109 protein-coding genes and 1 pseudogene (2 of these 110 cut by a window edge) are annotated in these 112,653 nt (G+C 62.8%); 59 read left to right on the forward strand and 51 right to left on the reverse strand.

Features of this window, described 5'->3' with window-relative positions; translation table 11 throughout:
* Positions 1-269: the 5' end (the start) of a maleylacetoacetate isomerase gene (gene maiA / locus QMG80_RS09065; protein WP_085772519.1), read on the reverse strand. The gene continues 367 nt to the left of window position 1, outside the view; only the first 269 of its 636 coding nucleotides appear in the window; the start codon lies at positions 267-269; its stop codon lies beyond the left edge, outside the window.
* Positions 270-382: 113 nt separating this feature from the next.
* Here maiA and hppD point away from each other — a divergent pair, with 113 nt between their 5' ends.
* The 3 genes from hppD to QMG80_RS09080 are packed head-to-tail and all read left to right on the forward strand — an operon-like array spanning position 383 to position 3,866.
* Positions 383-1,498, forward strand: a complete 1,116-nt coding sequence (hppD, locus tag QMG80_RS09070; RefSeq protein WP_085772520.1) for a 4-hydroxyphenylpyruvate dioxygenase — start codon at positions 383-385, stop codon at positions 1,496-1,498.
* 5 nt (positions 1,499-1,503) lie between these two features.
* The gene (gene hmgA, locus QMG80_RS09075; protein WP_085772521.1) at positions 1,504-2,817 is read left to right on the forward strand and encodes a homogentisate 1,2-dioxygenase; all 1,314 of its coding nucleotides are present in this window, start codon (positions 1,504-1,506) and stop codon (positions 2,815-2,817) included.
* Positions 2,814-3,866, forward strand: coding sequence for a fumarylacetoacetate hydrolase family protein (locus QMG80_RS09080; RefSeq protein WP_085772522.1), 1,053 nt, complete (start codon positions 2,814-2,816; stop codon positions 3,864-3,866). The genes hmgA and QMG80_RS09080 overlap by 4 nt, the downstream gene beginning before the upstream one ends.
* Here the strand turns inward: QMG80_RS09080 and phhA are convergent.
* Positions 3,808-4,698 (reverse strand): phenylalanine 4-monooxygenase, encoded by an 891-nt coding sequence (gene phhA / locus QMG80_RS09085; protein ID WP_085772523.1) that lies wholly within the window; start codon positions 4,696-4,698, stop codon positions 3,808-3,810. The two genes, QMG80_RS09080 and phhA, sit on opposite strands and share 59 nt — an antisense overlap.
* Positions 4,699-4,867: 169 nt before the next feature.
* Between phhA and QMG80_RS09090 the strand changes: the two genes are divergently transcribed.
* From QMG80_RS09090 to QMG80_RS09190, 21 genes are all read left to right on the forward strand, one after another.
* Positions 4,868-6,823 carry an acetoacetate--CoA ligase gene (locus QMG80_RS09090; RefSeq protein WP_085773781.1) on the forward strand — a complete coding sequence of 652 codons (1,956 nt, stop codon included), beginning with the start codon at positions 4,868-4,870 and terminating at the stop codon, positions 6,821-6,823.
* Between the two features lie 81 nt (positions 6,824-6,904).
* Positions 6,905-8,053, forward strand: a complete 1,149-nt coding sequence (locus QMG80_RS09095) for an isovaleryl-CoA dehydrogenase (RefSeq protein ID WP_483428763.1) — start codon at positions 6,905-6,907, stop codon at positions 8,051-8,053.
* 33 nt (positions 8,054-8,086) lie between these two features.
* A complete protein-coding gene (locus QMG80_RS09100; RefSeq protein WP_085772525.1) occupies positions 8,087-9,694 on the forward strand; it encodes a carboxyl transferase domain-containing protein in 1,608 nt (535 codons plus the stop codon).
* Positions 9,695-9,707: 13 nt separating this feature from the next.
* Positions 9,708-10,529 (forward strand): enoyl-CoA hydratase-related protein, encoded by an 822-nt coding sequence (locus QMG80_RS09105; RefSeq protein ID WP_085773782.1) that lies wholly within the window; start codon positions 9,708-9,710, stop codon positions 10,527-10,529.
* Positions 10,498-12,543 (forward strand): ATP-binding protein, encoded by a 2,046-nt coding sequence (locus QMG80_RS09110; RefSeq protein ID WP_281926340.1) that lies wholly within the window; start codon positions 10,498-10,500, stop codon positions 12,541-12,543. Before QMG80_RS09105 ends, QMG80_RS09110 begins: the two co-directional genes overlap by 32 nt.
* 12 nt (positions 12,544-12,555) lie before the next feature.
* On the forward strand, positions 12,556-13,491 hold the full coding sequence (locus QMG80_RS09115; protein ID WP_085772526.1) for a hydroxymethylglutaryl-CoA lyase: 936 nt from the start codon (positions 12,556-12,558) through the stop codon (positions 13,489-13,491).
* A 57-nt stretch (positions 13,492-13,548) separates the two neighbouring features.
* Entirely contained in the window at positions 13,549-14,736 is a 1,188-nt protein-coding gene (locus QMG80_RS09120) for an acyl-CoA dehydrogenase family protein (RefSeq protein WP_085772527.1), read from the forward strand.
* A complete protein-coding gene (locus QMG80_RS09125; RefSeq protein WP_085772528.1) occupies positions 14,733-15,830 on the forward strand; it encodes an enoyl-CoA hydratase/isomerase family protein in 1,098 nt (365 codons plus the stop codon). The genes QMG80_RS09120 and QMG80_RS09125 overlap by 4 nt, the downstream gene beginning before the upstream one ends.
* A 28-nt stretch (positions 15,831-15,858) precedes the next feature.
* Complete coding sequence (locus QMG80_RS09130) at positions 15,859-17,049, forward strand: acetyl-CoA C-acyltransferase (protein WP_085772529.1); 1,191 nt, start codon at positions 15,859-15,861, stop codon at positions 17,047-17,049.
* Between the two features lie 133 nt (positions 17,050-17,182).
* A complete protein-coding gene (gene pdhA, locus QMG80_RS09135; RefSeq protein WP_085772530.1) occupies positions 17,183-18,265 on the forward strand; it encodes a pyruvate dehydrogenase (acetyl-transferring) E1 component subunit alpha in 1,083 nt (360 codons plus the stop codon).
* A complete protein-coding gene (locus tag QMG80_RS09140; RefSeq protein ID WP_085773784.1) occupies positions 18,258-19,238 on the forward strand; it encodes an alpha-ketoacid dehydrogenase subunit beta in 981 nt (326 codons plus the stop codon). Before pdhA ends, QMG80_RS09140 begins: the two co-directional genes overlap by 8 nt.
* Positions 19,235-20,338 carry a dihydrolipoamide acetyltransferase family protein gene (locus QMG80_RS09145; protein WP_085773785.1) on the forward strand — a complete coding sequence of 368 codons (1,104 nt, stop codon included), beginning with the start codon at positions 19,235-19,237 and terminating at the stop codon, positions 20,336-20,338. The genes QMG80_RS09140 and QMG80_RS09145 overlap by 4 nt, the downstream gene beginning before the upstream one ends.
* Before the next feature lie 161 nt (positions 20,339-20,499).
* Complete coding sequence (locus QMG80_RS09150) at positions 20,500-20,832, forward strand: STAS domain-containing protein (RefSeq protein ID WP_085772531.1); 333 nt, start codon at positions 20,500-20,502, stop codon at positions 20,830-20,832.
* A 13-nt stretch (positions 20,833-20,845) separates the two neighbouring features.
* Positions 20,846-21,280: an ATP-binding protein gene (locus QMG80_RS09155; RefSeq protein ID WP_085772532.1), complete on the forward strand. Its 435-nt coding sequence runs from the start codon at positions 20,846-20,848 to the stop codon at positions 21,278-21,280.
* A 15-nt stretch (positions 21,281-21,295) separates the two neighbouring features.
* Positions 21,296-24,682 carry an NAD-glutamate dehydrogenase domain-containing protein gene (locus QMG80_RS09160; protein ID WP_085772533.1) on the forward strand — a complete coding sequence of 1,129 codons (3,387 nt, stop codon included), beginning with the start codon at positions 21,296-21,298 and terminating at the stop codon, positions 24,680-24,682.
* Positions 24,683-24,796: 114 nt separating this feature from the next.
* Positions 24,797-27,376, forward strand: coding sequence for a PAS domain S-box protein (locus tag QMG80_RS09165; RefSeq protein WP_085772534.1), 2,580 nt, complete (start codon positions 24,797-24,799; stop codon positions 27,374-27,376).
* A 31-nt stretch (positions 27,377-27,407) separates the two neighbouring features.
* Positions 27,408-28,364, forward strand: a complete 957-nt coding sequence (rssA, locus tag QMG80_RS09170; protein ID WP_085772535.1) for a patatin-like phospholipase RssA — start codon at positions 27,408-27,410, stop codon at positions 28,362-28,364.
* A gap of 154 nt (positions 28,365-28,518) precedes the next feature.
* Positions 28,519-28,959: a PRC-barrel domain-containing protein gene (locus tag QMG80_RS09175; protein ID WP_210190831.1), complete on the forward strand. Its 441-nt coding sequence runs from the start codon at positions 28,519-28,521 to the stop codon at positions 28,957-28,959.
* 354 nt (positions 28,960-29,313) lie between these two features.
* Entirely contained in the window at positions 29,314-29,475 is a 162-nt protein-coding gene (locus QMG80_RS09180) for a DUF3309 family protein (RefSeq protein ID WP_085772537.1), read from the forward strand.
* A gap of 60 nt (positions 29,476-29,535) precedes the next feature.
* A complete protein-coding gene (locus QMG80_RS09185) occupies positions 29,536-29,715 on the forward strand; it encodes a DUF1328 domain-containing protein (RefSeq protein ID WP_085772538.1) in 180 nt (59 codons plus the stop codon).
* Positions 29,716-30,376: 661 nt separating this feature from the next.
* Positions 30,377-30,874: a sigma-70 family RNA polymerase sigma factor gene (locus QMG80_RS09190; RefSeq protein WP_085772540.1), complete on the forward strand. Its 498-nt coding sequence runs from the start codon at positions 30,377-30,379 to the stop codon at positions 30,872-30,874.
* A 134-nt stretch (positions 30,875-31,008) separates the two neighbouring features.
* On the opposite strand, the gene QMG80_RS09195 is transcribed toward QMG80_RS09190, so the two are convergent.
* From QMG80_RS09195 to ku, 5 genes are all read right to left on the reverse strand, one after another.
* Positions 31,009-31,512, reverse strand: coding sequence for a hypothetical protein (locus QMG80_RS09195; protein ID WP_085772541.1), 504 nt, complete (start codon positions 31,510-31,512; stop codon positions 31,009-31,011).
* 24 nt (positions 31,513-31,536) lie between these two features.
* Positions 31,537-31,848: a hypothetical protein gene (locus tag QMG80_RS09200; RefSeq protein ID WP_085772542.1), complete on the reverse strand. Its 312-nt coding sequence runs from the start codon at positions 31,846-31,848 to the stop codon at positions 31,537-31,539.
* Positions 31,849-32,147: 299 nt separating this feature from the next.
* Positions 32,148-32,348 (reverse strand): CsbD family protein, encoded by a 201-nt coding sequence (locus QMG80_RS09205; protein WP_085772543.1) that lies wholly within the window; start codon positions 32,346-32,348, stop codon positions 32,148-32,150.
* 209 nt (positions 32,349-32,557) lie between these two features.
* Positions 32,558-35,017: a DNA ligase D gene (ligD, locus tag QMG80_RS09210; protein WP_085772544.1), complete on the reverse strand. Its 2,460-nt coding sequence runs from the start codon at positions 35,015-35,017 to the stop codon at positions 32,558-32,560.
* A gap of 3 nt (positions 35,018-35,020) precedes the next feature.
* Positions 35,021-35,917: a non-homologous end joining protein Ku gene (gene ku / locus QMG80_RS09215; protein WP_085772545.1), complete on the reverse strand. Its 897-nt coding sequence runs from the start codon at positions 35,915-35,917 to the stop codon at positions 35,021-35,023.
* 288 nt (positions 35,918-36,205) lie between these two features.
* On the opposite strand from ku, the gene QMG80_RS09220 reads away from it, so the two are divergent.
* Positions 36,206-36,358: a hypothetical protein gene (locus QMG80_RS09220; RefSeq protein WP_158658821.1), complete on the forward strand. Its 153-nt coding sequence runs from the start codon at positions 36,206-36,208 to the stop codon at positions 36,356-36,358.
* A gap of 25 nt (positions 36,359-36,383) precedes the next feature.
* On the opposite strand, the gene QMG80_RS09225 is transcribed toward QMG80_RS09220, so the two are convergent.
* The 4 genes from QMG80_RS09225 to QMG80_RS09240 all read right to left on the reverse strand — a co-directional run bounded on the left by QMG80_RS09225 (position 36,384) and on the right by QMG80_RS09240 (position 39,539).
* Complete coding sequence (locus QMG80_RS09225; RefSeq protein WP_245300271.1) at positions 36,384-37,262, reverse strand: SDR family oxidoreductase; 879 nt, start codon at positions 37,260-37,262, stop codon at positions 36,384-36,386.
* A 321-nt stretch (positions 37,263-37,583) separates the two neighbouring features.
* On the reverse strand, positions 37,584-37,928 hold the full coding sequence (locus QMG80_RS09230) for a hypothetical protein (protein ID WP_085772547.1): 345 nt from the start codon (positions 37,926-37,928) through the stop codon (positions 37,584-37,586).
* Positions 37,925-39,016 (reverse strand): IS5 family transposase, encoded by a 1,092-nt coding sequence (locus tag QMG80_RS09235; RefSeq protein ID WP_085772548.1) that lies wholly within the window; start codon positions 39,014-39,016, stop codon positions 37,925-37,927. The genes QMG80_RS09230 and QMG80_RS09235 overlap by 4 nt, the downstream gene beginning before the upstream one ends.
* A gap of 34 nt (positions 39,017-39,050) precedes the next feature.
* On the reverse strand, positions 39,051-39,539 hold the full coding sequence (locus QMG80_RS09240) for an MIP/aquaporin family protein (protein ID WP_085772549.1): 489 nt from the start codon (positions 39,537-39,539) through the stop codon (positions 39,051-39,053).
* Positions 39,540-39,999: 460 nt separating this feature from the next.
* On the opposite strand from QMG80_RS09240, the gene QMG80_RS09245 reads away from it, so the two are divergent.
* The 3 genes from QMG80_RS09245 to QMG80_RS09255 all read left to right on the forward strand — a co-directional run bounded on the left by QMG80_RS09245 (position 40,000) and on the right by QMG80_RS09255 (position 41,076).
* Positions 40,000-40,188 carry a DUF3008 family protein gene (locus tag QMG80_RS09245; RefSeq protein ID WP_085773786.1) on the forward strand — a complete coding sequence of 63 codons (189 nt, stop codon included), beginning with the start codon at positions 40,000-40,002 and terminating at the stop codon, positions 40,186-40,188.
* 61 nt (positions 40,189-40,249) lie between these two features.
* Positions 40,250-40,636, forward strand: coding sequence for a four-helix bundle copper-binding protein (locus tag QMG80_RS21795; RefSeq protein ID WP_483428764.1), 387 nt, complete (start codon positions 40,250-40,252; stop codon positions 40,634-40,636).
* 116 nt (positions 40,637-40,752) lie between these two features.
* Positions 40,753-41,076, forward strand: a complete 324-nt coding sequence (locus QMG80_RS09255; protein ID WP_245299956.1) for a hemerythrin domain-containing protein — start codon at positions 40,753-40,755, stop codon at positions 41,074-41,076.
* Positions 41,077-41,236: 160 nt separating this feature from the next.
* Here the strand turns inward: QMG80_RS09255 and QMG80_RS09260 are convergent, their stop codons facing one another.
* The 8 genes from QMG80_RS09260 to QMG80_RS09295 form a co-directional block, all read right to left on the reverse strand.
* Positions 41,237-41,923 (reverse strand): class I SAM-dependent methyltransferase, encoded by a 687-nt coding sequence (locus QMG80_RS09260; protein WP_085772552.1) that lies wholly within the window; start codon positions 41,921-41,923, stop codon positions 41,237-41,239.
* Between the two features lie 458 nt (positions 41,924-42,381).
* On the reverse strand, positions 42,382-42,684 hold the full coding sequence (locus tag QMG80_RS09265) for a TonB-dependent receptor plug domain-containing protein (protein ID WP_085773787.1): 303 nt from the start codon (positions 42,682-42,684) through the stop codon (positions 42,382-42,384).
* Positions 42,685-42,782: 98 nt separating this feature from the next.
* On the reverse strand, positions 42,783-44,966 hold the full coding sequence (locus QMG80_RS09270) for a CDC48 family AAA ATPase (RefSeq protein WP_085772553.1): 2,184 nt from the start codon (positions 44,964-44,966) through the stop codon (positions 42,783-42,785).
* Complete coding sequence (locus QMG80_RS09275; RefSeq protein WP_085772554.1) at positions 44,963-45,562, reverse strand: hypothetical protein; 600 nt, start codon at positions 45,560-45,562, stop codon at positions 44,963-44,965. Before QMG80_RS09275 ends, QMG80_RS09270 begins: the two co-directional genes overlap by 4 nt.
* 260 nt (positions 45,563-45,822) lie before the next feature.
* The gene (locus tag QMG80_RS09280; protein WP_085772555.1) at positions 45,823-46,350 is read right to left on the reverse strand and encodes an Hsp20/alpha crystallin family protein; all 528 of its coding nucleotides are present in this window, start codon (positions 46,348-46,350) and stop codon (positions 45,823-45,825) included.
* Positions 46,343-46,690 (reverse strand): gas vesicle protein, encoded by a 348-nt coding sequence (locus tag QMG80_RS09285; protein ID WP_085772556.1) that lies wholly within the window; start codon positions 46,688-46,690, stop codon positions 46,343-46,345. The genes QMG80_RS09280 and QMG80_RS09285 overlap by 8 nt, the downstream gene beginning before the upstream one ends.
* A 13-nt stretch (positions 46,691-46,703) precedes the next feature.
* Positions 46,704-47,333 carry a gas vesicle protein GvpJ gene (gene gvpJ / locus QMG80_RS09290; RefSeq protein ID WP_085772557.1) on the reverse strand — a complete coding sequence of 210 codons (630 nt, stop codon included), beginning with the start codon at positions 47,331-47,333 and terminating at the stop codon, positions 46,704-46,706.
* Positions 47,320-47,562 carry a gas vesicle protein GvpG gene (locus tag QMG80_RS09295; protein WP_085772558.1) on the reverse strand — a complete coding sequence of 81 codons (243 nt, stop codon included), beginning with the start codon at positions 47,560-47,562 and terminating at the stop codon, positions 47,320-47,322. Before QMG80_RS09295 ends, gvpJ begins: the two co-directional genes overlap by 14 nt.
* Here QMG80_RS09295 and QMG80_RS09300 point away from each other — a divergent pair.
* On the forward strand, positions 47,552-47,719 hold the full coding sequence (locus tag QMG80_RS09300; RefSeq protein WP_158658823.1) for a hypothetical protein: 168 nt from the start codon (positions 47,552-47,554) through the stop codon (positions 47,717-47,719). The two genes, QMG80_RS09295 and QMG80_RS09300, sit on opposite strands and share 11 nt — an antisense overlap.
* Positions 47,720-47,735: 16 nt before the next feature.
* On the opposite strand, the gene QMG80_RS09305 is transcribed toward QMG80_RS09300, so the two are convergent.
* The 11 genes from QMG80_RS09305 to QMG80_RS09360 all read right to left on the reverse strand — a co-directional run bounded on the left by QMG80_RS09305 (position 47,736) and on the right by QMG80_RS09360 (position 57,390).
* Positions 47,736-48,479, reverse strand: coding sequence for a GvpL/GvpF family gas vesicle protein (locus QMG80_RS09305; protein ID WP_085772559.1), 744 nt, complete (start codon positions 48,477-48,479; stop codon positions 47,736-47,738).
* Between the two features lie 49 nt (positions 48,480-48,528).
* A complete protein-coding gene (locus tag QMG80_RS09310; RefSeq protein ID WP_085772560.1) occupies positions 48,529-48,894 on the reverse strand; it encodes a hypothetical protein in 366 nt (121 codons plus the stop codon).
* A 150-nt stretch (positions 48,895-49,044) separates the two neighbouring features.
* Positions 49,045-49,368: a hypothetical protein gene (locus QMG80_RS09315; protein ID WP_085772561.1), complete on the reverse strand. Its 324-nt coding sequence runs from the start codon at positions 49,366-49,368 to the stop codon at positions 49,045-49,047.
* Positions 49,365-50,405, reverse strand: a complete 1,041-nt coding sequence (gvpN, locus tag QMG80_RS09320) for a gas vesicle protein GvpN (protein ID WP_085772562.1) — start codon at positions 50,403-50,405, stop codon at positions 49,365-49,367. Before gvpN ends, QMG80_RS09315 begins: the two co-directional genes overlap by 4 nt.
* Positions 50,406-51,177: 772 nt before the next feature.
* Positions 51,178-51,396 carry a gas vesicle structural protein GvpA gene (gene gvpA / locus QMG80_RS09325; RefSeq protein WP_085772564.1) on the reverse strand — a complete coding sequence of 73 codons (219 nt, stop codon included), beginning with the start codon at positions 51,394-51,396 and terminating at the stop codon, positions 51,178-51,180.
* 232 nt (positions 51,397-51,628) lie between these two features.
* Positions 51,629-52,012: a response regulator gene (locus tag QMG80_RS09330; RefSeq protein ID WP_085772565.1), complete on the reverse strand. Its 384-nt coding sequence runs from the start codon at positions 52,010-52,012 to the stop codon at positions 51,629-51,631.
* 313 nt (positions 52,013-52,325) lie between these two features.
* A complete protein-coding gene (locus QMG80_RS09335; protein ID WP_085772566.1) occupies positions 52,326-53,783 on the reverse strand; it encodes a PAS domain S-box protein in 1,458 nt (485 codons plus the stop codon).
* Between the two features lie 20 nt (positions 53,784-53,803).
* Positions 53,804-54,652, reverse strand: coding sequence for a GvpL/GvpF family gas vesicle protein (locus QMG80_RS09340; RefSeq protein ID WP_085772567.1), 849 nt, complete (start codon positions 54,650-54,652; stop codon positions 53,804-53,806).
* Positions 54,649-56,043, reverse strand: a complete 1,395-nt coding sequence (locus QMG80_RS09345; RefSeq protein WP_085772568.1) for a sigma-54-dependent transcriptional regulator — start codon at positions 56,041-56,043, stop codon at positions 54,649-54,651. Before QMG80_RS09345 ends, QMG80_RS09340 begins: the two co-directional genes overlap by 4 nt.
* 439 nt (positions 56,044-56,482) lie before the next feature.
* Positions 56,483-56,686 (reverse strand): hypothetical protein, encoded by a 204-nt coding sequence (locus QMG80_RS09355; RefSeq protein WP_158658824.1) that lies wholly within the window; start codon positions 56,684-56,686, stop codon positions 56,483-56,485.
* Positions 56,687-56,835: 149 nt separating this feature from the next.
* A complete protein-coding gene (locus tag QMG80_RS09360; protein WP_085772570.1) occupies positions 56,836-57,390 on the reverse strand; it encodes a hypothetical protein in 555 nt (184 codons plus the stop codon).
* Positions 57,391-57,798: 408 nt separating this feature from the next.
* Between QMG80_RS09360 and QMG80_RS09365 the strand changes: the two genes are divergently transcribed.
* On the forward strand, positions 57,799-58,008 hold the full coding sequence (locus QMG80_RS09365; RefSeq protein ID WP_085772571.1) for a hypothetical protein: 210 nt from the start codon (positions 57,799-57,801) through the stop codon (positions 58,006-58,008).
* Positions 58,009-58,451: 443 nt separating this feature from the next.
* Here the strand turns inward: QMG80_RS09365 and QMG80_RS09370 are convergent, their stop codons facing one another.
* From QMG80_RS09370 to QMG80_RS09395, 6 genes are all read right to left on the reverse strand, one after another.
* Complete coding sequence (locus QMG80_RS09370; RefSeq protein WP_085772572.1) at positions 58,452-59,291, reverse strand: ABC transporter ATP-binding protein; 840 nt, start codon at positions 59,289-59,291, stop codon at positions 58,452-58,454.
* On the reverse strand, positions 59,288-60,286 hold the full coding sequence (locus tag QMG80_RS09375; RefSeq protein ID WP_085772573.1) for a FecCD family ABC transporter permease: 999 nt from the start codon (positions 60,284-60,286) through the stop codon (positions 59,288-59,290). Before QMG80_RS09375 ends, QMG80_RS09370 begins: the two co-directional genes overlap by 4 nt.
* Positions 60,287-60,295: 9 nt before the next feature.
* Positions 60,296-61,324 (reverse strand): ABC transporter substrate-binding protein, encoded by a 1,029-nt coding sequence (locus tag QMG80_RS09380; protein ID WP_245299957.1) that lies wholly within the window; start codon positions 61,322-61,324, stop codon positions 60,296-60,298.
* Positions 61,321-62,340: an LLM class flavin-dependent oxidoreductase gene (locus QMG80_RS09385; RefSeq protein WP_085772574.1), complete on the reverse strand. Its 1,020-nt coding sequence runs from the start codon at positions 62,338-62,340 to the stop codon at positions 61,321-61,323. The genes QMG80_RS09380 and QMG80_RS09385 overlap by 4 nt, the downstream gene beginning before the upstream one ends.
* 500 nt (positions 62,341-62,840) lie before the next feature.
* The gene (locus QMG80_RS09390; protein ID WP_085772575.1) at positions 62,841-64,229 is read right to left on the reverse strand and encodes a sensor histidine kinase; all 1,389 of its coding nucleotides are present in this window, start codon (positions 64,227-64,229) and stop codon (positions 62,841-62,843) included.
* A complete protein-coding gene (locus tag QMG80_RS09395) occupies positions 64,220-64,894 on the reverse strand; it encodes a response regulator transcription factor (RefSeq protein ID WP_085772576.1) in 675 nt (224 codons plus the stop codon). Before QMG80_RS09395 ends, QMG80_RS09390 begins: the two co-directional genes overlap by 10 nt.
* Positions 64,895-65,218: 324 nt before the next feature.
* Between QMG80_RS09395 and QMG80_RS09400 the strand changes: the two genes are divergently transcribed.
* The 9 genes from QMG80_RS09400 to QMG80_RS09440 all read left to right on the forward strand — a co-directional run bounded on the left by QMG80_RS09400 (position 65,219) and on the right by QMG80_RS09440 (position 79,620).
* The gene (locus tag QMG80_RS09400; protein ID WP_158658825.1) at positions 65,219-70,774 is read left to right on the forward strand and encodes a TonB-dependent siderophore receptor; all 5,556 of its coding nucleotides are present in this window, start codon (positions 65,219-65,221) and stop codon (positions 70,772-70,774) included.
* Positions 70,775-70,879: 105 nt separating this feature from the next.
* The gene (locus QMG80_RS09405; RefSeq protein ID WP_085772578.1) at positions 70,880-72,184 is read left to right on the forward strand and encodes a PepSY-associated TM helix domain-containing protein; all 1,305 of its coding nucleotides are present in this window, start codon (positions 70,880-70,882) and stop codon (positions 72,182-72,184) included.
* 695 nt (positions 72,185-72,879) lie between these two features.
* The gene (locus tag QMG80_RS09410) at positions 72,880-73,671 is read left to right on the forward strand and encodes a relaxase/mobilization nuclease domain-containing protein (protein WP_245299958.1); all 792 of its coding nucleotides are present in this window, start codon (positions 72,880-72,882) and stop codon (positions 73,669-73,671) included.
* 12 nt (positions 73,672-73,683) lie between these two features.
* On the forward strand, positions 73,684-74,994 hold the full coding sequence (locus QMG80_RS09415; RefSeq protein WP_245299959.1) for a DUF3363 domain-containing protein: 1,311 nt from the start codon (positions 73,684-73,686) through the stop codon (positions 74,992-74,994).
* 259 nt (positions 74,995-75,253) lie between these two features.
* Complete coding sequence (locus QMG80_RS09420) at positions 75,254-75,544, forward strand: type II toxin-antitoxin system TacA family antitoxin (protein ID WP_085772579.1); 291 nt, start codon at positions 75,254-75,256, stop codon at positions 75,542-75,544.
* Complete coding sequence (locus QMG80_RS09425) at positions 75,541-76,047, forward strand: GNAT family N-acetyltransferase (protein WP_085772580.1); 507 nt, start codon at positions 75,541-75,543, stop codon at positions 76,045-76,047. The genes QMG80_RS09420 and QMG80_RS09425 overlap by 4 nt, the downstream gene beginning before the upstream one ends.
* A gap of 132 nt (positions 76,048-76,179) precedes the next feature.
* Positions 76,180-76,404 (forward strand): hypothetical protein, encoded by a 225-nt coding sequence (locus QMG80_RS09430; protein ID WP_085772581.1) that lies wholly within the window; start codon positions 76,180-76,182, stop codon positions 76,402-76,404.
* A gap of 21 nt (positions 76,405-76,425) precedes the next feature.
* Positions 76,426-78,069 carry a recombinase family protein gene (locus tag QMG80_RS09435; RefSeq protein ID WP_085772582.1) on the forward strand — a complete coding sequence of 548 codons (1,644 nt, stop codon included), beginning with the start codon at positions 76,426-76,428 and terminating at the stop codon, positions 78,067-78,069.
* Between the two features lie 195 nt (positions 78,070-78,264).
* Complete coding sequence (locus QMG80_RS09440) at positions 78,265-79,620, forward strand: tyrosine-type recombinase/integrase (protein ID WP_085772583.1); 1,356 nt, start codon at positions 78,265-78,267, stop codon at positions 79,618-79,620.
* Positions 79,621-80,019: 399 nt separating this feature from the next.
* Here the strand turns inward: QMG80_RS09440 and QMG80_RS09445 are convergent, their stop codons facing one another.
* The 4 genes from QMG80_RS09445 to QMG80_RS09460 are packed head-to-tail and all read right to left on the reverse strand — an operon-like array spanning position 80,020 to position 82,852.
* On the reverse strand, positions 80,020-81,405 hold the full coding sequence (locus QMG80_RS09445) for a hypothetical protein (protein WP_158658826.1): 1,386 nt from the start codon (positions 81,403-81,405) through the stop codon (positions 80,020-80,022).
* Positions 81,399-81,920 carry a hypothetical protein gene (locus QMG80_RS09450; protein ID WP_158658827.1) on the reverse strand — a complete coding sequence of 174 codons (522 nt, stop codon included), beginning with the start codon at positions 81,918-81,920 and terminating at the stop codon, positions 81,399-81,401. Before QMG80_RS09450 ends, QMG80_RS09445 begins: the two co-directional genes overlap by 7 nt.
* Positions 81,868-82,371 (reverse strand): DUF7665 family protein, encoded by a 504-nt coding sequence (locus tag QMG80_RS09455; protein ID WP_085772586.1) that lies wholly within the window; start codon positions 82,369-82,371, stop codon positions 81,868-81,870. Before QMG80_RS09455 ends, QMG80_RS09450 begins: the two co-directional genes overlap by 53 nt.
* A complete protein-coding gene (locus tag QMG80_RS09460) occupies positions 82,364-82,852 on the reverse strand; it encodes a hypothetical protein (RefSeq protein WP_085772587.1) in 489 nt (162 codons plus the stop codon). Before QMG80_RS09460 ends, QMG80_RS09455 begins: the two co-directional genes overlap by 8 nt.
* A 152-nt stretch (positions 82,853-83,004) precedes the next feature.
* On the opposite strand from QMG80_RS09460, the gene QMG80_RS09465 reads away from it, so the two are divergent.
* The 4 genes from QMG80_RS09465 to QMG80_RS09480 are packed head-to-tail and all read left to right on the forward strand — an operon-like array spanning position 83,005 to position 85,807.
* The gene (locus QMG80_RS09465; protein ID WP_158658828.1) at positions 83,005-83,340 is read left to right on the forward strand and encodes a helix-turn-helix domain-containing protein; all 336 of its coding nucleotides are present in this window, start codon (positions 83,005-83,007) and stop codon (positions 83,338-83,340) included.
* Positions 83,341-83,352: 12 nt separating this feature from the next.
* On the forward strand, positions 83,353-83,877 hold the full coding sequence (locus tag QMG80_RS09470) for an ImmA/IrrE family metallo-endopeptidase (protein WP_245299960.1): 525 nt from the start codon (positions 83,353-83,355) through the stop codon (positions 83,875-83,877).
* 20 nt (positions 83,878-83,897) lie between these two features.
* Positions 83,898-85,322: an exonuclease domain-containing protein gene (locus tag QMG80_RS09475; RefSeq protein ID WP_085772589.1), complete on the forward strand. Its 1,425-nt coding sequence runs from the start codon at positions 83,898-83,900 to the stop codon at positions 85,320-85,322.
* Positions 85,319-85,807: a protein-tyrosine phosphatase family protein gene (locus tag QMG80_RS09480; protein WP_085772590.1), complete on the forward strand. Its 489-nt coding sequence runs from the start codon at positions 85,319-85,321 to the stop codon at positions 85,805-85,807. Before QMG80_RS09475 ends, QMG80_RS09480 begins: the two co-directional genes overlap by 4 nt.
* Before the next feature lie 96 nt (positions 85,808-85,903).
* On the opposite strand, the pseudogene QMG80_RS09485 reads toward QMG80_RS09480, so the two are convergent.
* From QMG80_RS09485 to QMG80_RS09515, 7 genes and pseudogenes are all read right to left on the reverse strand, one after another.
* A pseudogene (locus QMG80_RS09485) lies at positions 85,904-86,693 on the reverse strand (nucleotidyl transferase AbiEii/AbiGii toxin family protein); the annotation flags it as partial.
* 465 nt (positions 86,694-87,158) lie between these two features.
* Positions 87,159-87,431, reverse strand: a complete 273-nt coding sequence (locus QMG80_RS09490; protein ID WP_085772591.1) for a PIN domain-containing protein — start codon at positions 87,429-87,431, stop codon at positions 87,159-87,161.
* Between the two features lie 7 nt (positions 87,432-87,438).
* Positions 87,439-87,861, reverse strand: coding sequence for a very short patch repair endonuclease (locus QMG80_RS09495; RefSeq protein WP_085772592.1), 423 nt, complete (start codon positions 87,859-87,861; stop codon positions 87,439-87,441).
* A 9-nt stretch (positions 87,862-87,870) separates the two neighbouring features.
* A complete protein-coding gene (locus tag QMG80_RS09500; protein WP_085772593.1) occupies positions 87,871-89,142 on the reverse strand; it encodes a hypothetical protein in 1,272 nt (423 codons plus the stop codon).
* Complete coding sequence (locus tag QMG80_RS09505; RefSeq protein WP_085772594.1) at positions 89,139-90,881, reverse strand: AAA family ATPase; 1,743 nt, start codon at positions 90,879-90,881, stop codon at positions 89,139-89,141. Before QMG80_RS09505 ends, QMG80_RS09500 begins: the two co-directional genes overlap by 4 nt.
* A gap of 8 nt (positions 90,882-90,889) precedes the next feature.
* Positions 90,890-92,254, reverse strand: coding sequence for a DNA cytosine methyltransferase (locus QMG80_RS09510; RefSeq protein ID WP_085772595.1), 1,365 nt, complete (start codon positions 92,252-92,254; stop codon positions 90,890-90,892).
* 547 nt (positions 92,255-92,801) lie between these two features.
* Positions 92,802-93,404: a DUF433 domain-containing protein gene (locus tag QMG80_RS09515; protein WP_085772597.1), complete on the reverse strand. Its 603-nt coding sequence runs from the start codon at positions 93,402-93,404 to the stop codon at positions 92,802-92,804.
* 348 nt (positions 93,405-93,752) lie between these two features.
* On the opposite strand from QMG80_RS09515, the gene QMG80_RS09520 reads away from it, so the two are divergent.
* From QMG80_RS09520 to QMG80_RS09540, 5 genes are all read left to right on the forward strand, one after another.
* Positions 93,753-94,700 (forward strand): ArdC family protein, encoded by a 948-nt coding sequence (locus QMG80_RS09520; protein WP_085772598.1) that lies wholly within the window; start codon positions 93,753-93,755, stop codon positions 94,698-94,700.
* Positions 94,700-95,647, forward strand: a complete 948-nt coding sequence (locus QMG80_RS09525; RefSeq protein ID WP_085772599.1) for a hypothetical protein — start codon at positions 94,700-94,702, stop codon at positions 95,645-95,647. Before QMG80_RS09520 ends, QMG80_RS09525 begins: the two co-directional genes overlap by 1 nt.
* A 168-nt stretch (positions 95,648-95,815) precedes the next feature.
* Positions 95,816-97,948: a ParB/RepB/Spo0J family partition protein gene (locus QMG80_RS09530; protein WP_085772600.1), complete on the forward strand. Its 2,133-nt coding sequence runs from the start codon at positions 95,816-95,818 to the stop codon at positions 97,946-97,948.
* A gap of 102 nt (positions 97,949-98,050) precedes the next feature.
* Positions 98,051-98,467: a hypothetical protein gene (locus tag QMG80_RS09535; RefSeq protein ID WP_085772601.1), complete on the forward strand. Its 417-nt coding sequence runs from the start codon at positions 98,051-98,053 to the stop codon at positions 98,465-98,467.
* Entirely contained in the window at positions 98,464-98,802 is a 339-nt protein-coding gene (locus QMG80_RS09540; RefSeq protein ID WP_245299961.1) for a hypothetical protein, read from the forward strand. The genes QMG80_RS09535 and QMG80_RS09540 overlap by 4 nt, the downstream gene beginning before the upstream one ends.
* A gap of 41 nt (positions 98,803-98,843) precedes the next feature.
* Here QMG80_RS09540 and QMG80_RS09545 read toward each other — a convergent pair whose 3' ends face one another.
* Positions 98,844-99,740 (reverse strand): hypothetical protein, encoded by an 897-nt coding sequence (locus tag QMG80_RS09545; protein WP_281926360.1) that lies wholly within the window; start codon positions 99,738-99,740, stop codon positions 98,844-98,846.
* A gap of 176 nt (positions 99,741-99,916) precedes the next feature.
* Here QMG80_RS09545 and QMG80_RS09550 point away from each other — a divergent pair, with 176 nt between their 5' ends.
* From QMG80_RS09550 to QMG80_RS09560, 3 genes are all read left to right on the forward strand, one after another.
* Positions 99,917-104,251: a strawberry notch-like NTP hydrolase domain-containing protein gene (locus tag QMG80_RS09550; RefSeq protein WP_085772603.1), complete on the forward strand. Its 4,335-nt coding sequence runs from the start codon at positions 99,917-99,919 to the stop codon at positions 104,249-104,251.
* A complete protein-coding gene (locus QMG80_RS09555; protein ID WP_085772604.1) occupies positions 104,251-105,306 on the forward strand; it encodes a DUF7146 domain-containing protein in 1,056 nt (351 codons plus the stop codon). The genes QMG80_RS09550 and QMG80_RS09555 overlap by 1 nt, the downstream gene beginning before the upstream one ends.
* Before the next feature lie 324 nt (positions 105,307-105,630).
* A complete protein-coding gene (locus tag QMG80_RS09560) occupies positions 105,631-106,560 on the forward strand; it encodes a DUF2493 domain-containing protein (protein ID WP_085773790.1) in 930 nt (309 codons plus the stop codon).
* Between the two features lie 65 nt (positions 106,561-106,625).
* On the opposite strand, the gene QMG80_RS09565 is transcribed toward QMG80_RS09560, so the two are convergent.
* Positions 106,626-106,835: a hypothetical protein gene (locus QMG80_RS09565; protein ID WP_085772605.1), complete on the reverse strand. Its 210-nt coding sequence runs from the start codon at positions 106,833-106,835 to the stop codon at positions 106,626-106,628.
* A gap of 320 nt (positions 106,836-107,155) precedes the next feature.
* Here QMG80_RS09565 and QMG80_RS09570 point away from each other — a divergent pair, with 320 nt between their 5' ends.
* The 3 genes from QMG80_RS09570 to QMG80_RS09580 all read left to right on the forward strand — a co-directional run bounded on the left by QMG80_RS09570 (position 107,156) and on the right by QMG80_RS09580 (position 108,903).
* Positions 107,156-107,323, forward strand: coding sequence for a hypothetical protein (locus tag QMG80_RS09570; RefSeq protein WP_199768984.1), 168 nt, complete (start codon positions 107,156-107,158; stop codon positions 107,321-107,323).
* 143 nt (positions 107,324-107,466) lie between these two features.
* Positions 107,467-107,907, forward strand: coding sequence for a hypothetical protein (locus tag QMG80_RS09575; protein WP_085772606.1), 441 nt, complete (start codon positions 107,467-107,469; stop codon positions 107,905-107,907).
* A 672-nt stretch (positions 107,908-108,579) separates the two neighbouring features.
* The gene (locus QMG80_RS09580; RefSeq protein ID WP_085772607.1) at positions 108,580-108,903 is read left to right on the forward strand and encodes a DUF736 domain-containing protein; all 324 of its coding nucleotides are present in this window, start codon (positions 108,580-108,582) and stop codon (positions 108,901-108,903) included.
* A 54-nt stretch (positions 108,904-108,957) separates the two neighbouring features.
* Here QMG80_RS09580 and QMG80_RS09585 read toward each other — a convergent pair whose 3' ends face one another.
* Positions 108,958-109,725, reverse strand: coding sequence for an alpha/beta hydrolase (locus QMG80_RS09585; RefSeq protein WP_085772608.1), 768 nt, complete (start codon positions 109,723-109,725; stop codon positions 108,958-108,960).
* 120 nt (positions 109,726-109,845) lie between these two features.
* On the reverse strand, positions 109,846-110,091 hold the full coding sequence (locus QMG80_RS09590) for a helix-turn-helix domain-containing protein (protein ID WP_085772609.1): 246 nt from the start codon (positions 110,089-110,091) through the stop codon (positions 109,846-109,848).
* A gap of 228 nt (positions 110,092-110,319) precedes the next feature.
* Between QMG80_RS09590 and QMG80_RS09595 the strand changes: the two genes are divergently transcribed.
* From QMG80_RS09595 to QMG80_RS09615, 5 genes are all read left to right on the forward strand, one after another.
* The gene (locus QMG80_RS09595; protein ID WP_085772610.1) at positions 110,320-110,583 is read left to right on the forward strand and encodes a DNA -binding domain-containing protein; all 264 of its coding nucleotides are present in this window, start codon (positions 110,320-110,322) and stop codon (positions 110,581-110,583) included.
* A 121-nt stretch (positions 110,584-110,704) separates the two neighbouring features.
* Positions 110,705-110,914 carry a transcriptional regulator domain-containing protein gene (locus QMG80_RS09600; protein ID WP_085772611.1) on the forward strand — a complete coding sequence of 70 codons (210 nt, stop codon included), beginning with the start codon at positions 110,705-110,707 and terminating at the stop codon, positions 110,912-110,914.
* Between the two features lie 31 nt (positions 110,915-110,945).
* A complete protein-coding gene (locus QMG80_RS09605; RefSeq protein WP_245299962.1) occupies positions 110,946-111,491 on the forward strand; it encodes a DUF2285 domain-containing protein in 546 nt (181 codons plus the stop codon).
* Between the two features lie 212 nt (positions 111,492-111,703).
* Positions 111,704-111,955: a helix-turn-helix transcriptional regulator gene (locus tag QMG80_RS09610; protein ID WP_085772613.1), complete on the forward strand. Its 252-nt coding sequence runs from the start codon at positions 111,704-111,706 to the stop codon at positions 111,953-111,955.
* 14 nt (positions 111,956-111,969) lie between these two features.
* A protein-coding gene (locus QMG80_RS09615) for a replication initiator protein A (protein ID WP_085772614.1) crosses the window boundary here: on the forward strand, positions 111,970-112,653 show its 5' portion. The gene runs 432 nt beyond the window's last position; the window shows 684 of its 1,116 coding nt (coding positions 1-684); the start codon lies at positions 111,970-111,972; its stop codon lies off the right edge, out of view.

Raw genomic sequence — 112,653 nt, forward strand, 5'->3', positions numbered from 1 at the left:
TCCGGATCTTGCGGGATCAACCGCGGCGTCGGGCGAAGGCTTTCCAAATATTCGATGATGGCGAGCGATTGGGTCAGCACGATCCCGTCGTCGAGCTCCAGCGCAGGCACGAGCGCTTGCGGATTCTTGGCCAGATAGTCAGGCTCGAGCTGTTCGCCGCCGGCGCGAAGAAGATGCACGGGCCGATGCTCGACTTCGAGTCCCTTGAGCTCGAGCGCGATCCGCACGCGATAGGCTGCCGAAGAGCGAAAATAATCGTAGAGGATCATGGCTCCTTCCGCGTTGCGATCCCGGCGGCCTTCGCGCCTGTCGGACTCGAATCTTTCTCGGTCTGCTCTAGTTGCTTGTCATGACCTTCTGAGAATTAGAGGAGGCTCAAGCTATGGGAAGCGTCGGACCGGCGCCCCACATTGAAGCCATCGGCGGGGACAATCCGCTGGAAACCGACGGCTTCGAATTCGTCGAATTCGCGCATCCGGAACCCGAGAAGCTCGGCGCGCTTCTGAGCCTGATGGGCTTCGCTCCTGTCTGCGTCCACCGCTCGAAGAATGTCACGCTCTACCGGCAAGGCGACATCAACTTCGTGCTCAACGCCGAGCCGGATAGTTTTGCCGCTCAGTTCGCCGAGGCTCATGGCCCTTCCGTCTGCGCCGTGGGCTTCCGCGTGCGGGACGCGGCGGCGGCCTATCGGTCTGCCCTGAAGCGAGGAGCGAAGGCCGGCGTCACGCAGGTCGGCCCCATGGAGCTTGAAATCCCCGCGATTGCGGGCGTTGGCGGGGCGCTGATCTATCTCGTCGATCGCTACGGCGACAAGGGCTCGATATGGGAGATAGATTTCCGCTGGAGTGGGGAACGCGATCCGCATCCGCCCGGCGTCGGCCTCACGGCGATCGATCACCTCACCAACAATGTGCATCGAGGTCATTTGGACAGCGTCGCGAGCTGGTACGAGAGGATCTTCAATTTCCATCAGATCCGGTATTTCGACATCACGGGCAAATTCACCGGACTGCACTCGCGCGCCATGACAAGTCCCTGCGGCAAGATACGCATTCCCGTCAATGAGAGCGCTGACGAGAGCAGCCAGATCGAAGAGTTCTTGCGCGACTACCGTGGCGAAGGCGTGCAGCACGTCGCCTGCTCCTGCCACGATATTTTTGAAACCGTCGCCGGGCTTCGCGCGGCGGGCCTCAAATTCATTCCCGAGCCGCCTCAATCCTATTATGACAGCCTCGAGCGCCGGCTTCCAGGGCACGGCCAATCCGTGAAGCGTTTAAGAGAACTTGGGATCCTGATAGACGGAGAAGGCGCACACGCCGGCCAGCCGCCGCGCCTGCTGCTGCAGATTTTCACGCAGGCGTTGCTTGGGCCTATTTTCTTCGAGTTCATCGAGCGTAAGGGCGACGATGGATTCGGCGAGGGGAATTTCCGCGCGTTGTTCGAGGCGATGGAAGAGGATCAGCTGCGTCGCGGAGTTCTGCAACAAGCGTCGGAATGAAGCCTATGTCGGAAGCGCTGGCCTATATGGCGGGTTTCGGCAATGAATTCGAAACTGAAGCTTTGGCCGGCGCTTTGCCCAAAGGCCAGAACGCGCCGCAACGTTGCCCCTATGGTCTCTTCGCCGAGCAGATTTCCGGGACGGCCTTCACCGCGCCGCATGGACTCAATCGTCGATCCTGGCTTTACCGTTTGCGGCCTTCCGTGCTGCACGCGCGTCGCTTCGCCAAACGGGATCAACCCTTGTGGAAGACCGCGCCTGCCTCCTCCCCGGCGCAGAGCGTCGGCGCGTTCCGCTGGTCGCCGTCCCCCATGCCTACCGAAGAGCTGAGCTTCATCGCGGGCGTTCGCACGATCACGACGGCGGGCAGCGCCGATCTGCGGATCGGCATGGCGGCGCATCTCTACTTCGTGACGCAGTCCATGCACGACACCTACTTTTGTAACGCCGATGGGGAATTGCTGATCGCGCCGCAGCAGGGAGAGCTCGACCTCTTCACCGAGTTCGGGCGGCTTCACGCGGCGCCGGGCGAGATTTGCGTCATCCCGCGCGGCGTGAAGTTCAAGGTCACGGTCGCGGGTCCGGCTCGCGGTTATCTCTGCGAGAACTACGGCGCGCCCTTCGCGCTGCCGAATCGCGGCGCGATCGGCGCCAATGGCCTCGCCAACGCGCGTGATTTCCACGCCCCCGTCGCCGCCTTCGAGGACCGGGAAGAGCCTGGCGTGCTGACATTCAAATGGGGAGGCGACTTCTTCGACTGCGCGCTCGGCTATTCGCCCCTAGACGTCGTCGCTTGGCACGGAAGCTACGCGCCTTACAAATATGATCTGCGTTTGTTTTGTCCGATGGGCGCGCTGCTCTTCGACCATCCGGACCCCTCGATCAACACGGTGCTCAGCTCGGCCTCGGCTGAAACAGGCGTAGCCAATGTCGATTTCGTGATCTTTCCAGATCGCTGGCAGGTCGCGGAGCACAGCTTTCGGCCGCCCTGGCACCATGTGAACGTCATGAGCGAATTCATGGGGCTGATCTTCGGCCGCTACGACGCCAAGCCCGAGGGATTCGAGCCCGGCGGCGTGTCTCTGCACAATGCTTTGTGCCCGCACGGACCGGATGCGACGGCCTATGAGCTCGCCCGTGCGAGCGAGCTAAAACCGGAGCGGATGAGCGGCGCGCTGGCTTTCATGTTCGAGACGCGATTTCCCCAACATTTGACCGATTATGCTGCGACCCTGCCGACGCTGCAAAAAGACTATGCCGACTGCTGGTCGGGCTTGCGGAAACGCTTCGACGGATCCTTCGAAGGAGGTTCGCCGTGAAGCTTGCATCGTTGAAGGCGGGACGCGACGGCCGGTTGATTGTGGTCTCGCGTGATCTCGAGCGCGCCGCCGACGCCTCAGGCGTCGCTAGGACACTGCAAGCCGCGCTCGACGACTGGACACACGCCGAGCCGAAGCTCGAGGCCCTCGCCACGGCGCTGGAGAACGGCCTCACGCCGAGCTTTCCTTTTTATCCACAGGCTTGCGCCGCGCCACTGCCGCGCGCCTATCAATGGGCCGATGGCTCGAGCTATGTGAATCACGTCGAGCTCGTGCGCAAGGCGCGCGGTGCGCAAATGCCAGCCTCCTTCTGGACAGATCCGCTGCTCTATCAGGGCGGCTCGGACGAATTTCTCGGTCCGCGCGACCCGATTCCGTTGCGGGACGAGACCCAGGGGCTCGACCTCGAGGCGGAGGTCGCCATCGTGACGGACGACGTTCCCATGGGCGTCGACGCCTTGAGCGCCCGCGAGCACATCAAGCTTCTCATGCTCGTGAACGACGTGAGCCTGCGGGAGCTAATCCCGGCTGAAGTCTCGAAGGGCTTCGGCTTTTTTCAATCGAAGCCCGCCTCAGCCTTTTCGCCGGTGGCGGTCACGCCCAACGAGCTCGGCGACGCCTGGCGAGAGGCCAAGCTTTGCTTGCCGCTCCTCTCCTATGTCAATGGCGCGCCGCTCGGCTGTCCCGATGCGGGGCGCGACATGGTCTTCGATTTCGGTCAGCTGGTCGCGCATGCGGCGTTTACCCGCGCGCTTGGCGCGGGCACGATCATCGGCTCGGGAACGGTCTCGAATCGGGGTCCGGACGGAGGCCCTGGACGGCCAATTCGGCAAGGCGGCGTCGGCTATTCCTGTCTGGCGGAACAGCGCGTGGTCGAGACGCTGCTCGAAGGCGCGCCGCGCACGCGATTTCTCGCGGCGGGCGACATCGTGCGCATCGAGATGCTGGATGCAGGCGGGCGCTCGATATTCGGCGCCATCGAGCAGCGCGTCACGCCGCGCGCGGCGGTGAGCCCTTTGCGCGGAAATAAGCAAAGTCTCCCTGCGTGATGACGCCGTCCTGCGGCTTCAGTTCATGCGCCTCGATGTCGGGCGTGGCGCGCAGGCGCTGATAAAGCGGCCCGAAGTCCTGATCGCAGTCGCGCAGCAGCCGCTCAAAGCTGTCAATCACGAAATAGGTCTGCTGAAAGTCGCTGATGATGTATTTCGTGCGCATGACGCGCTCGAGGTCGAACGCCACTCGATTAGGTGACGAATCTTCCAGACAGAACAGCGTTTCAGCCGGCGAGGACAGAATCCCGGCGCCGAATATCCGCAACCCAGCGGGCGTTCGCAAAAGCCCGAACTCCACCGTGTACCAGTAGAGCCGCGCGAGATTGTGCAATTGTCCGAGTCCGAGCGCGCGGCGTCCGCCTTCGCCATAGGCTTGCAGGAAGCGCGCGTAGACCGGGTCGGCGAGCAGCGGGACATGACCGAAGACGTCGTGAAAGACGTCGGGCTCCTGGAGATAATCGAAGTCGGTCTCGGGACGGATGAAGGCGCCGGCGGGAAAGCGCCGGTTGGCGAGATGCTCGAAGAATGCGTCGTCGGGAATGAGCCCTGCGACGGCGACGACGCTCCAGCCGGTCAAGGCCGACAGGCGTCGGCTCAGATCCGCGAAATCAGGGACGCCGCCTCGCGACAGCTCCAGCTTGGCCTGCGCTTCGAGGAAGGCTTCGCAGGCGCGGCCGGGCAGCAATTTCGCCTGCCGGGCGAACAGGCGGTCCCATCGGTCGTGCTCCTCAGCCGAATAGCTGGTCCAGTCCTGATCGATGGTCCAATCCGCGTTGCGGCGGGCCGTGGCGTAACGATTCCTGATCGGAGCGGACGAGAGCTTCCCCATGCGCCCCTCCTCGGGGCGTTGAACCATCTTGGTAATTCATATGGAGCGCCGCCGCTCGCTTTTCAGCTGGCCGAGCTTCGCTTTTCGTCGTGTTTCGCCGCGAGCCCTTGTCGCTGTGCGCGCTCGCCCCAGCTTCAGTAGCCAGGGGGCGGTCGGAGCGGACGCATCGATGAGCATAGTCTGGAGTCCGGATCCCGCGCAGCGAGCGTCGGCGCGGCTTACCGCTTTCGCCCGCAGCGACCGCAGAACTGAGGAATACGCGGAGACGTTCGACTACGCCGGCCTCCACGTCTGGAGCCTTGGCCATAGCGACGCCTTCTGGTCGAGGCTGTGGGACTTCTTCGAGATCATCGGCGAGAAGGGCGGCACAGTTCTGGCGGACGGCGACAAGATGCCGGGCGCGCGCTGGTTTCCTCAAGCTCGGCTCAACTTCGCTCAAAATCTGCTGCGTCAGCGCGCCGCCTCCGAGATCGCCATCGTGTTCCAAGGCGAGAAGCGGGAGCGCCGCACGCTCACATTCGGCGAGCTGAAGCGGCAAGTCGGGGCGATCGCGGCCTATTTGCGGTCCGCGGGCGTTGGTCCGGGGGATCGCGTGGCGGGCTATCTCCACAATGGCCCGGAGGCCGTCGTCGGCATGCTGGCGGCGGCGAGCCTGGGAGCCGTGTGGGCGTCGTGCTCTCCCGATTTTGGCGTTGCTGGCGTTCTCGATCGCTTCGGCCAAATCGGACCCAAGGCCCTCATCGCCTGCGACGGCTATTTCTACAAGGGACAAGCTTGCGATCGGCTGGAGCAGGCGCGCGAGATCGCCGCCGGATTGTCAGCTTTGCGGGCGGTGCTCGTGGCGCCTTACATTCACGACGCGCCGTCGCTCAAGGGCTTCGCCATGGCAGAGCTTTGGCCCGACGTCCTCGCCAAGCATGATGGCGCTCCGCTTGACTTCGCGCTACTGCCCTTCGACCATCCCCTTTACGTCGTGTTCTCTTCCGGCACGACGGGCTCGCCCAAATGCATCGTTCATGGCGCGGGCGGATGCCTCCTGCAACACATGAAGGAGCATCAACTTCATTGCGACGTGCGCCCCGGCGATCGCGTGTTCTTCGCGACGACGACCGGGTGGATGATGTGGAACTGGCTCGTCTCGGCGCTCGCCAGTCGCGCGACAATCTTGCTTTACGACGGCTTTCCCATGGATCGTAACGGCGCGGCGCTCTTCGATCTTGCGGAACGGGAACATGCGACGCTTTTTGGTGTCTCGGCCGGCTTCTTGCGTGCGGCGCAGAAGCTTGGGGTCGCGCCCGCAAGAACGCATGACCTTGCCTCGATGCGCCTCCTTGCCTCGACGGGCTCGCCGCTCTCGCCGGAAGGTTTCGACTACGTCTACCGGGACGTGGCGCCGAACGCGCAGCTTGCGTCGATGAGCGGCGGAACCGACATCCTCTCCTGCTTCGTCCTTGGCAATTCCTGGCGTCCCGTCATCCGAGGCGAGATACAGGGCGCAGGTCTGGGCATGGCCGTTGAAGTTTGGAACGACGATGGCGCCCGAATCGTCGGCGCCGAAGGCGAGCTCGTCTGCACGCAGCCCTTCCCTTCGATGCCGATCGAGTTCTGGAACGATCCCGGAGGAGAAAAGTACAAAAGCGCCTACTTCTCCGACTTCGCGAATATTTGGCGCCATGGCGACTTTGCGACCGAGACCCCGTCGGGCGGCTTCATCATTCACGGGCGCTCCGACGCCACGCTCAATCCGCAAGGCGTGCGCATCGGCACTGCGGAAATCTACCGCATCGTCGAGGCCTTTATGCAGGTGGAGGAGTGTCTGGCTGTGTGCCAGGACGCCAGCGACGGCCAACGCATTCTGCTCTTCGTCAAGCTTCGCGCCGGCGAGCGGATGAGCTCCGAATTGAGCGCCGGAATCAAGCACAGGCTTAGGGAAGAAGCGTCGCCCCGGCATGTGCCCGCGGCGATTATCGAGGCTCCCGAGCTTCCTCATACGCGCTCGGGCAAGCTTGTCGAGCTCGCGGTGCGCGATGTCGTGCATGGACGTCCCGTCAAGAATCGCGAGGCGCTCGCCAATCCGGAGTCGCTGGACTTCTTTGCGCAGACGCCTCGGTTGGCGCCTCCTTGAAACGCTTACGGCTGGGCGAAATATACCGGCCAGGTCACGCGAGCCGCACAGGGTGCGTTGATGCGTCAGTTGCTTCCGGAGATGGACTTCGGACTGGGCGACGAGGGAGAGACGCTTCGTCGCAGCGTCGCCGAATTTGCGTCGCGCGAGATCGCGCCGCGCGCCGCGCGCATCGACGCGGACAACTCATTCCCCTCGGATCTTTGGCGCAAGATGGGGAGTATGGGTCTTCTCGGCGTCTCGGTCCCGGAGGAATATGGCGGCGTCGCGCTGGGATATCTCGCCCATGTGGTGGCGATGGAGGAGGTCAGCCGCGCCTCTGCCTCCGTCGGTCTCTCCTATGGCGCGCATTCCAATCTCTGCGTCAATCAAATTCAACGCAATGGCGGGCGGGCGCAAAAGCTGCGCTATTTGCCGAAGCTGATTTCGGGAGAGCATGTCGGCGCGCTGGCCATGTCGGAGCCCGCGGCTGGCTCGGATGTCGTGAACATGCGGATGCGCGCGGAGCGGCGCGGCGATCGCTATGTGCTCAATGGCGATAAAATGTGGGTGACTAACGGTCCCGACGCCGACATCGTGATCGTTTACGCTAAGACTTCCCCCAACGCCGGCGCGCATGGGATCACGGCCTTTATCGTCGAGGGCGGCTTCAAGGGGCTGCGGCGCATGCCGAAGCTGGACAAGCTCGGCATGCGCGGCTCCAACACTTGCCAGCTATTCTTCGAGGACTGCGAGGTCCCCGTCGATAACATCCTGGGCGAGCCGGATTGCGGGATCAACGTGCTGATGAGCGGGCTCGATTACGAGCGCGTCATTCTGGCCGGCGGCCCGATCGGCATCATGCGCGCCTGTCTGGACGTCGTCCTACCCTATATGCACGATCGCAAGCAATTCGGTCGCTCCATTGGCGAATTCGAAATCATGCAGGGCAAGCTTGCCGACATGTACACCGCTTTGAGCGCAACTCGCGCTTACGTCTATGCGGTGGCGAGGGCCTGCGATGCCGGTTGCGTCTCGCGAAAGGACGCCGCCGGCGCCATTCTCTTCGCCGCCGAACGCGCGACGCAAATGGCGCTGCAGGCGATCCAATGTCTGGGCGGCAATGGCTATATGAACGATTATCCGACGGGACGTCTGCTGCGCGACGCCAAGCTCTATGAAATCGGCGCGGGCACCAGCGAGATTCGTCGCATGCTGATCGGACGCGAGCTCTTCGAGGAAAGCGCCTGACCCCTCGCTGTCGCGGATTGCGAAAGAGACAAAATGCGCGCGCTCTCATCCTCCGTCGATGTCGCATCTCCAGATTACGAGCGGAATCTCGGCGCGATGAGCCTGCGCCTCGCCGAGCTCCGCCAAGCCTTCGAACGCATTCAGCTCGGCGGAGGAGAGGGCGCGCGATCGCGCCATGTCGCCCGTGGCAAAATGCTGGCGCGCGATCGGATCGAGGCGTTGATCGATCCGCTCTCGCCGTTTCTCGAAGTCGGGCGCTTCGCGGCGCAAGGACTTTACGACGACGCGGTCGCCTGTGGCGGCGTCGTCGCTGGCGTCGGTCGAGTCTGCGGTCGGCTCTGCATTATCGTCGCGAACGACGCAACGGTGAAAGGCGGGGTCTATTTTCCGATCACGGTGAAAAAGCATCTGCGCGCGCAGGAGATCGCCAGTGAGAACCGCTTGCCTTGCATTTATCTCGTCGATTCCGGCGGCGCCAATCTGCCGAGCCAGGACGAGGTCTTTCCCGATCGCGATCACTTCGGCCGCATCTTCTATAATCAAGCGCAGATGTCGGCCGAAGGGATTGCGCAAGTCGCCGTCGTGATGGGTCTGTGCACGGCCGGCGGCGCCTATGTTCCGGCCATGTGCGACGAGGCGATCATCGTGCGCGGGGAGGGCGCGATCTTTCTCGCGGGCCCGCCGCTCGTGGCCGCTGCGACGGGCGAGGTCGTGAGCGCCGAAGACCTCGGCGGCGCCGACGTGCATTGTCGTCGCTCCGGCGTCGTCGACCACTATGCCGAGGACGACCGGCACGCGCTGGAGCTAGCGCGCCGGGCCATCGCTAATCTGGGCGAAGCCGAAATCCACATGCGCGTCGCGCAGCCGCCTCTGCCGCCGCGCTACCTCGCGGAGGAGCTGCGCGGATTGGCGCCGGTCGACGCGCGCCAGGCCTATGACGCCCGCGCGGTGATTGCGCGCATCGTCGACGACAGCGCCTTCGACGAATTCAAGCCGCTTTACGGGACGACGCTCGTCACGGGGTTTGCTCATATCTGCGGCTATCGCGTCGCCATCCTCGCCAATGACGGGATCCTCTTCTCCGAGAGCGCCCTGAAGGGCGCGCATTTCATCGAGCTCGCCGCGAAGCGCCGGACGCCCCTGATCTTTCTCCAAAACACGACCGGCTTCATGGTCGGAGCGAAATACGAGGCTGGCGGGATCGCCAAGGACGGCGCTAAGCTCGTGACGGCCGTCGCGACCGCCGCCGTGCCGAAATTCACGGTCATTGTCGGCGGCAGCTTCGGCGCCGGCAATTACGCCATGTGCGGACGCGCCTATTCCCCGCGCTTCTTGTGGATGTGGCCCAATGCGCGAATCAGCGTGATGGGCGGCGAGCAGGCCGCTCGGGTTCTCTCGCGTGTCCGACGCGACGCGCTGGAAGCCCGCGGCGGACGCTTGAGCGACGAGGAAGAGGTCGCGCTCCAAGCGCCGATACGCGAGCAATATGAGCGGCAGGGCCAGCCTCTCTATTCGAGCGCCAGGCTTTGGGACGATGGCGTCATAGATCCCGCCGATACGCGGCGTGTGCTCGGGCTTTGCCTTAGCGTGAGCGCGCGCGCTCCGATCGAGGAGACGCGCTTCGGCTTGTTTCGTATGTGAGTGTGAGAGCGCAATGTCTGACTTGCTTCTTTCCTCTGATCTGCGCGGCGTCGCGACGCTGACGCTCGACCGTCCGGAGCGCCACAACGCCTTCGATGACGCCCTTGTGGCGTCTCTGACCGCAGCGCTTCGGCAATTGGCGGAGAACGAGGGTGTGCGTCTCCTGGTGGTGCGGGGCGCCGGGCGAAGCTTCTCGGCGGGAGGCGACATCGAGTGGCTACGCCGCATGGGCGGCGCCTCCTTCGAGGAGAATGTCGGCGACGCCCAAGCCTTGGGGAGAATGATGCGCCTGCTCGACAGCTTCCCGAAGCCGACGATCGCCTTCGTTCATGGCGCGGCCTATGGCGGCGGCGTCGGTCTCGTGGCCTGCTGCGACATCGCCATCGCGACGGAGCGCGCCAGCTTTTGCCTGAGCGAGGCGAGATTGGGCATCATCCCGGCGGCGGTTGGACCCTTCGTCATTCGCGCGATCGGCGCGCGCCAAGCGCGGCGCCTGATGATGACCGCGGAGGTGTTTTCAGCGGCGGCGGCCCGCGAGATCGGGCTCGTGCATGAGGCGCCGCCCGAGCACGCGGCGGAGGAAGCGCTGTCGCGGATCGTCGAAGCTCTACTGCGCTGCGCCCCTGGCGCGCAGAAGCACGCCAAGGCATTTATTTCGCATTGCGCCAGCCGAGCCATAGACGACGAGCTGATGCAGGAAGCGGCTCGGATTCTGGCGACGCTGCGCTGTTCCGCCGAGGGGCGAGAAGGATTGAGCGCTTTCCTCGAGAAGCGCGCCCCGAGATGGATTGGCGGCGGGAGCGATGCCGATGTTTCGCAAGCTGCTGATCGCTAATCGCGGCGAGATCGCCTGCCGGATCATGCGCACCGCGCGCCGGCTCGGAATAGATACGGTCGCGGTCTATTCAGAAGCCGACGCCACATCGATGCACGTGGAGCAGGCCGATGAAGCCTGGTCGATCGGCGCGGCGCCCGCACGCGAGAGCTATCTATCCATCGACAAGATCATCGACGTGGCGAGGAGGACCGGCGCGGAGGCTATTCACCCGGGCTATGGCTTTCTCTCCGAGAACCCAGCCTTTGCCGAGGCCTGTGCGGCGGCGGGCGTTGTCTTCGTCGGGCCGTCGGCGTCGGCCATGCGATTGATGGGGTCGAAGGCGAGCGCGAAATCTCTGATGGAGCGCGCCGGCGTCTCCATTATTCCCGGCTATCACGGGGATGCGACAGACCTCGCGAGCTTGGAAAGAGAAGCGCGACGATTGGGATTTCCGCTACTCGTGAAAGCCTCGAGCGGCGGCGGCGGTCGCGGCATGCGTCTCATCGAAAGCTTGGATCAGCTGCGGGACGCCGTCGCAGCCGCGTCGCGCGAGGCGCTGTCGGCTTTTGGCGAAGGACGGGTGTTGCTCGAACGTCGCCTCCTACGCGCGCGTCACGTGGAGGTGCAGATTTTTGCCGACGCCGAGGGCGGCTGTCTGGCCTTTCAGGAGCGAGACTGCTCCTTGCAGCGACGCCGCCAGAAGATTTTGGAGGAGACGCCGGCGCCCGGCCTGGCGCGAGAACTGCGCGAGGCCATGCAGCAGGCGGCGGTCACCGCGGCGAGGAGCGTCGGCTATGTCGGCGCCGGCACTGTCGAGTTTCTGTTGGAGGATGGTCGCTTCTATTTTCTGGAAATGAACACGCGTCTGCAGGTCGAGCACCCGATCACCGAGATGGTCGCGGGCCAGGATCTGGTCGAGTGGCAGTTGCGTGTGGCCGCGGGCGAGAGGCTGCCGATCGGGCAGGAGGCCCTTCATCTGAGAGGCTGCGCGATCGAGGCGCGAATCTGCGCGGAGGATCCCCAGCAGGACTTCTTGCCTTCCACGGGCTTGATCGAGCGATTGCGGCTGCCCGACCTCGGGGAGCATATCCGCGTGGACGCCGGCGTGCGCGGCGGCGACCGCATCACGCCCTATTACGACCCGCTGCTCGCCAAGCTGATCGTGTGGGGCGAGCATCGGGCCGCCGCATTGCAAAGACTGCAACGCGCGCTCGACCAATTCGAGATTGTCGGACCTGCGACCAACCTCGATTTTCTGCGCGCGCTCAGCCGTGAGACTTGGTTGGAGAGCGGCGCCTATGACACGACCTCGGTCGAAGCGAATGCGGCGGAGCTGCGGCGAACGACGCCGCTTGCGCCGGAAGACGAAAGAGTCATTCTCGCCGCGGGCGCGGCGGTCTGGCTCTCGGACCTTTGCCTAGAAGCGCGCGCAACTGCGGCAGGGCGCGACGGAGCCTGCGCGCCTTGGGACGCGACGGACGGCTGGAGATTGGATGGTCGACAGGGCGCCGATGTCGAATTTCTGATGAACGACCAGAGGATCAAGCTTCGGCTGCACCCAGAAGGCGAGGGCGCCTTTCGACTCGAGTCGAATGGTCACGCAGCTCGGGTCGAGTTCGCCCCGTCCGGTGCAGAACTTCGACTCTGCGTGGATGGGGTCTGGCGGGAGGTCGGCGTCGTGCGTCGTGCGGCCGCGCTGGTGATCGTCCTTCGCGGACGCAATCACGTGCTGGCGCCGCACGATCCTCTTCGATCCGCCTCTCGCCCGGGCGACAGCGATCGACGCTTGATTGCGCCCTTGCCCGCCCGAGTGACGCGCGTCCACGCCACCAATGGTCAGGTCGTGAAAGCAGGAGCCAGCATTGTGACGCTGGAGGTGATGAAGACGGAGTTCGTGCTGCGGGCGCCGCGCGACGGGGCGATCGCCGGCCTTGCCTGCAAGGAGGGGGAATGGGTCCCCGAGGGCGCGACGCTCGCCTACATCTCTGACGACGCGGCGCCAGTTGTAGCCGCAACGAACGGCGAGGGCTGAGGAAGGCGCGCGATGAGCATTCCCAGGCGCGTTGAAATCGTCGAGGTCGGGCCGCGCGACGGCCTTCAGAACGAGGCCGGCATCTTGTCGGTCGACGTCAAGGCGGAGTTCATCGAGGTGCTGGCGCACTCGGGACTTACCCGCATCGAAGCGGGAAGCTTCGTATCCCCCGCGGCTGCGCCGCAGATGGCCACGACGCGAGAGCTGTTGCAACGGCTGGGACCGCGATCCGGACTGCGATTATCGGTCCTCGTTCCCAATCTACGCGGCCTTTCCGACGCGCTTGCAGCCGGCGCGACCGAAATCGCCGTCTTCGCGGCGTCCACCGAGAGCTTTTCCAAACATAACATCAACTGTTCCATCGCGGAGAGCCTGGAGCGCTTCTCTCAGGTTATCGCCGAGGCAAAGCGCCACGGCATAAGGGCGCGCGGCTATGTCTCCTGCGTGCTCGGCTGCCCCTATGAGGGACGCGTCGAGCCGCGCCAAGCGGCGGCGGTCGCGCGCGCGCTTCACGATATGGGCTGCGGCGAGATTTCTCTCGGCGATACGATCGGCGTCGGAACGCCTCTCGCCGCGCGCGCGCTGATCGAAACTGTCGCTGGGGACATCGGCCTGCAAAATCTCGCAGTCCACTTCCATGACACCTACGGCCAGGCGCTCGCCAACATCTTCGCTTGCCTCGAAGCGGGCGTCAGCGTGATCGACTCTTCCGTGGGCGGGCTCGGCGGATGCCCTTACGCGCCCGGAGCATCGGGGAACGTCGCGACGGAGAACGTCATCTATATGCTGAACGGGATGGGCGTGGAGACTGGCGTCGATCTCGGCTTGCTGCTCGAGGCCGGAGACTTGGTAGCGCGCCGGCTCGGCCGCGCGCCCAGCAGCGCCGTGGCGCGCGCCTTCGCGTCGAGCGAGGCTAACTGGCGGACGGCGTCCAAAACGCAGGCGTAGCTTCCCGCACTTGTCCAGCACTCGTTGCGCGATACATGCGTTTCGAGAAGGTGAGTGATGTCGTCGCTTTTCGGATTGTCCGCCGATCAAATGGCGATGCGGGAGAGCGCGATGGGCTTCGCTCGCGGAAAGCTTGCCCCGAACGCGCTGCGCTGGGACAAGGAGAAGCACTTCCCGCTTGACGTGCTGCGCGAGGCCGCCGCGCTCGGCTTCGCTGCGATCACCGCTTCCGAGGAGCACGGCGGCGTGGGGCTCGGCCGCCTCGACTCCGTGGTGATTTTCGAAGCTTTGGCGATGGGCTGCCCGACGATCGCGGCCTATCTCTCCGTGCACAATATGTGCGTTTGGATGGTCGATCGCTTCGGCTCGGAAGCGCAGCGCCGCGAGTGGACGCCGCGCTTGGCCACCATGCAGGTTTTGTCGAGCTATTGCCTCACCGAGCCGGGCTCGGGATCTGACGCCGCCGCGCTTCGGACGCGCGCTGAGCGCCGCGGCGGCGATTATATTTTACAGGGCGAGAAGCAGTTTATCTCCGGCGCCGGCGCCGGCGGGCGCGATCACCTTTACATTGTCATGGCGCGCACGGGCGGAGAGGGGCCGCGCGGCGTCTCGGCCTTTTTGGTCGAGGGCGAGAGCCCCGGCCTCACACTCGGCGTAGCCGAGCGCAAGATGGGCTGGAACGCCCAGCCGACGCACGCCTTGAGTTTCTCGGCTTGTCGCGTGCCAGCCGCAAATCTCCTTGGACACGAGGGAGAAGGGTTCAAGATCGCCATGGCCGGCCTGGATGGCGGGCGATTGAACATTGGCGCCTGCTCGCTTGGCGGCGGGCAAGCGGCTCTCGAGAAGGCCCTCGCCTACATGGCGGAAAGGATGGCCTTCGGCCGCCGTCTTGACCAATTCCAGGCCTTGCAATTCCGCCTCGCCGATATGGCGACCAAGTTGGAGGCGTCGCGCGCGCTCCTCTGGCGCGCCGCGGCGGCGCTCGACGCGTCAGCGAGCGAAGCTACGACGCTTTGCGCAATGGCGAAGCGCGTCGCCACCGACGCCGGTTTCGAGGTCGCCAATGACGCGCTCCAGCTTCACGGCGGTTACGGCTATCTGTGCGACTACGGAGTCGAGAAGATCGTGCGCGACTTGCGGGTCCACCAAATTCTCGAAGGCGCAAATGAGATCATGCGAATGATCATCGCGCGCTCACTCCTGGACGGCCAAGCGGCTCGTCCTCGCAACGGAGAGAGCCCATGAGCGAAAGCGATGTGCTGGTCTCGCGCATCGGTCGATTGGGCCACATCCGCTTGAACCGACCGAAAGCGCTAAACAGTCTGACGCTGGACATGGTGCGACGCTTCACGCTGGCGCTCAACGACTTTGGCGAGGATGAAGGAACGATCGCCGTTCTGGTGACGGGCGCCGGCGAGCGAGGCTTATGCGCGGGCGGCGACGTCCGAGGGCTTTACGAGTGGCGCAGCGCCGGAGAGAATCCTTACAAGCCGTTCTGGCGCGAGGAATATCAGCTTAACGCGCGGATCGCCTCCTTCCCCAAACCTTATGTCGCGGTGATGGACGGGATCGTCATGGGTGGCGGCGTGGGCGTTTCCGCGCATGGAAATCGTCGGTTGGTGACGGAGCGCACAAAGCTGGCCATGCCCGAGACGGGCATCGGCTTTATTCCGGACGTCGGCGGAACATGGCTGCTCACGCGCGACGAGGGAGCGGGCGTTTACATGGCCCTTACCGGCGCGACGGTCGGAGCCGCCGATGCGATCCAGCTCGGTCTCGCCGACTTGTGCGTCGACTCGCGCGACATTCCCCGATTGATCTCGACTCTCGAGCAGTGCGAGCGTGTGCAGGAATTGGATGCGGCGCTGCTCAACGCGGCCTGCGCGCCGGGGGAGAGCGTGCTTGCCCGGCGCCGGGCGCTTCTCGATGACGCCATGGCGGGAGATCGCGTCGAAGACATTATCGCCGCGCTCGTTTTCGAGGGATCGCCCTTTGCCCGGGAGACTGCCCAGGAAATCGGACGGAAGTCGCCGACGAGCCTGAGACTCACGCTCGCGCTCCTAAAACGCGCCAAGCGCTCGGACAGGCTCGAGACCTGCCTCCTGCAAGAGTTCCGCACCGCCTGCGCCTTGCTCGACACGCCCGATCTCCGTGAAGGCGTGCGCGCAGCCCTCATCGACAAGGACAGAAGCCCGCTTTGGTCCCCAGCGACGCTCGCCGAGGTCGACGATGCGACGATCGCGGCGCTTTTGGCCGGGACGCAAGAGGCGCCGCCGAATTTCGAACCCTGGGCGCGATCGGCTGACGGCGGCGCGCAAATGGAAGCCCGTATCGCATGATGTCTTCGTAGCGAGGAGGAATTCGGAGATGAGCTCGTCCGGATCCGTGGTCATCGTCGGCGCGGCGCGTACGCCCATCGGCGCCTTTCTGGGCGAGTTGAAGGAGGCGACGGCGCCGGAGCTCGGCGCATGCGCAATCGCGGGAGCCTTGATCCGCTCCAAAATTCCCGCCGAACGCATCGACGAGGTCTGCATGGGCTGCGTGCTCACCGCTGGCCTCGGCCAAGCTCCGGCTCGGCAAGCAGCGCTCGAGGCGGGCCTCCCGGACTCGACGGGATGCGTCACCGTCAACAAAATGTGCGGATCGGGCATGAAGGCCATCATGCTGGCGCACGACGCGCTCAGCGCCGGAAGCGCAGGCGCGATCGTCGCCGGCGGCATGGAGAGCATGAGCAACGCGCCCTATCTCCTTGCGCGCGCCCGGGCGGGTTATCGAATGGGGCACGGCAAGATCCTCGATCACATGTTTCTCGACGGGCTCGAGGACGCTTATGAGAAAGGGCGTCTGATGGGCTCCTTCGCCGAGGACTGCGCCAGGGCCTACCAGTTCACGCGCCGGGAGCAGGACGAATATGCGATCGCTTCCCTCATGCGCGCGCAACAGGCGGCGACGGAGGGAGCTTTCGACTCCCAAATCGTCCCGATGCGGATCGCGGGTCGGAAGGAAACGCGGACGATCGACGTCGACGAAACGCCGCGAAAGGCGAACCTGGAAGAAATACCTAGATTGAAACCGGCCTTTGCCCCCGACGGGTCGATCACCGCGGCGAATGCGAGCTCAATTTCGGACGGGGCGGCCGCCCTCGTCCTCACGACCGAGGCGGCTGCGCGATCCGGCGGTCTCATCCCTCTCGCCACCGTCGTCGGCCACGCCACGCACGCCGCGGCGCCACGCGATTTTCCGACGGCGCCGATCGGCGCGATCGAGAAGCTGCTTTCGCGCATCGGCTGGACGCGCGACGAGGTGGATCTCTTCGAGATCAACGAGGCGTTCGCCGTCGTCGTCATGGCCGCCATGCACGATCTCGGACTTTCGCACGCCAAGGTCAATGTGCATGGCGGCGCCTGCGCGCTTGGCCATCCCATCGGCGCTTCCGGCGCGCGCATCGTCGTCACGCTGCTTTATGCGTTGGAAAGATACGGCTTGCGCCGCGGCGTCGCCGCTCTTTGCATCGGCGGCGGAGAGGCCACCGCGTTGGCGATCGAGCGCGTGAGTTGAAAGTCGCGACGCATGGGCCGGAACTGCCCGTGCTGCGGCGCCGCGACGAAAATCTTTCGGGGCGGCTGACTTGAATTCCTGCTGCGCTAATTCAGCTTGTGGAAACGACCGGGTCGCGAGGCGGGATTACGCCATGGGTTTTGATTTTCACATCGATTACCTCCAACTGCTCTCGCCAGCGGGCGTGCTGAGCGATGGGGAGGAGCCGATCGCACAGGACTCGGAGCGGCTTGTCGGCTTTCACCGCGCAATGACGCGCGCGCGCTCCTTCGACACCAAGGCCATCGCGCTACAGCGTACGGGCCAGCTTGGGACATTCGCCTCCGCTCTCGGGCAGGAAGCGATCGGAGTCGGCGTCGCCGCCGCCATGCGCCGCGACGACTTGCTCGTGCCTTCCTACCGGGATCACGCCGCTCAATTCATGCGCGGCGTCAGCATGAAGGAAATCCTGCTCTATTGGGGAGGCGACGAACGCGGGAGCGACTTCGCGAACGCCAGAACCGATTTCCCGATTTGCGTGCCGGTCGGCACGCAGGTGGCGCACGCCGTCGGCGGTGCTTATGCGTTCAAGCTGCGCAAGGAAGAGCGTGTGGCCGTCTGCTTCATCGGCGACGGCGGCACGGGAAACGGCGGTTTCTACGAGCCGCTCAACATGGCCGGCGTGTGGCGCGCGCCCCTCGTCGTGATCATCAACAACAACGGATGGGCGATTTCGACTCCGCGCGCGCTCGGAAGCGCCGCCGAGACGCTGGCGCAGAAGGCCGTCGCCGCTGGGGTCACGGGACGCCAGGTCGACGGCAATGACGTGCTCGCCGTTCATCAAGCGGCGCGCGAGGCCATCGAAAAGGCGCGAGGCGGCGATGGCCCGACCGTCATTGAGGCGCTGAGCTATCGTCTTGGAGACCACACGACCGCCGACGACGCCACGCGCTATCGCGATCCGGAGACCGTGCGCGCAGCATGGGCGCGTGAGCCCATCGGCCGGTTGCGCACTTTGCTCATGGCGCGCGGGCTCTGGTCGCCGGAGCAGGAGTCGGCGCTTTTGAAGGCGTGCGGCGAGGAGGTCGAAAGAGAGGTGGCGAGCTATCTCGCGACCCCAGCTCTGAGCAGCGACTCGATGTTCGATAATCTCTTCGCGACGCTGCCGTCTTCCATGCGCCGTCAGCGCGACGAAGCCCGCCGTCATGCGCCGGCGCCAGGAGGCCGGCATGGCTGAAATCACGCTCGTCGAAGCCATCGACCTTGCGCTGGGCTTCGAGATGGCGCGCGATCCGTCGGTCGTTCTGCTCGGCGAGGACATTGGCGCCAATGGCGGCGTGTTTCGCGCCACAAATGGACTGCAGGCGCGCTTCGGCCGCGAGCGGGTTATCGATACGCCGCTTGCGGAAGCGGGCATCGCTGGCGTGGCCATCGGCATGGCGGCGATGGGCCTGAAGCCGGTCGCAGAAATCCAGTTTTCGGGGTTCATCTATCCGACCATCGACCAGATGATCAATCACGCGTCGCGGCTCCGCCACCGCACGCGCGGCCGCTTGACTTGTCCCATGGTGCTGCGCTCGCCTTGCGGGGCCGGCATCCACGCGCCGGAGCACCATTCCGAAAGCCCCGAGGCGATGTTCGCGCATATCCCGGGGCTTCGTGTGGTGGCGCCGTCGACGCCCGCGCGCGCATACGGGCTCTTGCTCGCGGCGATCCGCGATCCGGATCCAGTCGTTTTCCTCGAGCCCACTCGCCTTTACCGGCTGTTCCGCGAAGAGGTCGTCGACGACGGAGAGGCTCTGCCGCTCGACGCCTGTTTTGTTTCTCGCGAGGGTCGCGACGCCACCGTGGTCACCTGGGGCGCCTCTCACGCCGAGGTCATGAACGCGGCCGAGGCGCTGGCTCAGCGGGGCGTCGAAATCGAGGTCATCGATCTCGCGACGCTCAAGCCCTATGATTCGGAGACTATTCTGAAATCCGTCGAAAAAACCGGGCGCTGCTTGATCGTTCACGAAGCGCCGCGCACCGCGGGCTTCGGAGCCGAAATCGCCGCGGAGGTCGCCGAACGCGCGCTCTATTCCCTTCTGGCCCCTGTGACGCGCGTCACCGGCTACGACGTCGTGGTGCCGCTCTCGAGGCTGGAGCAGCAATACATGCCGAGTGTCGAACGTATCGTAGACGCCGTGCAAAAATGCATGGAGGGCGCGTGAAAATCTTCAAATTGCCTGATCTTGGCGAAGGCTTGCAGGAGGCCGAGCTCGTCGAATGGCGCGTCCGCCCGGGAGACGAGGTGACGGTCGACGCTCCTCTCCTCGCGGTCGAGACCGCGAAAGCGGCCGTGGAGATCCCGTCCCCTTACGCAGGACGCGTCGCGCGTTTATTTGCCGAGATTGGCGACATCGTTCACATCGGCGCGCCTCTCGTCGGCTTCGAAGGCGAAGGCGAGGAAAGCGGGGACGCCGGGACAGTCGTTGGCGCGGTCAAATCCGGATCCCACGTGCTCGCCGAGACGATACAAACCGTCGGTCATGGAGGCGGGGGCGTTCGCGCCACGCCGGCCGTGCGCGCGCTCGCGCATAAGCTCGGCGTCGAGCTCGCCATGGTTACGCCTTCGGGCGCCGACGGCGTGATCATGGCGAGCGACGTGCAGCGTGTCGCGCGAATATTGAGCGAAGCCGAACCGGCCGAGCCTTTGCGCGGCTTTCGCCGCTCCATGGCGCAGAACATGGCGCTCGCTCAAGCAGAAGTCGCACCGGCGACAATCATGGACGACGTCGACATAGAGTCCTGGTCGGCGGGAGAGGACGTCACCGCGAGGCTCATCCGCGCGCTGGTCGCAGGCTGCAGGGCGGAACCTGCGCTGAACGCCTGGTTCGAAAGCGGTGCTCTTTCTCGTCGCGTGCTGCGCAAGATCGACCTCGGCGTCGCCGTGGATATGCCAGAGGGGCTTTTCGTTCCGGTGCTCAGAAATGTGGGGGAGCGTGATCCGGCCGACCTGCGCGCCGGCATCAATCGAATGCGCGCGGATTTGGCGGCGCGCCGGGTTCCGCCGGAGGAGATGCGCGGAGCCACGATCACGCTCTCCAACTTTGGCGTCATAGCCGGCCGTTACGCCGCTCCTGTCGTGGTGCCTCCCACTGTGGCCATTCTCGGGGCAGGGCGCATTCGCCGGGAGCCCGTCGTGCATGATGGGGCCATCGTCGCCCGCCGCATCATGCCGCTGAGCCTAACCTTCGACCACCGGGCGGTTTCCGGCGGCGAGGCGGGACGGTTCCTCGCTGCGGTCATGCTTGATCTTTCCGCGCCCTGAAGCCGGGCGTTGCAAGTCAGGTCTTTGACCGAACGCGATGGGGAAGCCGGAGAAATTGGGCCGCGGCCACTTAGGGAAAAGCCGACCCGTTTTCAAGATGACGCCGAGCACTATGTGTTTACTCGTAATCACGTGTTGGGGCGGCAACTGAGGCTTGGCCGATGAAGGTCTTAACCGAAGAGCGTGGCGGCAAGATGATCCTCACGCTGAAAGAAGAGCGCCTTGACGCGCATAATTCCGGCGAGTTGAAGGATCGAATCCTCAAGCTGTTTGAAGACGGCTGCCGTGACGTGGTCGTGGATTTGCGCAATGTGCAGTTCATCGACAGTTCCGGCCTGGGCGCTCTCCTCTCTGGACACAAGAATGCGATCCAGCGGTCGGCCGGCTTTGCGCTCGCGGGCCTCCAGCCTCGAGTCCGCTCCATGTTCGAGCTGACGCGACTGCAACGCGTTTTCGAAATCTATTCGGGCCTTCAAGAAGCCTTCAGCGAATGAGGCGGAGGTTGGCATGTGCGACGCGGCGGAGACGATCCTCAATCTGGATATCCAGATTCCCAACCAAACGCGATATCTCGGCCTGATAGGCAACATAGCCGAGCTTATCGCCAAGGAGGTCGACGCCAGCAGCGCGGATCGCGACACGCTTGCCTATCATCTCAATCTCGTCGTCACCGAGGCGGTGACAAACGCGATCCAATATGGCTTCCAGAGCGAGGAGCATGACCGCGTGAGAGTCTTGCTCTCTTATGAGAACAGCGATCTTTGCGTGCGCGTGTACGATCATGGCCAGGGCTTCGATCTCCCAGTCCCAAACACGGCTGAGCTTGACGAGTTGCGCGAGCGCGGCCGCGGGCTCTTTTTCATCCGCACATTGATGGACACCGTCGAGTATCGCAGGACGGAGTCCGGTAACGTGCTCGAGATGAAGAAGAGACTCCTCTAGACGACTATTGTTGCGATGACGGCAAGCGCGGTCGACGACGTCAACCGCGACACGATGCGGGCGAAGATGGATTGGGAGTTGCAGTTCCGTAAAGTTCTCGATCGCTTCATGAAGCGGCGCCGCCTTGAATTGCAGGCTTTGCCGGAAGAGATCGATTTTCCGGAGAGCTATCGCCTCTCTACCGCGCCGCGCGAAGCGGTGCGAGACGCGCTCGATCTCGCTTGGGTCGCGGCCAACGAGCGCGACTCCCTGCGTCTCAGCCTTGCGGCGCGGGGCGCGACACGCGGCCCGTGGCGCTTGGCCCTTTTTTGCCGTCAGTCCCGCAATTTGGACGAGCTCTTGCCATTGCTGAGCAACATCGGACTGCGCGTTATCGACCAAACAAATTTCACGGTCGTCTTGAAGGGACAAACGCTCTTCATCCGCGATTTTCGCGTCACGTCGCGATTCGCGGATTCCGAGTGGTCATTCGTGATCGAATCCTCCTTGGCGGCCGCAATGGACGCCCTTCTGCGCGGAGAGGTGGAAGACGACATCCTCAACGGACTGGTTCTCAGGACGTCGCTCGAGTGGCGCCAGGTTGATCTGCTTCGCGCCTATTGCAATTATTACTTGCAATTAAACGACCGTTTCGATCAGCGGCGCATTCATGGCGCCCTCTTGACGAACTTTCGGTCCGCGGAGCTGCTGTACCGCTATTTCGAAGCGCGTTTCAAGCCGGACGCGCAGCTCGGCACCCCGTCCGAACGAGAGACCGGCAGCTTCCCGGCAATCCGCCAGGAGCTGATCGACGCGTTGGACGAGGTCGAGGAGCTTGCCGAAGACCGCATCCTGCGCGACGTCTTCAATCTCATCGACTCGACTTGGCGCAGCAATTTCTTCTTGCCGCAAAGAGGCGCGACGCGCAGCATCTCCCTGAAAATCGGCAGCCTGGGCGTGATCAACATGCCCAACCCGAGGCCTTTCGCCGAAATATATGTTCACGCTCGATCCATGGAGGGCGTGCATTTGCGTGGGGCGAGAGTGGCCCGCGGCGGCGTGCGCTGGTCGGAACGCCGAGACGATTTCAGAACGGAGATATTGGAATTGATGAGCACCCAGATGGTGAAGAACGCCGTCATTGTTCCCCAGGGGGCGAAAGGCGGCTTCGTGCTCAAGGCTCCGGTTGTGGGCGTCCGCGGCTCCTCCGACGCGGGACGTGAAGCCTATGGAATCTTCATTCGCGGGCTCTTGGATCTGACCGACAATCCCAAGGGAGCCGTGCCGGAGCGGCCTGCCGAGCTCCTCTGCTACGATGATCCCGATCCCTATCTCGTCGTCGCGGCCGACAAGGGGACCGCAAACTTCTCGGACGACGCCAACGAAATCGCGGCTGATTACGGATTCTGGCTTGGAGACGCCTTCGCGACGGGCGGATCGAACGGCTTCCATCACAAGAAGCTCGGCATTACCGCACGCGGGGCCTGGGTTTGCGTGCAGCGGCATTTTCGTGAAAGCGGACACGACATTGATGAGCATAGCCTGTCGGTGATCGGAGTGGGCGGCATGGAGGGCGATGTTTTCGGCAATGGCATGCTGCTGTCGAATAACATACGACTTCTCGGAGCGTTCAACGCCGATTACATTTTCATCGACCCAAATCCCGACAGACAGATTTCCTTCATGGAGCGCCGCCGGCTTTTCGAAACAGTCGGCTCGAGCTGGAGAGATTACAACCCCGCTCTTCTCTCGCCGGGCGGCGCGGTTTATCGGCGCGGCGCCAAGGATATTTTCTTGAGTCCCGAGGCGCGAAAATGGCTGGGCGGGCGCAGCGGCGGCTTCGACGGCGAGGCCGTTATTCGTCTCATGCTCGCGGCTCCCGTGGATCTCTTGTGGATGGGCGGGATCGGCACCTATGTGAAGGCCAGCGCCGAAACCAACGACGCAGTCGCGGATCATCTCAATGACGCCGCTCGCGTGAATGGAGCCGAAATCCGGGCGAAAGTTGTTGGCGAGGGCGCGAATCTCGGATTCACGCAAAGGGCGAGAATTGAATATGCGTTGAAGGGCGGCCGTATCAACACCGACGCCATCGACAACTCCGCTGGCGTGGATCTTTCGGATCACGAGGTCAATCTCAAGATTCTGATGTCGTCTCAGTCTGAGGGCGGCGACGTTCGATCGCGGCGCGACGAGCGAAATCTTTTGCTGCGGGAGGCTGCGGACGAAGTGTGCGCGCAGGTCCTCGACAACAATTATCGTCAGAGTCTTTGCCTTTCTCTAGAGCGCGAGCGCTGCCGTTTTGATCTCACGCCCTTTTTGGAGGCCGCGGATCAACTTGAGAACGCGGGATTGCTTGATCGCGTCGGCGAAGCCTTCCCCTCACGAAGAGAGATGCTCACGCGCGGAGAGCAGGGGCTGACGAGGCCTGAGCTCGCGATTCTGATCGCCAAGGGTAAGATCGTGCTGAAGCGCGCTCTGCTCGAGGCGCCAGGCGTTCTTGACGAAGAATGGGCGCAAGCGATCGGTGAAAGCTATTTCCCCGCGCGCGTCCGCTCACGCTACGGCGCGGGGGTGAGGGGACATTTACTGGGAAGAGAAATTGCCGGCGCCGTAATTTGCAATAAGATCGTAGACCAAGCCGGTATGAGCTTCCTCGCCGCGATGGAGAGCCTTGACCCGGCCCGGGTCAGCGAGGCTGTAGGGCTCTATCTCGCCTTTGATCAAATTCTGCAGGGAGACCGTTGGCGCGACGCGGTCCGCGCGCTCGACGGAAAAATGACGACCGAGCGGCAATATGAGCTTCTCTTGCAATTGGAGGAGGCGCTCGCATTCTTGTGCCGCTGGGCTTGGGAGCACGGGCGGCAGTTGCGGCCGGATCCACGTTCGATGGAACGATGGCGGGAGGATTTGAAACGGTACCAGACCCATCTCGGCGCCAGCCCTGAGTTTACTCTCTTGACTTCTGCGGCCCCTGAGGCCGCGCGATTGCTCTTTCTGAATCGCTTGCGCGACTTTCCCGCGCTCGTGGACTTGTCGAGGAGCGCTCAGCAGGATCTTGGGCAGGTCGCCGAGGCTTATGAAGATTTTCTACGCGCTCTAGGGTTGCGGCAACTGGCCTCGCTATTGTCAGAATTCAAGCCGCGCGACGTCTGGGAGCGTCGCTTGCAAAGCTCGCTCGAGGATGAGCTGCGCTCTGCAGCGGCCCGCTTCGTTCGCGTCGAGCTGAACTCGAAATATCGAGATCTCTCCGCCTTCATTCAAGGATACGGGCTCGATACGCGTCTTGCCAAGATCCAAGCGCTTCGTAACGAGCTGATCGAAACCGCTCCCGTGACATTGGTGCCTTTCGCCGCGCTGATCAGCGAAGTCCACTCCTTCGTCGACGCTTGCGCCGCGGCCGGCGGCGCCGCCCCCCGGTAGGAGGAGCTTGGAGAGAGTTCGAGTCTCGCGGGCCGTGCGCCGAGCTCGCGGGTGGTCAAGGCGGAGTTGAGCCCTATGTTTTCGCAGGAGCGGTCGAGTCACAGGGGCTTGGCGATGTTGCTGCAAAGCGGCGATCCGGGGGACGCTTGGCTCTTACGCGCGGCGCTGGACGGTATGGACGAAGCCGTTTGCGTCATCGACGACGCCGGCGCGCTGGTCTTGATGAACGAAGCCGCCGAAACCTTGGCCGGATGGCGCCAAGCCGATCTTCAGGGCTGTCTGCTTCCCCTTGTTCCGCCCATCTCCGCCGGAGCCCCTGCTTCGGGTCCGAGCGAGCAAAGATGCAGCTTGCGCCGCGGCGACGGGAACGAAATTGCAATCGAGATCAAGCTCAGTGACCTAGAGGGCGCAGCCGCAGGCTTTCGGCTGTTGCGCATGCGCAGAGCGTCTTCCTCGCGCGCGCCGTTTTCGGATCCGCTAGAATTGGAGCAAATGCTCCCTCAATTGTTCGACACGATTCCCGATGGCGTCATTCTGATCGACGAAACTGGCGTGATGGAATTTTTCAGCGCCGGCGCCGAGCGGCTCTTCGGATATTCGCGCCAAGAAGCGCTTGGTCAAAATGTTAAAATGCTCATGCCGTCGCCAACGCGAGACCTGCACGATCAGTATCTTTCCGCCTATCTCCATACGGGCCAGAAGAAGATCATCGGCGCAGGCCGAGAGGTGGTGGCGCGGCGCAAGGACGGAGCCTTCTTTCCCATCTACCTTTCGATCGGCGAGCTCTGGCTGTGGGGAGACCGTCGCTTTCTTGGAGTGACGCATGACCTCACGGAGGCAAAACGGTCAGCAGAGAAAGTCCTGACGCTCTCCGCCGCGATGGACCAGAGTCCGAATGCGGTGTTGATTGCAGATAGGGAGGGAGTGATTCAATATGTCAATGAAAGCTTCGTGAAGCTCACGGGCTACTCCGCTCAAGAGCTTGTCAACGCGACGCCGCGCGTGCTGGCTTCGCAGCATACAGAAGCGGAGCAGTATCGGCGGCTGTGGCGAACGATAGGCGAGGGTCGGGAATGGCGCGGAGAATTCGAAAATCGCCGCAAGGACGGGAGTCTCTACTGGGCGTTGGAGACGATTAAGCCGCTTCGCGACGGCAAAGGCGACATCACGCACTACCTCGCAATCCAGGAAGACATCACCGCGCGCAAGCGCGATCGGGAGGCGTTGATCGAGAGCGAAGCGCGCTTCCGTCACGTCGCGGAAATGACTGGCGAATGGCTTTGGGAGCAGGACGCCAGCGGGCGGTACACCTATAGCAGCGCTGGGGTCAAGGTGATCCTGGGGTTTGCGCCGGAGGAGATCATTGGCAAGAACTATCTCGAGTTGCGCGTCGACGGCCAGGATCATGACGCCGCCCTCCTAAAGCCCCGGCCATTCTTCCGTCTCGTCAATCAGTATCGCCACAAAGATGGAACCATCGTGGTCACGGAGTCGAGCGGCGCGCCGATCTTCGACCGGGACGGGCGGCTTGTGCATTGGCGCGGCGTCGACCATGACATCACCGCGCAGAAGGCTTTCGAAGACGCCTTGCGTCTGCGAGATCGCGCCATCGAATCGGTGCATGTTGGAATATCGATCAGCGACGCGAAGGCGCGGGGGATTCCGAACATCTACGTCAATCCAGCGTTCTGCCGGATGACCGGCTACGCCCGCGAAGAGCTCCTCGGTCGGAACCTGCGCATGTTGCGCGGACCCGAGACCGATGAGGCGGCGCTGGAGCGGTTCAATCGCGCTGTGAGCAGGGGCGAGGATTGCCAGGTCACGCTGCGCGTCTACCGCAGAAACGGCACTTCGTTCTGGAATGAACTGCTCGTTTCGCCCGTCGTCGACGAGGCCGGCGAGATCACGAATTTCGTCGGCATCCACACCGACGTCACCGAACGCCGCAGGGAGGCGCAGCGCAACCATGAGTTGGAGATCGCCAGGCATATTCAGCTGTCGCTCCTGCCGAACGCGCCATTGCGGTTGCCCGGTGTGGAAATGGCCGGTTACTGCGCGCCGGCGAGCCAAGTCGGCGGAGACTACTTCGACTATTTCGAGAATGCGGGAACGGTCGACGTCGTTATCGCCGATGTTTCGGGGCACAGCGTCGGCGCGGCTCTGCTGATGACAGAAGTTCGCAGCACGCTCCGGGTGGAGGCGCGCAAGGCGGTTGCGGCGGTCTCGCCTGCGGAGATTCTGTGGGATCTGAACGAACTGCTCTACGACGATCTTACTCGCTCCGAGTCGTTCATCACGATGCTTTACATGAAATACGACCCGGAGGGACGACGACTGACCTACGCCAACGCCGGACATAATCGGGCTATCCTGCTACGGTTTCCGGGTGGACGACCGACGCTGCTCGACGCGGAAGGATTGGTTTTGGGCGCGCTGCGCGGCGTCGATTTCGAGGAAAGAACCGTTGAGCTCACCGCGGGCGATCTGCTCCTGCTTTATACCGATGGCGTCACGGAGGCCCAGAACGCTGCAGGCGATTTCTACGGCGTTGAAAGGCTTATCGAGTCGCTCCGTCAACATAAGGAGCTCGCGTTGGAAGGCATAGTGAACGCTCTTCTCGACGATACGCGCGGGTTCTGCGGAGATCGCCCCCTCGATGATGACATCGCCATCGTCGTCATGAAGGCATGCTGAATTTTGAAACCGCGCGCAATGCGAGGGCGCCATGACCAATAATGTTTCGGCGGGCCATTCGAGACGCCGCAAAGTCGGCCTCGCGCTGAGCAGCGGAGTGGCGCGTGGTTGGGCGCATATTGGGGCCATACGCGCGCTAAACCGGCTCGGCGTTCCCTTCGATATCGTCTCCGGTTGCTCGGCAGGGGCTCTCGTGGGCGGTTGCTATCTCGCACGCCAGTTGGATCAGCTGGAGAAGTGGGCGCTGAGCCTGAGTTCGCGCAGAGTCGTGGGCTATCTCGATCTCAGTTTCGGCCGCGGAGGCATGATCAAGGGAGAAAAGATCAAGAATGAGCTGCGTAAATTTGTGGGTCAGCAACGCATCGAGGATCTACATGCACCGTTCATCGCAGTCGCGACTGATTTAGGCACGGGTCACGAAGTCTGGCTAAGGGAAGGCGATCTCGCTGAAGCGATCCGCGCGTCGATTGCAATGCCAGGGTTGTTGCCGCCGATCGAGTCTCGGGGTCGTTGGTTGGCCGACGGTGCGCTTCTCGATCCCATGCCCGTCGCGGCCGCTCGATCATTGGGGGCGGATCTCGTTATCGCCGTCAATCTGAACACAGACATTCTCGGGAAGATGCGTCAAGGCGCAACGAGTTCTCGGCTCGCTTTGGGTTTCGACCCGGGCGCCCTCTTAGCCGCGCAAGCCGAGCTTGCGGAGCGCGCGCCTCCACAAAGTCTCACTCAGGGAATATTCGGCGGAGGCCGCGAAAACCCGAACATTTTTGGGGTGATGATGACATCGCTCAGCATAATGCAAGACCGTCTGACTCGTTCGCGCTTGGCCGGCGACCCGCCAGACGTTCACATCACGCCGCGCGTCGGACATATCGGATTGCTCGAGTTCGAGCGCGCAGAGGAAGCAATCAGAGAGGGCGAGAACGCCGTCGAGCGCGCTCGTCCGGAGCTGCTGGACGCCTTGGAGGCGATGGGTCTCGCGATCTAATTTCCGTGAGAGAGGCTACGCTCGAGTGAGGCGCACGGGCTGTCCCGGGAGGATTGGAACAAGCATCGACGGCGTCGGTTATCCTGTCAAAGGAACGCTTTTGAACGGCGTCGACGGCGGGCTAGGCCGCCGCGGGAGAACGAGACCGATGTCGATGAAGCCGATCGCTCTTGCGCTTGCTCTTGCGGTTCTATCAGGCGGCGCGCGATCTTCTGGAACGCCCGCAGACCAGTTGATCGACGCGCCTGTAGAGACCGTAGCGCCGATGAGGGGTCTGCCGGATCATCATTCTTTGATCTCAGCCTATTACATGGCGAAAGTCTACGATCAGAGCAACTACAAGATCGGCGAGATCAAAGACATGCTCGTCGACGAGAATGGAAACATCAAGGCTGTTCTGCTCTCGGTCGGGACCTTTCTGAGAGTCGGCGAAAAAATTGTCGCCGTACCCTTCGACTCCATCCAGGCGAGCGAGGATGATGGGCAGTGGCGGCTCTCTGCAAATCTCTCAACACAGTCTCTAAGAGATGCGCCTGCCTATTTCTACAATCATAGGACGGCGCAATGGCAGTCGCGAAGGCTGGCCAGCGATTGAGCCAAGCCTGTTGGAGCGCCGGCCTTTGACGCGGCAAGGGTCGGCGCGGGAGGGCTGCAAATTCACGTGAGATGTATAGCGGCGAGTGCTCGGCGCCCTGAGGTCGCAGAGGCGCAGTTCGAAATTCGAGAAGCATGTTTGCAGCGGAGTCGCTGCGCGACCCGTGGCGAGCGCTTTCTTTGGAGCTGGGATAGCGTGTCGAAATTCTTGTTTTCGGTGGGCTTGTCGACCGAAATGTTCGTTCAAGCCGGAACAAATCCATTTGAACGCGAGTTAAGCCGCACAAAGGGCAATCGCTGGCGCTGGAGCTAAAGGCGCCTGAGCGCTGCGCGCGCAAATCAAAGGAGACGGAAGATGCTCTCGACCATCCTGATCGTCGTTTTACTCTTGGTGCTTGTCGGGGCGCTGCCGACTTGGCCCTACAGTTCGCGCTGGGGCTATGGGCCGGGTGGCGCTGTTAGCGCCGTCCTTCTGATTGTCCTCGTCCTTGCTGTCTTGGGAAGACTGAATTTCTGAACGGGAGCAGCATCTCCGTCTTTCCAGAGAACGTGAAATGTGAGTGAGAAGGAGGAAGCCGTGAGTAATCTTCTCTATTGGGCGCTGCTGTTCCTGGTCGTCGGCGTCGTCGCCGCAGCGCTGGGCTTTGGCGGCGTCGCGGGAACGGCGATCGAGGCCGCGCGGATCGTTTTCTGGGTGGCGATCGTGCTATTCGTTGTCGCCCTCGTTAGCGGACTGATCGGACGCGGGGGCGTATGAAGCGTCGCCGGTGGGGTCAGGCTACGCTTCTCGGCGCCGCTCTGCGGCGCCTTTTTCAATTTGTCAGTCACGCGGTTGGTCGCCCTGCCGGCGTCCGCTCGCCGAGTTATGGATGCGCCTTTCTCCGTCCCGATCATAGAAGGCTCGCGCGTTTGCACTAATTGAATGTGGCGACTGAAGAGGGACTTCAAATGGAGACATGCGACAAGCCAGTTGCGGAGATGGCGACAGGAGACGCTTTGAAATGCGCCTGGGACAAGGGGGTGGACGCATTGTCGACTGTCGTTCACAGCCCTGGTTCTGCAAGCATCAACGATTGGGCTCTGGCGTTCCTCGCGGCGCTTGTGCTCTTGAATCTGCTCTTGTTGGTCCTTCGTCTGCTTTTGCCTTCGAGACCGCTTTGAAAGAGAGAAACGCAGCGGATCTCGAGCATGAGCCGCACGCAAAGACTTGAGCAGAGCGCGAAGCGGGCTCGAGTTCGTGAAAGCCGCAGCAGAGGAGGGGTTGAGATGCGACTTGGTTCTCCCATCTTCTAACCACATCCGATCCGCAGTTGAAGCTCGGGCGCATCCTGAGCCGATCCGGCCAGAACCTCGTCCATGAGCCGATTCTGGAGGTCTCTCTTTCCTTTTGCGCCACATGGCGGCGCGCGAGAAGATCAATGATCACGGAAGGCTTCGGCGGCCTCGTCGTCAAAGAGATCCCCTATCTTCGCGCTTTCGCCATCGCGATTGCAGGCAATCGCGTCTTGGCTGAGGACCTCGTGCAGGAGACGCTGGTGAAAGCCTGGTCTCATCATTCTTCCTTCGAGGAGGGCACGAATCTTCGCGGCTGGCTGGTCACCATCTTGCGCAACACATACTTCACGGAATATCGCAAGCACCAACGCGAGGTGCAGGATAGCGATGGGGTTTTTGCGAGCCGCATCGGCGTCGACGGCGGACAGCAGATCAAGGTTGAGATGAGCCAGGTGAAAGCGGCGATCGGCAGGCTGCCGGATGATCAGCGAGAAGTTCTGATCATGACGACCGTTCAGGAGCTTTCCTATGAGGAGGCGAGCGCGATCTTAAATTTGCCGATGGGCACGATCAAAAGTCGATTGAACCGCGCCAGGGCGCGGCTGGCCGAGCTGTTGGAGCATACGAGTGGACGGGCATGAATTGCGATCCAGCGGGCGTTTAGCTCCGCCTCGAGCGAAATTCTCCAAAGGCTTATGCGATGAGATTGCGCGCCAACTTCTGATTTGGCGTGAGCTCAAATCGTTCGAATGATTCCCGTCGAACGGGAAACGTTTTAAGCGCCGGGCGTATTTGTCTGATGGCGACGGTTGAGCGCATCGAGGATTCGGGACGCGACATAGATCCCGATTCCGGCTCCGAGCAGCAGATGAAAGTTTTTGCCGGCCTGTCCCGCCACCAGCCTGAGCGCGGGCGCCCCGGTCTTGCCCGCGAGTCCCAGCAGCGCAGTTTCCACGCCGGCCAAGCTCAGAAGATCGCTCGCTTCCCGCAAGGGATGGAGGATCGTCGTCTCAGCGAGTTGCGCTGCGGTGGCTGCGTGGCGCCGTTCCCGCGCGCGCGCGGCTGCGTAGATGACGATCGCGATAACAAGATAGGCAGCGCCGAGAACGAGATAGGCGGCGCGCTCGCCATAAGCATCCCTGAGCCAGGAGTTCGCCGCCGCGGTGCCGAACCCGATCGCGACAACTAGCGGAGCCAGCGCTAGGGCGGCGCCGGACATACGGCTGACTGCCGCTCTAATCTTCGCCTCCGCCATTTTCAAAATCGGCTCGATGAACATGGCGAACTCCTGTTTCAGAAACGGTCAGCGACCGGCTTTCCAGATGGCGCCGAGTAAAAACCCCGCGCCGATCGCCAGCGCGATTGTCGTGAGCGGCTGGCTGCGCGCCGAATCGGTCAAGGCGTCCCGCATGTTGCCGGCGACTTCCTTCGTGCTATCGGCGACCGCTCTTCCTTTTTCCTGCGCCGCCGCGGGAAGTCCGCTAATCCGGTCGGCGACACGATCAGCCGTGGAGGAAACGCGCTGCCCAATCTGATCCGCCATAGTCGACGCGCGATTGGCGACGGCTCCGGTCGCGTCCTGCATCTGCTCACGCGAGGTGTCTAGGGAACCCATGGTTTGCTCCTTGCATCTTGCGTCTTGGCGACGCACGAGGGCTTAACCCGTGAGCGCGTGGGTTGTTCCCGTCTGTGGTGACACGAAGAACAAGGGGTGCTCGAGCGCCGTTAGGCTCGCGTGGCCCAGCGCCTCGCATCTTGTCGGAGGGGCTGATCTAACCGCAGGCGCTGGAGGCGATGACTTTGCACGTCGAATCTTCAAGCGGCCAGCGCGACACGCGCTGCGACGGCGTGCGCGGCGCCAAACAAGCTAAAGGGCGCTCACGCGCCCTTCGCCTTTCACGTGGATGCTAACCTTCAGTGGCGGGTCAAAAACTCGTCCACGTTCTTCTTGGCTTCTTCCTTGCCGTAGCCATAGCGATCCTGAAGCATCCCTTCGAGCTGCTCGCGCTTGCCATTGACCCTGGCGATGTCGTCGTCGGTCAGCTTGCCCCACTGTTCCTTGACCTTGCCCGTGAACTGTTTCCAATTGCCTTCCACGTTGTCCCAGTTGAGCATGGCTTGTCCCTTTCCTTGCGGGAACTCAGCATCGCAATTCCTGCGTAGCACGCAGGACAAGGCTCCGCCGTCTCCGCTTCGAGAAAACGCTGCGTCTCAGAATGCAGCATTCCCTTCAACCATCGGCCTAGAGCAATGTTCCAAAATATTTTGCTTCGGTGACGGCGTCCTAGCAGCGGAGCCATTGCTGAGTCGCTTGAGCTTTTCGACTAAAGCGCTCTCCTTGCGCCGCCCGCTAGCACTCTCGCGATCAGCTCGCGCGACTCGCGAGAAATGCTCTGACGCGCGTTGTCGAACGCGTCCCATTCATTCGGAAGCTGCGGCGCCGAATGAATGTTGAAAGCGGAGCCCGTATCGAGGGAGGCCAGTGTTTTCCATGAGACTGGAGCCGCGACTGGCGCGCCGGAACGCGCGCGGAGCGACCACGGTAGGATCGCTGTCGCCTTCTTCTTGTTGCGCAGCCAGTCAATGAAGATGCGCCCCTTGCGCCTCTCCTTGCTCATGGTGGCCACGAAGCGCTTGCGTTGCTGCTGTGCGACAACGCGCGCGAAGCCTTCCGCGAAAGCTTCCGTTTCGGGCCAGGCTAGGCTGCGATCAAGGGGCGCTGCGAGATGCACGCCTTTGCCTCCAGTGACCATAGGCCAGGTGCGCAGGCCGAGTGCGGCGAGATAATCGCGCAAATCCGCGGCCGCCTGGACGACCAGGATGAAGCTCACGTCGTCACCCGGGTCGAGATCGAAAACCAGCCGGTCCGGATGATCGAGATCGTCGCGCCGCGCCATCCATCCATGAATCTCGATCGCGCCGAACTGCGCGGCTGCATGCAGGCCCGCCTCTCCGTTGAGCGAAATGTATGTTTGGTTGTCGCAGTCAACCTTCAAGACGCTTCCGTTCATGCCCGGCAAGGGATGGCGCTGAAAGAAGAGATTGTCGATTGTGTCGGGCGCGCGCACGAGGCTCACGACGCGTTCGTGGAGGTGCGGCGCGATGCGGCGCCAGATCCTCTCATAATAGGCGGCGATGTCGCCCTTGGTGATTCCGTCAGCGGGATAGACGACGCGGTCGGGATGCGTGACCGGCGTCAACGCCTTACTGTTCCGCGCCGGCTCGGACTTTCGCGGGCGCGCGCGATCCTCTCTCACCCCCAGGAAGCGGGCTTGACGCATAAGGCCTTCTCCCGTCCATCCGCCAAATCGCGCTTCCGCTGAGAAGGGTTTCTCAAGGTAGATCGCGTCCTTCGGCAATTTTGCTGCAGCGCTGACTGCTGGCTTTGTTTTGTTCGCCTCAGCGATGAGCGGCGCGAGCTTCTCGCGCGTGCGCGCGCCATAGCCCGTGCCGATGCTCCCCACATAGCGCAGGCCTTCGGGCGTCTCTCTTGCCGCGAGAAGCGATGCGAAGCTCTCGCCGACCTTCGAGGGCCGATAACCGATGATTTGGACATCCTCGCGCTTATCGCCCTTGATCTTCCGCCAATCCTCGAAGCGGCCCGAGCGGTAGCGCGCGTCTTCTCGCTTGGCGACGATCCCCTCGGCGCCCGCCGTTGTCACCTGCGCGAAAACGGACGCGCCGCCGCCGCGAATCTCTTCCGCGTAGCGAATGGCTCCGCTGTGCCCTTCGAGAAGCTTGCGCAGCTTCTCCTTGCGGCTGCGCAGCGGGAGATCGCGCAAGTCTTGGCCATCCAGGAAGAGGAGATCGAAAGCGCAGTACTCGATGGGAGCTTGATCGCGCGCTTCCAAGGCGGCGACGAGCGCCGTGAAATCGGAGAGCCCGCGCGCGTCGAACACGACCGCCTCGCCGTCGAGGAGCGCGTTCTTACAAGGCAGCTCGAAGGCGGCGCGCGCCAGGGTGGGGAAACGAGTCGTCCAATCGAGCCCCGTGCGCGTATATGCCTTTGCGCCCTCGGCGCCGGTGGCGAGCTCGAGGCGATAGCCGTCGTATTTCATCTCGAATAGCCAATCCTCGCCCTGCGGCGGCTGCTCGGACGTTTCGCAAAGCTGAGGCGGCGTGAAAGCCGGAGTGGGCGCGCGAGCGCCTTGCCGGGTGTCACGCTTCGCGCGCGTTTCTCTTTGCCCAGCCTCCCGCCGGGACGGGGCGCCGCGTTCGATCTCCTCGCGCCTGCGCCCGCTTGCGACGCTGGTGTCGAAGCGTTCGGCGAGACTGTCGTCGGATTCGGCGAACTCGTCACGTTCCTTGATCAGCAGCCAATTTTCAGCCTTGTCGCGCTTCTTCATGGCGATCAAGGCCCAGCGTCCGCGCATGCGCGCGCCCATCGTCAAAAATTCGAGCTTGCCCTTGGCAAGCGCCTGGGCCGGATCTCCGTTTAGCGGTTCATAGGTCGCATCCTCCCAGAGCTCCACGACGCCGGCGCCATATTCGCCTTTGGGGATTGCGCCTTCAAAGCTGCCGTATTCGAGCGGATGATCCTCGGTCCGTACAGCGAGGCGCTTGTCGCTGGGATTAGCGGAAGGCCCGCGCGTCACCGCCCAGCTCTTGAGAACGCCGTCTATCTCTAGCCGCAAATCAAAGTGCTCGCGTCGCGCAAAGTGGCGCTGCACGACGAGGCGCCGTCCGCCCTTGCGCGCCGTCTGTCCTTGCGGCTCGCCGGACTTGGCGAAATCGCGCTTGGCGCGGTAGCGCGCAAGCGGGTCTTGAGTTACGCCGCCCGCCACGGCTCACGCCTGCCGCTTCGTCGCTCGCGCAGGCTTTTTAGCCGCCCTTTTTGCGGGGGCCTTGGCCCGCGGCGGTCGGCGCTGCGGTGACGCATTCTCGGGGCTGGGCGCGACGGCGCCGACGCTGCGCTTCAAGGCCTCCATGAAATCGAGGATCTTCGCGCCACGCTCGACATGTTCCTCGACCGGCACGTGCTCGCCCTTCTGAAGCTTTTCGCCGACGAGCTCACGCAGGGCCGCGGCATAGTGGTTCTTAAACTTTTTGGGGTCGAAGGCCTCGCTGCGCGTACGAATGAGATCCTCCGCCATTTGCACCATGTCGAGGCGTGGCTTGTCCTGGGCAAGCGCCGAAAAAATCTCCCCTGCATCCTTGAGCTCGCCTGCATAGCGCAAGGTTTGCACGATCAAGCCGTGATCCTTGGCGTCGGGAAAGAGCGCCACGAGGTTCTCGCGTCCGCGCAAGGTGAGCTGACCAATGCCGACCTTGCGGCTCTCGTAAAGCGCGTCGCGTAGTACACGATAGCCCTCCTCCGCCATCTCGCCATCCGGAAGCAGATAATAGGGCCGATCGAAATAGAGCGGGTCGATCTCGGCGGCGTCGACGAATTGCGTCAGCTCGATCGCATGGCGAGACGGGAGCTTAAGCGCGTCAAGCTCGTTCTCTTCGATGAAGACGTAATTGCCGGGCTCGAACTCATAGGCCGTGGCGATATCCTCTTTCGCGACTTCTCCGCGGCCAGGTGCGCTCTTGACGTAGCGGATGCGCTGCTTTGAGACCCTGTCGACCTGATGGAACTTGATCTCCGCGCTCGTCCGCTCGGCGGAGACGAGCCGCACCGGTATGGAGATCAGCGCAAGACGCAGATAGCCCTTCCAGAAGCTGCGCGAGGAATCGGGCATGGACACACCCAAGAAGCATCGAGGGCGGCAGGCGCCCGGATTGAAATTAGGTAGGGCGCAAAGGCCTTTGTCACGGCGACGATTTGCGATTCGGTCGAATTTCCACGGGGTGCTGGGTCCAGTTTCCCGTCGCAAGCGCCTTCGTCTTGCGACTCCGTACGCAGTCGTCCGTGATTAAGAACAGCACGATGTGGTCTATCTCGTAGTTGATGCAGGACGCATACGCCAACACAAGCGTCTAACCCACGTCCAGAATTCGAATCGATGGATCCGGAAGGAGACTCGCGCATGATGGCCCCCGACCAGTACTACTTCCTCCTCTCGCTGATCGGATATGAGGCGATGGGATTCGCGCTTATCTTCGCAGTGCGGCTTGGAGAGCTCCTATTCGAATGCATATCCCCGGAGCCGCTGTTCGTGGCTCCCGGGCCCCTCTTATGAATGAGAGCTGCTCCGCCGCCGGCTCTCAGGGCTGTCCGTCGCCTCCTGCGCTGCCATAGACCTGTCCTGTGGCGTAGCTTGCGTCTTCCGCGGCAAGCTGCACATAGATCGACGCGAGCTCTGCCGGTTGACCGGGTCGGCCCATCGGCGTCTGCTCTCCGAAATGCTCGATCTTCTCTTGCGTCGCGCCTCCGGACACCTGGAGCGGCGTCCAGATCGGCCCCGGCGCCACCGCATTGACGCGAATGCCTTTCGGCGCGAGCTGCTTCGCCAGTGACTTCGTGTAGTTCATCGTCGCCGCCTTGGTCTGGGCATAGTCATATAGGTTCGGCGATGGGTCATAGGCCTGCTCGGAGGCGGTGCTGATAATTGCGGAGCCAGGCTTCAAATGCGGCAAGGCCGCCTGGATGATCCAAAATGGCGCGTAGATATTGGTCCTCATCGTCCAGTCGAACTGGTCCGTTGTGATCTCCAATATGGAATCGTGCGTTTGCTGGCGCGCTGCGTTACTGACGAGGATGTCGAGTCCGCCGAGCTTGGCGACGGCGTCCTCCACAAGTCGTTTGCAGAAGCTTTCCGCGCGAATATCCCCGGGCAGCAACACGATCGTGTGTCCCTCGGCTTTAAGCAAATCGGCGACGTCCAGCGCATCCGGCGCCTCGTCGGGGTGATAGTGGATGGCGACGCTTGCGCCCTCGCGGGCGAAGGCGATAGCGGCCGCGCGACCCATGCCGGAGTCGCCTCCCGTGATCAGCGCCTTTCGCCCGCGCAAACGATATGATCCCTTGTAGGATGTTTCGCCGTGGTCGGGCTTGGGATCCATTTCGCGGGCAAGACCTGGCCATGGCTGTGATTGATGCTTGAAAGGAGGCTTGGGGTATTTCTGCGTCGGATCCTGCAACATGGCCGAACCTTTCTCATGCGATGCTCGAGGCGCAGGGGGAGCTGCGATCAGACCTGCGCCGACGCCGATGACGACCGTCCTGCGCGAGAGCCGAGCTGCCTTCCTGGACTGCATGCGCGTTTCCCTTCGAGGGGCTAGCTAACGCAAGGCGCGCCGCATCCAAGCGAGGGCGCAAGGAATGGCGTTTCCGTTCGAGAGGCGAAGGCGCGAGAGCGCGATGCGAAAAAGTGGAAACCGGATTTCGCACAAATCGGGCTCTAAACTTTTAAAGTCGGTCACCTTTTCCGCGTTCAGGCTTTTCTGCTTTGAACGCAGCGTGATCTAGCAGGCTGTTGAAAAACCGTCTCGCGTCGCTTTGAGAACGGCTTCGTCTCCGTTGTCGTATTCGAACTCGATCTCGATCGTACCGTTCTCGAGCAGTTCGGCGCTCCCCTCGCCGGAGACTTCGTCCATTTCGTCGGAGCCGATCCAGGTGAAGGCGATGGAGGTTGGACCGTATTCTATGTCGAGGGTCGCCTGCATCGCGCCGAAGCTGATTTCGCTGCGGCCATCGGCGCTGATGACGATCGTCGCCGGCCCGCAGAGGTCGAGATAGGCTCGATCCCAGATGTCGGCCTCGACGATCCGCCAGCGACCGACGAGCTTGCAGCCCATGGGCGCGCTCATGCGGCTTCCACGAGCAGTTTCGGCAGTCGCACCAGATTGTAGGCGGCGGCTGTGAAGGTGAAGGCCCAGCCGACCCGTTCACGGCCTTTGAACCTCGTCTTCTCTTGTCCGCCGATGGTCTTGGTCCAGCCGAAGCCTTCCTCGATCTTCTTACGGATGCGCGGACTGATGGCGTAGCCCGCGTGCTGCGTCGTGCGACCGTCGATCGCCGAGGCGCGTCCGTTGCTGTTCTGCGCGACGTGCGGAGTGACCTTCATCGATCGCAGCTCATTTATGAAGTCTTCGGCGTCATAGGCCTTGTCCGCCTCCAGCGTGATTGTTCGCGGGCGGTCGGCGCGCGGCTCGATCATGTGCAGCGCCGCGATGCGCTCGGCGTGGCCGTCGGCTTGGGTGAGGCAGGCGCCGACGAAGAGTGCGCTCCGGTTCTCCATTAGCGCATGGCCGATGAAGCAGAGCTTAGCCTCCTTGCCTGAGCCTTTGCGATAGAGCCGCGCCTCTGGATCGGTCGTCGACTCATGCGTCTCGTTCGAACGCTTCTCGCCGTGGAATTCTGCTTCCTTGTTGCGTCCGCCGCCTCCGCTTGGCGGTGGGTCCGCCGCGTCCTTTGGCTTGAAGCTCTTCATCGACGCCCAGGCTTGGATCAGCGTGCCGTCGACCGAAAAGTGATCCGTGCTCGAAAGCCGCTTTACGCGCGGCTGCTCCAGGATCGCATTCAAGAACTTCACGGCGATGTCGCCCGAAAGCAGGCGGTCGCGGTTTTTCGAGAAGGTCGAGTGATCCCAAACGGCATCGTCAACACCAAGACCCACGAACCAGCGAAACAGAAGATCGAACTCCAGCCGCTCCATCAGCTGGCGCTCCGAGCGGATCGAATAAAAGGCCTGCAGGAGCATCGCCCGCAGAAGCTTCTCCGGGGGGATCGACGGCCGGCCAGTTGCGGAATAAAGGGCCGAGATCTCCTTCTCGATCGCCGCCAGAGCTTCGTTCACGAGTTGACGGATCGCCCGCAGGGGATGCCTCTTCCCAACCCGCGCTTCAAGATCGACATAACTGAAAAGCGCCCCGCATCGCGCGTCCCCGCCCCGCATGATTCATTCCTCGCCGCCGCGAGGAGAGACTGAATCACAGCGAGATTCCCAGAGCCAGCGACTTTTTCAACAGCCTGCTAGCGGCTATCATCGACGCGCCCGTGAGGCCAGCCGCACAAAGTCTCGCCGCGACATTGTAGCAACCGATTGCGACGCCGGCGTTCGCACCGATGTTGCGTGCGCCTGAGGCGGTTCCGAGACTCGCGTTGACAAGGCCGACCGTAAGCACGGCCTCCAGGACGAAAGCCTGCCAAAACGTTATGCCGCCGGCCAGCTGAGCCGCAACATAACCTGGCGTTCGACGCCAGGGAAAATGGCGACGCAGCGCGAAGGCGTAAGTGACGGCGGGGTTGAGATGCGCGCCGCTGACGGCTCCGAGGAAATAGATCCCGACCAAAACCATCAGGCCCGACGCGACCGCGGCGGAGAGGCGCGTCGACTCGGCGGGGTTGAGCGCGCTGGCGACATCACCGCAAACCACCGCGAACACGAGTAAGAACGTCCCCCAAAATTCCGCGAAGATGCAGCGTCATTCCTGTACCGCGTCTGACGCATCGGTGAGATCGCGCTTCGACGGCTTCACGTCCTGCTTTAAGTCGTCAGAGCGCTTATTCATGTTTAGCCCTCAAGCAGGGCAATGCCCGCGGCCAGATCGAGTTGATGAATTTGAGCGCCGCGTTGCAAGGCGTTTAGAACAGACAAAGCGTTGTCGGGCCTTTGATGACAGCGCCATCGCATCCGTGATCTGGCTGGCTTGCCGGTCAATTTCGTGAGGAACGCAATTAGCGGCTGCGTTGTCTCGCGCAAGGGCGGCCGCGTGATCTCCGCTTTGCGAGCGTTGGAACCGACGCGATGAAAGCTTCGTCCTGGGACCGTTGCCGAACCAATTCAATAATTCGCGAATTAAGCCGAAGCTGAAGACAACTTTCCTGATCCTTGCGAGTTATGACCCGAATTCTCCTCGTGAACAGGGGATGACGATCATGCCTGCGAAATCCAAGGCCCAGCAGATGGCCGCCGGCGCCGCACTTTCGGCGAAGCGCGGCGAAAAGAAAAAGTCCGAGCTCAAAGGCGCATCGCGATCGATGGTCGACTCGATGAGCGAAGAGGAGCTTCGCCGTCTTGCCGCAACCAAGCGCAAAGGCAAGCCAGAGCACGCGTCGCGATCCTGACGCCTCGGGTCTAGCCGTAGCTGGAACTAATCGAAGGAGTGACCCTGTGCATCTGCAGTCAATGATCGCCGCGCGGCCGAAGCTGCAAGGCGCGGAAAACGAAGCGCTCGCGCGCTGTATCGAAAAGTGCTTCGACTGTGCCGAGACGTGCTTCGCCTGCGCCGGCGCTTGCCTCGACGAAGAGGAGCTCAAAGGATTGCGCGAATGCATCCGGCTTAATCTGGATTGCGCAGACATATGCGACGCGACCGGTGCGATTGGAGCCCGGCGCGGGAACGCGGATACTTCGTCCATGCGCACCATGTTGCGCGCCTGCGCCGAAGCTTGCCGCCTTTGCGCCGTGGAGTGCGAGAGCCACGCGGGCCATCACGAGCATTGCAGAATCTGCGCCGAGGTCTGCCGGGCCTGTGAGGCGGCTTGTAACGAGGCGGCGCCGGGATCGCATTGAAGCCCGTAGACGGGACTCCAATCCGATACGGAGAGATCGCTGATTTCCCTCCATGGAGAATTCAAAAATGAAACAGACAAAGGAGAGCGCCTGCAGACAAGCAGGACGCCATCTCATTGTTGAAGCAGGACCATCGAGAGGTCGAGGCGCTGTTTGAGCGATATGCGACAGCCAAGCGGCGGGCCGATCGCGCGAAGATCGCCAGGCAGGCCTGCAATGCGCTTACGATTCATGCGATTCTCGAGGAGGAGATTTTCTACCCCGCCTGCCGAGAGCTCATCGACGACGACCCGCTCGACGAGGCTCAAGTCGAGCACGACAGCGCGAAGATTCTCATTAACGAGCTCGAAAACGGAACGCCGGAAGACCCCTTCTACGACGCCATCGCCGGAGAGAGATTGTTGGGGCGACTCGTGCAGGAGCCTCCGCTCCGACAATAGGTTTCGCCGCCGATCTCGTGCGGTCGGCGTTGGCGGCGTCTCCGACGCTCCTCGATGAAGCGATCAAGACGCACGCCGATTTGCGCCGGACGCAACCTTTCCCGCAGAGTTGGGGCGCCGCCTACCGGTCAAGCTTAAGGCGTAAAGGCGCGCTCTCTCTTTATCTCCTGATAGCGATCAATGATTTAGGTAAAAAAGCGAAACGCTCGAAACTGACTTCCGCGTCGGGAAACAGCGAGCGAAATTGGGTGGCGTCCAGAATCACCGCAGATTCGACCGCAGCCATTGCGTCATCGAGATTTGGTAGCGCCAATGCCCAACCAACCTTCATCTTCCTTGTAATTTTCAGCCGAAGCGATTCCGGCATCCAGTGGTAAAACGGAACTCGATAAAAATGCGGATCTATCGGAAACCAAAAATAGGGAGTCTGAATGTAGTAGGACGGAGCCAATCGACGCGCCTCCTTCGCGAAAGCGCGCATGTCGGCCCAGCGTCCAACATGTTCGATCACGCTATTCGAGTGAACAAAGTCAAAGGCGTTGTCTTTGTAAGTATCTAAATTGCGTGCATCGGCGACAACGAATTTTATTCTATCAGTCTTGCGCTCTGACTCGTAGAACTCGCTACTAATATGATTCACGCAAGTTACATTTATATTGGCCGATTCAAGAAAATCAAATCCAACGCGATCCCAATATTTATAGGATCCGCCCATGTCGAGTATGTTGAATATTCCGGACGCGCCTGAGCGGCGCTCAATGATCACGTCTCTTAACAAACGGTCTCGATTAGATCGGAAGCTGTTTGATATCGCTTCAAATATGGGGCCGTTGCCTTCAGATGCCATCTCTAATTCCTGACGCTATACCGAGGCTTCGCGGCCAAGCCTGCTTTCGACGAGGCGCTGTCCCCTGATTTTCCGGTGGAGGCGAGACCGTCGACGGCTCGGAAGCCGTCGAAGTTTGCGAGCTTCCCTCTACAAGGATTCGCGGAATCCCATTTGACGCAACTTCCCCCAATCCGCCGCCTTTGACAAGATCGCGCTGTCCCAAGATCGCGGTGGCCGGAGAAGGCATTGTGATCGGAAAACGCACATCCGCCAGTGATTTGGGACGCGCCTGTCACCCCTCGACGAGGATCGGCAGGGGCAGGGCGGCAGGGGCGAGAAAAATTCGATCTGGCTCAACGGCCGCGCCTGAGCCTCGGGGGCGCGAACGACAGGATAGCCGATCTTCTGAAAAAAGAGTCTGGGGTCCGCCCCGGCTCTGACTCGGGACCTTGGCGCGCGCCCAGATCAGCGTTCCTTCACCGACTTCTGACCATGACGCCAGAAACGTTTTTCAAGGCCTCGCCAAGCGTTGTGGCCTGCTGATCGTCGATGACCTGTCGTGTGATGACCGTCGCGCCGCCAGGAATCTCCATGATTGGATATTTCCTGCCGTCGGCGCCGATAATGTAAGGCGCGTAATAGCCATCGTGGCCAGCACCGGCCGGCGGCGACGATACAGGCGCTCTCTTCCCTTTGGCCCCTAGAAGGAGCGGATCGGCCAGCGCGCTCGTCGCAACGATCATAAGCGCAGTGATGGAGGCGATCTTCAAGCGGGGCATTTGGCGTCCTTTCGTCGCGCGCCGTCCCACGGCAAGGCGACGCAGGCCTGATTTGAGAACAGCCTGACATTCCATGCTGGGACTCGCGTGATCTGCCCTCAAAACAGCGCCGCCTGAGCGGCAATCGCGTCTTCCAGCGCCGCTCTTTGCTCGGCCAGAGCCTCGTCAAAATCGCGCTGCTCAAGCCGCAGGGATCCAAGCTCGATGGGGCCGGCGTCCGGTTCTTTGAAGACTCGCCGAATCGCGAGCATGGACGCACGATCGCAAACGAAGCGCACCTCCGCCGCAGAGAGGCCTTCCGTGCGATCGGCGAGCGCCGCCAGCTCGATTTTCTCGTCCACCGGCTTCTGGCGTAGATGCACCGCGAGGATAGCCGCGCGCGCCTTTTGGTCCGGACGCTTGACTTCGAGGTGGAAATCGAGCCGTCCCGGCCGCAAGAGAGCCTCGTCGATCATGTCGAGACGGTTTGTGGCCGCGATGACCCAAACGTCCCTCAACGCCTCGACGCCGTCGAGCTCGGTGAGCAGCTGGCTTACGACGCGATCCGTTACGGGAGACCTGCCGTCAAAGCCGCGTTTCGGCGCCAGAGCGTCGACCTCGTCTAGGAACACGATGCACGGGGCGGCATGACGCGCCCGCGCAAAAAGCTCACGCACGCCTTGCTCGGACTCGCCGATATATTTCGACAGGAGCTCTGGTCCCTTGATCGAGATGAAATTCAGATTGCTTTGAGAGGCTAACGCCTTCGCGATGAGCGTCTTGCCATTGCCCGGCGGGCCATACAGCAGAATGCCTCGGGGCGGCTGCAAGCCGATCTCCTCGAAGATGCGTGGTTGACTCAAAGGCCAAACGATCGCTTCCTTCAGCGCTTCTTTGATGGACTCCAATCCTCCAACCTCTTCCCATCGAACGTTCGGCGTTTCGATCTCGACCTCGCGCAGGCCGGAGGGCGAGACCTCGCTCAGCGCCTCTCTGAAATCCGCCATCTTGACCTCCAGACTCATGAGCGCTTCAGAGGGGATGGGTCCGGACCCCACAGACAGCTGGGGAAGCTGACGGCGCAAAGCCGCCATCGCGGCCTCGCGGCAGAGCGCGGTGAGGTCGGCGCCGGTGAAGCCGTGAGTCGTCGCGGCGAGGTCGGATAGCTCGATGTCGTCCCCGAGCGGCATTCCCCGCGCGTAGATCTCCAAAATTTCTCGGCGCGCGGTTTCATTTGGGATGCCTATGGCAATCTCGCGGTCGAAACGGCCAGGGCGGCGCAAGGCAGGATCGAGGCTGTTCGGACGGTTCGTGGCCGCCATGACGATCACATCGCCGCGGCTCTTCAAACCATCCATGAGAGCAAGAAGTTGAGCGACGACGCGTTTTTCGACTTCGCCTTCCACACGCTCTCGCTTGGGCGCAAGCGAATCGATCTCGTCGAAGAAGATGATGCAGGGCGCGCGGCGCTGTGCGTCCTCGAAGATTTTTCGCAGGCGAGCTTCGCTCTCTCCGTAAAACTTTTGGATGATCTCCGGGCCGCTGACATATATGAAGGCCGCCTCAGACTCATGCGCGACCGCGCGCCCCAGAAGCGTCTTGCCGCAGCCTGGGAGACCATGCAGCAGGACGCCTTTTGGCGGCGTGATGCCCAGCCGCTCGAATATTTCCGGATGACTGAGCGGCAATTCGATCATTTCGCGAACCTTGGCCACTTCGCGTTCCATGCCCCCGAGATCGTCATAGGTGACGAACTCTTCCGTTTCGGCGGAAGCCGTTTGAGTCGACGAGTCGTTACGCGGCCGCTCGAGCGTCAGGAGCGTGTCGGGATGTATGACCACAGGTCCATCGGGCTCGGTGCGTTTGATGTGGAAGTCCCGGTGGTTTCCGCCAAACAAGGCGATTCGGACGCGGTCGCCGGTCCTCACCGCGAGGCCGTCGAGACGGTTCGCCATATACTCGATTTCATCCTGATGCAGCGCCCCCGCGCCCAAGGGCGTAACGGACAAGCGACGCGCGATGGCGTGGGCGACTTTTCTGATCGTCGCCGCTTGCCCGAGTGCGACGCCCGCGTTCTTGCGGCCGACGCCGTCGATTTGGATGACCTGCTGGCCTCTTTGCTCTTTGAACGTGGGCATGGCCTTGGCGACCGTCTTCGTGCGTCCTTCGATCTCCAATATGTCGCCTGGACCGGCGCCGATTTGGCGCAGTGTTTCGGGATCAAGCCGGACGATTCCACGCCCGACGTCATCACGCCGCGCTTCGACCACCGTCAAGCGCAAGGTTCCTTCAGATTCGCTCACTCTTTCACTCCTGATGTCAGTCGTTGTTCTCGCTCGTTGTCGCTTGAGCAGCGGACAGCGAGATATTCGACCTTTATGCGCTCGGGCAGGAATTGCGCGACCTTATGCAGCGCGCCGATAAAGAGAACGCCGATTTCGCCCTCGGCGAGAGTCGCGTCGATCTGCTTAGCGATGAATCGATCGCGCGCCTCGAGAATTGCGGCAGCTTTCGCCTCGTTGCGCCGAGGCGACTGCAAAAGTCTATATTCATCGAGGAGCAGCGTCGGCGATTCGGTTCCAACGACCTTTGCGCCGCCGCGCATCAGGCCTTCGAGCAGCTGGTGGTTTGGGCTTCCCTGAGCCGCTAAGTCTTTGACGAGCTCGCTCTCTTTGCCGCAAACCGGAAGACTGTCCTGGTATAATTTGACATGGGAGAGATCAAGCTTGAGCATTTTGATGGACTCCCCGATCGCGCGCCAGATGGTGTCAAACTTGCCCGTTCGCTCCGCCCATTTTGCCTCGCCGTAACGCGCGACGAACGCCGCTTTATAGGCTGGCGCCGCAGTGCCCATTTCTGCGACGCTGTGCAGGACGGGAACGTAGATCAATCGCGCCATTGCGCACATTTCTCCCACACAGGCGCCGAAGCGCTTTTGGCTCGCCTAAAATCAAGCGAGCGATAGAAAACCGCTCAAATTCGATCCGCTGGAGCAAGCTCTGACTGAAAAAGCGCTTCAACTCTTGCAGAGCGCTCTCGCGCCCTCCTTCAGTTCGCGCTGCGTTTAGCCGGAACCGGCTAAACGCAGAAGGCGCGATCGATGCTACGCTTCGAGCGCGCATTACGCGAAAAACCGTTGCTTCAAATGGCGTTCTTATGTCAGTTCTGCTTGGCGAGCCGCACCTCGAGAACGCCGTTACGCAGATCAAGCTGTGGGGCGCCGGGAACAAACTTTTCCTCGACGAGCACTTCCTTGCGATAATGCCGGTCGCCAGTCTTCGCGTCGAGCAGCAGGATGTCGCCGTCGAGCGTGCAGTGAACATCCTTACGCTCGACGCCGGGTAGCTCGAATAGAAACACCAGAGCGTTGGCTTCGTCGAACATGTCCGTAACCGGCTCGAGGATCTCGGTCGACCGGGCTCTTGCGGTGCGATGACGTGGGGCTTCTCGTTGCGGGGCTTCTTCTTCGGGCGGCTCTTCAGTCTCCCCCGCCGCCTCGCGAAGCGTTCGCGCGCCGAAGGAATATTCCATTACCCTGCCGTCCTTTTCGTGCCGACCCCGGCGCGGCAAGTTGTCGAAATCCGCGAGCACGTTGAAGAGATCGGAGAGGCCGCGGGCGATCTTGTTCAAGCCGGCGACGCCCGTCACATCCTCTTTTTCCCTGTCGCTCCATTCCTTCTTAGGCATTGGTGGCGCTCCCTTCCTTGTGAGGCGCGGCGATCACGGCTCCAAGCGCAGTTTCAAGGCGGTCCAGCCGTTTTTCCATCGCGCCGAGTTTCTTATCGTCCTTGGCCGCCATTGCACCTTCTCGGCGGCCGTTGTGATTCCACCAGTCGAGTCCGAGCTCTCGCGCCTTGTCGACTGAGCAGACAACGAGCCGTAGCTGGATTGTCAGCAGCTCGACATCGACAAGCTTGACGGATATGTCGCCCGCGATCACGACGCCCTTGTCCAAAATGCGTTCGAGCAGATCGGCAAGATTTGTGCTCTCGAGGGAATGCGCGACGGGCTGATGCTGGATGTTCATGGCGACGCCTTTTTCACAGCGCCCCTTCGGGGGCGCCAAGCTCAAGAGTGAGATCCTTGTCGAGGAAGCCGAATTGCCGTTGAAGATTCGCGATTTCCTCCGCTTGTGCGAAGAGCGCCGCCCCCAAATTGTCGAGCTCTGCATCCGTCAAGCGCCCTGCCTCCATCCGTCGGATTGCTTGGCGCTCGAGCACGTCATGAAGTAGCCGGACGAGCGTCAGCACGAGTCGGACGAGCCCTTGCGCTGTCGAGGATCCCGCTTCCTGGCGGCGCGGTTCACGGGTAAATGCAGCCGGGGACTGACGCAGCGGGGGCGCCGCTGGAAGTGAATTTTCCGCCTGCGCCGATGCGGAGGGAACCGTCGAGCGGGCCGCCGGTTCAAACGGCTTTTGCCTGGACGACGAGGGGGAGGGGTCAGGCTCGATGAGCGGGAGCGAAGGCGCTCCGTCCGGCCAGATCGTATCGATCGATCCAAGCAAGAGCCGCAAATCGAGATACAACAAGTCCACTTGGGCGAGACCGATAGTCAAGTTCCCCTCAAGGGCCACGCCGCGATGCAGGATACGGTCGAGCGCGTCTGCAAGCGACAATTGCTCGCGAAACGCCGAAGGCGCGCCCGCCGCGGGGAGTTTAGAGGGCGCCATGGCTGTTTCCCCGCAAGCTGTCGAGCCGATTGAGCAAGGTTTCCTCGCGCGCTTCGAAATCGGCCTCCGTTATGACGCCGCTGTCGAGCGCGCAGTGCAACGCGGAGAGATCTGACAGGATGCCGCGCTCTTCCGCGTCGAGCTCCTGCTCCACGACCTCATGGACCTTTCGGAGAACGAACATCAGGCCCCGTACGGGCCCCGCCAGGAGATCGTCAATGAGAAGCATGGTCGCCGCCTCCTTTCCTAACGCCCTGCGTCGGCCGCTTCCTGAAATGCGCCTTTCGCACCTCGCTCGAGGATGTGACCGTCAATATTTTGCTCAAAATGGATACGACGCCATTCACCGCGATTTTCACAACATCGTCGACGATAAACATCGCTGACTTCTCCGCTATGGATTCAACCCTGACCCTTGCGAGGTTCAAGCTGCACGAAGTTGTGAGGCGGGAAAGGTCCGCCGATATTGAAGGAGACGTCGTCGTCGATCTGCCCGGCGACTTCGTGAACTGCGGCTTCGAAGCCGCCAAGACTGCCTCGCGTAACGAGCGCCGCAATATTTGCGACCTCACGTTCGCCACGAACGGGCATCGAAAGGAGCTCGACGGATGACGGCCCGAGGCCGGACATCACCTCAGCTGCGCGCGATTCGCGGTAGCGGCGGAAAGTTTCGTCAACCATTTGGCCGAGGCGAAGCATGGCTTCGTGAGACGGCGGCCGGCGACCCGCGAAAGTCCGGTCTCGCGCTGCTCGCAGCTCGGGCGTGCGGGAGACCAGATAGGCGATCGGGTCTTCCGTCTGCAGGGTTATTCGCACGCTCATCTCGACAGCCCCGCGCACGCGCTGCAACTGACCAATCAGAACGTCGCGTTGGCGACTCAAGAAGTTTCGAAGGTCGGTCTCGGATTTCGTTATGGCTCCGAAAGCCATCGGCAGGATATCGCGTTCGGCGTTAATCGTCGCCACGACGCGCTGCGCCGCGGCGAGATGTTTGCGCTCAGCGCGAATGGCGCTGAGCGGGCAATCGCTGACGATCGCGCTTACTGGGCCGCTCTCGACCTGAAAGACGGGCCGCTCGAGAATTCCTTGCACTGACAGCGGTCCCTCGTCGAGGGAGTTGGCCACTGCATAAACATAAAGGCCCATGTGCCGCTCTCCTTAGTTCTCCTCTGGCCGCCCACCCCTCTCGCCGCGCCTATTCCTCCTCCTCGTTCGCATTTTGGAATGAGGTCACGATCAAGTCCTCATCGAGCTCGACGGAATAATGTTCGCGCTCGAGCACCTCTTGCGTCAGCGGCAGGCCGAGCTTCTTCACTTCGAGATTCGGGACGAGAATTTCGGCTTCCGCCCTCCATCCGGCGCCGCCAGGACCGATGGGGGCAATCTTCGTTAGGCGAACTTCTCGAGCGTCGAGCTCCGACGCGAGAAATTCATGCACGGCGGCCCGAGCGGCGGATAGCTTGCTTGTCTTGTGCGAGGGCGGAGGGGGCGGCGGCGCTTCGGTTGGCGCCGTCGCACGACGGTGGTGACCATATCCTGCTTGTTGGCTCTTGGTGGACATAAACTAGGCTCCGTAGTTTGGACTATCGCCGGGCCCGCCCCATGTTTTGCGGCGCAGCCAAGGATCTCTGTAAGCAGTCAAGCCGCGATTGCGTCGACGCAGCCGTAGCCTCTTGCGCCAAAAGTTCTCGAGCTGACGCGCATGCGCGCGTCAGTAGGAGATTTGGAAGCTTCGCTTCGTGCGGGTGAAACCCACGGGCGACTTGTGCGGCGCTTCCACGGGGCGCGCTCTTGGAGACGTCCCCCTCATGTTCGACATGATGTCCGCGATCTCGGCGTCGATCTCCCGAAATCTCTCCTGTATGTGAGCTGACCGATCTTCCGCTGCGCGCATCTCCATCCTGCGTCGTGCGCGTTCGAGCTCGAGGAAGCTCGCGCGCAGATAGGCTTTGTGGGCGGGAATGCGGTTGTCGGAGCGTCCCGTCAGCGTTTTGAGATCTGTGAGACCGCGCGAGGGTCGACGATGCGTCGTCATATCACTTGCCCTTCCGCGGATGGCGAGGAAGCCCGATTGTCGAGGTCGGCATTTTGTTGCGACGCCTCCGCGTCGGCGAGATCCCTTGACGAGAATAACCGCAAGAGATTGTCGATGGCCGCGGGGTTGAGCTCCCCTTCCTTCAAGGCGTTGTGTGGCGCGCGGCCGAGGATGTCGCGGCAGGCCCAACGGAACACCGGATTACGCAAGCTCGCGTCGCCGCCCCGCGCCGCGAGAATGCGAGAGAGAGCAATCGACGCGCGCAAGGTCGGATAGTTCGGATCCAGCCCCTTCACGCGGCAGAGCCTGACAAAGTCCACGACTCGCTCAGCGCGTTCTCGCTCGATTCCGGCCTTGCTCGCCGCTATCGCGATTTCCGTCCCGCGATCGTAGTGGCCGAGATAAAGCGTGATCATGCGATCGAGCAGCGCGTCCTGCGTCCGGTAGACTCCCGCATATTCCGCAGGATTCGAGGTGAAGATCGCGCGAAAGCTCGGATGCACCTTGATGTAGCCTTCGCCGCGTCCATGCAGCCTCGGCACATTGAGCACCCCTTCCGACAAGATACCCAGGAAGGGGTTGTTCGCTTCCGGCTTGCTTCGATTGAACTCGTCGTAAATGATCGAATGGCCGAGCCTGCAGGCCGTGGTTATGCGGTTATCCATCCAAAGCGCGCGGCCTTCCTCCTCGAGTTTCACGACGGACGAGATGTAATTGTCCACGACCTTCGATTTGCGGTAGCCACTCTCGCGGCCGATCAAATCGGAGCTGCCGAACTCGTGGTCGCCGTGGATGAGTATGGCTGGACGGCCGAGCTGAGCCGCAACGTGAAAGGCCAGGGTTGTCTTGCCCGTGCCGGCCGGTCCACAGAAGTGGACGGCGTAACCGGCCGCCAGATAGGCCAAGGCTCTTTCAGTAATGCCTTGGACGGCTGGCGAGCTCACGAATGCGTCGCTTGGGCCGAGAGCGATCGTGTCGCTCCCGGCGGATTCGCCCTCAACGGATTTGCCGCGGCTCGCGATTGACAGGACGCTCATTTCATTCCCTTTCCTGACCGGTCGCCGCTCGAGTCGCGCTGGGAGGATGACGTAAGCGGATGACGGCTGGCGCGGCTCGAGGCCTCAGCTGAGTGCGATGAGCCGGCCTCATGTTTTGACTCTGCATGCGGCGCGCTGGCCTCGTGCTTTGGCTCGTGATGTGAGCTGCTGGCTTCATGCTTTGACTCGGCCGTCGAGCCGCCCATCGGGGTCGAATGATGGCTTGCCTGCGCGCCGCCGTGCCGATGGGAGAGATTTCCCTCCCAAACCGCTCTGGCCTCCATTCGGTCCCGACCGTACGAGGCGAACATCTGATGCATCCTTACGCCGCGCTCGCGATCTTCCTTCGAGAACTTCGCGAGCATCCCAGCGACGCCGTTGGTCAAATCCCGCATGAAGGCGGTAGCTTTGTCGTGATATTCGCGGGTTTCCTTCTCTCGCGACTTTCGGAGTCCATTCATCGTGGAACGAACTTCGCTGCGGCGAGCCATCGTCGCTTTCCGCAAATTTGCCGCCATGTCCCGGCCAGATTTCTCGCGAGCGCCCTTGGTCTCCTGGAGAAAAGAACGGATCTCCATACAGCGACTCGCCGTCGCATCCTTGATCCTCCTCGCAAGCTCCGCCCGATTCTGTCGGTCCACCGCTATTCCAGACGCCACGCGCCCGAGACTTTCCACCACAATCGCCATGACCCTTCCTCCCTTGGAAGCCGATCGTGTGCGGGAAGCGAATCTAAAAAATAGATTCGCCCCCCGCGCGACCATTGATAATGTTAGGCGGGCGCCGCCGCAGAGGCCGTCAGACCGACCGCTTCGGCGTATTTCAGATAGGTTTCGACAGAGGCCACCACGACGCGAGCTTCGATGGTGATGAGCTCGATTCCGACGAGCGAAACCTTCACCCAGGCGTCAATCACAATGCCTTTGTCGAGGATGCGGTCGACGACTTCGCCGAGGCTGGACGAGTCAGTGGATTTTTGTACGCGTGCCATGACGCTTCTCCTTGCTAGCGTGTTGAGCTCTTCGCGAACCTGCCGAAGAAGGACGAGCGCCGCTTCGGCGCTAAGAAGGGAGCAACTCGCGGGCCAGGAAGAAGGCGCGCTCTCAGAATGAATGTGGCCCTTGAAATTCAGCGGATTAAGAAGCTGCCGGTGATAGAGGGAGCGCGGCGAGAATTTCGAAAGCGGGCTTCGTCGCCCGGGCTTAGGGTGGCGCTCACCCGTATCACTCCGTCACGGCAGCCAAGATCGAGCCGATTTGAAACGGCTTGGCGAGAAACCCGTTGATCCTTTGCGTGCGCATCGCATCCAAAATGTCTGCGTCATCTGCGAGGAAATAACCTGAAATGATGAAGATGCGCAGTTCTGGCCGCACGCAGCGCAATTCTTCGCTGAGTCGCAGCCCGCCAATGTCCGGCAATCGAGCGTCCACGAACGCCACGGGAAAAGCTTGCCTGTGGATCAGGTCTAGGGCGTCTCGCCCCGTGCTAGCAGTGATGGCGGCGCAGCCGACGCCTTTGAGCGCGGCTTCGAGAACCCAGCACATGTCTTTGTCGTCATCGACAACGAGGGCTGACGTTGCCGCAGTCTTCGTCTCAGCAGAGACCATATCTCCGCGCCTCCCGTCCAAAACATCGGCACGAATTTTAGTTTCTCATAAGATGGCGTGAATTTCAGTTAGCACAAGTACATAAAATCGCGAGCGCGACGATTCGGGTCTTCCGAATCTGCGGTCGTTCCTGTTCTGATAAAGCCGATGCCCTGCCTACTTTAACCCTTTGTACCTAACCGCTTGCGCATGACGCCAAGTGGATGCTCCTTAAAGCCAGGGCGAGTTGACTTCGACCAGGAGAGTAAGCGGGGGCGCTACCACAACCATCGGCCGTTGCTGCGGCTCGCTCCAAAGCGTAGGGCGCCGCGGATTACTCGCGCGCGGCAGGAATGCGGACGAGAAAGGTGGTTCCGACCCCTAGCGCAGTCGAAACGCTCACATTGCCGCCATGTTGGCGCACGATCGAATGTGACACCGAAAGGCCAAGGCCCGATCTTCTGCTGTCGGACCGCGTCGTAAAGAATGGATCGAATATCTTGGGGAGATTGGCGGCTGGAATTCCAGGTCCCGTGTCTCCGATCTCGATGATCACTTCATTGCCCTCGCGTCGCACGCCGATGGTGAGGACGCCGCCGTCCGGCATCGCCTGAAATGCGTTGAGCATGAGATTTATGAAAACAAGCTCCAGCAGGTTCTGAACCCCTTCGGCATGTATCCTGTCATGGGCCGTAGGGAGGTTCCATTTGTAGCTGGTTCCGGCGGCGGCCTCGCCGGACGCGAACATCAGCGCGTTCTTTAGCATATGGACGGCGTTCACCTTGGTCGTTTCGGTGATCGGCTGCGGGCGCGCAAAGCGCAGCAGACTTTCAACGACCAGGGATGCTCGATCGATCCCCCCGATCACTTTGGCGATGCACTCTTCGAGCAGCGCCGGAAATTTTATCCGGTCTCTCATAAGTTGAGCGGCGGCGGAGCTGACGCCCAGAGGGTTGCGGATTTCATGCGCGATGCCGCCGATGACCATCCCTAAGGCCGCAAGCTTTTCGCCCTGACGGATCTGCGCCTCCATGGCGCGTTGCTCGACGAGGTTTCGTCCCACGACCACGACGCCAATGATTTCACCGACGTGACTGGTCATCCGAGACAAGCGCCAGGAAACGGGTATCGTCTCTCCGGTCTTGCATCGCATCGGCCATTCGACCGATCGGCGATCGTCGATCTCGGAAATTCCCTGGATGCAGGCCTCAACCTCCTGTTTCTGCGCGTCTTCAAAGAGATCCGAAAGTCTGGAGCCGATGACCTCGTCATCGGCGTATCCAGTGGATTTTTCGGCGGCCGAGTTCCAGGTCATGATTTTCCCGCGCGGATCGGTCGAGATAATCAAATCACCCGCGCTTTCGACCACACTTGCGAGATGCAGCTGCATTCGCCGCACTTCCTCGCCGAGCTGCAACAGATCGGTCACGTCGTCCATGACGAGGACCGCCCCGCGCGATCCTCGGCGCAATTGGAAAGGGCATACGCTGTAGGAATAGATGCGCAAGGAGACGCCCGGCGCTCGATAGGTCATGCGTCGGCGCCGCAGCGTCACCCATGAACTGATAACCTCGCGGATTTGCTGATCTAAGACAGTGTCCTGAAACGCCGCGGGAAAGATTTCCTGTAGACGCTTGCCCAGCACCGCGCTCAGGCTGATATGGGATTTTTCAAGAAAATTATTGTTCGCCGCCACGACGGAAAGCCGTTCATCTACGATGAGGATCGACGAAGGAATCGTATCCATCAGAGCTTGGAAAAAGCTTTCGTGATCAAGCGCATCGAGCAGCATTGCTACCCCCAAGAAAATGCTCAGGCAAGAAGCGGACGGGACGGCGGTGAATCGAGACAGGGTCGAAAGCTGAAAGGCGGCAAGGGCCCTGACAAGGAAAACACGACAGCATCGCTGTGCAATCCCGCGGCGGCTTGGGTCATACGTTCCCGTAAGACGATGACGCTCGAGCGTGGGACGAGAAGCGCATAACGCGCCGCAAATTCCGAACCCGCTGCAGATCGCTCCTGGATCGACGTCGTCAACGGCTCCAGCTGCGCGACGAGTCGAGAGGCTGCTGCGGCGGCTTCGGCGCTTGCGAAAGCTGCGAGCGCGCTCTTGTTTTGGCAAAGGCGCAGATATCGAGCGCCCTTTGGAAGGCCTTCCCATTCCGGCCAGGCCCTGCAGGCCAGTTGGTCCAAAATGGGGGCGTCGAGACGCGCCGTGGCGCGCAGCTCCCACTCCTCATTGTCGGCGGCGGCGTCGAGGAAGCTCGCGATCGTGGCTTCATGGGCTTGCATGAAGGTCGTGAGACTTTCGAAGCTCGAATAGAGCGTGCCGAAGGGAATTGGAAAGACCGGCGACAGCTCCATCGCCCATTGGATGAGCTCGGCGTGGCGACGGGCGCGCGGCGCGAGCCAAGCGGCGTCGGCGAAGCGACCTTCGCTATCGGCTCCACAATATTCCGCGACGCAAACGAAGCCGATAAGAGCGGCCACAGAGCCGACGCAATGCGCCATGAGCCGCCCTTGGCGCTCCTCCTCTGGCAGGGGATGCCGGCCCATGCTGCGCGGGTCCACGAAGGCGAACAGCTCGATCGCGTCTTCTCCCAGCCGAAACGGGAGATGCGGGCCGCCGTCGAAGGACAGCTGACGAATAAATGCACTCACGGGCCATCACCTTCCGCCGGCCGTTCAAGCAACTTCAACTTAGTGCGATAAGTCTTGTAGTCGATACCAAGCAGTCTGGCCGCTTCCGCCTTATTGCCCTTCGCATGGCTCAGGGCCGCCAAGATCGCGTCGCGTTCGACTGTGCGCACCTGGCAGCGGACTCGATCGCGCAACGAGGGGGAGTCGTTCAAGTCTTCGATTTGCGGCGGCGGAGCTTCGGTCCTGCCGATCAGGCCGGATACGCGTGCAGCGCTCAAGATGTCGGATGAGACGAGCGCAATTCTCCGCATGACGTTGCGGAGCTCTCTTGCATTGCCGGGCCAGGAATAGGCGCAGAGCATATCGAGGGCGTCGGGGCCGATCTCCGCGAGCGGCCGACCTAAGCTCTCGCGCGCATCGGCAAAGAAACGGCGCGCAAGGAAAGGAATGTCCTCGCGGCGCGAGCGTAGCGGAGGAACCGTGATCACATATTCGGTGAGGCGGTAATAGAGATCCTCGCGAAAGACTCCTGCCCTCGCGCGGGCTTTGAGATCTTCGTTGGTGGCGGCGAGCACGCGCAAGTCGAGATTGATGGGTTCTGTGCTGCCGATGCGGCGGATCGTCCGATCCTCGAGAGTGCGCAGAAGCGCCTTCTGTCCGCTCTCGACGAGATTGCCGACCTCGTCGAGAAAGATCGTTCCGCCGTTGGCCGCAGCCTCGAACCAGCCACGATGACGGTCGCCCGCGCCCGTGAATGCGCCTTTCTCATGGCCGAAGAATTCGCTACTGAGAAGGGACTCCGCGACAGCGCCACAATCGACAATGACCAGAGGCCGGGCTGCGCGTCGACTGTATTTGTGCAGGCAGCGCGCCACGATTTCCTTGCCGCTGCCGCTTTCGCCCTGGATAACGACCGAATATTCTGAACAGACGACCGTTTCTATTTCGTCGACGAGCTTCTGAATCGCAGGGCTCTGGCCCATCATCGAGAAGATTGCGGCGCGGACGTTTGAGGCGGGGGCAGCGCACAAAGTCTGCCGGCGAGAAACCGCGCGCTTTACGCTTTGCACAAAAAGTTCATTTCGGAACGGCTTGGTGATATATTCAAAAGCTCCCTCCCTCATGGCGCCAACGGCGCCGGCGATGGAAGCATAGGCCGTGGCGATCACCACTGGCAGATGACGATCGCGGTCCAATAAGCGCCGAAGCACCTCTTCGCCGCCCATGCCGGGCATGCAGATATCCAGCACCACGGCATCCGGTGATTGCTGTCCTGCGAGCTCGAGGCCGGGCTGTCCTCCCTGTGCTTCCTCCACATCGAAGCCGGCCCCGGCCAAGACGTTTCGCATGGCCCAGCGCATGTCTTGGTCGTCGTCGATGAGGAGGACTCGGGCCCGGTTCTGCGCCGCCATCGTTCCGCCGATCCGTCTTATTTTAATAGGGCAATTATAGGATTTTGTTTCAAAAATGTCAATAATTCTTCATTAGTACTCTAACGCCATGGTCTATAGTCTCGCTGAAGCCTTCTTCCTGCTTATGCAGCATTCTGTGGATTCGTATTTATGTCTTATGTAACATCTCAGGTGATTTCGGCGGGGCGTCAGATTAACTGGGACCCCATGGGCTTTCAACGAGCGTTGTGGTCAAAGACTATAGAAAGCGCAAGATCAGAAAGGTTTTTGCTGCCTCTGGATGCGAATCCCGAGCATCCTGAATCGCAAGCGCTGGGCGCCGCGTCTCTGCGGCGCCTCGACAGTCCTGCGTGATATTTGCCCCGACAAAGCGATGCCGGAATGGACGGAGCTGTCGGCTCGGCTTGGATCGCCGGGCTCAGGTCTCGGCGCCCTCCGCCTAGTCCTCATCAGGCTCGCCGCCCTCCTCTTCCTCTTCGACTTCGTCCTCCTCGTCGGACTCGGCCAGCGCCATGGCCTTCCGCGCGGATATGAAGCCGAGACGCTTACCATCTCGCCCGACAACCTCCCAATCACGCTCGTCTTTTGTTGGTCTGATCCTGCCGATTATGTCGGTGTTGATGATCTCGCCGTCGTCGAGCATTATGAAGCGTGTCATGCTTTTGTCCCCTGACCGGAAATTCGCGTCGCACTTTTCCGTGACCTGCTCCAGCGCAGGTCACTGTGGCCAGCTTGATCTGATTCGCTTGTGATTTCACTATTCTAGTTTGCCCTGGTCGCTGGCGCGAGCGCTCAATTGCGTATTGAGGCGACGCGAGCGCGCCACGTCAAAACGCCGTGAGGAGACGGAAAGTTTTTCATCTCGAACGAGAACGCGATCGCGCGGACTTCGTTTGGCGGAACGGTGACCTCAATTGGGCTGGAACCGTGACCAATCGTCTCGCATTCCTCGACGGGAGACGCTGTCGTTGGGCAATCATAAGCCGTAAATTCAATGACGAGCGCGCCCATTCGTTGCGGCGCATTGTTTTTGACGTTTGCCTGAAATGTAAAGCCTTGATCGGTATCGCGATGTCCGGGACCTCTGCTTGCAATGGCCACTTGTCTCAACTCGACCGCATTCGGGCTGATGGAGAGCCAATGTTCCGACTCTCTTTGGCGCTCCGCATTGCGTTCGGCTTCCTCATGCGCGATCCATCCCCCGGATCTTCTCTTGTCTGTTGCAAGGAGCACGGCGACGGCGACGACGACGAGGACAGCGATCGCCACTCCAACCGCCCGGGAGACCGGCGATAAGATGAGCAGCCAGAGAATGAAAACAACCAGCAGAGCTGTGCCGAGGGCCATCGGATACGCCTTTCAAGCTGAATGGATGCGCAAGAGTTCCTGTTTCGCGGTCCCTGGAGCGCCCCCGCGGCCATTCTTCAATCCATCCGGGGAAGATGATCCCAGTCGGCTTCGCGGGGATCAATCTCCCTCTCCGCGGCATCGTAAATCAAGTCGGTCCTCGGAGGCGGCCTTGCCCGCGGCGACGATGAGGGCGTCAACTGTCTCGCAGCGCCATGCGCGAGCGACACCGAGCTCATCGCGGAATACCCCTATCCCATCGAAGAGAAGGATTTCTCAGTGGTGTCCCCGCGTGTGAATTTTCTGCAATCGGCGCTATGCTGTTTTCATCGTCGAGATGACGTTTCCCCTAGGCTTCGACGGCTGAGAGACGGATCGCGCTCCCGCTTACACAGCAAGGAGCGCGTTATGAGCATCCCGACCGTAAATATCGTCACGGCTGAGTCGCCGCGAGAAGTCCCGGGCGTGTGCTTGCGCCTGTCGCAGGAATATTGGCGCGCCACTGAGGCATTGATGCTCGCGACGCATGCAAGCAACAGTGAATTGGCTCGCCGGACTCAGGGAGTCGTAACGGAATCCTACGCTCTGCTGCGCGAGCTTGGTCGGTCTGGCTTTTAGATCACGCAGCATTTGGGCGGAATCGCCCGAACGCTGAAAACGTGATCCATTTTTGAAGCTTAGCGCGCGTTTCCCGCTCGAACGGAATCGTTCGAGCGATAAGGAACCGCGCCAAGTCAAAAAGTTGGCTTCATGGTTCGCGTCCTCACACGGGCGGGCCGGCGCGCATCAGGGTGGGAGCGCAGCGCGCCTTATTTTCGCGATTCGGCGCCTAATGCGCTATAGATATGAAATACATACAGAAGCTGTGCTGTAAGAAACAAGCCCTGTAGCGGGCGATACAGCAAAATTTTCTGAACTGTGCTTTTTATGTTACAGGATTATTCTGGCATGATTTCTGTGCATCTGGATGCTATACATGGGAACATTGCCTGCTTTATATGCGAATGCCTGATGTGGCTCATTTTATAATGCATATGATAGCCGCGGCGCGGCTGAAGACTTCAGCCCCGAGACAAAGGCGAGGAGGGAAGTTGGTCGCTCTCCCGGCGGAGCGCGGCACAGGGAATGAACCGCCGCGCGCCCGAGAGGTCGTCGACCGCAACGACCTCGACCCCATAGAGGCCGCGCAGTGTCTCCGAGGTGACGACTGCGCGCGGCGGCCCGTCGGCGGTGATGCGTCCCTCGCACAGCACGACGACCCGATCGGCGAAACTGAGGGCGTGTTCGGGATTATGTGTGCTCACCAGGATCGCGCGTCCCGTGCGCGCCAGCTCGCGCATATGCAGCAGCACGCGCTGCTCATAGCCGAAATCCAACCCCCTCAACGGCTCGTCCATGATGAGAGTCGGCGCGCCCTGGGCCAGGGCGCGCGCGATCAAAGCCAATTGGCGTTCTCCTCCGGAAACTTCCGTGTAGCGGCGCTCGGCGAGATGGGCGATCTCGAGCTGTGCGAGCGCGCGCTCGACGTTCTCGCGGTCGCTTTGGGAGGGCGCCCGGAAAAGCCCCGAATGCGCCAGCCGGCCCAGCATGACGATGTCGCTCACCCGATAGGGGAAGGGCGCCGAGTGATTCTGGGGCACATAGGCGAGGCTTTGCGCGACTTGCCGAGCCGTGAAGGCGCGCAGGCTCGATCCGTCGAGAAGGACCTCTCCGCCGCTGGGCCGAGACAGTCCGAGCAGCAGTCGAAAGAGCGTGCTCTTTCCAGCGCCATTGGCGCCGAGAAGCGCGACGACCTCCCCTTCACGCAGACCCAGCGAGGCGCCGCGAAGAACGGCCTTGGCTCCATGCGAGAAACGCAAGTCTCTTCCTTCGAGCCGATAGGGACGGCGATCCGTCGTCATAGCCAGGCGCGCCGCGCGCTGCGCAGCACGAGCACGAAGGCGGGAATGCCGATGAGCTCCGTGACGACGCCGATAGGAATTTCGGCGGCGGCGAGCGTGCGCGAGGCGCTATCCGCAATGATGAGAAAAATCGCGCCGAGCAGGGCCGCCCTGGGCAGCAGGCGGCTGTTCAGCGGGCCGAAGGCCAGACGGGCGACGTGAGGCACGAACAGCCCGATCCAACCGATCATGCCGGCCAGCGCGACCGCGAGCGACGAGATCAGCGTCGCCAACAGGATCACGCCGTAACGGACGACCGTGACGGGCACGCCGAGCGAGCGGGCTTCATCGTCTCCCATGGCGAGCGCATCGAGCGGCCGGCCGAGCAGGGCAAGCGAGATCATGCCGAAGAGCAGAGGCCCGCTTGCGAGGCCGATGCGCCGCAGATCGATTCCGCCGAGGCTTCCCATAAGCCAGTAAACGATCGAAGGCAGCTGATCATTGGGATCGGCCGTGTATTTGACGATCGACAGCAGGGAGGTGAAGAGCGCGCCGGAGATCATGCCGCCGAGCAGCAGCATCACCGTCGAGGCTGGACCGCAAAGATTGGCGATGAGGACGCCGACGCCGACCGCGACGAGCCCCATCAGAAAAGCGAGGAGCTGGATCGTGAGCCAATTGCCGGAGGAGAGAATGCCGAGGCCCGCGCCAAAGCTCGCGCCGCCCAACACGCCGAGAATGCCCGGCGAGACCAGCGGATTGCGAAACACCGCCTGATAGGACGCGCCCGAGATCGCCAGCGCCGCGCCGATGAGCCCCGCGCCCAAGATGCGCGGCAAGCGGATCTCGACGATGACATTGTGCAGGAGGTCCCGGCGCGCAGGGTCGAGCGCGCTCCCCGAGAATTGTGCGCCGAGGAAGGCGAGAAGATCGGAAATGCCGATGGGATATCTGCCGATCGTCAACGCGAAGCCGCCCACGAGCAGGAGCAGCGCGATCAGGCCGAGAAACGGCATCGCGGACGCTCAGCGGGTGATGCGGGCGTAATCGGCGTCGCTGAGATCGACGCCCAGGAAGAGACGGTAGAATTTCTTGGTCTCGGCTTTGAGGTCCAGAGGATAGCGCGACGGATAAAAGAGATTGGCGAGCCATTGCACGCCTAAACCGCGCATGAAGCTTGGCGGGCGATCGAGCCAATTGAACGGCGCGCGCGGAATGGCGACAACGCGTCCGGTCTTCGCCGCGGGCACGTTGCGCCAGCTTTCGAGCGAAGCGACGGAACGCGCGAAATTCGGGTCCAGAGCGAGAATGAGCTGCGGCTGCAAGGCGATGATCTGCTCGAGACCGATGGTCTCCATGCCCATGTGGCTCTTGGGCTCGCAATGATAGACGTCGTCGGCGCCCGCAAGCCGAATTGGTTCCGCATGAAAGCTTTTGTCGCAGTCTGTGGCGAGGCCGTCAGGGCCTTCAGCGTAATAAACCCGTAGCTTCTTGTCGGCGGGAATATCGCCGACCGCCTTGGCCACGCGCGTCAGCGCGTCGTCGAGGTAATCGGCGAGCTCCGCGCCCCTCTGCTTTCGCCCCAGAACCTCTCCGAGGAAGCGGTAGGCGGGGACGTAATCGGCGAGCGTGTCGAGCTTGAGGAAGACGACGGGAAGTCCGAGCTTGGCGAAGCTCTCTTCTGTTTTCGCCCTGTCCTCCAGACCGTCGAGCCAGGCGATCACCAGATCCGGCTTGCGGCTCAGCACCTCTTCGGGATTGAGCGGCCGTCCCATGCCGGCCTGGCTGCCGAGCGCCGGCAGATCGACGACCTCCTTGCGGAGCAGCGCTTTTTCATCCGTCTTGAATGGCGTGTTGAGGCCGATCAGCAGCTCCGGCGCAATCGCATAGACGGCGAGCGTCGCTGGCGGAGACGATCCGTAGACGCGGCCGATCTGCGCGGGGATGCGCACATGGCGGCCCGCCATGTCGACGACCTCCCGCGTCTCCCCGGCGCGGGAGGTCGCGCAGGAAAGCACGCTAAGGCTCAAGAAAACGAGAAGTCTCAGCATCATGGCGCGAATTCCTCGAGCGTTGCGGGCGGGGGAGGTCCACCGGCGGCGAGCCGCGGGCGAATGATCGACGCGAAATCATCGAGGCAGCGCATCGCCTTCTCATCGTCCGCCGTCGCGGGCTTCAAGAGCAGCGAACCGAGCTTCACCTGCCTGTCGATGTCGAGGATTTTCTCGACCACCTCGTCGTAACTGCCGATCAGCGAGCGTCCCAGAAGCTCCTCGGGATCGAAATTTGCCGCCGGTCCCGAGCCCTGCGCCAGGAAGATGCCGCGCATGCGTTCCGCGAAGCGCCGGATGAAGGGCAGGGCCTCGTCGAGGGCCGCCTTCCGCGTCGGCGCCGCGAAGTAGAAGCGGGCCAGGGCCATGCGCGGATCTCCGCCTGGGCAGGCGGCGCGATAGGCCTGCGCCGCCTCGACGACGCGCTCGAGAGAGAAGGGCGAGGCGGCCATGAGGCCGAAGCCCCGGTTCGCCGCATATTCAATGGCGGCGGGCGTCGCCGTGGCGATCCAGGTGGGAAGCGGATCCTGCAGGGGGCGCGGGCAGATCGACACATCCTCCGCCTGATAGTACGCGCCGGAAAAGCTCACCCGTTCCTCGACGAGCAGTCGATGGATCAGTTCGAGCGCTTCGAGCGTCTGCTCGCGCGCCTGCGCCTTCTCGACATGGAAATGCTTGTTCTGAAGTTGGAAGGGGCCGCCCTTGGCGACGCCGAAGTCGAAGCGCCCGTTGGAGAGCACGTCGATGGTGGCGACGTCTTCCGCCACCTGAATCGGATCGCGAAAAGCAAGGAGCACGGCCGCGGAGCCGAGCCGGATGCGCGTCGTCACGCCCGCGAGATGACCCAGCAGCACGAGGATCGAGGGGCTCGCGGCGTCCGGGTTGAAATGATGCTCCGCCACCCAGGCTTCCTCGAAACCGAGCTTCTCAGCGTGCAGGATCAGCCGCGTCTGCGAATCGAAGCAGGCCTTATAGTTCGCCAAGGGGTTTTCGTAGGTGCAGAAGACGCCGACCCGCATCGCGATCGTTCCCGGAATGAGGCTTGGCGGCCGTGGACGTCCGTTTGAGCTCGTCGCCCGTCCCCCTGAGAGGATCCGAGCCTCCGGCTACGCGATATAAAACGTCTGCATATTGCGCTGTAAAGCCTCAATTTGCGGCAGACAGGAACGAGCGCGGCGACGGCGTCGTCGCATCAAATGGCCTTTGTTCCTTCCCGCAACCCGCGCATAGAAACCCAACTGGGAGGACCGCTCCCTACCGTGCGCGCAGGAGGGATTTCCTGGTGAGTTTTTGGTGAGTAGAGATAACAACACGGAGGCAAAAGTGTCGTAAGTTTATGATTTCTTGGCGCAGCGTGACAGGCGATGATGAGGACTACGTTTACGCTATAGCTCTCTCTTGAGCGGAGTTCGAAACGTCGTGGCGACCCGGCTTGGTCAACGGTGCAAATACGTATGTGAGTTAAGTCCCAAGGGCAACTTTCGTCGCCTGCATTGGCTCGCCAAGGCGGGAGCACGGTTTAGGCCTTGTCCAAATCGGGGAACGACAGTTTGAACGTCGCGCCGCCGCCGGGCGTGTCCTCGACCCAAATGCGTCCGCCGATTTTCTCCATCAGTTCTTTCGCGATCGCGAGGCCCAGCCCAGTGCCGACGGTGTTTTCATTCTTGCGCCAGAAGGGTTCGAAAATCTTTTCTCGGTCCTCGAGGGGAACGCCCTCGCCGTGATCGATGATCGAGACCGTGGCGTCGTAGTTGATGGAAACCAGCACGGCGCCGCCAGCGGGTTCCGCCCGCAACGCGTTGTCGAGAAGATTTCCTACGATGCTGTCTATGGCGCGGATATTGCCCTTCGCCATCAACCCGGACGTGGGGCCTTCAAACACGATGTGTCTGCCGTTTTCCATGACGAGCGGCGTATAATCCGAGACCTTCGCGAAGACCGTCGCGGCGAGATCCACGAGATCGGCGGCTTGCGAGGGCGATCGAGCGATGCGCGCAGAGGCGAGAAGCTGTTCGACAATGCTTTGCAGCTGACTGAGATGCCGCTTCAATTCTTTCGAAACGGCGTCACTTGGCATCGTCTCCACGAGAGCGATCAAAATTGCGATCGGCGTTCGCAGTTCATGCGCCGCATTTGCGCCGAAGCGCCGCTCGCGCTGGATCCCGGCCTCTAGGCTCGTTAGCGCATTGTTTACGGCGGAGACAAAGGGTTCGATTTCTGTGGGGACCTCGCTTTCCGGAAGGCGTTGATCGAGCGACCGGAGATCAATCTCTCTCGCCTGTTGCGCGACCTTTCGAAGCGGGGCCATGCTCCGTCTCAATCCGAACCACAGAAATCCAATGACGATCAAAATGATGGGGATTAGCTGAGGCGCGAGGCGAGACAGATCGGAGGAGAAGTCAAAAAAGACATCTGCCCATCTGAAGCCAAAGCCGGAAACGGCGACCACATAGGTTCCTAAGGGCGTATTGATGGATGTCGCCGTGGTCTCGGAGGCGTTCTCGGTCCCCTTCTCTGGCGAGAGGAAATCTATCGATACGGATTTCAGGCTGTTGCTGAACTGCAGCGGCAGCGTCAGCCCCGCCGAGGAACCGCGCAGAGCCTCTCCTGTCGATTGATCGAAAACCGCATATCTCAAGTTGGGCATATCGGCTGTAAGCCGCCCTAAATCCGGCGCCGGCCTGATCTCGACGATTCCCTCCGCCGTACGCACTAAGGATTTGACCACGAGCTGTTGGGCGGTTTGCGCGCCAAGATAACTCCAGCTGTGAGGTTCCGATCTCGCGGCCTCGTAGAGCTGCGCCGCGATCAAGCCTGCGTCGACCAAGGTGAGGCCGACGAGGATTCCGATGACCGAGACGAGGGTCAGCCGAGCCGCAAGAGATCGAGAGAAAAGTCTCAGTCGCATGTCGCGATGAAATAGCCGATGCCGCGAGCGACATGGATTTCAACCCTTGCGCCGGCGTCCTTCAGACTCTTGCGCAAATGCGACACGACGCCGTTCAAGTGATTCCAATGCAGGTCTTCGTGATCTCCATAGAGATCCTCGAAGATGCGATCGCGCTGGACGACGCGACCAGGTCGACGCATCAGCGCCTCCAAAAGCGCCAGTTCCCGCCGCTGCAGAACAATGGCCTTTCCGCCGACAGTGACTTCTCTGCTGTCAGGCGCAAAGCACAGATTGGCGACTCTGGTGATGGGGGTGACGGCGCCGTCCGCTCGGCGCAAATTGGCGCGGATGCGCGCCATCAATTCCTTGGGGTTGTAAGGCTTGGTCAAATAGTCGTCGGCGCCCGCGTCGAGTCCGGCGATCTTCTGATCCTCGTCGTCGAGCGCCGTGAGCATCATGATTCGCGCATTGGGTTGCAGGGAGCGGATTTGCGGCGCCAGCCGAATGCCGTCGCCGTCCGGCAGCCGTCGGTCGAGTATGGCGAGGGAATAGGTGATGGCGGCGATTTTCTCGCCCGCCTCCCTGATCGTCGCGACTCGGTCGACCTCGAAGCCGTTGTCGGCGATTTGCTCGACCAGCCTCAGGGCGAGGTCGTCATTGTCTTCCAGGATCAATATCCGCATCTGCCGCACTCTGCTTGGGGAGCCCCGACTTCCGCCAAGGCGTTCACTTCGGAGTCTCGCTCGGCTTGGTGGCCACTCGCCTTGCCCCTCACGAATTGTTGCAGTTTTGACACAGATGACGGGAAATTCCAGTCTCGATGCAACATTTGTCGGACCCAGTTTCTCGAGCAGAGGTTCAACGCAACTTCGAGGGTTACTCATGAAATCCGCCAGGCGCCCGTCGTGGAGGGCTCGGCGAGGAAGCGAAAAAGACTGAGTTCAACCTGTTCCGGGAGGAGTCTGGCCAACGGCGACTCCCTGAACCCTCGATGCGGCGAGGCCATGATGCGGTGTTCCAACTTTCGGCGCGGCGTTTCGGCCGCGGCCATGTTCGTCATGCTCGCGCCGGCGGGGGCCTGGGGGCAAACGAGCCTCCCTTCGATCGACATCGGCAAGCCGAAGCCGGTGACGCGGTCAGCGGCGAAGGCGAAACCCGCGCCCCACACGGGCGCGAGTCGCAGCGCAGACCGTGGTCGCGGCAACGCGGCGCCGGTGGCGGGGCCGGGAACCAGCGGGGTTGAGGATGCGACGAGCGCCGCCGCCGCCGCCCAGAACTATGGCGGGGCGGGGCCGCAGCAGAGCCCGTTCAACACGAGCTACGCTTACGAGAAGGCCAGCACCGGCACCAAGACCAGCACGCCGGTCATGGAGACGCCCGTCAATGTGCAGTCGGTCACCCAGCAAGTGCTCAGGGACAATCAGGTCACGAACCTTGCTCAGGCGTTGAAATTCGTCAGTGGCGTGACGACCAGCAGTTCGGGAGCCAGTAGCCATCCCTGGGACAGTATCGTCATTCGCGGATTTGCGACGAATTACATCTACCGCGACGGCTTCCGCCTCGATCTCGGGAGCGGGGCGGGTAATGATATCGGCGGCTCGCAGGCGACGCAATTCGCCAACGTTCAGAGCATCGAGGTGCTCAAGGGCGCCGCGGCCGTGCTCTATGGGCTGAGCGAGCCGGGCGGCATCGTCAACATCATCACCAAGCAGCCGCTCGATCAGCCTTTCTATGCGACCGACCTCCAAATCGGCTCGCTGGCTGAATATCGCACCACCCTCGACGCCACGGGGCCGCTGACCTCCGACAAGTCGTGGCTCTACCGGATCAACATGTCCTATGAAAACAATGGCGCGCCCTTCGGCTCTTTCGTCGACAACACCCATGCGGAAAACATTTTCGTCGCGCCCGTCGTCAAATGGAATATCGACAATGACAGTTGGGTTAAGCTTGAGAGTCAGTACTACAGAAACAATTTCGCCGGATATTACGCAAACAATTTTCTGCTGAACGGCGGGTTTGTTTCGCTGCCTCGCCATACGAATTACAATGGTTATTCACCTTCGATATACAATAATATTTTCGCGGCCCTGACTTGGCTTCATGACTTTGACAAGGACTGGTCGATCAAGCAAATCATTTATTACAATCGCTACGAGACCGACAACACTGTTCATCAAGGGGCCGGCCTCGATGAATTCGCGTTCCCCTATCGCGCCATCGCTTTCCCCTGCTGCCAATTCGCATGGCCTGTGTACGATCGTTACCTCGCTGCCAGCCGCTCCGCCACCCAGACGCTGGCGACGGAAGTGAACCTCACCGGGAAAATCGACACTTGGGGCGCAGAGCATGCCCTCCTTTTCGGTGGCGACTTTTACAGCACGATGAATTGGGCCAACAATAGTTTTGGGACGATCAATTCAGCGCAAAGCATTTTTTTCCCGAGCAGTCCCGGGATGCCCTTTACTGGCCCCCTGTCGCCTCTCTACGAAGGCACGGCCCCGCAGGACACTGGCGGTCTCTATGCGCAGGATCAAGTCAAGCTCCCCTATGATCTGTTTTTCATGGCCGGCGTGCGCTATCAATATTTCCGCCAGGGCGGGGGACTCGCCGGCTCCCCGAGTTTCGGCACAAATCTTAGCGCCCTGACGACGTCGCCCCAGCACGCCGATGCAAAGCAATATGTAACGCCGCGTTTCGGGCTGTTGTGGCGGCCTTTCCCATGGATGAGCGGCTACATCAGCTACGCCGAGGGCTTTTCGACCAACTCCGGCTTCGTCTTTCCGAACACGCCTGCGCCCCCGACGGGCGCGCGCGACGCCGAAGCCGGCCTCAAATTCGAGTTCTTCGACGGCAAGCTCCGGGCCACCGTCGACTATTACGATCTGACGAAAACCAACGTCACCCAGCCGGATCTCAATCCTCTGCACATGTGCGGCGGAGGGGCCGGGAGCTGCTCGATCGTGGTTGGCGAAGCGCGCAGCAAGGGGCCTGAGGTCGACGTCCAGGGCGAGATTTACCCCGGCCTGAATATGATCCTGGCCTACACGAATCAATCGACTGCCGTCACCAAAACGGTTCTCGGCGATCAAACGAATCTTCTCGGCCAGCCCTTCACCGGGATACCGCGCAATGTCGCGACGCTTTCGGGAACCTATGAGTTTCAGGAGGGGAGCCTCAAAGGCCTCAAGCTCGGCGCAAGCTATCACTACAATGGCGCGCAACGCGTCGTCGACAGCAGTGGATTGAATCTCGGCTGGCTCACCCCGAGCCTCGCGGGCTATGGGATCGTCGATCTACTCGCCGATTACCCCTTCAATTATGACGGCTGGAAGCTCGATGCCGGCGTCAACATTCATAATCTCTTCGACAGGACCTATTACACGAACGGCGTTATCACCGGCCCTTTCATCGGACTCGGCGGGTCTTATGCCAGTCGCAACATCGGCGATAGTTTCAGCGTGCTGGGTCACATCGGCGCGCAATGGCCCGGCTCGCCGCCCGCGCCGTCCAAGACCCCGGCGCCGGCCATCACCTGGATTCACGACTGGACCGGGCCCTATGCGGGGCTCCAGGTCGGCATAGGCTTTGGCGACAACGACGGAAAGTTCTCCTACCTCACGCCCGACGGCTTCGGCGGCTCGCCGTCCTTCGTCACCAACGCCTATGGCGTGATCGCCGGCGCACATCTCGGTTACAACAAGCAATTCGACAATTGGGTCGTGGGTCTCGAGGGTTCCACCGACGTAGCGAACCTGGAACGCCTCGGCCTGCTCGCTTGGAACAATCCTGCGGGCGGTATGTCTTGCCCGTTCCTCGTCCAATACACGACTGTCGGCTGCGGCGGGACGATCAACGCCCACATTCAAACCTTGTTTCAAGGCTCGCTGCGGGCGCGCGCCGGCTATGCGTGGAATCGCTTGCTCCTCTATGGAACAGGCGGTCTCGCCTTGGGGGATTTCAATCTCCAGTCGAACATGGGCGGACAGGACACTTCCGGCAATTTCTACTATGCCGCCGCGAACGATCGTTCGCTGTGGCGTCTCGGCTGGACAGGCGGCGCGGGCGTCGAATATGCGATCACGCCGCGCATATCGGCGCGCGCCGAATATCGCTACAGCGATTTCGGCCATATCGCCGAGGCGCCGACGAGCTTCTCCACGACGGTCGGCGGTCCGGTGTTCTACCAGGGTGAGCGTCACGTCACGCAGAACCAGCTGCAGGTCGGCGCGAGCTACAAATTCGGCGGGACGGACCCGGAGATGTTTCCGCTTGTCTCGCCGATCGTGAAGGGCCCGGCCCTGGGCGATCTGCCCTCACATAAGGGCGGTCCGCTTCTTCCGGCGGCTTACGCGGCCAATTGGACGGGCTTCTATCTCGGCGGTCAGGCGGGCTACGGCTGGGGCGACAATCACGGCGCCTATAACTACTCGACGCCCATCGGCTTCGTTGCCCCCATCGGCGTCGTCGGAGCGGGCGCCTTGTCGCATGACGCTCAAGGCGTGATCTTCGGCGCCCACGCCGGATACAACCGGCAATTCGAGAGCGATCTGGTGCTCGGCCTAGAGGCCTCCGTCGACGGCGCGACGCTGATGCGGCGCGAGACGGTGGGCGCCACCAACGCCAGCGCCGACCAGGCCGTGCTCACCTCGATGGTGCAGTCCGACATTCAGGGCTCGCTGCGCGGCCGCGCGGGCTACGCCTTCGGACGGCTGCTGCCCTATGTGACCGGCGGTCTCGCCATCGGCCATTTCGGCACGCAGTCGGACCTTGCGGGCGGCGCGTCGTCTACGCCGGGCTTCTATTTGCGGCCAACCTATATCGGCTTCGCCACGCACGGGCTGCAATGGACGACGCGGCTAGGCTGGACGGTCGGCGGCGGCGCGGAATGGGCCGTCAGCGACCACTGGTCGATCCGCGGCGAATATCGCTATTCGGAGTTCGGCTCCGTCTCCGATACGCCGAACGTCGCGCTGCCCGGGACCCTCTACGGCGGCGGACGCCGTCTCGACCAGAACCAGGTGCAATTCGGCGCGAGCTACAAATTCGGCGATCCGCTGCTCGTGCCCGTCGCCGCCCCGGTTCTCGCCGCCAAGGCGCCGCCCATCGACTGGACCGGCTACACTTGGGCGGGCCTCTATGCCGGCGGCCAGGTCGGCATGATCTGGGGCGCCAATAACGGCCACTATTACATCGCGACGCCAGGAGGCCTCGGCGCCGATGATTCGCTCAACCGCGACGCGCAGGTGGCGAGCGTCGAAGGCCATGTCGGCTACAACAGGCAATACGATCATCTCGTCGCCGGTCTCGAAGGCTCGCTCCTTGGGACGAACCTCGTCAGAAGCTCGCTGCTGCCGGTCTATGATGGCAAGGGCTTCTTTGGACCCGCGACGCCCGGCGGCACGCTGACGACGGCGGTCAAATCGAACCTCCAGGGCTCGCTGCGCACACGCCTCGGCTACGCCTGGGGCCGCCTGCTGCCCTTCGTCACCGGCGGCGTCGCGCTCGGCGGCTTCACGCAGCAGACTTATCTTTGGGGCGGGGACGCGCTGGGCCTCTTCAACGCGTCGAGCAGCCGGTCCTCGCTGCGCACGGGGTGGACTCTCGGCGCCGGCCTCGAATGGGCGATGACGCGCAGCTGGGCCATCCGCGGCGAATATCGCTACACGGATTTCGGCAACGTCAGCGACGCCTCGACCTATGCGGCGCCTCTCACGACCGCTTACACGGGAACGCGCCGCCTCGATCAAAATCTCGTCGAGTTCGGCGTGAGCTACAAATTCAACGAAGAAGGTTCGGCGCCCATCATCGTCGCCGCCGATCTCCCGCATCTCAAGGACGCGCCGGTCGCCGTTCTGCCGCCGCCGGGCTCGCCGTGGCGCGGCTTCTACGCCGGCGTCAACGCGGGCGGCGTCCTCGACGCCAAGAGCGGGGAGGCTCCGACCGCGATGTTCTGGGACCCGAGCCTGCCTTTCGGCGCGGGCGCCAAACCGAACCTCGCCTATATTCCCGGCGGCGCGAACAGCGGCTCGGGCGGCGCGCTCGGCGGCGGACAGGTCGGCTACAACTATCAGTTCGGCTCGTCGGTCGTGATCGGCGCGGAAGCCGACATCGCGGTCACGAGCGTCTCGGGCGGCGGAAAGCAGACCGCTGCGCTCCACGCCTCGCCCTTCTCGGGCGGCGCGCTTGTCCCCGCAGCGCCGCTCAACACGGCGCAGGCGAGCCTGCCCTATGTCGGCACGCTGCGCGGCCGCGCCGGTTATCTCGTCACCCCGACGCTGCTCATCCACACCACGGCGGGCTTCGCTTACGACGGCGTCGACGCTTGGGGCGTCGCCAACACGCGCGCCGGCTGGACGGTCGGCGGCGGCGCGGAGTGGATGTTCGCGCAAAACTGGTCGGCGAAGCTCGAATATCTTTTCGCCGACATCAGCGGCGGCGGGATCTCCGGCGGCTGGAGCGGGAACACCGACGCGAGCTTCCACCCGCAGCTCAACATCCTGCGCGGCGGCCTGAACTACCACTTCAACAGCTTCGTGCCGGAGGCCATCGTCGTGAAATAACGACGCAGGACCGCGGTTCGGCGAGGTTACGGTCGAAACTCGCTTTCGTCATACGTCCTAGCGGTTCCATCGCCAGGGGCGGAGGCTCATCGAAGGGAGCAAAATATGCGGCGCCTCCTCGTCTGGCTGCATCGCTGGATTGGTCTCGCGATGACGCCCTTTCTCGTGTTCGTCGCGTTGACCGGCAGCGTCATCGCCTTTCAGGCAGAACTCGACCATTGGCTCAACGCCGATCTTTTCACAGTTCCGATCCGCGATGCGCCGATGCTCGACCTCTTCACCTTGCGCGAGAAAGCGGAGGCGCTCGTGCCGCAGGCCAACGTCGACCTAGTATTTTTGCGGCAGCCTCCCGGCGAATCCTTTCAAGCGTCGATCTCCGCAAAAACCGATCCTGCGACCGGCAAGCCTTACAATCTCCCTTTCGATCAGCTCTTCCTCAACCCCTATACGGGCGAGTGGATCGGCATACGCAGGGCCTCCGAGTCCTCCCTCGGAAGGCGTGGAATAATCGCCTTCATCTACCGGCTGCATCGGTCACTGGCGGCGCCCGAGAGCATCGAGAGCTATTGCGTCAGGACGCTGGGCGTTGTCGCGCTCGCCTGGACGATCGATTGCTTCGTCGCCTTCTTTCTGACCCTTCCCTTACGGCTCTCGGCGGCGCATTCCCGCTCAACCCGACATTCTTGGTGGAGCCGCTGGAAGCCGGCGTGGCTCGTGCGCTGGAGCGGTGGCTCCTATCGGCTGCACTTCGACATTCATCGCGCTTTCGGTCTGTGGACCTGGGCGATGCTCTTCGTCTTCGCTTGGTCCGGCGTCGCCTTCGATCTATCCGACGTCTACAAGCCCGTGATGGGCGCGTTCTTCGACATGACCTTGCCAGAAGCAGGCAACTTGTCTGATCTCGATAAGCCGCTAGAGAGCCCCACGATTGCTTGGCGTGACGCCCATTCGCGGGGACGCGAGCTAATGCAGGAGGCGGGGATCCGAGAGGGGTTCACTATCCTGAGCGAACAGCAACTCTATTTCGATCGCGCCAAAGGCGCCTATATGTATTTGATTCGCAGCTCGCGAGATTTGAGCAGACGGGGCGACGCGATCGTCGTCTTCGACGCGAACACTGGAGCCATGAAAGGTTTAACGGCGGCGAGCACTGTTTCAACGGGAGCGCTCGTCACGCAATGGCTCTTCTCGCTGCATATGGCGCTGGTTTTCGGCCTGCCGATGCAGATTTTTGTCTGCGCCATGGGCTTCGTCATCACGGCGCTCAGCGTCACCGGCGTCTATGTCTGGTGGAAGAAGCGCGCCGCCCGATGGGGGCGCCGAGAGAGTGGTGTGACGCCCACTTGGAATCAGTCAAAAACAAAGTCCAACGAACAGACCTCCGCCATTTCCAACACGCCGAGCGTCTGAACAGCGTTGGAGCCGCCGCTTCTCTTGCACAGGGATGGCGCTGGAGTGCGCGCCGATTTACGCTATGGTGCAAGCATCTGATGGCGAAATCCCTGCCCCTTGGCCGCCGCTCGGCTTGCGCGCTTCCGACACCCAGGCTGCAGCGCCTTTGCATATAGGAAACAGAAATTCGGCGTCGGAGTCTGCATTGGAAAGACGGCGGGGCGCCCAGTTCAGATGGCAAGACGATGCGCTCTAAAGATCGCCAGAGGCGCATTGGAGCTGCATGAGTCGCGGCGCTTTTGAGCGATTGTTTTTTTCTTTCGCCTGACGTGATCAGCGCAATTTATCATCCTTGGGGTGCGGCATTTATCGAGCCATGCTCGGAATGGAACTGCGGCTTGGCAAGCATATGCGCATGTTCGGCGAACTTTAGAGTGACCGCAAGATAAAGCGAGAGTCCTCGCTGGCGGAACTTCGTTCCTAAATGTTTGTCTGCACATTGTTTTTTCGCTTGGAGCCGGCGAGGCCGAACGGTGCGCCAATGGAGCTTGGTTGAATAGCATTCTTATTTTCAGAGACGTAGGAATGGCGTCCGCAATGTGCGCCGAATGGGAGTCCGCCGTTCCTGCGCTGGAGCAAGTCTTTCTGCCCTACAGCGCTACGCCTTCATTTTCGATCTTGTATCGACCGTTTGATCTTCCAATCGTCGCCGTATGGCAACCGACGAAGACCGTTTCCACATCCGTCCCGGCCGGGTCCGCGATCGCGACGGCGGACGCGCCGTGCGCGCCGTGCGGCCGCGCCCGAAGACCTTCCTGGCCGAGGTGCATCAGGCCATCCGCCGCGCCGGCGGCGACCCCAATCGGCTGGGCTCGGCCAGGAAGGGAAGCGGGCGGTTCAATGCGCGCGGTCGGGGCGCGGCGGCCGCTGCAGGGCTGAAGGGGAGGAACGCCTGGAGCCGCGACGCCAACGGCGTGCGGACCCGCGCCCGGCGCGTGACGGTGAAGGCGCGGATCGTGAAGCTCAATCCGCAGCGCGGCGCGGCGCGGGGCCGCCAGTTCGCCTGCGCCAAGGCGGTGGACGCGCACCTCCGCTATCTGGAGCGCGATGGCGTCAATCGCGACGGCCAGAAGGGGCAGGTCTATTCCGCCGAGCGCGACGTGGACGATGGCCGCGCGTTCCTCGACCGGGGCCGCGACGACCGCCACCAGTTCCGCTTCATCGTCTCCGCTGAAGAAGGTGTCGAGCTGACCGACCTGCGGGAGACCACCCGCGACTTGATGAAGGCGATGGAAACTGACCTTGGCACGAAGCTCGACTGGATCGCGGTCGATCACCACAACACCGGCCATCCCCACATCCACATCCTGCTGCGCGGGGTCATGGACGACGGCCGCATCCTCAACATCGCTGGCGACTACATCGCCCACGGCATCCGCGAGCGGGCCAGCGAGATCGTCACTCTGGAATTGGGGCGGCAGACCGAGCAGGAGGTCAGCCGGTAGCTCGAGCGCGAGGTGGACGCCGAGCGCTTCACGCGCCTCGACCGCATGCTGATCGCCGAGCAGCAGGCGAGCAACGAGTTGGCCGCCGACCTGCGGCCTGACCGGGACATGGTGGAGACAGCACGCCAAAACCGGGCGCTGCTGATCGCCCGCGCGCGTAGGCTGGAGACCATGCGGCTGGCGACCGAGCGCGAGACCGGCCGTTGGTCGATCTCGCCGCGCGCCGAGCCGACCTTGCGCGAAATGGGCGAGCACGGCGACATCATCAAGACGATGCACCGGGCGCTCGCAGACCACGGCCTCGCCGACGAACGCGCCGCCACGCAATATGTGACGCATGGCGCGCGGATCACAGAACCGATCCTCGGCCGCGTGCTCGCCAAGGGACTGGCCAACGACGAGATGGGCGACCGCCTGCATCTCGTCATCGATGGGGTGGACGGACGCGCCCACTATGTCGAGACGGCGGACGCCGCGCGCCTCGAAGACATCCGGCGCGGCCACATCGTCGCGCTCGACCCGGCGCCCGCCAAGGCCGAACCCCGGCCGGCCGACCTCAACATCCAGGCCGTGGCGGAAACCAATGGCGGCGTCTATCGGCCGAGCCTGCATCTGGAAGCGACGCGGGACATCATCGAACGGCGCCACGGCGACCCCGACGCCTTCATTCGCTCCCACGTGCGCCGGCTGGAAGCTCTGCGGCGCGCCGGTCATGTTGAACGCATTGACGCAGACCATTGGAAAGTCCCCAAGGACGTCGCGGAGCGGGGCATGACCTATGACGCCCCGAGCCGGCCAAAGGATTTTTCGATCCGCACGCTCTCGACGCTCGACCTCGAGCGCCAGGTGAGCAGCGACGGCGCGACCTGGCTCGATCGGGAGCTGGTTGCGAAAGATCCTCTGTCCCTTGCCGGGACCGGCTTCGGCCGGGAGGTGAACGCCGCGCTCGACCGGCGCGCCGAGCGGCTTGTCGAGCTGGGCCATGCCAGGGTGAAGGATGGCGTCATCAGCATCCCGCGCCGCACCGTCGCCGTTCTGGAGCGTCAGGAGGTCGAGCGTGTCGGCAAGCAGATGGCCGCCGAACGCGGGCTGACCTACGCCCCGTCCGGGCCGGGCGAGTATGTGAGTGGCCGGCTGGCCGGCGTCGCCAATCTCGCGAGTGGGCGCTTCGCCATGATCGAGGACGGGCTCGGCTTCCAGCTCGTGCCCTGGCAGCCCGCCCTGGAGAAGCGCCTCGACCATTACATCAGCGGTGTCCGCCGCGACGACGGCGGCATCGAATGGAGCTTCAGCAGGAAACGGCAGCTCGGCTTGGGATTATGAGGATGAACCAACGGCCTTGCCGGCATGTCTTGATGAGGCCAGACCGGCGCCAACCCCTCAAAGCTGGCGCAGACGCGCCACCGCTGCGCGGCTTCGGCATTGACCGGCTGTCCCCGGCCCGGCAGCGGCTCCCCATGCAGGTAAGGATGATTGGGAGTGCGGAAGCACTCCGAAGCTGAGGCGGAAGGCGATTCACAACTTCATTCTCCTTGAATAATACGGCATTTTGCCGTATATAATTGAGCTGAAGGAGGCGCCCATGCCCAAGCCCCAAGTTGAAGCCGAGACCGCCCGATTGGAAGCGCGTATTCCGGTCCAGGTCTATGACCAGATGCAGCGCGCCGCCCGTCTACGCGGCCTGACCCTGACCGGCTATCTGATCGCCACCGCCGGCGAGGACGCAAGGCGCGTCGTCGAGGACGCCGAGATCATGCGGCTCGCGCGCGAGGATCAAATCCGCTTCGCCGAGGCGTTGATCAATCCATCCAAGCCGAATGAGCGGCTGATCCGCGCCGCGAAGCGTCATGCCGAGCTGATCGAACGCCGGTGAGTGTCCGCTTCGCCATCGAGCCGCTGGCGAAGGCGCACAAGCGGGCGGATTTCACCTGCGGCAACGACCGGATCGACAGCTACTTCCGCGAGACCGTCTCGCAGGACGTGAAGCGCAAATACGCCACCTGTTTCGTCGCCAGGGAGATCGCGACGGATCGGGTGGCAGGCTTTTACACCTTGTCGTCCAGCAATGTGCCCTTGAACGAGGTTCCCGAGTCGCTGGCGAAGAAGCTGCCGCGCTATCCGACCGTCCCCGCCGTGCTGATCGGCTGGCTTGGGCGGCATAGCGACTACGCTGGACAGGGACTCGGAGAAGCTTTGCTGTTCGACGCCATTAAGACGGTGGCGGCAGCGCCTATCGGGGCGCACGCGATCTTCGCCGACGCTATCGACGACAGCGCGGCAGCTTTCTGTGCCGCCTTCGGCTTCACGCCTTTGGTCCGGCGGCCGCGCACGCTCTATCTGCCGATAACCACGGCGTTGGGCTTGGTATCGCCATGACGACCGCCTTCGCCCCTACGCCGTTTCCGTCCCGCGCCGCCGCGCGTAAGTATTTTTGCGCCACGGCGCGCGGAGGCTTCCAGAGTAGAGAAAGGCTATTTTTCAAGCGTCTCGTTCGGCGATTCTGGGCCAATGGCCAGACCTCGCAAGAAACGCCCGCCGACCGCATCCGAGCAGCTTGAAGCGTTGCTCGGCTATCCTTGGCCGTTTCCGGGCAGACCGCCGAAGCACGACCTTTCGACCTGGACCGTCACCGACGACTGGCCCGAGCATATTCCCGTCACCGAGGCCGAGGTGGACGTGTTCGAGGCGTGGTTCGGCGATCTGTTCGATGAGCTGTTCGGGCCGTGCCGATGAGGTGAGAAGGAGACATACGCCATGACCGCGGCACTGCGCGCCGCCCTCTATCTGCGCGTCTCGAGGGCGCGGCAGGCCGAGCACGATGTCTCCATCCCCGATCAGAAGCGGCAGGGCGAAGCCTATTGCGCCGCGCGCGGTTACGGGTTGGTCGAGACCTTTGTCGAGCCCGGCGCAACCGCCACCAATGACCGTCGCCCCGAGTTCCAGCGTATGATCGAGGCGGGCACATCGAAGCCCGTGCCCTTCGACGTGGTGATCGTCCACTCGTTCAGCCGCTTCATCCGCGACGCCTTCGATATGGAGTTCTACGTCCGCAAGCTCGCCAAGAACGGCGTGAAGCTCGTCTCCATCACCCAGGAGATGGGCGACGATCCGATGCACGTCATGATGCGGCAGATCATGGCGCTGTTCGACGAATACCAATCCAAGGAAAACGCCAAGCACGTCTTGCGGGCGATGAACGAGAATGCGAGGCAAGGGTTCTGGAACGGCGCCTTGCCGCCGATTGGATACCGGATCGTCGCCGCCGAGCAGCGGGGATCGAAGACCAAGAAGAAGCTGGAGATCGACCCGCTGCATGCCGACACCGTGCGGCTGATCTACCGCTTGTTCCTTGAAGGGGACGGCGTGAAGGGGCCGATGGGCGTCAAGGCCATCACCTGTTACCTGAACGAGCGGCGCATCTTCACCCGTGACGGCGGGCGTTGGGGGCTGGCGTCGATCCATCAGATTCTCACCTGCACAACCTACATCGGTGAGCACAGGTTCAACACCCGCTCCCACAAGGACCGGGAGAAGAAGCCCGAGAGCGAGGTGGCGGTCATGGTCTGTCCGTCGCTGATCGACCGCGAGACCTTCGACGCGGTGCAGGCCCGGCTCAAGGCCCGCGATCCCCGAATGACGCCGGCGCGCGTCACCAGCGGCCCCACCCTCCTTACCGGCATTTGCTTCTGCGCCAAATGCGGGGGTGCGATGACCATGCGCACCGGCAAGGGCAGTGCGGGCGGCACATATCGCTATTACACCTGCTCGACCAAAGCCCGGCAGGGCAAGACCGGCTGCAAGGGCCGTTCGATCCCGATGGACCGGCTCGATCAACTGGTCGTGAGCCACCTGGAAGACCGCCTGCTTCGGCCCGAGCGGCTGGAAACCATCCTCGCCAGCGTTCTCGACCGACGCCAGGAGCGCACCGAGCGCCGCCGCGAGCACTTGGCCGAACTGCACAAGCGGATCACGGAGACCGAGCAGCGGCTCAACCGGCTCTTCGACGCCATCGAGTCCGGCGTCGCCGATCTCGACGCCCCCGGCCTGAAGGAGCGTATCGCCGGCCTCAAGGCGATTCGGGAACAGGCCAGCGCGGACGCCGAGCGAGCCCAAGCCGCGCTCGACCATGCCGGCAATCAGGCCGTCAACTCCGATATGGTCAGAACCTTCGCCCGCGCGGCCCGCCAGCGCATCCGGCTAGACAGCGGCGGCTACCGCCGCGATCACCTGCGCGCGCTGGCCCAGCGCGTCGAGGTCGCCGACACTGAGGTCCGCATCATGGGATCGAAATCCGAACTGCTGCGCACCCTGGTCGCCGCTTCAAGCGGGAAATCAGTCGCATTTGGAGTTCAGAGTTCTGTTCTGAAATGGCGCGCCCGACACGATTCGAACGTGTGACCTTTGCCTTCGGAGCAATCTAACCTGCCCTTCGACCAATTACGACGGGTTTCGTTCCGATGCGCTACATTACTGTTTTCATTGAGAAAATTGAAATACCGGCTTGTCTGACGTATCCTCGGATACGCCCCGATTTGCGTTCAGCTGCTTACGTGGTGCTTACGCGAGAAAGGGGTTTGGAGCGGGAGATTCCCCATGCCTAAACTCACGAAGCGGATTGTGGACGCTGCCGAGCCCCGGGAAAAGGATTACGTCATTTGGGATGACGACCTGCCCGGTTTCGGCCTTCGCGTGTTCGTCTCCGGCAAGCGCAGCTACCTCATCCAATACCGATCCGCCGGCCGGTCGCGACGATACACCATTGGCCTGCACGGCGTCTGGACGCCAGAGAGCGCGCGGCAGGAGGCGAAGGTCCAATTGGGTCGAGTCGCGGCAGGCGACAATCCGGCGGAAGAACGCCAGCTCGATCATAAGGCGCTCACGATCAAGGAACTATGCGCCCTTTACGTGAAGGACCTGAACGCCGGCCTGATCCTCGGAAAGGGCGGGCGCCCCAAAAAGCCGACAACCGTCGGCACGGACATCGGCCGCATCGACCGCCATATCGTTCCGCTCCTGGGCACGCGTCGGGTGAAAGACTTGACCAAGGCCGACATCAACAAGGTCCTGAAGGACGTCATGGCCGGCAAGACGCGAGTCTCGGTCAAGACGAAGAAACTGCGCGGCAGAGCTATCGTGCGCGGTGGCGCCGGAACGGCGACGAGAACCATCGGGCTCCTCGGCGGCATCCTCACCTATGCCGTCGAACACGGCATCATCGCCGTCAATCCAGCCCACGGGCTACGCAAGCCGAAGGACAATGTGCGCACCCGCCGTCTCACCGAGGCGGAATACCGAACCCTCGGCGGGATGCTGCGTGAGGCCGAGAATGAGGAGAAGTATGCGACGACGGTCCAGATCATCCGTCAGATCGCGCTGACGGGCTGCCGCCGGAGCGAGATGATCGGCCTGATGTGGGCCGAGGCGGATACCGATGGGAGCTGCCTGCGCCTGATCGACAGCAAGGAAGGTAGATCGATCCGTCCGGTTGGTCTGCCCGTCGTCGAGTTCTTGGAAGAGCGCCGGAAGACAGCGATCGGGACATACGTCTTTCCCGGCTATGGCGATGACAACGCGTTCGGCAGCTTCCCCAATCACTGGGAGCAGCTATTCAAGAAATCGCCGCTCTCAGATGTCACGCCCCACGTTCTGCGACATAGCTTTGCCAGCATCGGCAACGATCTCGGATTCACCGAAGTGACGATCGCCGCCCTGGTCGGCCATGCGAAAGGGTCGGTGACGAGCAAATACATCCACACGCTCGACACGGCGCTCATCATGGCGGCCGACACGATCGCAGGCTACATTCAGGGCCTGCTCGACGGCAAGGAGTTCAAACAGACCGCCTACGCGCTCGACCGCGACTCCCGTAAAGCTGCCCTTGCTCGGTTCCTTTGCAAGGCAGAGGGAAAGGAGAGGCTGGGTGCCGATGACAAGCGCCTTGCTGCTTAGTAACGGCTATCGCGCATTATACTGTCAATAGCGACTGTCGTACCTCGAAATACTGAACGACAGGATCGCTCTTCAATCAGCAGGAGATCGACGCGTTGACCGATTTCAGAAGCTTCATGGCCAGCAAGGCAAGAGCATCAGCCCGATATCAGCAGCGGCGCGGTCAGTGCCTTCATATCATTCTCGACGATATCGAGCCCCAGTCGAAAAAGATGTCGCTCACGGACCGAGTTTCTTTTCAGTCCTCGGTAGCTGAATACCTCACATCGGTGAAGCGAAGCACCTTCAAGGGCGATGTTTCGATGAAGTTAGACTTAGCGACGGCTAGCAAGTCACCCCCACACGCACACACCATCGCTAAGAGTCTCCTGGATCTCCTTGGCGAGAGGATGGAGGGCGTCACTGAACACCGGCCTTCACATTGCCGATCCTGATGCGCTCAGCGGCCTTGCCCAATTCTGCGCGGAACAGACCCGGCGCCGAGATGCTTCCGCAGGCGTTCGAATAGGGCGCCAGGCCGGACGCGATGCGCACCGACTGTGCGACGGTCACGGCTCCCGCGAAGGCTCCGACGAAGGGAACCGCTACAGGAATGCCCATCAGTTCCGCCGTGCCGCATGCGTCTTTGCTCTTGCGCGTATGTTCCTGGTAGCCCTTGAGCGACTTTAGTGCCTGTTCGCGTTCGGCGGCTTTGCGCACCTGGTAGGCGGCCTGTTCCGTGGTCTCCGCCCAGCGGACTTCGGGCCGATCGCTCTCGTCGAAGGCGCTGACGCGGATCTGGTGATAATCGCTCACGTCGGCTCCGAGGCCAGCATCGAGGATATGTGTGAACCCGGGTCCGCCGAGGAGCCGACGCGGCTCCATACGGTCGAGACCCGCGATGGCAAACCCCGGCTCGTTATCATGCCGCTTCAGCGTCTCATCTAAACGCCGATCGATCCGCTGGACCTTGAAACCACGCTTGAGGCACCAGTCCTCCGCCACGAAGGTTTTGAGGTCGCCGTAACGCTTGCGGTGCACCAGGATGGAAGTGCCCCAGTTCTCCTCCCCGATGCGGTCGAAATCCTGGAGGAAGAGCGTCAACTGCCCGCGCGCACCGTATGGCAGCCAGGTCAGTGACCACACATACGCCTGGCCGAGATTGCCGAGTCCAATCAGCCAGAGCGCGGCCGGCAGGTAGACACCCGCCATCGGCGGGCCAGACGCCCCCCACCAGTCTTCCGCGTCCGGCTCCCACAAGGACACTCCTTCCGTCCTGCGCCCGGCGCGGACGTCGCCTTGTTCGGCGAAAAAGCACTGGCCGACAGCGAGCGCACCGGCGGCGATGCCCGCCAGCGCGCAGTCACTGCGCCCGGCCACCAACTTTGATGCCGCCGGCGCTATGCCCGCACTCCACCCGTTCCAGATCGCTTTGACTTCCTGTCCGCTGTCGGTGCGACCGCCGGTGCCGATCAGAACGGAGCGTGGGGTGCTCTCACCTACATCAGGGAGCGCCGCGCCCAGCGCCAGACCGACTTCGCGCATTGTCTTGCCCTTCACAGGCAGCCGCTGGATCAGCGGAACATCGAGAAATCCGTCCAGCAATACGCGGTCAAAGCTGCGCACCGCCGTCACAATCGCTGTCAGCGCCGCCGCTTGCCCAGCGACGGTCGAGGCCACGTCCTCACCCAGGTAGACGCGGATTTTCATGGAGGCGAGTTTCCGCTCGGCCTCCTCGATGGTGTAGCGCCCGGAATTCAGCAGCGCCGCACGGATGCGAGATTTGGCGGAGTGAATCTTCACCACGGCCACACCCCGACCCGGAAGAACCGGCGCCCCTCGAGGCTGTGATCGAACCACTGGCGGGATCCCGCGTATTCGTACATGCCGATCCGCCCGGGTACGGGGCGGCCGGCGGCAAAATTTGGCAGTATGAGCGCGATGTGCCCCACCGCCGCGATGATCGGGTTGTGGCGATCGCTTTCGCTTTGGCCGTAGCCGCCGGGATGGACATGAACGTCCGCGATGACCTTCGCGCCCGTCGCGCGGCAATGTTCCCAAACTTGGCCGAGCTTGCGCCCATCGAACTCGACGATACCGCGCCGGAAGCAAGTCGGATCGACGTCGTCGTAGAAAAGAAATTTCTCGATGCGGCTGCCTCTCGGACCGGTCCGGCCGATCAGAAAAGCGCCCGCCTCGCGCACGCGCTCGGTACGGCGATGAAGTTCGGCGGTGCCTGCGGCCCAGAGCGACGACGAGGCCAGCAGCCTAGGCGGCTTGCCCCGCGCCGCCGACAAAAGCTTCGAGATTGAGAAGTTCATGCAGATCTTCCAGGATGAAAGTGAGGTCGCGGGTTGAATGCCAGAAGAAGTTGGCAATGCCCTGAGGCTGGTTAGAGCCACCGCTGAAATGGGGACCCGCCAGGCGGTCCCACGGCCGATAAACGGTGTAGCTGCCCCATTCCTTAATCGCTTCTGACAGGCGCCTGCACCCGATGGGGCGGAGGGCGCCCGGCAGCAAAGCATTTTCCTTCATGTCCCATATCCACGCCGCCGGCGCTGCGCCGGGAAAACCTTCGAGATCGAACTTGAAGTCGAACTCGCGTACCTCTTCTTTGGCGTTGGTCGAGCTGATAGCCATGAACAGGATCGGATGTTCGTAGCCGTGGACGCGCCAGAACGCCCGCTTGACGCCGAGACGGAAGCGGGCGCTGGCCATGTCCTTCAACACCGCCGTCTGGGCGGTGTTTGCGATGGCCGCCGGCTCAGCCATTCGGAATCACGCCGCGGATCAGGTCGAGATCGAGCTTGTGGTGGGGATGCTTCACGTAGCGTCCGATGTGGGCGCGCTTAGGCAGCTCGGTCGTCGTGTTATGCAGAGCAAGTTCCATCTCGGGGGCGACCGGCGGGTCGATATGGAACTTCTCGACCTTAACCGCCCAATCCAGCACGCGCTGGACGCGGGCCGAGGGTGGAAACTCCTTGCGGGCTTCCTCCCCGTTGTAGAACACCACAACCTCGATCTTGCGCACGCGGTGCACGTGGTGGGTGATCTCGCCGCGCCCTTCCTCGATCAGGAGGTCGAGGACAAGCGGCCCTTCGCCGTCCTCCTCGAACACCAGCAGTTCTTCGACGGCGATCCCGGACTTCGCGGCGAATGCGACAGCTAGGGCGCTGATCGGCTCCCCGGCCTCGACGGTCAAGAGCTCGATGTCGGCGAGGCCTTCGCCTTCGACAGGAATTTCGATGTTCATGGTTCAACCTCAATCGGGCCGGTGGATGAGCGACGAATCCAGCCTAGCAAGACCCACCCTATATGTCAACTAATGGACGCGTTCATTTTGCGTGCTATAGACGCGTTGCGTGTGATATTGACATTTTGGCCGTGTTCAGCTATGCACACCGAATGAATCCCAACCCGATCTACGTCCATATCGGTTCCATCATTCGCAGCCGTAGGAAGGCTTTGCGTCTGACGCAGGAGATGCTGGCATCAAGGCTGAGCATCTCGCGCGGCGGGCTGGCTAATATTGAGACCGGCCGCCAGAATATCCTTGTTCATCAGCTCTATGAATTTGCGTCTCAGCTCAATCTGGAGCCCAGCGACTTCCTGCCGGTCATGCCGCGCGAAGGATCGCGTCTTGACCAGGCAGATCTGCCCCTGCCGACCGATCTCAAGAAAAGTCAGAAGGAACAGATCGCGCGCTTCTTCGACGCGGCCGACCTCAACAGCGATCAATAAGGGGGAAGCGCCGTGGCAGACTTCACATCGATCAACCCTGGCAAGGTGGCCGCCGAGGTTCTAAAGACGATTGGAAGTGTAACGCTCCCGGTCTCGCCCGATCGGATCGCCAAGCAACTTGGCATTCAGCTCCGATTCTCACCGTTCGACGAAGAATTATCGGGGATGATCTTTATAAAAAATGGCATCCCTATCATCGGCGTGAACGCCATACATCACCCGAATAGGCAACGATTTACCATCGCTCACGAAATCGGGCATTACATGATGCACCGGGAAATTCTGACGAGCGAAGTCCATGTCGATAAGAACTTTCCAGCCCTCATGCGGGACGAGAAATCGGCGACGGGTACGGAACTAATCGAAATCCAGGCGAACAAGTTCGCGGCGAGACTGCTCATGCCCGACGCCCTTCTGGAATCCGCCCTTGCCGGAAAAAATTTCGATATTGACGACGATAAGCCGCTCGAAGAACTGGCCAAGAGATTTCGCGTGAGCAAAAAGGCGCTCGAATATCGGATAGCTAACCGCACTTAGTTTTTCGCCGGGGCTGGAGCATGAGTTTCGTATTCTACGATACCGAGACGACCGGCACCGACACTTGGACCGATCAGATTCTTCAGTTCGCCGCCATCAAGACGGATGCGAACTTTAACGAACTCGATCGCTTCGAAATTCGTTGCCGCCTGATGCCACATATGGTTCCGGCACCCGGCGCCATGCTCGTGACCAGCGTTGCGGCAGCGCAGCTCACCGATCCGGCCTACTGCTCTCACTATGAAATGGTCCGGGCCATCCGGCAGAAACTGGTTGAATGGTCGCCCGCGATCTTCATGGGCTACAATTCGCTCGATTATGACGAGGATCTCCTTCGCCAGGCTCTCTATAAGACGCTGCACAATCCCTACCTCACGGCGCTCTACGGCAATTCCCGCAGCGACGTACTGCGCATGGTGCACGCCTGTCACCTGTTCGCGCCGAACAGCCTCACCATCCCGATCGGCGACAATGGCAACCCCAGTTTCAAGCTCGACCGGGTAGGGCCGGTGAACGGCTTTGTTGATCACAATGCGCACGACGCCATGGGCGACGTGCTGGCGACAATTCATTTGTGCCGGCTGATCGAGGATCGCGCTCCAGAGGTTTGGTCGGCCTTCATGCGCTTCACGAAAAAGGCGGCGGCCGTCGATTACATCACCGGCGAACAGGCATTCTGCTACAGCGAAATCTATTTCCAGAAGGGCTATTCGTACCTCGTCACCGTTATCGGACAGAACCAACAAAATCGAAACGAGTACTATCTGTTCGACCTAGCTTCCGACCCCGCATCCCTTGTGAACCTGTCGGATGTCCAACTTGCTGCCCATCTGGCCAGATCGCCCAAACCTCTCCGCTCCATCAAAGCCAACGCAGTTCCGATCCTTTTTGCCGCAGATGAAGCACCTGCGAATTGCAAGGCGGTGACGCTAGGGCTGGACGAGGTTGAGCGTCGGGCACAATTTCTCGCGGACAACCCCGATTTCAGAGGGCGCCTGATCGCGATCCGCGAAGCCGGCAGGCCCGAGTATCCACCGTCTCCTCATGTAGAGCGCCAAATCTACGACGACTTCTTCAACCGCGATGAGCACCTGATGGACGCCTTTCACGAAGCGCCATGGGAGGAGCGCCCCGCGATCGTCGAGCAGATGCAGGATCAGCGACTGCGACGGATCGGCCGCCAGCTTCTCCACATGGAACGACCGGATCTATTGGACGCGGCGACCCGCCAACGCCACGATCGGGAGGTGGCTCAACGTCTTCTGTTTGAAGCGGAGGACGTCGACTCCTGGACGGTTCTTCCAAAGGCCATTGAGCAAGTCGACGAGTTGCTGGCCGTAGCCAAAAGCGGCCGGGCCACCTTCCTCAGAGAGCATCGTGCGTTCCTGGTCAACCGCCACGACGCGGCGTTGGCTCTACTGGATGCGGCGGCGGCCCGGCCATGATCGAGGTTCATCGGAATCTCTTCGTCGGGGCCGAGCTTGACGAACAGCGGCTTCGCGGCGACGGCGGTTGGTTTTTTGTTCATGCCTGTAAGGAGCCATATCATCGCCAGGCCCTGGGCTACACCGGACGAGCCGCCGCCAAGGGTCACCCGGAATATCTCATTGCCCGCCGAACCGGCCGATTGATCCTTAACCTCGTTGATGTGGCGGACGTGAACTTTATCACGCCGGAGATCGTCGACGCGGCGATCGACGCGATCCACTTGAACATCCCGGAGCGTAAGGTCCTCGTTCACTGCAATCAGGGCCAGTCTCGGTCGCCGACAATCGCCTTGCTCTATCTCGCCCGCCACACCGATATCTTCCGCGGCCTGGATCACGTGGCGGCGCTCGGCGCTTTCGCGGCTATCTACCCGCCGTTCGCGCCTGCGCGTGGCATGGCCGAATATGCTCGGCTGAATTGGTCGCGATACGCAGTTCTTTAAGGCGCGGGCCTCGTCGCCAACGGCGGCTGGCGCGCAGAGCAGCGTAGTGCCGCTCAGATCGCCAGTCCGGTCCCCGGTTGAGCATCGTTGTCCCCACTATGCGCCCGCTCGATTGGCCCGCTCGGCGATGTCGGCGCATCGCGCCATGAGCGTCTCGAAGGGTTCGGCATCTTCCAACAGCAACCCGTCCTCGACCATACGGGCATAGTCTTCCTCCAGAGCTTTCAGGGCGTCGCCAGCGGGTACGAGGCTCAGGCCACCGCTGACCGCAACCGCGTAGTCGATAGGACTGCGATCGGCGGCCCTCTCGGCGAAGAACATGCCCTTGTGACGCGCCACGGCCTGGGCGAGATCGCGGTCAGCGCAGGCCGCGGTGGCAAACCCAGCTTCGTCCAGCCGGACCACATCGTGCCAATGGCGGGCGAACCGATCGCCGCGCAGCCGTTCCTGCAGGCAGAAGACGTGGATCGCAGTCGCCTTCTCCCAGAAGGTCCGCTCGGCGTGCATCACGCGGGGGCGGGCCATTGGAAACTCTACTTCTGCAATCAGGTCGGCCGCGTCGCAAGCGACATCGCGCAAACTCGCCGGCTCGCCCGTCGAGCGAGCCCCGAACTCGAGCATGACGACTGGGGCGACATAGCCCGAGCCGGCCGTCGTCGCCTCGTAGTCGATGAACAGCTTCTCGCCTTCGACGCGGATCTCCACCGTGCCCCTCGGCAGCCAACGTGCTTGCGATGACGGGCTGCGCGGTCCTGGCGACCCATTCCGGCAGACGCCGGCGGACCTCGCTCGACCACCGTTTCTCCTCGCTGCGCGTCTTCGGCAACGCTTCGCCGTCGGCGCCCACAAGGTCTGGCGCGATCTGTCGGATGTCGTAGGTGAGGTCCCCGCGGCGACGCACTGCGCGAACTGAGGGCTACGCGCATCGCCGCTCGACACCGGGGAAAGGGGGTCCCTTTTCGGCGCCCAGACGGGGTCCCGATTGCGCGCCGTTTGACAGCCCCCGACGCTGGCAGAGCCGCTGCTCAAAGCGGTAAACAGGTCCTCGTTCTTTTTGGCGAAGAAGAGGCGGTGCTGCGGATTTCCAGCCTCATCGGCCTTTTGGCAGCATTGCAAGGAAATACCCAGTTCATCGGCGGCCTTGATGGTCGCGTCGATCAGGTTACAGATTACCTTGTGGCTGTTGGCGGTGATCCCGACCTTCTTGCCGAGGCGCACCAGCTCGCAAATCATCCGCGCGCCGGTGAAGGTCTTGCCGCGATTCTCGCAAAGCGGCGCTCGCGCGCTTCCTGCGTAAGGCCTCTGGAGAGGATGAGAACGCCGAGGCGAAGGAAGAGCAGCGCCTCGCGGCCTAACCCTGCGGGCGAACCAGCTTTAACGGATCGAGTAGCGCCACGCCTCGGCCCGCGAAATCCTTGGCGTTGCGCGTGACGATAACGAAGCCATGCTCGCGCGCGGTGGTGGTGAGACCCGCGTCATCGACGTGCTTTTCGCTGTCGGCTCGCTGTCGGCCAGCGCCTCGCTCCATGCGATAGCAATATGCCTGTCGATGGACAGTTTGCCTCCCCTCGAAAGCATCGAAGCTCGCCGAGACGGCGGCGCCCAGACAGATAGCTGAGAGCATCAATTTCTTATATCAAGCTATCTTTAGCCGGCCCAAGAAACTGCCGAAAGTTCTCTAGCAAATACTCCGTATCACGGATCTCACATCCCCAAACCGTGAGGCAATCCCAGCCTAACGTTTTTAGAGCTTCCACGGATTGCCGATCTCTGTCCTGATTTCTGGCTATCTTTGGAAGCCAGTAATCTTGACGGCTCTGTGGAGGGCGTCCCGCTCGACAGGCGTGTCCATGCCAAAAGCACCCGTGGACGAAGATCGCCTTGCGCCTCCCCGGAAACACAATATCGGGCGAACCTGGCAGTTTCCGAACATGGAGTCGGTAGCGATAACCTGCGGCGTGCAGGAGCCGGCGGACCAGCATCTCCGGAGCCGTATCTTTGCGACGGACGGCCTTCATGTTGGCGCTGCGGGCTTCCGGCGTCAGTCGATCCATGGTTCTGCGCTACGCCGCCATAGCGTCCTTCAGTGCTTTTGACATGCCCATGCGATCGTCGCCTGACACCACAAACACAGTGCGGGCAGCAGACGCGCCGGGCGCTGCGGAAACACCGCCAGGAACGACGAGAAGCGCCTTGACCGTCCGGCCAGCACCAGCACCGTCCTTGAAGTCGTATAAATAGGCGAATACTTTATACACGCTATCGCTAATGTAACGACCATCGACGGTCTTCTTCATCTCAATCAGAATCAGGCGCGTCTCGTCGTCTCGATCGGCAACTACCAAAATATCAGGTCTACGCTCCCCACCGGAAAGGCCGCGATGCTGGGCGAGGACTTTGCCGTATTCGGTCGGGATGCCAAGTACGGCCGCTGGCGTCTGATCAAAAAATACTCGAACCTTCTCGTGATCGTTCTGGAACAGAGCGACGGCACCCCTGCGGCTGGTAACTAGCCCATATTCCACGGGCTCTCCGAATCCTAATTCATCGCTCAGCAGATCAAGGACCAGTACCAACACGTAAAGTTCGAAAAGATCATCGTCGTTCACCGGCTCTAACCAATTCACCGCGAGCAGCGACAAGACCGTATACCACCGGGCATGATGATCGTTCGTCTCCATCTCCAAGCGCCGACGCGCCAGCGCAGCCGCCCTCCGATATTCAGGCCGCCTGTGGCGGCGAGCCGCAGCAATCATTTCCGGTGTTAGGCGCAGCGGCACAGAAATATCGCCGAACCAATGGTGCTGCCGCGCTTGCTCGCAGTCGTCTCGAAGCGCCTGTAGATCAGCATGAAGACCGGCGGTCCCGACGCGCTGCTCAATGATGGCAACCGTCCGGCGCAGATCATCGACCAGCCATGAGAGCAATTGATTCTCTGGCAACTCGAACGAGCGATGCGAGGTCCGGCTCACGTAATGAACGGGCGAGAGCGTCCCCGCCAAGCGTTGAAGTAGCGTCCTATCCCACCTCGGATTGCCGCGAAGCCCCGGCCCGACAATTTGCTCCTGTGCTAACATCTCGTTCGACAGCGCATCGAGGATGCGATGAAGCGGGCCGCTCGCGAAAGCGCAGTAGCCGCCCCCAATCAAATCGACAACACTGCCGAGCAAGCGAACGTCGTCTGCAGTATCGTGTAGCCGTTCGAGGAACGCCTGCAGCACGGCGAGGTCTATGGCGTTGGACGTCGCGCCCGCGACACCGCGCCCGATAGCGGAGAGATGCCGGCCGGCGCGGTCCGGAGCACAGATGAAATCGCGCCAAACCTCGCGGCTCATCCCGGCACGTAGCCGGTCCAGACAGCGAGATGGCGCGCGAAATCGTCTTGACGAGCCGTCAGAAGCGGCACGAACAGATCCACGGCCGCTTCATGCAAGTCTGGACGTCCCTGCAACTGCGGCATCACATAGAGTTCCATCACCGAAGCCAAAACGCTATCGAAACCTCGCGCAGGATCGAGGCGCCATTCGCTGTCGGCGTGCCGAATAATCGCTAGCGGAAACGCCGGTCCGAGCGGAAGCCCGATACCACCGAGTCCGCCGTCTGCGGTGCTAAACAACTCGATCAGCACCTTGGTTAGTCCCGCCATATCACCGACGCCGGCCTTAGCCGCGTCCGTCCTGTCGACTGCGCTACGAATCATGGCTTCGTATGTCGCTGGAACAGGAAGATCTATCGGGATAAAGGCGAATCGCCGCACGAAAGCCATCGACATCCGCTTCAGACTGGCCTTGTCGGCATCGTTCATCGATCCGACTATCCTCCACCAGGCGGGCACCACAATCACATCGGCGTCTTCGTCCTCCACGACCGCGGAGCCTACCTGCAGTCGCACACGGTGAAACTTCCCACCCTCCGAGCGTCGCCTATAAGGCAGAGTAACCGTGTTGCCGCTGAGTAATGTGAAAAGTTCACCGAACGCTTTATCGATGTCGGCACGGTTGATCTCGTCGATGATTAGACAGCGGCCTTTTTCAAGCGAGTCCACGACAGCGCCTGGCAAAAAGTCCAGGCGATCTCCGGATTCGTCTTCTTTCGGCATCGGGAAGTAGCCACCGATCGTCTCAAAGGTTGTCCACTGATCGGTCGCAGGCACCGTCCACGTCGGGAAACCCGCCTTCGAACAGATACATTCGGCGAGCTTGGTCTTTCCTGATCCTGGCGGTCCGGTGAAGATCACATGCACACCTGCAGCTAAAGCGGCAAGCGCGCGCGTGGCCGGCTCGCCCATTCCTTGTAAACCGCAGAGATCTCCGAAGTCAGCCAATGCCATATTCCAGTCGCCGGGCGGTGCGGCTGGCATACGGACCTTTGCGGTAGGACCCGTGGGTATAGGAATTTCTGCCGAAGGCTCCTCCTCCGTTGGCCTTTCCTCTCCCCTTTCAGGTTCCAAGCTCTGGAGCAGCAGCAGAAGCTCCCCAGCGTCGATCGGCTCCTCCGCTAGCGGAATGGCGGACATTTCAGCCGGTATATCGATCGAAAATATCTCCGGAAGCAGACCATAGTCCGCCAGCCGGAACTCTTTGGCGAACTCCTCAACCGCAACTTCTACAGAGGCGATCTCCTTGTCGCGGTAGCACCACGCGGTCAGGTATGCCGCGATAATCGGGATGTCGCCGACGACTTCTTTAGGTGGCCCATTCTTTATCGCCTGAACCAAGTCCGATGCCAAAGTCCAACGTCTATTGTCGTTCGGACTTTTCTGGAAAAGGTCGTGCTTGTCCCGCTGTACTTGGAGCGTGCGGCCGGGATATTCCCGATCACGCCAGTGGCTATAGCCGTATCCTGTGCCGAATACGAGGAAGTAGGGTTTATTCTCGGGACCGCCTGTGGGCTTGAAGTAATCGTCCATCAAGCGACGCTCGACCGGGCTCCCGAACGGAATGGCGTCATCTGGGTTATCGCTCGTCGGCACGTTCTGCCGCAGCATCGCCAGAAGGCTCATCAGAGCCGGATGGGTGTGCTCCGGAAAGTAGTCGAGCGCCTTACGAACGTGGTCGAGAGCGAAGTAGGGCATGGATCGTTCTACGCCGCATCGTCGAACGGGATTAGGCTATCGTCGCGAACTTTTCGCGGTGCTCGGAGCTTCAGGATATCAGCGTCGCCGACCTTGTTTTCTATGATAACTACGTCTCGAAGCGCTTCACCCGCGCGTCCACGGACATCGCGCAACACCAACGGCAGGATTGCTTCGGCTAAGGCGCGGGCAAGCAGCGGCGGAACTGCGTTGCCGATCTGCTGACGGATTTGAGCTTGGCTTCCGCTGAACACGAACCGATCGGGAAATGACTGAAGTCGTGCCGCCTCACGCAGGGTAAGCGTCCGCGCCTGATCCGGATGGATAAAGGCACCGGTCGTTCCCTCGTTGAACTTGGTCGTGATCGTGTAAGCCGGAGCATCGTTCTGAAGTCGCCGCAGGATAGTCGTCGCGTCATAGGGGCGAATTTTTCGAAAGCGGTCAGGAAGTTGCTCGATCGGGAGATTGCGCCAGTTCTGACCGGCCTTCAATGTTTGCGCCGCAAATCGATCGATCGCGGCCAGATCTGCAGCAGCATGCTGACGGACGAGCCGAGAGCCCTTGCGCATCTCCCGCTGATAGGCCGTCGCGGCCTTGCTCGGATACTTCACGCCGTCTAGTTCCTGCCCCTCGTCGACGGGAGGAAGATCAGAGCAAGCCTCTCCGAAGCTGACATGAGGCAGCACCTCATCTCCCGCTCCATGGCCGATTCGCGAAAGATGTGCGAACGGCAAGGCGTAGTTGCGCCAAAGATCGGCGTTGCCGTGAGTAGCGGCCGGAAAAGCGATGTCGGCATTCGTGCGATTGCCGACAAATACCAGGCGGCGGCGAAGCTGAGGCACGCCGAAGTCGGCGGCCAGAAGGATCATCGGAACGACGGTGTAGCCAATCTCACGGAAGGCTCGGACGATCTCCAACGCAACGCGACCCTGATTATAAAGCAGCAGGCCGGGCACGTTTTCAAACACGATCCAAGATGGGCGGAGTTCCTCCACCAGATCGAGATAATTGATGAACAGCAGATTACGAGGATCGTCCTGATCGCGCCCGGAGGCGCGGCTGAGACCGCCCGATGTGGAAAACCCCTGACAACTCGGCCCGCCGACGATGACGTCGATGCCGCTTGCACCCACGAATTCGCGCACGTCGGAAAAATCTGAAACCCGGAGATCACGCATCATTCCCCGAGCCCCGGGGATGTTTGCCTCAAATGTAGCAATCGCGGATTGAAAGTTGTCGATGCCTCCCACGACGCGATAGCCCGCGTCAGCAAACCCGGAAGCTATTCCTCCCGCGCCAGAAAAGAGATCGAGAACGCTTGGCCCTCCTGAACCCGGGGCACTTCCATCGCCGCCCGATTTTCCGGTTCCCATTCGCGCTCCCCTCTTCACAATGCTACGCCGCACGATGAGAACAATACATGAACACAGCCGATTCAGCAACCCCTGCTGTCGGCAATCGCCACGGGAACACCGCCAACAAGCCCGTTGATTCTACTTGATATTTTTCGGAGACCGTTAACTGCCGGCTTATTCTCCGCATCATGGCCTCCGCCGCCCGCGACGGTCGATAAGCTGATTATCGGGTATATCGACGCCAATCGCCTTGAGGCCTCGCAGAACAACCGTCCGGATGCTCTCCCCGTTCTTGACGCCCATTAGAGCAACCTGCTTATGAATGTGGGAAGGCACCATGACCTGAATGGGGACTTCCTTTTCGGCTTGCTGCTGCTTTGGCACACGAAACGCTCCGGCGCACCGCCATGGCGGCGAATCTCACCCGAATCGACAGGACTTCATTGTTTCATGATTTCATGCGCAGGCGCAAGTCGGACGATGAGCCTACACGCTCGCGGAGCGACGTAGGTGGGGCGGACTCGCTGAGGGGAGCATGGTCGCGGGGAGCCCGCGCGGGCTGGCTTCAAGCCTCGTCGAGCGCTTCCAGCCCGGCGCCCTGCAAGGCCCGCTTGACGCTGGTGCGCGGATAGGGCCGGCCCGCCTTGGGATAGGCATCGGCATAAGCCTGGGCCGTCTCAATCTCTTTGCGGGACAGCAAGGGATAGTCCTCCAGGACCTGTTCGATCGACGCGCCGCCATCGAGCAGTGCGGCGATTCGATAGACTTCGATCTCCCTCCCTTTCAGGAGGGGCTCACCATCGGCCCGAAACGCGACCTTCTCGGCAAGTACCGTAAGGTCCGTCGTGCGTCGTTCGACTTCCTCCACCAGATCGCTAATCGAAATCCGGAACCGGCCGAACCGGACTTCGTCGCGGCGGTCGATCGGAGTCTGCTGAAGCGCCTGGTAGAATTCCGTCCGTGCCTTGGGCGTGAGTTCGTCGCGTAATGCGCGCACGGCGTAGAGATAGAAAAGATCGCTCCACCCGATCGCCCGCACGGATGCGCCCGCCCGTCGCAGCAGCACCGGACGAACAGGGCCGGCGTCCAGGGCCTTCTTCACGGTACGGACGGGCTCGCGCAAGACGAACGCGGCTTCGGCAGCGGTGAACTGGGCAGTATGGGCCATTCGCACCTCCTAATATGACCCCCAAAATAGGGTCGCATTATCTCGCCGTCAAGGATGCCCTCTGCCTGCGTGCAAAGCCGGATAAGCGTGGACCAGGATTTCAGGGTTTCCGACTCTCCGGCTGATTGGAAGTCGCCGCCCGGACGATTGGAACTCATCGCGGGGAAGGTGTGGGGTAACCCCTTGAGGGGAAAGCCTTCCCCCTGGTCGGCGCCGGCGTCGCCGACACACCCCCTTCTGCGGGGAGCTCCCCGCAACGCCCCCTTAGAGTGAGAGTGCGGATCGGGTTCGCCGTGACGGGTTGAGGGCTGGAGGAGAGGCCTCCGGCGCCCGTCGCGGAGATCCGCGATGTCCAGCAAGACCGCTTCAGCACGCCCCGGCCACGACCGGACGAGCCTCTATGACGAAATCACCGGCAAGATCATCGCCGAACTGGAGGCCGGCCGCGTGCCCTGGGTCCAGCCCTGGGGGACGGCCGCGGCGAAGGCGCCGCTCGCCATGCCGAAGAACGCCGCCACCGGCCGGCAGTATTCGGGGATCAACGTCCTGATCCTCTGGGGGGCCGTGATCGAGCACGGCTTCCCCGCCCAGAGCTGGTTGACTTTTCGCCAGGCGCTCTCGCTCGGCGGCAATGTGCGCAAGGGCGAGCACGGCACCACCGTCGTCTACGCCGACCGCTTCACGCCCGAGGACGAGAAGCGACGCGCCCGCGAGACCGGCGAGGAAGCGGCCGCGATCCCGTTCCTGAAGCGGTTTACCGTCTTCAACGCCGCCCAATGCGAAAACCTTCCGGCCGAGGTTGCGGCCGTTGCGCCACCGCCGCCACCCGGCCTGATCGAGCCCAGGGTCGAGGCGCTGATCGCCGCGACCGGCGTCGATTTCCGCATCGGCGGCGCCCGCGCCTTCTACGCGCCGGGCCCGGACTTCGTGATGGTCCCGCCGCCGCAGGCCTATTTCGAGCCGATCAACTGGCACCGCACAGCCCTGCACGAGCTTGGTCACGCCAGCGGTCATCCGTCCCGTCTCGGCCGCGATCTCGGTGGCGTGTTCGGCAGCAAGAAGTATGCGTTCGAGGAGCTGGTGGCCGAGATGAACGCCGCCTTCTGCTGCGCTTCGCTCGGCATCGTCCCGACCGTGCGCCACGCGGACTATATCAGCTCTTGGCTCGATGTATTGCGCGAGGACAACCGCGCCGTCGTGCGCGCCGCCTCACAGGCCAGCAAGGCCGCGGACTGGATCCTCGGCTTCCTGTCCGACACCGAGAGCGCCAACACCACAGCGCAGGAGGCGGCGTGATGCCGGGCCTCCTCAGATCTGCGGTCGTCAGCGACACGCCTGCGCCGGAATCGATCCGGCTCCGCGTCCTCAGCCTCGGCGCTGGCGTGCAGTCGACCACGCTGGCGCTGATGGCCGCCCATGGCGAGGTCGGGCCCATGCCCGACTGCGCCATCTTCTCCGACACCGGCTGGGAGCCCAACGCCGTCTATGAGCACCTGGCCTGGCTCATGTCGCCCAACGTGCTGCCGTTCCCGATCCACATCGTCTCGGGCGGCAACATCCGCGACGACTTAATCGCCGGAGCGCAGGGCGCGCGCTGGGCGTCCATCCCGGCCTTCACCCGCAACGTCACGCCGGCCGGCACCGCCATGCCCGTGTTCGACGAGGGCGATGACGGCGATCTGGTGGCGATCGGCGAGCGCATCCTGCCGACCGATCGCGTCGACGTCGGGATGATCCGCCGGCAATGCACGAAGGACTACAAGATCGTGCCGATCCGGCGGAAGGTGCGCGAACTCGTCGGCCTTGCCGGACGGCGCTCTCCGAACACGCCGATTGTCGAGCAGTGGATCGGCATCTCGCTCGATGAAGCGATCCGCATGAAGCCCTCATTCGAGGACTGGCAGGTCAATCGCTGGCCGCTGATCGAACAGCGCCTCTCGCGCCAGGACTGCCTGCGCTGGCTCGCGCGGCACGACTATCCGATCCCGCCGAAGAGCGCCTGCATCGGTTGTCCCTTTCACTCCGACGCCTATTGGCGACGGATGCGGGACAACGATCCGGACGCTTGGGACGACGCGGTTCTGGTCGATCGCGCGATTCGCACCGGCTTTCGTGGCATTCGCGGCCAGGTCTTCCTGCATCGCTCCGCCGTGCCGCTCGACCAGGCCGACCTCTCCAACGCCGGCGATCGCGGCCAGCTCGATCTCTGGCCCAACGAGTGTGAGGGTATGTGCGGAGTCTGAACGCCCGGAAATCCGGAAAAGTGGGAAGGCGGACTTCCGGCTCCGTGTCTTTCCGGTTCGTCGGTTTTGCGGCGCGGTCCTCCGAGAGGAAGAGGGCTGCGCCGGTTTTCGCGGCGGGTTGGAGGTCGAGAGAGAGTCTCTTGGCCGCCCGCCGCGGAGACTACCCCCATGGCTACTGCCATTCAGAAGATCACCCTGTCGTCCTCGCGCGACATTCCCTTCAACAAGCTGGTGCTGAGCCAGTCCAATGTCCGGCGCGTGAAGGCCGGCGTCTCGATCGAGGAATTGGCCGAGGATATCGCCCGGCGCACGCTGCTCCAGGGCCTCAACGTCCGGCCGGTCCTCGACGCCGAGGGCGCCGAGACTGGCATGTTCGAGATCCCGGCCGGCGGCCGGCGCTACCGGGCGCTCGAACTGCTGGTGAAGCAGAAGCGCTTGGCGAAGACCGCGCCCGTCCCATGCGTGGTCCGCGATCCCGGCACCGACATCCTCGGCGAGGACGACTCGCTGGCCGAGAACATCCAGCGTGCGCCGCTGCATCCCCTCGACCAGTTCCGCGCCTTCCTCGCTCTGCGCGAGAAGGGGCGCTCCGAGGAGGACATCGCCGCGGCGTTCTTCGTCGGTGTGAACGTCGTGAAGCAGCGCCTGCGCCTGGCGTCGGTCGCGCCGACCCTGCTCGACATCTACGCCGAAGACGGCATGTCGCTTGAGCAGCTCATGGCCTTCACCGTCACGGCCGACCATGCCCGCCAGGAGCAGGTCTGGCAGGCGATCTCCGGCTCCTGGCAGAAGGATCCCTATCAGATCCGCCGCATGCTGACGGAGAAGGCGGTGCGCGCCTCCGACCGGCGAGCGGTGTTCGTCGGTCTCGACGCCTATGAGACCGCCGGCGGCGTGGTGCTGCGCGACCTGTTCCAGTCCGATGATGGCGGCTGGCTCGAAGACATGGCGCTGCTGGACGGCCTGGTCGCCGAGAGGCTGAAGGCCGAAGCGGAGACGATCGCCGCCGAAGGCTGGAAGTGGATCGAGGTGGCCATCGACTTCCCCTACGGCCACACCCACGGTCTGCGCGAACTAGAGGGCGTCGCCGCCGACCTTTCCAGCGAGGAGCAGGCGACGATCGCCGCGCTCAAGGCCGAATACGCCAAGCTGGAGGAGGCGTATGACGGCGCCGACGAGCTGCCCGACGAGGTGGACGAACGCCTCGGCGAAATCGAGGCGGCGCTCGCCGCCTTCGACGATCGGCCCGTCACCTATGATCCGGTCGACATCGCCCGTGCCGGCGTCTTCGTCAGCATCGATGCCGAAGGTGCGCTGTCGGTCGACCGCGGCCACGTCAGGCCGCAGGACGAGGCCCCCGTGGGCGAGCCGGAGCAGGACGGCGAGACCGATCCCGCGAGGGCCGGGGCTGACCACATCGAGCCGGACGCGCCCGCGGTTCAGCGCGCCGTCATCACCATCGGTGGACAGGTCGCCGGGCCGGAGGATGAGGACGACGAGGACCTCAAGCCACTCCCGGACCGCCTCGTGACCGAGCTGACAGCCGAGCGGACTCTGGCGCTGCGCGACAAGCTGGCGAACACGCCCGCCGTCGCGTTCCAGGCCGTGCTGCACAAGTTCTGCCTCGACGTCTTCTCCCGTTACTTCTCCTACGGGACGGCGATGGAGGTGTCGGTGCGCAGCGCCAGCTTCCAGGTGCAGGCCCAGGGGCTGAAGGACACGCCCGCGGCGATGGCGATCGACGCGCGCCACAAGACCTGGGAAGAGCGGTTGCCCAAGGACAAGGCCGATCTCTGGGACTGGCTCACGACCCTCACCGGCGACGAGCAGGCAACGCTCTTCGCCCATTGCGCCTCCTTCGGCGTCAATGCGCTCTACGAGAAGGGCGATCGCTACGGCGCCGGCGTCTCGTCCCACACCGTCGCACAGCGCATCGCCGAGGCCGATCGCCTGGCCCAGGCCGTCGATCTTGACATGGTGCAGGCCGGCTGGCGTCCGACCGTCGAGAACTATCTCGGCCGGGTGCCTAAGCGCCGCATCCTCGAGGCGGTGCAGGAAGGCGCCGGCGAACGGGCGGCGCAGCTCATCGACCACTTGAAGAAGACCGACATGGCCAAGGAAGCCGAACGGCTCCTGGCCGATACCGGCTGGCTGCCGGAGCCGCTGCGGATCGACACTGCGGACGACGCGCCCGTCGACACCGCTGAAGCCGGGGACGACGGCGAGGCGCTGCCCGAATTCCTCGCCGACGACGACGAGGAAGCGGAGGCCGACGCGCCGCAGGTGATCGCGGCCGAATAGCCCGCGTGCGAGGCGGCTTCGGCCGTCCCGCACCTCCTTCCCCTTCAACCGACCCGACAGCCCGGCCCGCGCGCCGGGCTGTCGGCATTTCAGGAGGGCCGCATGCCCACATTCACCATCGAAACCACTTATCACCTGCCAATCTACCGGCAGCGCAGCTATGAGGCGGAAACGCTCGACGCGGCCTGCGCGCTCGCTGTCGCCGACGAGGGCTGGGACGACGAGAAATCCGACGTCGAGACTTCCGGCGACACCTATGTCACCGGCGCCTGGGACGGGCGCGACGCCGCCTACCGCGGCAGGGCGCTCAGCATCCCGTCGCAGTTCGGCGAACAGATCCAGCGCAGAGCCGACCATTTCGAGGTGCTGCTCGGCCTGCTCAAGGTCTTCGCGCACGCGCCGGACGCCGAACCGGCCGACGGGCCATTCTGGCGCCAGCGCCTGGACGCGGCGATCGCCAAGGGCGAAGCGATCCTCGCCGACCAGCCCGATCCCGCAGTCATCGGAGGTGCGTCATGACCGAATATGTCGTGAAGGTTGCCTTCTGGCTGCGCGCCTTCGACAGCGTCACCGTGGAGGCGGACACGGACACCGAGGCAATCGAGAAAGCCAAGATCGCCGCAACAGAAGCGATGGATTCGACCGCGCACCCCGAGCATGTCGACTTCGACGAGCGGCGGGAGGGCGTGATCGCCTTCATCGATCGCGTCACGCCGACCGGCCGTCAGGCCGTCGTCGAGGATGTTGCATTCGACGAGGACAGAATCCATCCGGACGGCGCAACCGCCTACAAATATAGAGACCCCGCCGCATTGTCTTCGCCTCCCGCGTGCGGTTCACACCGTCGCGGCTGAGTAATGCCTCAAGCCGGGATGACGGCGTCGCCCCGCTTGCTTCATGCATCGACGCATTCCGCACACGCCAGCGCGGGACGACCCTCCAGTTGCGATCGCGCCTTGCCGCAGGACGCGCAAGTCACAACCCCCACGAAGGTCTCGCAATGCAGGCAGCGCCCTTGATGCACGCCGCCCGTATCGTTCAGTGGGTCGTAGCAGACGCCCTTCGCCTCGCCGCACAGCACGCAGCTCGCGAACGACGCCATGCCCAATTCCGCCGTAAGCCCGCAGCAGTGGCAGAAGTATGTGTCCGAGGGTCGGACGCTAAGCGCATCGACGCCACACTCCCAGCAACGTAGGACCTCTTCGCTGTCGATGCCGTCCAGGGCTGAGTCGACAGCCTCATCTCTGTATGGGCGAAAGTTTATAAGTCGCTGAAAGTTGGTGGCATCAAGGAATCTCGCGTGCGTCTGCATCTCGCCTTGGTCGCGCTCCTGACCTGCCGCGAACATGCCCAGTGCACGGATGAGAAGCCAGGCAAGGTCCATTTGAAGCTCATTGACATCAACGTCGGCGGCGAAATGGACAAGCGAGTTCCTGAGCTGCTGGACGCGGCCGACCAGTTCCTCCTCAATCGGCGTGAACGCCTCGGCCTTACGGATCGCCTTAAGGCACTCGCCATACCCGATCGTTCGAAGCGATCCGCTGCGCGCCGCCGCCAAAAGGTCGCCCGAGGGGGGCGTCCCACGGACGATCACACTGAGGCCATGCTCCCGGATCAAGCGATACTTGGCCATCAGCTCGATCGCCGTCTGAATCGTGACGACGCCAGCCTTAGCCTGACGCGCCGTCGCGCCCGGTGCAAAGAGGATATCGAGGCCGGCGTTTAGGAAATCGATCGCATTGGCGAGCACCAGCTCGGCGGCATCTTTTTTTCGTTTCCTTCGAACGGCCATGGCACTCGCCTCCGCATCTTCGCTCGATCGACCATAACAGGTCGACCGCTCGTCGGCGCCACCAAGCGCAAGGCAGGGCAGAGTGAGAGGTCGGCCGGGAGGGGTTTGAGCCGGTGCGGTCCGAGAGAGAGAGCGCCGGCCGGCTCGCCCGTTCCCGCTCTCCCGAGGCTCCCTTCATGAACGACCTTTCTCCGATCGCGGCCGACCAGGCCGCACCGCTGTCGCCTGTCCAACGTCCCGACGCCCCCGGCGCCATCATCGCCGCCGCCCAGCTTCTCCTCCCACATCTCGAACGCGGCCAACGCGTCGACGCTGCGATCCTGCGCGCCGCCATGGAAGCAGCTTTCGGCGTGTCCGACGCCTCGGGCGCCTGGGACTGGAAGACGGCCTATGACGCCTGCGAGGCCGCGACCGTCCTCTTCCTCCGCAAATACGGAAAAGCGCTGTTCCGCAAAGCCGACTCTCCGGCTTCCCGGCTTTCCGCCTTGACCAAGATCGCCGGCCTTCTCCCCACCCACACCCGCCGCTCCGCCGAGAGCGAGGCTTTCCAGCAATTCTCCACGCCGGCTCCGCTCGGCTTCGCGGCCCTGACCGCAGCCGCTATCGGGCCTGCGGACCGCGTGCTGGAGCCTTCCGCCGGAACCGGCCTCCTCGCCATCCTGGCCGAGATCGCCGGCGGCGCACTCTTGCTGAACGAGCTGGCCGAGACCCGCTCGGAGCTGCTTACTTCCCTCTTTCCGGCCATTCCCGTCACGCGCTTCGATGCCGCGCAGATCGACGATCACCTTGATCGCAGCGCGGTCCCGAGCGTCGTGTTGATGAACCCGCCCTTCTCGGCGATGGCGAACGTCGCCGGCCGCGTGGCCGACACCGCTTTTCGCCACATCGCCTCGGCGCTCGCGCGTCTCGCCGACGGCGGGCGGCTGGTGGCGATCACCGGCGCGAGCTTCGGGCCCGACGCCCCGGCCTGGCGCGACGCCTTCGTCCGGCTGCAGGAGCGCGGCCGCATCGTCTTCACCGCCGCGATCGACGGTGCGGTCTACGCCAAGCACGGCACCACGATCAACACACGGCTGATCGTCATCGACAAGGCGCCCGCCGAGAACCCGGCGGCGCTGCCGCAATCGCGGGGCATTGCGCCCAACGTCGCGACCTTGCTCGGCTGGATCGCGGAGCATGTTCCGGCGCGCCTGGCGCTTGCGCCAAGCCTCGCCCTCCCGGTGTCGGCCGCTGCCGCGCCGCGGACGGTGCGCGGCTATCTCGCCCGCGCCGCTGCGGCGGGGCCGGCCAAGCCGTCCGTCGCCGATCCGGAGGCGATCGATCTCGCCTATGAAACGATCGACTGGACGCCGCCCGAAGGCGCGCGCCTCAGCGATGCGATCTATGAGGAATACCGGCTCCAATCGATCCGAATTCCGGGCGGCCAGGCGCACCCGACCAAGCTAGTGCAATCCGCCGCTATGGCCTCGGTCGCTCCGCCGAGGCCGAGCTATCGGCCGCGCCTGCCGATCGACCTCGTCAGCGGAGCGCTCCTGTCCGACGCCCAGCTCGAGACGGTGATCTATGCCGGTGAGGCGCATGGCGACTATCTCGCCGGCGCCTGGACCGTGGACGAGACCTTCGATCTCGTCACCGCCGCGCGGGACGACGCGCCGAACGCCGTCCGCTTTCGCCGAGGCTTTATGCTCGGCGACGGCACCGGCGCCGGCAAGGGCCGCCAGTCGGCCGGCATCATCCTGGACAACTGGCTGAAGGGTCGGCGCAAGGCGGTCTGGATCTCGAAGTCCGACAAGCTGCTCGAAGACGCCCAGCGCGATTGGTCGGCCCTCGGCATGGAGCGCCTGCTCGTCACGCCACTCTCGCGCTTCCCCCAGGGCAAGCCGATCCTCCTCTCCGAAGGCGTCCTATTTTTAACCTACGCTACGCTGCGGTCCGACGACCGCGGCGAGAAGCTTTCGCGCGTCCGCCAGATCGTCGAATGGTTGGGCTCCGATTTCGACGGAGTGATCATTTTCGACGAGAGCCACGCCATGCAGAACGCCGGTGGCGGCAAGGGAGAGCGGGGCGATGTGGCGCCCTCGCAGCAGGGCCGTGCGGGCTTGCGCTTGCAGCACGCCCTGCCGGATGCGCGCGTGGTCTATGTCTCGGCCACGGGCGCGACGACCGTCCACAACCTCGCCTATGCCCAGCGGCTCGGCCTCTGGGGCGGCGAGGATTTCCCCTTCGCCACCCGCGCCGAGTTCGTCGAGGCGATCGAGGATGGCGGTGTCGCCGCCATGGAGGTGCTGGCCCGCGATCTCCGGTCGCTCGGGCTCTACACCGCCCGATCGCTCTCCTATGACGGCGTCGAATACGAGCTGATCGAGCACCCGCTCAGCGACGATCAGCGGCGCATCTATGATGCCTATGCCGGTGCCTTCGCGATCATCCACAATCACCTCGATGCGGCGATGCAAGCCGCCAACATCACCGATGAGAGCAGCACGCTGAACCGGCAGGCGAAGTCTGCGGCTCGCTCGGCCTTCGAGAGCGCCAAGCAGCGTTTCTTCGGCCATCTGCTGACCTCGATGAAGACGCCGACCCTGATCCGCCGGATCGATCAGGACCTCGCCGACGGCCATACCGCCGTCATTCAGATCGTCTCGACCGGCGAAGCGCTGATGGAGCGCCGGCTCGCCGACGTTCCGACCGAGGAATGGAACGACATCCGCGTCGACATCACGCCGCGCGAGTATGTTCTCGACTACCTCGCTCATTCCTTCCCGGTGCAGCTCTACGAGCCGTTCACCGACAGCGAGGGCAACCTCTCGTCGCGGCCCGTCTTCCGGGACGGCCAGCCCGTCGAGAGCCGCGAGGCCATCGCCCGCCGCAATGAGCTGATCGAGCGGTTGGCTTCGCTCCCGCCCGTTCCCGGCGCACTCGACCAGATCGTCCAACGCTTCGGCACAGACCTCGTCGCCGAAGTGACCGGGCGCTCGCGCCGCGTGGTGCGCAAGGGCGACCGCCTCGTCGTGGAGAACCGCGCGGCCTCCGCCAACCTCGCTGAGACCGCCGCCTTCATGGATGACCTGAAGCGCATCCTGGTGTTCTCGGAGGCGGGGGGGACGGGCCGCAGTTACCACGCCGAACTGTCGGCGCGGAATCGCCGGCTGCGCGTCCACTATCTGCTCGAGCCTGGCTGGAAGGCTGACGCCGCGATCCAGGGCCTCGGGCGGACGAACCGCACCAACCAGGCGCAGCCGCCGCTGTTCCGGCCGATCGCCACCGACGTGAAAGCCGAGAAGCGCTTCCTCTCGACCATCGCCCGCCGCCTCGACACGCTCGGCGCCATCACGCGCGGTCAGCGCCAGACGGGCGGCCAAGGACTCTTCAGACCAGAAGACAATCTGGAATCGCACTACGCCCGCGATGCGCTGCGCCAGCTCTACATGCTGCTCGTGCGCGGCAAGATCGAAGGCTGTTCGCTTCAGATGTTCGAGGCCGCCACGGGCCTCAAGCTCATGGACGCCAACGGCATCAAGGACGAGCTGCCGCCGATCACGACGTTCCTCAACCGCCTGCTGGCGCTCACCATCGAGCTGCAGGGCGTGCTGTTCACGGCGTTCGAGCAATTGCTGAACGCCAAGGTCGAGGGCGCCATCGCCAGCGGCGTCTATGACGTCGGCCTGGAGACGCTGCGGGCCGAAAGCTTCGTCGTCACCGATCGCCTGGCGATCTACACCCATCCCGCGACGGGCGCGGAGACCCGGCTGCTGACCATCACCGAGCGCCGGCGCAATCGCCCCGTCACGCTCGATGAGGCGCTGGACCATCTCGCCGATCCCCGCGCCGCGCTGCTGGTCAACGAGCGCTCGGGCCGTGCCGCCGTGCAGATTCCGGCGCCGAGCCTGATGCTCGACGATGGCGAGATCGAACGCCGCGTGCGGCTGATCCGGCCGATGGAGCACCATCACGCGTCGCTGAAGATGATGGACGACAGCCACTGGCAGGCGGCGGAGCGGGAGGCCTTTGCGGCCGCCTGGACTCGCGAAGTGGCCGACGTCCCCGAATTCGTCGACAGCACGATCCATGTCGTCGCCGGCTTGCTGCTCCCGATCTGGAAGCGGCTGCCGAACGAGTCGACCCGCGTCTATCGGCTCCAGACCGATGCGGGCGAGCGCATCATCGGCCGCAGGGTCTCTCCGGCCTGGGCGGCGAACGCGTCGGTGACCGGGACCACTGTCCTGACGCCGGATGCAGCCTTCGCGGCGCTGATCGAGGGCCGCACCGTTCTCGACCTCGCCGAAGGCCTTCAGCTCCATCGCGCGCGCGTCATGGGCGTCCACCGCATCGAGCTGTCGGGCTTCACCGACACGATGCGGGACCGCCTGCGCGCCTACGGCCTCTTCAGCGAGATCATCTCGTGGAAGCTGCGCATGTTCGTGCCGACCGACGCCACCGGCGCGGGCGTGCTGGCGAAAGTCCTCGACCACTATCCGGCCCTGCGCATCGGCGAGCGGGAGGCCGCGTAATGGCACACCACGACGCGTCCGAACTGGCACACCGTCTCGCGCGCGACGCCGAGGCGGTGTGCCGCCACTACCTCTCGGCGGGACGGCGGGAGGGCCGCTACTGGCTGGTGGGCGACGTTCGCAACACGCCGGGCCGCTCGATGTTCGTGCGCCTCAAAGAGTCGGTCAAAGGGCCGGCCGGCAAATGGACCGACGCCGCGACCGGCGAGCATGGCGATCTGCTCGACGTGATCCGGGAAAGCTGCGGCCTGGTCGACTTCAAAGACGTCGCCGATGAGGCTCGGACCTTCCTCAGCCTGCCGCACCCTGAGCCTGAGCCGGATCGTCCCCGATGGCGAACGCCCAGCGCTCCAACCGGATCACCGGAGGCAGCACGGCGGCTGTTCGCCATGTCGCAGCCGATTTCTCGTACTCTCGTAGAAACGTATCTCCGCAATCGCGGCATTACGGTTTTGCACGGAACCGGAGCGCTCCGCTTCCATCCGCGCTGCTACTATCGGTTTGACGACCACAGCCCGACCGAGACCTGGCCGGCGATGATCGCTTCCGTCACCGATCTCGCGGGACATTCGACCGGGGCGCATCGCACCTGGCTCGATCCCGGCGGCTTTACCGAGGCGATGCTCGGCAAGGCGCCGATCGACACGCCGCGGCGGGCGATGGGCGACCTTCTCGGTCATGCTGTTCGATTTGGCGTAGTGGGCGCAGTCATGGCGGCCGGCGAGGGCATCGAGACGATGCTGTCGCTCAGATGCGTCTTGCCGACCATGCCGATGGTCGCAGCCCTCTCGGCGGCGCATCTCTCCGCCATCCTGTTCCCGGACACGCTGCGGCGACTCTACATCGCCCGCGACGACGATCCCGCCGGCGACGGCGCAATGGCTACATTGATCGACCGGGCGCAGGAGGCGGGGATCGAGGCGATCGTGATCTCGCCACGGCTCGGCGACTTCAACGAGGATCTCCGCCTGCTTGGGATCGACGCGCTTCGGGCCGCAAGCCGGGTGCAGATCGCGGTGCAGGACGTCGCCCGCTTCATGGAGCTGGCGGCCTAGCTGGAACGGGGATGGGGCGCGGACAGCGGCGTCGCCAATGCCTCGGTGGTCATGCTTTCCCTCAGCGCCGGAGAGGCCACGCCCACGGCCTTCTGAGAGGGCGATCGGGCGGCAAGCGGCCCGAACCGGCAACCTTGTGGGCCGACTATTTTCCGTCGGCGGCGGAGCCGCCTTTACATCGCGAGACAAAATAGTCGGCCCCCTTCGGTCCTCCGCAGAGGCTTCGGCCCTCCGCTGCGCTGCGGGTGCAAGTCCGTTCCGCCCGCCGCCTTCGTCGCCATGAAGGCCGCGATGGGCGCGGCCGATCCGACAAGGAAAGCCGCGATGACCACCGACCACGACGACGATTTCGAGCCGCACCACAGCTCATCCTCGACCGATGAGGTCCTCCACGAACTCCAGCTCTATGGCTACCGTCCCTTCCAGGACGAACCTGATCCCAGGCCACTTCCCAAAGCGAACATCCTCGTCGGCAGCATCTCCGACATCTTCGACGCCCTCGTCGTGGCGCTTTCAGACACCCGCCTCGAACCCGACCTCGAGGACCTGCTCTGGTCGACGGTGAACGTCTTCCACCGCGCCATCGAACGGATCGAGCGCGAACTCGACGACAACGAGCTGGCCCAGCAGCGCTCGCAACGGGAACAGGACGGCAGCGAGGTCAAATCCGTCGAGCTGGAACGCTTGACGGCGGAAGGCCAGACGCTGATCGAACGCCGCAACGCCTTCGAGCTGATGCGCGACCAGGCCGCCGACCAGTTCGAGCATCACACCCATTCAGCCTGGCGGCCGCGCAACGGCTCAAAGGTCAACCATCGCAACCTAACCTCGGCGATGATCGACAGCCGGGATTTCCTCAGCGCCAAGAAGCGCGCGGACAACCAGGTGCTCCTCCCCGCGGGACCGAAGGTGGCGTTGACGGGCGGGCTCGACTTCAACGATCACCGGCTGATCTGGGCCAAGCTCGATCAAGTCCACGCCAAGCATCCCGACATGGTGCTGTTGCACGGCGGCTCGCCCAAGGGCGCCGAGCTGATCGCCGCCAAATGGGCCGACAATCGCAAAGTTCCGCAGATCGCCTTCAAGCCCGACTGGACGAAACACGCCAAGGCCGCACCGTTCAGACGCAACGACGCACTGCTGGAAACCCTGCCGATCGGCGTCCTGCACTTCCCGGGCACCGGCATCCAGGATAACCTCGCGGACAAGGCCAAGAAGCTCGGCATCCCGGTCTGGAAGTTTGGCGGCGCGTGAGCGCCGCCTTTTCCTCAGTACGTATTGGCGCCGAACCGGAAAGGCGGATCGCCGGCTTTCGCCCTTCAGTCCGGTTCACCCGTCACGGCTATCCGGGCCGCACGAGCATAGTGCGCCAACTCCGCATCGTTCTCGATCAGACCATCGAGCAGCGCCTTCATGTCGTTCTGATCGGACGCCGATTGAAACGGCCCCGGCTGCCGCTCGATCGAAAGCACCGCGATGGCGAGCGCCTTCTTCACCAGATGCAGGTCACGTCCCGTGAATTCCGCCATGCCGCATGCCTCAGTCATCATGTCGACTCGTGAGCACAGCTTAGCCGATCGGTCAGCGCACCGTGAGGACAACGAGGTTCCACGCATTATCGGCGACGGCCTTTAAGTGGCGGCTCCTGCCGGCGAGCGCCACCCCGCGTCTATCAGCGCTGATCCTTGGTCCGGCCGAGGGCCTGACGCCATCAACCCGTAAAGGGTCGGCTTACGCGAAGCGTGCCGCCGCTGCGTCTTCGCCTTCGCGGTGATTGCGGCCCTCGGCCGAACACATCGGGCGCCTGTCGCGCGGGGATGGTCCCCGCCTCAGCACAGGAGCCGGATCAATGTCTCAAGCCCTCGCATTCGCTAACGCCTGGAACCTCGCCACCACCCTCTTGGTCTGCGTCGTCGTCTTTCATGCTGACGCTGGCAACTACGGCGTCATGCTGGCCGCCGAATATGACGGCGATCCCAACGCCGTCATCCACGAATTCGACCCCTTCCAACCATGAAGGGCGGCGCGCCACGAGGCTGGACCGTAAGGGTCAGCGGGATTCCCACTCCCGTTGGCGCCTATCTGCGGCTATACTTGCGTGCGCCGTGGTGGTGGTGGAAGGCGCGACCGTCAGACCTTTATCTCACGGAGTACACTGCCATGATCATCTTCGGACCTCTGCTTGTCATCGTCGGCATCGGCTTCTTTTGCTGGCTGCTGTTCACCCTTGCTGTCTTCGCACTGCCCTTTTTCGTCGGTCTGACGATCGGCATATGGGCCTTCCACACCGGGGCCGGCGTGCTCGGTGGAATCGCCGTGGGCCTCGTGGCGGGCGGCGTAACCTTTGGCGTCGGGCAGCTCGCGCTCGCCTTTGTGCCATGGGCGTGGCTTCGACTTCTGATCATCCTCCTTTATGTCGCGCCCGCCACCGTCGCCGGCTACAGCGCCACGCATGGAATCGCCCAGATGGCGATGCCTTCACCCACCTGGCAGGCGATCTTCGCCGTCATCGGCGCGATCGCCGTCAGCGTCACGGCGTTCGTCCGCTTCACCGGAATGGCCGCGCCCGGACCAGCCGGACAGAGCTTGGCGCGGGGCTGACACCGTCACCGCGACGGGGTGGGGCTGGATCAGGCATTCCGTATGCTCGTCGTCCTCGTCATCGAACACGGAGTGAGTGCGGCCGGGCGTCGAGGCTCACCCCGTCATCGCATAGTGCCGGGCGTTGCGGCGGGTCGTTGAGGCGGCACGGCCGAGGTGGCAACGTCTTACGGATACGGCCAACGAAGGGCGTGACGGAGCGTGCCGCCGGAGAGCTTGGTCTCGGAAGCAGGAGATCCGTTGGTGGCCAGGACAGGGCCCGCACCGCCGTCGAATTCACTGGCCAACCTCTGCGGTGACTCGAGAATCGCCACGTTCCCCTTGATGTCAGCTCTGTCGGGCCGAGCGCACCGAACGGCCTCTTCGATGGACTGATCTGGCCGAAGGCCGGCTAAAGCCTCGACCGCCTATGGCGCAACAGCGGCGTCGAAACTTTCTTCCCCTGCCGGACCCCCACCCCACGCGACGAGTCGCGTGGGGACCCCGAGGGCGCCGTCATTCCTCGCGAGACAAGAAAGCCCCTCCTTTGCTGTCGAGCCCCATCGCCCACCCCATCGCGCAAGCGCGATGGGGACCCCGGGCAGGGGTGCGCCGTCGGTCGCCTCCGGCCCTTCGATCACCATCGAGGCCGCAATGGTGCGGGCTCGCAAACAGAGATCAAGGAGAACTACCATGGCGACCATCGGCACCTTCAAGAAGTCCGGCAACGAATTCACCGGCGCGATCGTCACCCTCTCGGTCCAGGCCAAGAACGTCCGGATCGTCCCCGAAACCACCCGCTCCGGCGACAACAGCCCCAGCCACCGCGTCTATGTCGGCCGGGTCGAGATCGGCGCCGCCTGGGCCAAGCGCTCCAACGAGGGCCGCGACTATCTGGGCCTCAAGCTCGACGATCCGAGCTTCACCGCCCCGATCTTCGCCAACCTCTTCAACGACGAGGACGGCGAGGGCTACAGCCTGATCTGGTCCCGCCCCAACGGCCGCCGGAGCGACTGACCCTGCCTACAATACCCCGTCCGGCTGGTCCGGGCGGGGCATCGCCTTGCAGCTTCAGCGCGCGGCGGTGTGCGGGCGGGTTTGGTCGAGCAGATCGAAGAGCTTGCCGGGGTCGAGGCGGATCACATGGCCCGAACCTGGCACGATGGTGAGCGTGTTCTGGATGCCCAGCCGGTCCAACTCCTGGCTGGCGTCACGCGAGCCGCGCACCCACTCGGTGTCGTCGCCGCCAGCGAAGGCCGCGACCGGGATACCCCTGAGGTTCTTGAGTGCGGCAAAGGCGCGGTCGTCGGGCGGAACCCCGGGCAGCACGGTCAGCGAGACAAAGCGGTCAGGAAACTCGGTGATGACGCGATAGGCTGAGAGACCGCCGTTGGAGACGCCGGCGAGATGCGCCTTGCCGCCCTCGACGCGGACGGAACGCGCGACCTCGTCGACGAGAGGCGGGAGTTCCCGTTCGAGGCCGCTATAGAAGTTCTCCCCGCTCGGCGCTGCGGGGCTGATGACCACCCACCCGCGCCGCTTCGCCTCGGCTTCCCAGTAGAAATTCAGGCCCGCCTCGACCATCTGTCGAGACTGATCGCCTGGTGGCAGCGCAAGCAGAACCGGGTAGGCTTTGCTCTTGTCGAAATGATCGGGCAGGACGAGCGCATAGTCGATCGTGTGGCCGTTGTGGACGAACTGACGGTCATCGGCGGCATGGGCGGCAGCCGCGATCATCTGGGAACACAGCAGGGCGAACCCAAGCAGCAGGCCGGCAGTGTGAAAGGGGCGGCGGGCGCCTGCGGCGCGCGGACGGAAACCGGCGGTGAGATACGGCAACGGAAACTCCAACGGTTGCGGGCCGGGTCCGCGAGCGGCCTGCCAGATTGACGAGCCCAATCCTTCCGAGCCACGTCCGAAGTTAGTCTCCGACTGGTTCAAGTTACAGGGTGTCCGTGGCTAAGGCTCCGCCGGCGCCTTTTTGCGGGCCTTCGAGAATGCGGCGAGCACCAGTTCCGTCGCCTCGACCTCAAGCGCCTCCGCGATCCGGCCGAGCACGGTGACGCTGGCCGAGACGTCGGCGCGCTCGATCCCTCCGAGGTAGCGGGCGCTCAACCCGGCCCTCTCAGCCAACTCCTCCTGCGTCATCCCTTTCGCATGACGCAACCGACGCAGATTGACCGCCACGACCTCCTTGAGATCCATGGCGATGATGGAGCCGATATCGGAACTATCGTTCCAGGAACGATCATTCCGATTCGTACATGCGAGTGCTATTCATCGAAGCTGCGAAGGCCCCAGTTTGCCATTTTCCCAAGCAACGTGATGCGCGCCAAGCATCGCGAAGTAAGTATTTCGCGGCGTGAATCTTGCAAAAATTCTCGGTAAATGAATGGCTAACGCATTGCCTTGATCTCAAGGGGGTAGATCGCAATGACCCAGGCGCCTTTCCAGGACCGGCCGCCGCACACCGACCGCGTGAACGCCTATGACGAGCAGCATCTCGCGATCTATCTTCGATTGCTGATGGCCGACGAAGAGGGCGCTGACTGGCGCGAAGTCGTCCAGGTGATCTTCGGCCTCAATCCGGCCCAAGAGCCCGCCCGTGCCAAAACGGTCCATGACAGCCATCTGGCGCGGGCGCGCTGGATGACTGAGACGGGTTATCGGCACTTGCTTGAACACCGGATGCAGTGAGCCGACAGCTCACACTCCTCCGGCTCGCAGCCACACGTGATGCAACCTTAAGGACTACTTTTTCCGACGAGTTTTCCGGATCGTGGAAGCCCCATGGAGGGACAAAACGAGAGGAAACGTCATGCCCACGGAGTATTGGCGCTCGCCGGAGACGATTGATCGCCTGAACCGCCTCGAACGCCCCGGCTTCGCCGTCGAATTCCTGCGCCGCAACACCCATTACCGCCGCGACTTCGCCCACACACAACGCCAGATCGCACGCGCCTCCGTCGATGCCGAGACCGCCGGCGTCAGTCTCGCTCGACGATGGGGGTTACGTTTTCGCCCATGACCCCGCGTCTCCGGTCGGGCTCGAACCCGCCATGTGGCTACCGGAAGTCTCGCCGGCCACGCTGATTCTGGAACTGGCGCCATCCGGGTTCGAGGCCGCTTCATCCTTCGATCCCCGCGCCTTCGGTCCGGCGCTCGTCGAGCGGACAGACGCCGATGGACGGGAGCTGGTGATCGTCGACGGATCGGGCGAACTCCATATCCGCGTGCAGGACGACCAGGCCACGCAACGACCGGCCGTGCTTCTCCCGCTCGACAGCATGTTCGAGTTGCGGATCGACGTCGCGCTACGCTTCGCCCGCCGCCTCAGCGGCCGGCGCATCAACTTTCTCCCGGCCGCCCTGCGGCTCACGTCCTTCCAGAAACGGCGACTGATCCAGCTGCTCCACGCCTTCGACGTTCACGATGCCGGCGGTGGCCCGCGCGACGTCGCGGCGGAAGTGCTCACCTCCGACCACGCCCAGCTTCCCTCGGTCGAGTGGAAGGATTCGCACGCGCGCCGCAAGGCCAACCGCCTCATCCACGATTCGATCACCCTGGTCGAAAGGGGCTACCTTAAGCTCCTGCGCGGTCTCTGACGCGCCACTCATCCCTCCCAGTCACCGCCATCACCACGCCGCTCTCGCCGTGCGGCCTCGTCGGCGACGTCTCTGCTCGCCTCGTCGCGAACGCGGGGGGACACGCACCAGCGAGAATTTTCGTCCACCCCCAACGCCCGGACCCTGCGCCACCGTGACCCGGACATGCCGCGACTTAGCCGCGGCGCTTCGAGGCAAGACGGAGGCTTCCCATGCTCGACAGGTCCGCGCAGCTCGCCACCCGCTACGTCAGAACCCATGAAGCGGCGCGCATCCTCGGCATCTCGCCGCGCACGCTGGAGAAATACCGCTGCCACGGCAGCGGGCCGACCTTCCGCAAGCTCGGCGGTCGCGTCGTCTACGCGATCGCCGACCTCGAAGCCTGGGCCGACCGGGCCGCGTGCAGCTCGACGTCCGATCCTCGATACGTCGAGGCCCGCGCCGCCGGCCACGCGCATCGCTGACGCGGCGCTCGTCGATGTCGCCCCGCCGCCTCATCACAGCCAGCGAACGGAGCAAGCTCGACCCGTTCGTCGTCGCCACCGGCGACGCCAGCCCGCGCGATCAGCGCGACCTGATGGAACGGCCGTTCTTCTCGTTGGCCAAGGCCAGGCGCACGGCGCCGATCCTCTACGAATCCGCCGGCGTTCGGGTCGAGGTCTACGCCGTGCCCGAACATGGCATGGCGACCATTTGGGACGCCGACATGCTGATCTGGGCGGCGAGCCAGATCGTCGAGGCCGAGAACCTCGGCTTCAAGACCTCGCGTTTCCTCCGCTTCACACCCTACCAGCTCCTGACCGCGATCGGTCGGCAGACCGGGGCCCGCGATTACAAGCTCCTGAAGGGCGCGCTCGCCCGCCTGCAATCGACCGTCATCCGCACCACCATCCGGGGCGGCGAACATTGGCGCCGTCACCAGTTCTCTTGGATCAACGAGTGGGAGGAATGCACGACGCGCGACGGCCGCGTCGAGGGCATGGAGTTCGTGCTTCCCGATTGGTTCTACCGCGGCGTCATAGACCGCTCGCTCGTGCTGGCCATCGACCCGGCCTACTTCCGGCTGACCGGCGGCATCGAGCGCTGGCTCTATCGCGTCGCGCGCAAACACGCAGGTCGCCAGCCCAAAGGCTGGCTGTTCGAGATCGCGCATCTCCACGAG

The sequence above is a fragment of the Methylocystis bryophila genome (assembly GCF_027925445.1).
In the GTDB taxonomy this organism is placed as follows: Bacteria; Pseudomonadota; Alphaproteobacteria; order Rhizobiales; family Beijerinckiaceae; genus Methylocystis; species Methylocystis bryophila.

Excerpts from the sequence above, each read along its gene's own strand:
- hppD (WP_085772520.1), top strand. The coding sequence starts at position 383 with ATGGGAAGCGTCGGACCGGCGCCCCACATTGAAGCCATCGGCGGGGAC.
- hmgA (WP_085772521.1), top strand. The coding sequence starts at position 1,504 with ATGTCGGAAGCGCTGGCCTATATGGCGGGTTTCGGCAATGAATTCGAA.
- phhA (WP_085772523.1), bottom strand. The coding sequence starts at position 4,698 with ATGGGGAAGCTCTCGTCCGCTCCGATCAGGAATCGTTACGCCACGGCC.
- QMG80_RS09090 (WP_085773781.1), top strand. The coding sequence starts at position 4,868 with ATGAGCATAGTCTGGAGTCCGGATCCCGCGCAGCGAGCGTCGGCGCGG.
- QMG80_RS09095 (WP_483428763.1), top strand. The coding sequence starts at position 6,905 with ATGGACTTCGGACTGGGCGACGAGGGAGAGACGCTTCGTCGCAGCGTC.
- QMG80_RS09100 (WP_085772525.1), top strand. The coding sequence starts at position 8,087 with ATGCGCGCGCTCTCATCCTCCGTCGATGTCGCATCTCCAGATTACGAG.
- QMG80_RS09105 (WP_085773782.1), top strand. The coding sequence starts at position 9,708 with ATGTCTGACTTGCTTCTTTCCTCTGATCTGCGCGGCGTCGCGACGCTG.
- QMG80_RS09110 (WP_281926340.1), top strand. The coding sequence starts at position 10,498 with ATGCCGATGTTTCGCAAGCTGCTGATCGCTAATCGCGGCGAGATCGCC.
- QMG80_RS09115 (WP_085772526.1), top strand. The coding sequence starts at position 12,556 with ATGAGCATTCCCAGGCGCGTTGAAATCGTCGAGGTCGGGCCGCGCGAC.
- QMG80_RS09120 (WP_085772527.1), top strand. The coding sequence starts at position 13,549 with ATGTCGTCGCTTTTCGGATTGTCCGCCGATCAAATGGCGATGCGGGAG.
- QMG80_RS09125 (WP_085772528.1), top strand. The coding sequence starts at position 14,733 with ATGAGCGAAAGCGATGTGCTGGTCTCGCGCATCGGTCGATTGGGCCAC.
- QMG80_RS09130 (WP_085772529.1), top strand. The coding sequence starts at position 15,859 with ATGAGCTCGTCCGGATCCGTGGTCATCGTCGGCGCGGCGCGTACGCCC.
- pdhA (WP_085772530.1), top strand. The coding sequence starts at position 17,183 with ATGGGTTTTGATTTTCACATCGATTACCTCCAACTGCTCTCGCCAGCG.
- QMG80_RS09140 (WP_085773784.1), top strand. The coding sequence starts at position 18,258 with ATGGCTGAAATCACGCTCGTCGAAGCCATCGACCTTGCGCTGGGCTTC.
- QMG80_RS09150 (WP_085772531.1), top strand. The coding sequence starts at position 20,500 with ATGAAGGTCTTAACCGAAGAGCGTGGCGGCAAGATGATCCTCACGCTG.
- QMG80_RS09155 (WP_085772532.1), top strand. The coding sequence starts at position 20,846 with ATGTGCGACGCGGCGGAGACGATCCTCAATCTGGATATCCAGATTCCC.
- QMG80_RS09160 (WP_085772533.1), top strand. The coding sequence starts at position 21,296 with ATGACGGCAAGCGCGGTCGACGACGTCAACCGCGACACGATGCGGGCG.
- QMG80_RS09165 (WP_085772534.1), top strand. The coding sequence starts at position 24,797 with ATGTTGCTGCAAAGCGGCGATCCGGGGGACGCTTGGCTCTTACGCGCG.
- rssA (WP_085772535.1), top strand. The coding sequence starts at position 27,408 with ATGACCAATAATGTTTCGGCGGGCCATTCGAGACGCCGCAAAGTCGGC.
- QMG80_RS09175 (WP_210190831.1), top strand. The coding sequence starts at position 28,519 with ATGAAGCCGATCGCTCTTGCGCTTGCTCTTGCGGTTCTATCAGGCGGC.
- QMG80_RS09180 (WP_085772537.1), top strand. The coding sequence starts at position 29,314 with ATGCTCTCGACCATCCTGATCGTCGTTTTACTCTTGGTGCTTGTCGGG.
- QMG80_RS09190 (WP_085772540.1), top strand. The coding sequence starts at position 30,377 with ATGATCACGGAAGGCTTCGGCGGCCTCGTCGTCAAAGAGATCCCCTAT.
- QMG80_RS09195 (WP_085772541.1), bottom strand. The coding sequence starts at position 31,512 with ATGTTCATCGAGCCGATTTTGAAAATGGCGGAGGCGAAGATTAGAGCG.
- QMG80_RS09200 (WP_085772542.1), bottom strand. The coding sequence starts at position 31,848 with ATGGGTTCCCTAGACACCTCGCGTGAGCAGATGCAGGACGCGACCGGA.
- QMG80_RS09205 (WP_085772543.1), bottom strand. The coding sequence starts at position 32,348 with ATGCTCAACTGGGACAACGTGGAAGGCAATTGGAAACAGTTCACGGGC.
- ku (WP_085772545.1), bottom strand. The coding sequence starts at position 35,917 with ATGCCCGATTCCTCGCGCAGCTTCTGGAAGGGCTATCTGCGTCTTGCG.
- QMG80_RS09220 (WP_158658821.1), top strand. The coding sequence starts at position 36,206 with ATGATGGCCCCCGACCAGTACTACTTCCTCCTCTCGCTGATCGGATAT.
- QMG80_RS09225 (WP_245300271.1), bottom strand. The coding sequence starts at position 37,262 with ATGTTGCAGGATCCGACGCAGAAATACCCCAAGCCTCCTTTCAAGCAT.
- QMG80_RS09230 (WP_085772547.1), bottom strand. The coding sequence starts at position 37,928 with ATGAGCGCGCCCATGGGCTGCAAGCTCGTCGGTCGCTGGCGGATCGTC.
- QMG80_RS09235 (WP_085772548.1), bottom strand. The coding sequence starts at position 39,016 with ATGCGGGGCGGGGACGCGCGATGCGGGGCGCTTTTCAGTTATGTCGAT.
- QMG80_RS09245 (WP_085773786.1), top strand. The coding sequence starts at position 40,000 with ATGCCTGCGAAATCCAAGGCCCAGCAGATGGCCGCCGGCGCCGCACTT.
- QMG80_RS21795 (WP_483428764.1), top strand. The coding sequence starts at position 40,250 with ATGATCGCCGCGCGGCCGAAGCTGCAAGGCGCGGAAAACGAAGCGCTC.
- QMG80_RS09260 (WP_085772552.1), bottom strand. The coding sequence starts at position 41,923 with ATGGCATCTGAAGGCAACGGCCCCATATTTGAAGCGATATCAAACAGC.
- QMG80_RS09265 (WP_085773787.1), bottom strand. The coding sequence starts at position 42,684 with ATGCCCCGCTTGAAGATCGCCTCCATCACTGCGCTTATGATCGTTGCG.
- QMG80_RS09275 (WP_085772554.1), bottom strand. The coding sequence starts at position 45,562 with ATGGCGCGATTGATCTACGTTCCCGTCCTGCACAGCGTCGCAGAAATG.
- QMG80_RS09280 (WP_085772555.1), bottom strand. The coding sequence starts at position 46,350 with ATGCCTAAGAAGGAATGGAGCGACAGGGAAAAAGAGGATGTGACGGGC.
- QMG80_RS09285 (WP_085772556.1), bottom strand. The coding sequence starts at position 46,690 with ATGAACATCCAGCATCAGCCCGTCGCGCATTCCCTCGAGAGCACAAAT.
- gvpJ (WP_085772557.1), bottom strand. The coding sequence starts at position 47,333 with ATGGCGCCCTCTAAACTCCCCGCGGCGGGCGCGCCTTCGGCGTTTCGC.
- QMG80_RS09300 (WP_158658823.1), top strand. The coding sequence starts at position 47,552 with ATGAGAAGCATGGTCGCCGCCTCCTTTCCTAACGCCCTGCGTCGGCCG.
- QMG80_RS09295 (WP_085772558.1), bottom strand. The coding sequence starts at position 47,562 with ATGCTTCTCATTGACGATCTCCTGGCGGGGCCCGTACGGGGCCTGATG.
- QMG80_RS09305 (WP_085772559.1), bottom strand. The coding sequence starts at position 48,479 with ATGGGCCTTTATGTTTATGCAGTGGCCAACTCCCTCGACGAGGGACCG.
- QMG80_RS09310 (WP_085772560.1), bottom strand. The coding sequence starts at position 48,894 with ATGTCCACCAAGAGCCAACAAGCAGGATATGGTCACCACCGTCGTGCG.
- QMG80_RS09315 (WP_085772561.1), bottom strand. The coding sequence starts at position 49,368 with ATGACGACGCATCGTCGACCCTCGCGCGGTCTCACAGATCTCAAAACG.
- gvpN (WP_085772562.1), bottom strand. The coding sequence starts at position 50,405 with ATGAGCGTCCTGTCAATCGCGAGCCGCGGCAAATCCGTTGAGGGCGAA.
- gvpA (WP_085772564.1), bottom strand. The coding sequence starts at position 51,396 with ATGGCACGCGTACAAAAATCCACTGACTCGTCCAGCCTCGGCGAAGTC.
- QMG80_RS09330 (WP_085772565.1), bottom strand. The coding sequence starts at position 52,012 with ATGGTCTCTGCTGAGACGAAGACTGCGGCAACGTCAGCCCTCGTTGTC.
- QMG80_RS09335 (WP_085772566.1), bottom strand. The coding sequence starts at position 53,783 with ATGCTGCTCGATGCGCTTGATCACGAAAGCTTTTTCCAAGCTCTGATG.
- QMG80_RS09345 (WP_085772568.1), bottom strand. The coding sequence starts at position 56,043 with ATGGCGGCGCAGAACCGGGCCCGAGTCCTCCTCATCGACGACGACCAA.
- QMG80_RS09355 (WP_158658824.1), bottom strand. The coding sequence starts at position 56,686 with ATGCTCGACGACGGCGAGATCATCAACACCGACATAATCGGCAGGATC.
- QMG80_RS09360 (WP_085772570.1), bottom strand. The coding sequence starts at position 57,390 with ATGGCCCTCGGCACAGCTCTGCTGGTTGTTTTCATTCTCTGGCTGCTC.
- QMG80_RS09365 (WP_085772571.1), top strand. The coding sequence starts at position 57,799 with ATGAGCATCCCGACCGTAAATATCGTCACGGCTGAGTCGCCGCGAGAA.
- QMG80_RS09370 (WP_085772572.1), bottom strand. The coding sequence starts at position 59,291 with ATGACGACGGATCGCCGTCCCTATCGGCTCGAAGGAAGAGACTTGCGT.
- QMG80_RS09375 (WP_085772573.1), bottom strand. The coding sequence starts at position 60,286 with ATGCCGTTTCTCGGCCTGATCGCGCTGCTCCTGCTCGTGGGCGGCTTC.
- QMG80_RS09380 (WP_245299957.1), bottom strand. The coding sequence starts at position 61,324 with ATGATGCTGAGACTTCTCGTTTTCTTGAGCCTTAGCGTGCTTTCCTGC.
- QMG80_RS09385 (WP_085772574.1), bottom strand. The coding sequence starts at position 62,340 with ATGCGGGTCGGCGTCTTCTGCACCTACGAAAACCCCTTGGCGAACTAT.
- QMG80_RS09390 (WP_085772575.1), bottom strand. The coding sequence starts at position 64,229 with ATGCGACTGAGACTTTTCTCTCGATCTCTTGCGGCTCGGCTGACCCTC.
- QMG80_RS09395 (WP_085772576.1), bottom strand. The coding sequence starts at position 64,894 with ATGCGGATATTGATCCTGGAAGACAATGACGACCTCGCCCTGAGGCTG.
- QMG80_RS09400 (WP_158658825.1), top strand. The coding sequence starts at position 65,219 with ATGCGGTGTTCCAACTTTCGGCGCGGCGTTTCGGCCGCGGCCATGTTC.
- QMG80_RS09405 (WP_085772578.1), top strand. The coding sequence starts at position 70,880 with ATGCGGCGCCTCCTCGTCTGGCTGCATCGCTGGATTGGTCTCGCGATG.
- QMG80_RS09410 (WP_245299958.1), top strand. The coding sequence starts at position 72,880 with ATGGCAACCGACGAAGACCGTTTCCACATCCGTCCCGGCCGGGTCCGC.
- QMG80_RS09420 (WP_085772579.1), top strand. The coding sequence starts at position 75,254 with ATGCCCAAGCCCCAAGTTGAAGCCGAGACCGCCCGATTGGAAGCGCGT.
- QMG80_RS09430 (WP_085772581.1), top strand. The coding sequence starts at position 76,180 with ATGGCCAGACCTCGCAAGAAACGCCCGCCGACCGCATCCGAGCAGCTT.
- QMG80_RS09435 (WP_085772582.1), top strand. The coding sequence starts at position 76,426 with ATGACCGCGGCACTGCGCGCCGCCCTCTATCTGCGCGTCTCGAGGGCG.
- QMG80_RS09440 (WP_085772583.1), top strand. The coding sequence starts at position 78,265 with ATGCCTAAACTCACGAAGCGGATTGTGGACGCTGCCGAGCCCCGGGAA.
- QMG80_RS09450 (WP_158658827.1), bottom strand. The coding sequence starts at position 81,920 with ATGAACTTCTCAATCTCGAAGCTTTTGTCGGCGGCGCGGGGCAAGCCG.
- QMG80_RS09455 (WP_085772586.1), bottom strand. The coding sequence starts at position 82,371 with ATGGCTGAGCCGGCGGCCATCGCAAACACCGCCCAGACGGCGGTGTTG.
- QMG80_RS09460 (WP_085772587.1), bottom strand. The coding sequence starts at position 82,852 with ATGAACATCGAAATTCCTGTCGAAGGCGAAGGCCTCGCCGACATCGAG.
- QMG80_RS09465 (WP_158658828.1), top strand. The coding sequence starts at position 83,005 with ATGAATCCCAACCCGATCTACGTCCATATCGGTTCCATCATTCGCAGC.
- QMG80_RS09475 (WP_085772589.1), top strand. The coding sequence starts at position 83,898 with ATGAGTTTCGTATTCTACGATACCGAGACGACCGGCACCGACACTTGG.
- QMG80_RS09480 (WP_085772590.1), top strand. The coding sequence starts at position 85,319 with ATGATCGAGGTTCATCGGAATCTCTTCGTCGGGGCCGAGCTTGACGAA.
- QMG80_RS09490 (WP_085772591.1), bottom strand. The coding sequence starts at position 87,431 with ATGCTCTCAGCTATCTGTCTGGGCGCCGCCGTCTCGGCGAGCTTCGAT.
- QMG80_RS09495 (WP_085772592.1), bottom strand. The coding sequence starts at position 87,861 with ATGGATCGACTGACGCCGGAAGCCCGCAGCGCCAACATGAAGGCCGTC.
- QMG80_RS09500 (WP_085772593.1), bottom strand. The coding sequence starts at position 89,142 with ATGAGCCGCGAGGTTTGGCGCGATTTCATCTGTGCTCCGGACCGCGCC.
- QMG80_RS09505 (WP_085772594.1), bottom strand. The coding sequence starts at position 90,881 with ATGCCCTACTTCGCTCTCGACCACGTTCGTAAGGCGCTCGACTACTTT.
- QMG80_RS09510 (WP_085772595.1), bottom strand. The coding sequence starts at position 92,254 with ATGGGAACCGGAAAATCGGGCGGCGATGGAAGTGCCCCGGGTTCAGGA.
- QMG80_RS09515 (WP_085772597.1), bottom strand. The coding sequence starts at position 93,404 with ATGGCCCATACTGCCCAGTTCACCGCTGCCGAAGCCGCGTTCGTCTTG.
- QMG80_RS09520 (WP_085772598.1), top strand. The coding sequence starts at position 93,753 with ATGTCCAGCAAGACCGCTTCAGCACGCCCCGGCCACGACCGGACGAGC.
- QMG80_RS09525 (WP_085772599.1), top strand. The coding sequence starts at position 94,700 with ATGCCGGGCCTCCTCAGATCTGCGGTCGTCAGCGACACGCCTGCGCCG.
- QMG80_RS09530 (WP_085772600.1), top strand. The coding sequence starts at position 95,816 with ATGGCTACTGCCATTCAGAAGATCACCCTGTCGTCCTCGCGCGACATT.
- QMG80_RS09535 (WP_085772601.1), top strand. The coding sequence starts at position 98,051 with ATGCCCACATTCACCATCGAAACCACTTATCACCTGCCAATCTACCGG.
- QMG80_RS09540 (WP_245299961.1), top strand. The coding sequence starts at position 98,464 with ATGACCGAATATGTCGTGAAGGTTGCCTTCTGGCTGCGCGCCTTCGAC.
- QMG80_RS09545 (WP_281926360.1), bottom strand. The coding sequence starts at position 99,740 with ATGGCCGTTCGAAGGAAACGAAAAAAAGATGCCGCCGAGCTGGTGCTC.
- QMG80_RS09550 (WP_085772603.1), top strand. The coding sequence starts at position 99,917 with ATGAACGACCTTTCTCCGATCGCGGCCGACCAGGCCGCACCGCTGTCG.
- QMG80_RS09555 (WP_085772604.1), top strand. The coding sequence starts at position 104,251 with ATGGCACACCACGACGCGTCCGAACTGGCACACCGTCTCGCGCGCGAC.
- QMG80_RS09560 (WP_085773790.1), top strand. The coding sequence starts at position 105,631 with ATGACCACCGACCACGACGACGATTTCGAGCCGCACCACAGCTCATCC.
- QMG80_RS09565 (WP_085772605.1), bottom strand. The coding sequence starts at position 106,835 with ATGGCGGAATTCACGGGACGTGACCTGCATCTGGTGAAGAAGGCGCTC.
- QMG80_RS09570 (WP_199768984.1), top strand. The coding sequence starts at position 107,156 with ATGTCTCAAGCCCTCGCATTCGCTAACGCCTGGAACCTCGCCACCACC.
- QMG80_RS09575 (WP_085772606.1), top strand. The coding sequence starts at position 107,467 with ATGATCATCTTCGGACCTCTGCTTGTCATCGTCGGCATCGGCTTCTTT.
- QMG80_RS09580 (WP_085772607.1), top strand. The coding sequence starts at position 108,580 with ATGGCGACCATCGGCACCTTCAAGAAGTCCGGCAACGAATTCACCGGC.
- QMG80_RS09590 (WP_085772609.1), bottom strand. The coding sequence starts at position 110,091 with ATGGATCTCAAGGAGGTCGTGGCGGTCAATCTGCGTCGGTTGCGTCAT.
- QMG80_RS09595 (WP_085772610.1), top strand. The coding sequence starts at position 110,320 with ATGACCCAGGCGCCTTTCCAGGACCGGCCGCCGCACACCGACCGCGTG.
- QMG80_RS09600 (WP_085772611.1), top strand. The coding sequence starts at position 110,705 with ATGCCCACGGAGTATTGGCGCTCGCCGGAGACGATTGATCGCCTGAAC.
- QMG80_RS09605 (WP_245299962.1), top strand. The coding sequence starts at position 110,946 with ATGTGGCTACCGGAAGTCTCGCCGGCCACGCTGATTCTGGAACTGGCG.
- QMG80_RS09610 (WP_085772613.1), top strand. The coding sequence starts at position 111,704 with ATGCTCGACAGGTCCGCGCAGCTCGCCACCCGCTACGTCAGAACCCAT.